Origin of the sequence: Salmonella sp. 741265073_HBA, from assembly GCF_046569105.1 — a bacterium.
Lineage (GTDB): Bacteria > Pseudomonadota > Gammaproteobacteria > Enterobacterales > Enterobacteriaceae > Salmonella > Salmonella enterica.
The window spans coordinates 345,409-460,751 of record NZ_JBKFRY010000002.1; the positions used below are offsets into that span (position 1 = coordinate 345,409).

General features: G+C 52.2%; 107 protein-coding genes, 5 tRNA genes and 1 pseudogene (1 of these 113 running past the window's edge). 44 read left to right on the plus strand and 69 right to left on the minus strand.

The genetic code is table 11. From position 1 onward, the window contains the following. Positions 1–111 precede the first annotated feature (111 nt). Positions 112–858 (minus strand): thiol:disulfide interchange protein DsbG, encoded by a 747-nt coding sequence (gene dsbG / locus ACLD3P_RS04190; RefSeq protein WP_079944458.1) that lies wholly within the window; start codon positions 856–858, stop codon positions 112–114. Between the two features lie 440 nt (positions 859–1,298). Between dsbG and ahpC the strand changes: the two genes are divergently transcribed. The 6 genes from ahpC (at position 1,299) to ACLD3P_RS04220 (ending at position 8,155) form a co-directional block, all read left to right on the plus strand. Then, the gene (ahpC, locus tag ACLD3P_RS04195) at positions 1,299–1,862 is read left to right on the plus strand and encodes an alkyl hydroperoxide reductase subunit C (protein ID WP_000052802.1); all 564 of its coding nucleotides are present in this window, start codon (positions 1,299–1,301) and stop codon (positions 1,860–1,862) included. A gap of 241 nt (positions 1,863–2,103) precedes the next feature. Next, on the plus strand, positions 2,104–3,669 hold the full coding sequence (gene ahpF / locus ACLD3P_RS04200) for an alkyl hydroperoxide reductase subunit F (protein ID WP_411006688.1): 1,566 nt from the start codon (positions 2,104–2,106) through the stop codon (positions 3,667–3,669). A gap of 332 nt (positions 3,670–4,001) precedes the next feature. Continuing rightward, the gene (locus ACLD3P_RS04205) at positions 4,002–4,562 is read left to right on the plus strand and encodes a molecular chaperone (RefSeq protein WP_000377444.1); all 561 of its coding nucleotides are present in this window, start codon (positions 4,002–4,004) and stop codon (positions 4,560–4,562) included. Beyond that, entirely contained in the window at positions 4,555–6,834 is a 2,280-nt protein-coding gene (locus tag ACLD3P_RS04210; protein WP_000064319.1) for a molybdopterin-dependent oxidoreductase, read from the plus strand. Before ACLD3P_RS04205 ends, ACLD3P_RS04210 begins: the two co-directional genes overlap by 8 nt. Next, positions 6,831–7,388, plus strand: a complete 558-nt coding sequence (locus ACLD3P_RS04215; RefSeq protein ID WP_411006338.1) for a 4Fe-4S dicluster domain-containing protein — start codon at positions 6,831–6,833, stop codon at positions 7,386–7,388. The genes ACLD3P_RS04210 and ACLD3P_RS04215 overlap by 4 nt, the downstream gene beginning before the upstream one ends. Next, positions 7,388–8,155, plus strand: coding sequence for a dimethyl sulfoxide reductase anchor subunit family protein (locus tag ACLD3P_RS04220; protein ID WP_115286209.1), 768 nt, complete (start codon positions 7,388–7,390; stop codon positions 8,153–8,155). Before ACLD3P_RS04215 ends, ACLD3P_RS04220 begins: the two co-directional genes overlap by 1 nt. A 67-nt stretch (positions 8,156–8,222) precedes the next feature. Here ACLD3P_RS04220 and uspG read toward each other — a convergent pair whose 3' ends face one another. Then, complete coding sequence (uspG, locus tag ACLD3P_RS04225) at positions 8,223–8,651, minus strand: universal stress protein UspG (RefSeq protein WP_080227526.1); 429 nt, start codon at positions 8,649–8,651, stop codon at positions 8,223–8,225. A gap of 221 nt (positions 8,652–8,872) precedes the next feature. On the opposite strand from uspG, the gene ACLD3P_RS04230 reads away from it, so the two are divergent. Continuing rightward, complete coding sequence (locus tag ACLD3P_RS04230) at positions 8,873–10,111, plus strand: zinc-dependent alcohol dehydrogenase (RefSeq protein WP_000646118.1); 1,239 nt, start codon at positions 8,873–8,875, stop codon at positions 10,109–10,111. Between the two features lie 82 nt (positions 10,112–10,193). On the opposite strand, the gene rnk is transcribed toward ACLD3P_RS04230, so the two are convergent. From rnk to citC, 9 genes are all read right to left on the minus strand, one after another. Further along, positions 10,194–10,604: a nucleoside diphosphate kinase regulator gene (gene rnk, locus ACLD3P_RS04235; RefSeq protein ID WP_000089749.1), complete on the minus strand. Its 411-nt coding sequence runs from the start codon at positions 10,602–10,604 to the stop codon at positions 10,194–10,196. A 234-nt stretch (positions 10,605–10,838) separates the two neighbouring features. After that, positions 10,839–11,645, minus strand: coding sequence for a ribonuclease I (gene rna, locus ACLD3P_RS04240; RefSeq protein ID WP_001529051.1), 807 nt, complete (start codon positions 11,643–11,645; stop codon positions 10,839–10,841). A 109-nt stretch (positions 11,646–11,754) separates the two neighbouring features. Next, the gene (citT, locus tag ACLD3P_RS04245; RefSeq protein ID WP_000059039.1) at positions 11,755–13,218 is read right to left on the minus strand and encodes a citrate/succinate antiporter CitT; all 1,464 of its coding nucleotides are present in this window, start codon (positions 13,216–13,218) and stop codon (positions 11,755–11,757) included. 37 nt (positions 13,219–13,255) lie between these two features. Beyond that, complete coding sequence (gene citG, locus ACLD3P_RS04250; RefSeq protein ID WP_000982653.1) at positions 13,256–14,152, minus strand: triphosphoribosyl-dephospho-CoA synthase CitG; 897 nt, start codon at positions 14,150–14,152, stop codon at positions 13,256–13,258. Further along, positions 14,124–14,675, minus strand: a complete 552-nt coding sequence (gene citX / locus ACLD3P_RS04255) for a citrate lyase holo-[acyl-carrier protein] synthase (RefSeq protein WP_001236063.1) — start codon at positions 14,673–14,675, stop codon at positions 14,124–14,126. Before citX ends, citG begins: the two co-directional genes overlap by 29 nt. A 3-nt stretch (positions 14,676–14,678) precedes the next feature. Further along, positions 14,679–16,208, minus strand: a complete 1,530-nt coding sequence (citF, locus tag ACLD3P_RS04260; protein ID WP_000192323.1) for a citrate lyase subunit alpha — start codon at positions 16,206–16,208, stop codon at positions 14,679–14,681. A 9-nt stretch (positions 16,209–16,217) separates the two neighbouring features. Further along, a complete protein-coding gene (gene citE, locus ACLD3P_RS04265; RefSeq protein WP_000622342.1) occupies positions 16,218–17,126 on the minus strand; it encodes a citrate (pro-3S)-lyase subunit beta in 909 nt (302 codons plus the stop codon). Next, positions 17,123–17,419 carry a citrate lyase acyl carrier protein gene (gene citD, locus ACLD3P_RS04270; protein WP_000700685.1) on the minus strand — a complete coding sequence of 99 codons (297 nt, stop codon included), beginning with the start codon at positions 17,417–17,419 and terminating at the stop codon, positions 17,123–17,125. Before citD ends, citE begins: the two co-directional genes overlap by 4 nt. Then, complete coding sequence (citC, locus tag ACLD3P_RS04275) at positions 17,416–18,492, minus strand: [citrate (pro-3S)-lyase] ligase (protein WP_115286207.1); 1,077 nt, start codon at positions 18,490–18,492, stop codon at positions 17,416–17,418. The genes citD and citC overlap by 4 nt, the downstream gene beginning before the upstream one ends. Before the next feature lie 385 nt (positions 18,493–18,877). Here citC and dpiB point away from each other — a divergent pair, with 385 nt between their 5' ends. Both dpiB and dpiA read left to right on the plus strand, forming a co-directional pair. Further along, positions 18,878–20,539, plus strand: a complete 1,662-nt coding sequence (gene dpiB / locus ACLD3P_RS04280) for a sensor histidine kinase DpiB (protein WP_023224058.1) — start codon at positions 18,878–18,880, stop codon at positions 20,537–20,539. Beyond that, complete coding sequence (gene dpiA, locus ACLD3P_RS04285; RefSeq protein ID WP_000138778.1) at positions 20,508–21,188, plus strand: two-component response regulator DpiA; 681 nt, start codon at positions 20,508–20,510, stop codon at positions 21,186–21,188. The genes dpiB and dpiA overlap by 32 nt, the downstream gene beginning before the upstream one ends. A 53-nt stretch (positions 21,189–21,241) precedes the next feature. Here dpiA and dcuC read toward each other — a convergent pair whose 3' ends face one another. Continuing rightward, positions 21,242–22,627 carry an anaerobic C4-dicarboxylate transporter DcuC gene (gene dcuC, locus ACLD3P_RS04290; RefSeq protein ID WP_000958619.1) on the minus strand — a complete coding sequence of 462 codons (1,386 nt, stop codon included), beginning with the start codon at positions 22,625–22,627 and terminating at the stop codon, positions 21,242–21,244. A 376-nt stretch (positions 22,628–23,003) separates the two neighbouring features. Here dcuC and pagP point away from each other — a divergent pair, with 376 nt between their 5' ends. Both pagP and cspE read left to right on the plus strand, forming a co-directional pair. After that, positions 23,004–23,576, plus strand: coding sequence for a lipid IV(A) palmitoyltransferase PagP (gene pagP, locus ACLD3P_RS04295; protein ID WP_077912237.1), 573 nt, complete (start codon positions 23,004–23,006; stop codon positions 23,574–23,576). A 187-nt stretch (positions 23,577–23,763) separates the two neighbouring features. Next, positions 23,764–23,973: a transcription antiterminator/RNA stability regulator CspE gene (gene cspE, locus ACLD3P_RS04300; RefSeq protein WP_000034826.1), complete on the plus strand. Its 210-nt coding sequence runs from the start codon at positions 23,764–23,766 to the stop codon at positions 23,971–23,973. 59 nt (positions 23,974–24,032) lie between these two features. On the opposite strand, the gene crcB is transcribed toward cspE, so the two are convergent. Next, entirely contained in the window at positions 24,033–24,416 is a 384-nt protein-coding gene (gene crcB, locus ACLD3P_RS04305) for a fluoride efflux transporter CrcB (RefSeq protein ID WP_000939753.1), read from the minus strand. A 90-nt stretch (positions 24,417–24,506) separates the two neighbouring features. On the opposite strand from crcB, the gene ACLD3P_RS04310 reads away from it, so the two are divergent. Then, complete coding sequence (locus ACLD3P_RS04310; protein ID WP_000495789.1) at positions 24,507–25,295, plus strand: deaminated glutathione amidase; 789 nt, start codon at positions 24,507–24,509, stop codon at positions 25,293–25,295. Between the two features lie 128 nt (positions 25,296–25,423). Then, positions 25,424–25,627 carry a twin-arginine translocase subunit TatE gene (gene tatE / locus ACLD3P_RS04315; protein WP_000503938.1) on the plus strand — a complete coding sequence of 68 codons (204 nt, stop codon included), beginning with the start codon at positions 25,424–25,426 and terminating at the stop codon, positions 25,625–25,627. A gap of 85 nt (positions 25,628–25,712) precedes the next feature. On the opposite strand, the gene lipA is transcribed toward tatE, so the two are convergent. The 11 genes from lipA to ACLD3P_RS04370 form a co-directional block, all read right to left on the minus strand. After that, positions 25,713–26,678 (minus strand): lipoyl synthase, encoded by a 966-nt coding sequence (gene lipA, locus ACLD3P_RS04320; RefSeq protein ID WP_000042640.1) that lies wholly within the window; start codon positions 26,676–26,678, stop codon positions 25,713–25,715. 205 nt (positions 26,679–26,883) lie between these two features. Then, positions 26,884–27,837: a YbeF family transcriptional regulator gene (locus ACLD3P_RS04325; protein WP_001282816.1), complete on the minus strand. Its 954-nt coding sequence runs from the start codon at positions 27,835–27,837 to the stop codon at positions 26,884–26,886. A gap of 301 nt (positions 27,838–28,138) precedes the next feature. After that, complete coding sequence (lipB, locus tag ACLD3P_RS04330; protein ID WP_131046218.1) at positions 28,139–28,780, minus strand: lipoyl(octanoyl) transferase LipB; 642 nt, start codon at positions 28,778–28,780, stop codon at positions 28,139–28,141. A 99-nt stretch (positions 28,781–28,879) separates the two neighbouring features. Continuing rightward, positions 28,880–29,143: a DUF493 family protein YbeD gene (ybeD, locus tag ACLD3P_RS04335; RefSeq protein ID WP_000850547.1), complete on the minus strand. Its 264-nt coding sequence runs from the start codon at positions 29,141–29,143 to the stop codon at positions 28,880–28,882. Positions 29,144–29,251: 108 nt separating this feature from the next. Then, the gene (gene dacA / locus ACLD3P_RS04340; protein WP_000858711.1) at positions 29,252–30,463 is read right to left on the minus strand and encodes a D-alanyl-D-alanine carboxypeptidase DacA; all 1,212 of its coding nucleotides are present in this window, start codon (positions 30,461–30,463) and stop codon (positions 29,252–29,254) included. A gap of 139 nt (positions 30,464–30,602) precedes the next feature. Continuing rightward, positions 30,603–31,736: an endolytic peptidoglycan transglycosylase RlpA gene (gene rlpA, locus ACLD3P_RS04345; protein ID WP_001231297.1), complete on the minus strand. Its 1,134-nt coding sequence runs from the start codon at positions 31,734–31,736 to the stop codon at positions 30,603–30,605. 10 nt (positions 31,737–31,746) lie between these two features. After that, positions 31,747–32,859 carry a peptidoglycan glycosyltransferase MrdB gene (mrdB, locus tag ACLD3P_RS04350; RefSeq protein WP_000131713.1) on the minus strand — a complete coding sequence of 371 codons (1,113 nt, stop codon included), beginning with the start codon at positions 32,857–32,859 and terminating at the stop codon, positions 31,747–31,749. Positions 32,860–32,861: 2 nt separating this feature from the next. Then, the gene (gene mrdA / locus ACLD3P_RS04355; RefSeq protein WP_000828700.1) at positions 32,862–34,763 is read right to left on the minus strand and encodes a peptidoglycan DD-transpeptidase MrdA; all 1,902 of its coding nucleotides are present in this window, start codon (positions 34,761–34,763) and stop codon (positions 32,862–32,864) included. Between the two features lie 30 nt (positions 34,764–34,793). Continuing rightward, positions 34,794–35,261: a 23S rRNA (pseudouridine(1915)-N(3))-methyltransferase RlmH gene (rlmH, locus tag ACLD3P_RS04360; protein ID WP_000776107.1), complete on the minus strand. Its 468-nt coding sequence runs from the start codon at positions 35,259–35,261 to the stop codon at positions 34,794–34,796. 3 nt (positions 35,262–35,264) lie between these two features. Beyond that, positions 35,265–35,582: a ribosome silencing factor gene (rsfS, locus tag ACLD3P_RS04365; RefSeq protein ID WP_001161670.1), complete on the minus strand. Its 318-nt coding sequence runs from the start codon at positions 35,580–35,582 to the stop codon at positions 35,265–35,267. Positions 35,583–35,909: 327 nt separating this feature from the next. Further along, positions 35,910–36,518 carry an adenosylcobalamin/alpha-ribazole phosphatase gene (locus ACLD3P_RS04370; RefSeq protein ID WP_001241922.1) on the minus strand — a complete coding sequence of 203 codons (609 nt, stop codon included), beginning with the start codon at positions 36,516–36,518 and terminating at the stop codon, positions 35,910–35,912. 96 nt (positions 36,519–36,614) lie between these two features. Between ACLD3P_RS04370 and cobD the strand changes: the two genes are divergently transcribed. Beyond that, entirely contained in the window at positions 36,615–37,709 is a 1,095-nt protein-coding gene (gene cobD, locus ACLD3P_RS04375; RefSeq protein ID WP_411006339.1) for a threonine-phosphate decarboxylase, read from the plus strand. On the opposite strand, the gene nadD is transcribed toward cobD, so the two are convergent. From nadD to leuS, 4 genes are read right to left on the minus strand one after another with little or no spacing between them, the layout of a single operon-like run. Continuing rightward, positions 37,684–38,325 carry a nicotinate-nucleotide adenylyltransferase gene (nadD, locus tag ACLD3P_RS04380; protein ID WP_023972009.1) on the minus strand — a complete coding sequence of 214 codons (642 nt, stop codon included), beginning with the start codon at positions 38,323–38,325 and terminating at the stop codon, positions 37,684–37,686. The genes cobD and nadD overlap by 26 nt on opposite strands. Position 38,326: 1 nt before the next feature. Beyond that, entirely contained in the window at positions 38,327–39,358 is a 1,032-nt protein-coding gene (gene holA, locus ACLD3P_RS04385; RefSeq protein WP_000620491.1) for a DNA polymerase III subunit delta, read from the minus strand. Then, entirely contained in the window at positions 39,358–39,948 is a 591-nt protein-coding gene (lptE, locus tag ACLD3P_RS04390; RefSeq protein WP_001269950.1) for an LPS assembly lipoprotein LptE, read from the minus strand. Before lptE ends, holA begins: the two co-directional genes overlap by 1 nt. Before the next feature lie 14 nt (positions 39,949–39,962). Continuing rightward, the gene (leuS, locus tag ACLD3P_RS04395; protein ID WP_001157916.1) at positions 39,963–42,545 is read right to left on the minus strand and encodes a leucine--tRNA ligase; all 2,583 of its coding nucleotides are present in this window, start codon (positions 42,543–42,545) and stop codon (positions 39,963–39,965) included. Between the two features lie 236 nt (positions 42,546–42,781). Between leuS and ACLD3P_RS04400 the strand changes: the two genes are divergently transcribed. The 5 genes from ACLD3P_RS04400 to ACLD3P_RS04420 all read left to right on the plus strand — a co-directional run bounded on the left by ACLD3P_RS04400 (position 42,782) and on the right by ACLD3P_RS04420 (position 47,877). Then, on the plus strand, positions 42,782–43,123 hold the full coding sequence (locus ACLD3P_RS04400) for a UxaA family hydrolase (protein ID WP_001574029.1): 342 nt from the start codon (positions 42,782–42,784) through the stop codon (positions 43,121–43,123). 16 nt (positions 43,124–43,139) lie between these two features. Further along, the gene (locus tag ACLD3P_RS04405; RefSeq protein WP_115286814.1) at positions 43,140–44,312 is read left to right on the plus strand and encodes a UxaA family hydrolase; all 1,173 of its coding nucleotides are present in this window, start codon (positions 43,140–43,142) and stop codon (positions 44,310–44,312) included. A 49-nt stretch (positions 44,313–44,361) separates the two neighbouring features. Next, entirely contained in the window at positions 44,362–45,315 is a 954-nt protein-coding gene (locus ACLD3P_RS04410; protein WP_079841855.1) for a 2-keto-3-deoxygluconate permease, read from the plus strand. 67 nt (positions 45,316–45,382) lie between these two features. Continuing rightward, complete coding sequence (locus ACLD3P_RS04415; protein ID WP_316987597.1) at positions 45,383–47,311, plus strand: sigma-54 interaction domain-containing protein; 1,929 nt, start codon at positions 45,383–45,385, stop codon at positions 47,309–47,311. Between the two features lie 92 nt (positions 47,312–47,403). After that, entirely contained in the window at positions 47,404–47,877 is a 474-nt protein-coding gene (locus ACLD3P_RS04420) for a zinc ribbon-containing protein (protein ID WP_001044886.1), read from the plus strand. A gap of 85 nt (positions 47,878–47,962) precedes the next feature. Here the strand turns inward: ACLD3P_RS04420 and rihA are convergent, their stop codons facing one another. From rihA to miaB, 10 genes are all read right to left on the minus strand, one after another. After that, a complete protein-coding gene (gene rihA / locus ACLD3P_RS04425) occupies positions 47,963–48,898 on the minus strand; it encodes a pyrimidine-specific ribonucleoside hydrolase RihA (RefSeq protein WP_411006340.1) in 936 nt (311 codons plus the stop codon). Positions 48,899–49,014: 116 nt separating this feature from the next. Then, on the minus strand, positions 49,015–49,740 hold the full coding sequence (gene gltL / locus ACLD3P_RS04430; RefSeq protein ID WP_000631369.1) for a glutamate/aspartate ABC transporter ATP-binding protein GltL: 726 nt from the start codon (positions 49,738–49,740) through the stop codon (positions 49,015–49,017). After that, positions 49,740–50,414 carry a glutamate/aspartate ABC transporter permease GltK gene (gene gltK, locus ACLD3P_RS04435; protein WP_000272799.1) on the minus strand — a complete coding sequence of 225 codons (675 nt, stop codon included), beginning with the start codon at positions 50,412–50,414 and terminating at the stop codon, positions 49,740–49,742. The genes gltL and gltK overlap by 1 nt, the downstream gene beginning before the upstream one ends. Beyond that, on the minus strand, positions 50,414–51,154 hold the full coding sequence (gene gltJ, locus ACLD3P_RS04440) for a glutamate/aspartate ABC transporter permease GltJ (protein WP_000020930.1): 741 nt from the start codon (positions 51,152–51,154) through the stop codon (positions 50,414–50,416). Before gltJ ends, gltK begins: the two co-directional genes overlap by 1 nt. A 159-nt stretch (positions 51,155–51,313) precedes the next feature. Further along, the gene (locus ACLD3P_RS04445) at positions 51,314–52,222 is read right to left on the minus strand and encodes an amino acid ABC transporter substrate-binding protein (protein WP_001518176.1); all 909 of its coding nucleotides are present in this window, start codon (positions 52,220–52,222) and stop codon (positions 51,314–51,316) included. A 354-nt stretch (positions 52,223–52,576) separates the two neighbouring features. Further along, complete coding sequence (gene lnt, locus ACLD3P_RS04450; RefSeq protein ID WP_134945205.1) at positions 52,577–54,115, minus strand: apolipoprotein N-acyltransferase; 1,539 nt, start codon at positions 54,113–54,115, stop codon at positions 52,577–52,579. A 19-nt stretch (positions 54,116–54,134) separates the two neighbouring features. Then, entirely contained in the window at positions 54,135–55,013 is an 879-nt protein-coding gene (gene corC, locus ACLD3P_RS04455) for a CNNM family magnesium/cobalt transport protein CorC (RefSeq protein ID WP_001278612.1), read from the minus strand. A gap of 157 nt (positions 55,014–55,170) precedes the next feature. Beyond that, positions 55,171–55,644 carry an rRNA maturation RNase YbeY gene (ybeY, locus tag ACLD3P_RS04460; protein ID WP_000084477.1) on the minus strand — a complete coding sequence of 158 codons (474 nt, stop codon included), beginning with the start codon at positions 55,642–55,644 and terminating at the stop codon, positions 55,171–55,173. Then, a complete protein-coding gene (locus tag ACLD3P_RS04465) occupies positions 55,641–56,687 on the minus strand; it encodes a PhoH family protein (protein ID WP_001018045.1) in 1,047 nt (348 codons plus the stop codon). The genes ybeY and ACLD3P_RS04465 overlap by 4 nt, the downstream gene beginning before the upstream one ends. A gap of 204 nt (positions 56,688–56,891) precedes the next feature. Then, positions 56,892–58,316 (minus strand): tRNA (N6-isopentenyl adenosine(37)-C2)-methylthiotransferase MiaB, encoded by a 1,425-nt coding sequence (gene miaB / locus ACLD3P_RS04470; protein WP_080194411.1) that lies wholly within the window; start codon positions 58,314–58,316, stop codon positions 56,892–56,894. A 143-nt stretch (positions 58,317–58,459) separates the two neighbouring features. Here miaB and ubiF point away from each other — a divergent pair, with 143 nt between their 5' ends. Next, positions 58,460–59,635, plus strand: a complete 1,176-nt coding sequence (ubiF, locus tag ACLD3P_RS04475; protein ID WP_076935467.1) for a 3-demethoxyubiquinol 3-hydroxylase — start codon at positions 58,460–58,462, stop codon at positions 59,633–59,635. Between the two features lie 66 nt (positions 59,636–59,701). On the opposite strand, the gene ACLD3P_RS04480 is transcribed toward ubiF, so the two are convergent. The 11 genes from ACLD3P_RS04480 to nagB all read right to left on the minus strand — a co-directional run bounded on the left by ACLD3P_RS04480 (position 59,702) and on the right by nagB (position 67,107). Then, on the minus strand, positions 59,702–60,277 hold the full coding sequence (locus tag ACLD3P_RS04480) for a hypothetical protein (protein WP_017441670.1): 576 nt from the start codon (positions 60,275–60,277) through the stop codon (positions 59,702–59,704). Between the two features lie 135 nt (positions 60,278–60,412). After that, positions 60,413–60,487 (minus strand) — tRNA-Gln (locus ACLD3P_RS04485). Positions 60,488–60,533: 46 nt separating this feature from the next. Further along, positions 60,534–60,610: transfer RNA gene (locus ACLD3P_RS04490), tRNA-Met, on the minus strand. A gap of 15 nt (positions 60,611–60,625) precedes the next feature. Next, positions 60,626–60,700, minus strand: a tRNA-Gln gene (locus ACLD3P_RS04495). A gap of 23 nt (positions 60,701–60,723) precedes the next feature. Next, positions 60,724–60,808: transfer RNA gene (locus ACLD3P_RS04500), tRNA-Leu, on the minus strand. A gap of 8 nt (positions 60,809–60,816) precedes the next feature. After that, positions 60,817–60,893: transfer RNA gene (locus ACLD3P_RS04505), tRNA-Met, on the minus strand. Positions 60,894–61,114: 221 nt separating this feature from the next. Then, complete coding sequence (gene asnB, locus ACLD3P_RS04510; RefSeq protein WP_131046214.1) at positions 61,115–62,779, minus strand: asparagine synthase B; 1,665 nt, start codon at positions 62,777–62,779, stop codon at positions 61,115–61,117. Positions 62,780–63,068: 289 nt separating this feature from the next. Next, positions 63,069–63,821, minus strand: coding sequence for a ribonucleotide monophosphatase NagD (gene nagD, locus ACLD3P_RS04515; RefSeq protein ID WP_000153143.1), 753 nt, complete (start codon positions 63,819–63,821; stop codon positions 63,069–63,071). 46 nt (positions 63,822–63,867) lie between these two features. Continuing rightward, positions 63,868–65,088 carry a DNA-binding transcriptional regulator NagC gene (gene nagC, locus ACLD3P_RS04520; RefSeq protein ID WP_000187579.1) on the minus strand — a complete coding sequence of 407 codons (1,221 nt, stop codon included), beginning with the start codon at positions 65,086–65,088 and terminating at the stop codon, positions 63,868–63,870. Positions 65,089–65,092: 4 nt separating this feature from the next. After that, positions 65,093–66,247, minus strand: a complete 1,155-nt coding sequence (gene nagA, locus ACLD3P_RS04525) for an N-acetylglucosamine-6-phosphate deacetylase (RefSeq protein WP_000271186.1) — start codon at positions 66,245–66,247, stop codon at positions 65,093–65,095. Between the two features lie 59 nt (positions 66,248–66,306). After that, positions 66,307–67,107, minus strand: coding sequence for a glucosamine-6-phosphate deaminase (gene nagB / locus ACLD3P_RS04530; RefSeq protein ID WP_001237059.1), 801 nt, complete (start codon positions 67,105–67,107; stop codon positions 66,307–66,309). A gap of 326 nt (positions 67,108–67,433) precedes the next feature. Here nagB and nagE point away from each other — a divergent pair, with 326 nt between their 5' ends. From nagE to chiQ, 4 genes are all read left to right on the plus strand, one after another. Beyond that, positions 67,434–69,386 (plus strand): PTS N-acetyl glucosamine transporter subunit IIABC, encoded by a 1,953-nt coding sequence (gene nagE, locus ACLD3P_RS04535; RefSeq protein WP_001023069.1) that lies wholly within the window; start codon positions 67,434–67,436, stop codon positions 69,384–69,386. 210 nt (positions 69,387–69,596) lie between these two features. Next, positions 69,597–71,264: a glutamine--tRNA ligase gene (gene glnS / locus ACLD3P_RS04540; RefSeq protein ID WP_001287181.1), complete on the plus strand. Its 1,668-nt coding sequence runs from the start codon at positions 69,597–69,599 to the stop codon at positions 71,262–71,264. Between the two features lie 599 nt (positions 71,265–71,863). Next, positions 71,864–73,270, plus strand: coding sequence for a chitoporin ChiP (gene chiP, locus ACLD3P_RS04545; protein ID WP_001258803.1), 1,407 nt, complete (start codon positions 71,864–71,866; stop codon positions 73,268–73,270). A 49-nt stretch (positions 73,271–73,319) separates the two neighbouring features. Continuing rightward, positions 73,320–73,652 carry a ChiQ/YbfN family lipoprotein gene (gene chiQ, locus ACLD3P_RS04550; protein WP_000722260.1) on the plus strand — a complete coding sequence of 111 codons (333 nt, stop codon included), beginning with the start codon at positions 73,320–73,322 and terminating at the stop codon, positions 73,650–73,652. 48 nt (positions 73,653–73,700) lie between these two features. Here the strand turns inward: chiQ and tcuC are convergent, their stop codons facing one another. The 9 genes and pseudogenes from tcuC to ybfF form a co-directional block, all read right to left on the minus strand. After that, the gene (gene tcuC, locus ACLD3P_RS04555; protein ID WP_000057014.1) at positions 73,701–75,005 is read right to left on the minus strand and encodes a tricarballylate/proton symporter TcuC; all 1,305 of its coding nucleotides are present in this window, start codon (positions 75,003–75,005) and stop codon (positions 73,701–73,703) included. A gap of 50 nt (positions 75,006–75,055) precedes the next feature. Further along, entirely contained in the window at positions 75,056–76,195 is a 1,140-nt protein-coding gene (gene tcuB / locus ACLD3P_RS04560; protein WP_366544691.1) for a tricarballylate utilization protein TcuB, read from the minus strand. Continuing rightward, positions 76,182–77,585: an FAD-dependent tricarballylate dehydrogenase TcuA gene (tcuA, locus tag ACLD3P_RS04565; protein WP_000228705.1), complete on the minus strand. Its 1,404-nt coding sequence runs from the start codon at positions 77,583–77,585 to the stop codon at positions 76,182–76,184. Before tcuA ends, tcuB begins: the two co-directional genes overlap by 14 nt. Positions 77,586–77,682: 97 nt before the next feature. Then, entirely contained in the window at positions 77,683–78,609 is a 927-nt protein-coding gene (gene tcuR / locus ACLD3P_RS04570) for a tricarballylate utilization LysR family transcriptional regulator TcuR (RefSeq protein ID WP_000423371.1), read from the minus strand. Positions 78,610–78,723: 114 nt separating this feature from the next. Continuing rightward, positions 78,724–79,176 carry a ferric iron uptake transcriptional regulator gene (gene fur, locus ACLD3P_RS04575; protein WP_000131699.1) on the minus strand — a complete coding sequence of 151 codons (453 nt, stop codon included), beginning with the start codon at positions 79,174–79,176 and terminating at the stop codon, positions 78,724–78,726. Beyond that, positions 79,169–79,254: pseudogene (locus ACLD3P_RS04580) on the minus strand (ryhB-regulated fur leader peptide). The gene fur and the pseudogene ACLD3P_RS04580 overlap by 8 nt, the downstream one beginning before the upstream one ends. Positions 79,255–79,457: 203 nt before the next feature. Next, positions 79,458–79,988: a flavodoxin FldA gene (gene fldA / locus ACLD3P_RS04585; protein ID WP_001018621.1), complete on the minus strand. Its 531-nt coding sequence runs from the start codon at positions 79,986–79,988 to the stop codon at positions 79,458–79,460. Between the two features lie 150 nt (positions 79,989–80,138). Continuing rightward, entirely contained in the window at positions 80,139–80,432 is a 294-nt protein-coding gene (ybfE, locus tag ACLD3P_RS04590; RefSeq protein ID WP_001040939.1) for a LexA regulated protein, read from the minus strand. A 133-nt stretch (positions 80,433–80,565) separates the two neighbouring features. After that, complete coding sequence (ybfF, locus tag ACLD3P_RS04595) at positions 80,566–81,336, minus strand: esterase (protein ID WP_000773245.1); 771 nt, start codon at positions 81,334–81,336, stop codon at positions 80,566–80,568. A gap of 184 nt (positions 81,337–81,520) precedes the next feature. Between ybfF and seqA the strand changes: the two genes are divergently transcribed. After that, positions 81,521–82,063, plus strand: coding sequence for a replication initiation negative regulator SeqA (gene seqA / locus ACLD3P_RS04600; RefSeq protein ID WP_000848395.1), 543 nt, complete (start codon positions 81,521–81,523; stop codon positions 82,061–82,063). A 24-nt stretch (positions 82,064–82,087) separates the two neighbouring features. Beyond that, entirely contained in the window at positions 82,088–83,728 is a 1,641-nt protein-coding gene (gene pgm, locus ACLD3P_RS04605; RefSeq protein WP_000974385.1) for a phosphoglucomutase (alpha-D-glucose-1,6-bisphosphate-dependent), read from the plus strand. A 114-nt stretch (positions 83,729–83,842) separates the two neighbouring features. Here pgm and ACLD3P_RS04610 read toward each other — a convergent pair whose 3' ends face one another. From ACLD3P_RS04610 to kdpF, 10 genes are all read right to left on the minus strand, one after another. Then, on the minus strand, positions 83,843–84,328 hold the full coding sequence (locus ACLD3P_RS04610) for a pyridoxamine 5'-phosphate oxidase family protein (RefSeq protein WP_000070056.1): 486 nt from the start codon (positions 84,326–84,328) through the stop codon (positions 83,843–83,845). Between the two features lie 64 nt (positions 84,329–84,392). Continuing rightward, positions 84,393–85,712 carry a putrescine-ornithine antiporter gene (gene potE / locus ACLD3P_RS04615; RefSeq protein WP_000042658.1) on the minus strand — a complete coding sequence of 440 codons (1,320 nt, stop codon included), beginning with the start codon at positions 85,710–85,712 and terminating at the stop codon, positions 84,393–84,395. Then, complete coding sequence (gene speF / locus ACLD3P_RS04620) at positions 85,709–87,907, minus strand: ornithine decarboxylase SpeF (protein WP_001292402.1); 2,199 nt, start codon at positions 87,905–87,907, stop codon at positions 85,709–85,711. The genes potE and speF overlap by 4 nt, the downstream gene beginning before the upstream one ends. 380 nt (positions 87,908–88,287) lie before the next feature. Further along, positions 88,288–88,392 (minus strand): leader peptide SpeFL, encoded by a 105-nt coding sequence (speFL, locus tag ACLD3P_RS04625; RefSeq protein WP_015632840.1) that lies wholly within the window; start codon positions 88,390–88,392, stop codon positions 88,288–88,290. Positions 88,393–88,669: 277 nt separating this feature from the next. Beyond that, the gene (gene kdpE / locus ACLD3P_RS04630; protein ID WP_220569346.1) at positions 88,670–89,347 is read right to left on the minus strand and encodes a two-component system response regulator KdpE; all 678 of its coding nucleotides are present in this window, start codon (positions 89,345–89,347) and stop codon (positions 88,670–88,672) included. Next, a complete protein-coding gene (gene kdpD / locus ACLD3P_RS04635) occupies positions 89,344–92,028 on the minus strand; it encodes a two-component system sensor histidine kinase KdpD (protein ID WP_000997487.1) in 2,685 nt (894 codons plus the stop codon). The genes kdpE and kdpD overlap by 4 nt, the downstream gene beginning before the upstream one ends. Further along, positions 92,025–92,609, minus strand: coding sequence for a potassium-transporting ATPase subunit KdpC (kdpC, locus tag ACLD3P_RS04640; protein WP_000579804.1), 585 nt, complete (start codon positions 92,607–92,609; stop codon positions 92,025–92,027). The genes kdpD and kdpC overlap by 4 nt, the downstream gene beginning before the upstream one ends. An 8-nt stretch (positions 92,610–92,617) precedes the next feature. After that, entirely contained in the window at positions 92,618–94,666 is a 2,049-nt protein-coding gene (kdpB, locus tag ACLD3P_RS04645) for a potassium-transporting ATPase subunit KdpB (protein WP_411006374.1), read from the minus strand. A gap of 20 nt (positions 94,667–94,686) precedes the next feature. Continuing rightward, positions 94,687–96,366 (minus strand): potassium-transporting ATPase subunit KdpA, encoded by a 1,680-nt coding sequence (kdpA, locus tag ACLD3P_RS04650; protein ID WP_000730078.1) that lies wholly within the window; start codon positions 96,364–96,366, stop codon positions 94,687–94,689. Further along, positions 96,366–96,455: a K(+)-transporting ATPase subunit F gene (gene kdpF / locus ACLD3P_RS04655; RefSeq protein WP_001670793.1), complete on the minus strand. Its 90-nt coding sequence runs from the start codon at positions 96,453–96,455 to the stop codon at positions 96,366–96,368. The genes kdpA and kdpF overlap by 1 nt, the downstream gene beginning before the upstream one ends. A gap of 336 nt (positions 96,456–96,791) precedes the next feature. Between kdpF and ACLD3P_RS04660 the strand changes: the two genes are divergently transcribed. The 4 genes from ACLD3P_RS04660 (at position 96,792) to phrB (ending at position 101,529) form a co-directional block, all read left to right on the plus strand. Beyond that, positions 96,792–96,998 (plus strand): YbfA family protein, encoded by a 207-nt coding sequence (locus ACLD3P_RS04660; RefSeq protein WP_000401433.1) that lies wholly within the window; start codon positions 96,792–96,794, stop codon positions 96,996–96,998. Positions 96,999–97,339: 341 nt separating this feature from the next. After that, positions 97,340–99,334, plus strand: a complete 1,995-nt coding sequence (gene tssD / locus ACLD3P_RS04665; protein WP_131046209.1) for a type VI secretion system tube protein TssD — start codon at positions 97,340–97,342, stop codon at positions 99,332–99,334. Continuing rightward, complete coding sequence (locus ACLD3P_RS04670) at positions 99,331–99,993, plus strand: DUF2931 family protein (protein ID WP_131046208.1); 663 nt, start codon at positions 99,331–99,333, stop codon at positions 99,991–99,993. The genes tssD and ACLD3P_RS04670 overlap by 4 nt, the downstream gene beginning before the upstream one ends. A gap of 114 nt (positions 99,994–100,107) precedes the next feature. After that, on the plus strand, positions 100,108–101,529 hold the full coding sequence (gene phrB / locus ACLD3P_RS04675; protein WP_131046207.1) for a deoxyribodipyrimidine photo-lyase: 1,422 nt from the start codon (positions 100,108–100,110) through the stop codon (positions 101,527–101,529). 38 nt (positions 101,530–101,567) lie between these two features. Here the strand turns inward: phrB and ACLD3P_RS04680 are convergent, their stop codons facing one another. Continuing rightward, a complete protein-coding gene (locus ACLD3P_RS04680) occupies positions 101,568–103,049 on the minus strand; it encodes an MFS transporter (protein WP_001041123.1) in 1,482 nt (493 codons plus the stop codon). Positions 103,050–103,377: 328 nt separating this feature from the next. Here ACLD3P_RS04680 and ybgI point away from each other — a divergent pair, with 328 nt between their 5' ends. The 14 genes from ybgI to ACLD3P_RS04750 form a co-directional block, all read left to right on the plus strand. After that, positions 103,378–104,121: a radiation resistance protein YbgI gene (ybgI, locus tag ACLD3P_RS04685; RefSeq protein WP_000798844.1), complete on the plus strand. Its 744-nt coding sequence runs from the start codon at positions 103,378–103,380 to the stop codon at positions 104,119–104,121. Positions 104,122–104,136: 15 nt separating this feature from the next. After that, complete coding sequence (gene pxpB / locus ACLD3P_RS04690; protein ID WP_001188376.1) at positions 104,137–104,793, plus strand: 5-oxoprolinase subunit PxpB; 657 nt, start codon at positions 104,137–104,139, stop codon at positions 104,791–104,793. Continuing rightward, on the plus strand, positions 104,787–105,719 hold the full coding sequence (gene pxpC / locus ACLD3P_RS04695) for a 5-oxoprolinase subunit PxpC (RefSeq protein ID WP_115286197.1): 933 nt from the start codon (positions 104,787–104,789) through the stop codon (positions 105,717–105,719). Before pxpB ends, pxpC begins: the two co-directional genes overlap by 7 nt. Next, positions 105,709–106,443: a 5-oxoprolinase subunit PxpA gene (pxpA, locus tag ACLD3P_RS04700; protein WP_411006375.1), complete on the plus strand. Its 735-nt coding sequence runs from the start codon at positions 105,709–105,711 to the stop codon at positions 106,441–106,443. Before pxpC ends, pxpA begins: the two co-directional genes overlap by 11 nt. 323 nt (positions 106,444–106,766) lie before the next feature. After that, positions 106,767–106,898, plus strand: a complete 132-nt coding sequence (locus tag ACLD3P_RS04705) for a hypothetical protein (protein WP_078057602.1) — start codon at positions 106,767–106,769, stop codon at positions 106,896–106,898. Between the two features lie 59 nt (positions 106,899–106,957). Next, positions 106,958–107,524: a tyrosine-type DNA invertase gene (locus ACLD3P_RS04710; protein WP_000824704.1), complete on the plus strand. Its 567-nt coding sequence runs from the start codon at positions 106,958–106,960 to the stop codon at positions 107,522–107,524. A 459-nt stretch (positions 107,525–107,983) separates the two neighbouring features. After that, complete coding sequence (locus ACLD3P_RS04715) at positions 107,984–108,319, plus strand: hypothetical protein (RefSeq protein ID WP_131046206.1); 336 nt, start codon at positions 107,984–107,986, stop codon at positions 108,317–108,319. A gap of 1 nt (position 108,320) precedes the next feature. Then, entirely contained in the window at positions 108,321–109,061 is a 741-nt protein-coding gene (locus tag ACLD3P_RS04720) for a hypothetical protein (RefSeq protein WP_058215093.1), read from the plus strand. A 285-nt stretch (positions 109,062–109,346) separates the two neighbouring features. Further along, positions 109,347–110,498 carry a UDP-galactopyranose mutase gene (glf, locus tag ACLD3P_RS04725; RefSeq protein WP_001521816.1) on the plus strand — a complete coding sequence of 384 codons (1,152 nt, stop codon included), beginning with the start codon at positions 109,347–109,349 and terminating at the stop codon, positions 110,496–110,498. Continuing rightward, positions 110,495–111,391, plus strand: coding sequence for a glycosyltransferase (locus ACLD3P_RS04730; protein WP_172957603.1), 897 nt, complete (start codon positions 110,495–110,497; stop codon positions 111,389–111,391). Before glf ends, ACLD3P_RS04730 begins: the two co-directional genes overlap by 4 nt. 12 nt (positions 111,392–111,403) lie before the next feature. Next, on the plus strand, positions 111,404–112,537 hold the full coding sequence (locus ACLD3P_RS04735) for a glycosyltransferase family 4 protein (RefSeq protein ID WP_076726283.1): 1,134 nt from the start codon (positions 111,404–111,406) through the stop codon (positions 112,535–112,537). 127 nt (positions 112,538–112,664) lie between these two features. Beyond that, entirely contained in the window at positions 112,665–113,435 is a 771-nt protein-coding gene (locus ACLD3P_RS04740; protein ID WP_000998823.1) for an ABC transporter permease, read from the plus strand. A 3-nt stretch (positions 113,436–113,438) separates the two neighbouring features. Then, a complete protein-coding gene (locus tag ACLD3P_RS04745) occupies positions 113,439–114,149 on the plus strand; it encodes an ABC transporter ATP-binding protein (protein ID WP_000702849.1) in 711 nt (236 codons plus the stop codon). Between the two features lie 93 nt (positions 114,150–114,242). Further along, positions 114,243–115,343 carry the 5' portion of a glycosyltransferase gene (locus ACLD3P_RS04750; protein WP_131046204.1) on the plus strand. The gene runs 678 nt beyond the window's last position, so 1,101 of the gene's 1,779 nt are visible here — the first part of the coding sequence; it begins with the start codon at positions 114,243–114,245; the stop codon falls past the right edge of the window.

Sequence of the window (115,343 nt, forward strand, 5' to 3'; positions counted from 1 at the left end):
CCGGATGACATGCTGGTCTGGCGTCGCGTTAATGCCAGGAGGAGGTTGGCCCGACAAACACAGCGCTATCGGGCGTGGTACGGTTAAGCTCCTGCCTTGCTAATTTATGCGTTAAGGCTGCCCCATCATGGCGTCCAGTTGCGCTTTTTCCGGTAAACCCACAACCTGTTGCAACGTCTTATCTTTATTCATGTAATAAATTGCTGGCGTCGCGTTAGCACCAAGATCGTCCATTAACTGCTCATTCTGATTAATGACTTTCATCTGCGCCGGGGGGATGGACGCCGGAACCTCCAGCTTCATCTTTCCTGCGGAGGCTTCATAGTCATGCCAGGTTTTCGCCGGGTCTTTCGCGGCTAAAATCGCTGCGGCTGTGGCCGGGCTTTCCGGTTTAATCACCCCGACCAGTAACGTACGTAATTGTACCTTGCCGGATTCGACCCACGGGCGAGCTTGCTGCCAAAACTGCTTACAATAGGGGCAGAAAGGGTCGGCGAAGACATACAGCACCACCGGCGCGTCTTTTTTACCGTCGAGTATCCATGACGCCTTTTCCATTTTCTGCCACATTTCTCGTCCGGCCGGCGCATAGATCTCTTTTTCTATCAGGGCGTTGCTAAGATTTTCACCTTTTTCATTATACATATAGCCGGAGATGGCGTGTTTACCGTCCGGCGTCAGGTAAATCGTGACGCCCATATCCTGATACTTTCCGAGATAGCCCTTCATGCCCCCCGGCGCCTCGAAGGATTTCAGGATAGTTATACCCTGTTTTTCAATGGCTTTAACCGGCGCAGGCAGTTCTTCCGCGTGGGCGAGAATGGGCAGCATAGCAAGCAGCAATGTACGTTTAATCATATTTTTTCCTTTTAAGATCAAAGCGAAAAGAGTATTAATGATGATGCCTATCACAGACATAGGTAAGAGCTGGCGTGCCGGGATTGCCCTTTCTATGCTGGGGTGATGTAATCCTTTTCGCTGTTACAGCCTTTGTTAAGGTAATGTAGAGCGCAACACTTAGCCAGCATATACGCTACGGATTTCAAGTTGCAGACAATACGTCTGTAATTTGCAAGACGAGTCGTACTGGCTCTGAAGTTACCTGCGGGTAGTTCAGGTAATGGGGCCGCCTGTCAGGCGGCCTTTTTACTTTAGATGGCTGACAGGGCGCAGTGTTCACAATGTCGCCCGAATCGGGTTGTTAGTTAACGCTTATTGATTTGATAATGGAAACGCATTAGCCGAATCAGCAAAATTTCGTTAACTTACTCCTCAACGAAAACACGGAGGAAGTATAGATGTCCTTAATTAACACCAAAATCAAACCTTTCAAAAACCAGGCGTTCAAAAACGGTGAATTCATTGAAGTCACCGAGAAAGATACCGAAGGCCGTTGGAGCGTCTTCTTCTTCTACCCGGCCGATTTTACCTTTGTTTGCCCGACTGAACTGGGTGACGTTGCCGACCATTACGAAGAACTGCAGAAGCTGGGCGTAGACGTTTATTCCGTCTCAACCGATACTCACTTCACGCACAAAGCATGGCACAGCAGCTCTGAAACTATCGCAAAAATCAAATATGCGATGATCGGCGACCCGACTGGCGCCCTGACCCGTAACTTCGACAACATGCGTGAAGATGAAGGTCTGGCAGACCGTGCGACCTTTGTTGTTGACCCGCAGGGTATCATCCAGGCGATCGAAGTTACCGCTGAAGGTATCGGCCGTGACGCGTCTGACCTGCTGCGTAAAATTAAAGCAGCACAGTACGTTGCCGCTCACCCAGGCGAAGTATGCCCGGCAAAATGGAAAGAAGGTGAAGCGACTCTGGCTCCATCCTTAGACCTGGTCGGTAAAATCTAAATTTCCGTCGCCTTTCACGCCATAGCTGCGTTGGCGTCGCCTGCTCACCCCGGTCACTTACTTCAGTAAGCTCCCGGGGATTCTCAGGCTAGCCGTCTTACTCTGACGTGAAATACTTTGGAAATTGTTTCAGTCATGGGCGCACCCGCGCCCATTTCATTTCAGCACCATGACGCAAGTTGCATTAATGCAGTCCCGCGAAGTCGGCTTGCATGATGATGTTTTCAGAGAGGGAAGAAGAATGCTCGACACAAATATGAAAACCCAGCTCAGGGCTTACCTTGAGAAACTGACCAAACCTGTTGAGCTGATTGCCACGCTGGATGACAGCGCTAAATCGGCGGAAATCAAGGAACTGCTGGCTGAAATCGCCGAGCTGTCCGACAAAGTCACGTTTAAAGAAGACAATACTCTGCCGGTGCGCAAGCCGTCTTTCCTGATTACGAATCCAGGTTCTCAGCAAGGGCCGCGCTTTGCCGGTTCTCCGCTGGGCCACGAATTTACCTCGCTGGTTTTGGCGCTGCTGTGGACCGGCGGTCATCCGTCAAAAGAAGCGCAGTCGCTGCTGGAGCAGATTCACGATATTGACGGCGATTTTGAATTCGAAACTTATTATTCACTCTCCTGCCATAACTGCCCGGACGTAGTGCAGGCGCTGAACCTGATGGCGGTGCTGAACCCGCGTATTAAACATACGGCAATTGATGGCGGTACCTTCCAGAACGAAATCACCGAACGTAACGTGATGGGTGTTCCGGCGGTATTTGTTAACGGTAAAGAGTTCGGCCAGGGACGTATGACTCTGACCGAGATTGTCGCTAAAGTGGATACTGGCGCAGAAAAACGCGCGGCGGAAGCGCTGAACAAACGCGATGCGTATGACGTACTGATTGTCGGCTCCGGCCCGGCGGGCGCGGCGGCGGCGGTCTACTCGGCGCGCAAAGGCATCCGTACCGGTCTGATGGGCGAGTGCTTCGGCGGTCAGGTGCTGGATACCGTAGATATCGAAAACTATATCTCGGTGCCGAAAACCGAAGGCCAGAAACTGGCGGGCGCGCTGAAAGCGCATGTCAGCGATTACGACGTTGACGTTATCGACAGCCAGAGCGCAAGTAAACTGGTTCCGGCCGCAACAGAAGGCGGCTTGCATCAGATTGAAACGGCGTCCGGCGCAGTATTGAAAGCGCGCAGTATCATCATCGCCACCGGCGCGAAATGGCGCAATATGAATGTGCCGGGCGAGGATCAGTATCGCACCAAAGGCGTCACCTATTGTCCGCACTGCGACGGTCCATTATTTAAAGGGAAGCGTGTGGCGGTCATCGGCGGCGGCAACTCCGGCGTTGAAGCGGCTATCGATCTGGCAGGTATTGTAGAACACGTTACGTTGCTGGAGTTTGCGCCGGAGATGAAGGCGGATCAGGTGCTACAGGACAAAGTGCGTAGCCTGAAAAATGTCGATATCATTTTGAATGCGCAAACGACAGAAGTGAAGGGCGACGGTTCGAAAGTGGTGGGGCTGGAGTATCGTGACCGTGTCAGCGGCGATATTCATAGCGTCGCGTTGGCAGGCATTTTTGTGCAGATTGGTCTGTTGCCGAATACCCACTGGCTGGAAGGCGCGCTTGAGCGTAACCGCATGGGCGAGATCATTATTGACGCCAAATGTGAAACCAGCGTTAAGGGCGTCTTCGCCGCAGGCGATTGTACCACCGTTCCTTACAAACAGATTATCATCGCCACAGGCGAAGGGGCGAAAGCCTCGTTGAGCGCCTTTGATTATCTGATTCGCACCAAAATCGCATAAAAAGAAGTAAGCACACCTGCAAGGTCAGTTAACTGGCCATCGTAAATGGCCCGATAGTGTAAGCTATTCGGGCCTGCGGTGTTTATGCCTGGGGAACGCCGCCGGGTAAAACACGTTCTTCATTATCAATACTCTGAAACCGTCTGTTAATAACAGACGGTTTTTTATTTCAACGGTCTTCTGTTTTTAAACTTTGAAACAATAAAAAAGTCTTCTACGGATTTAACGGGAATTTTTCTGTTTTTTTATCAAAGAAAGATTAAGCGCTTCCGTTAACATGCCCATTCTTTTTTCTTGATTTATATTGCATTTGTATGTGAGGTTATTTATTCATGGATTCAATCTATGAATCACTGACGGAATTAGAAAAAACAGGGCTTACATTGCGTGATTTTTTTAATTCTCATGATAGTCGTTCACTGAAATCTGCCTACGTGAGATTAAATCCCACTGCTGCGGTAAACCTTACCGATCGGGCGTGGCTGGAGGCGGAGTATGACTTTAATGCGCTATTCGTCGGTCCTGGCAAGCTGCTGGCTGCGCCTTTCGCTTCAGTGTATCTGGAAGAGGATGCGCTGGTGATGGGAAAGGCGACGCTGGAGATACGGGAGTTTATGGCAGCGTTGGGATTATCGGTTAATCAGGAGAGCAATATTCCTGACGATCATATTTCCTGCGTGCTGGAATTGACCACGCTATTACTGGCTAATACCCGGCAAACGTCACAATACCGATCTACTCTCACTCAATATATCAATAACTATTTAACAAAGTGGGTGCCATTATATATCGAAAAAATAAAAACTCATGCACAAACGACCACGTTATATACGGTGGCGGACATCTTATTTTATTGGCTTGATGAATTAAAACGAGAGTATCAATATGAGTAATGAGACAGGACATCTGAACAGACGTTCTTTTTTAAAGGGGATAGTGGCACTGGGCGCCGTTGCGGCTTTACCCGGAGGATTACTGACCTCCCGATGCGCGCTTGCGCAGCCGCCTGTTCCCTTTAACCCTAAAACGTACAAAATTTATCGTAACGCGTGTCCGCGTAACTGCTATGACACCTGTAGCCTCAAGACGTGGGTAAAGGACGGGGTCATTACTTTCGTGGAAGGCGCGCCGGAATCAACATTTACTCACGGTACCCCTTGCGTCAAAGGGTTAAGCTATCCGCGCCGGGTTTATAGCCCCGATCGTATTAAATATCCCATGGCGCAGGATGTTCGCGGTAGCGGCAACTGGCGTCGCATCTCATGGGAAGAGGCGATGCAGCGCATTGCCGCCAAAATGCTGGAGATTAAGAAAAAAGACGGTTCTATGCTCGGTCTGGCGCTGACCAAATATTCCGGTAAGTTTGGCGTGCTGAACTATGCCGTTGAAGGGATGATGTCCTCGCTTGGCTACACCACCCGTTTTGCCGGTACGCCGTGCTGGCCTGCCGGCATCGACGCGCAAAACTACGACATGGGCGACATGTGGTGTAACGACCCGGAAGATATGGTGAAAGCGAAATACATCATTATCTGGGGCGCCAACCCGGCCTGGTGCTCAATGCACAGCATGAAGTACATCTATCAGGCGCGCGAGAAAGGGGCGAAGGTCGTGGTTATCGACCCGCTGCTGTCGCAGACTGCCGCCAAAGCCGATCTCTACCTGCGCGTGCGGCCTGGCTCAGACGGCGCGCTGGCGCTGGGGATGGCGCGTCATCTGGTGGATAAAGGCCTGGTGGATCAGGATTTTGTCAACAATGATGCTCACGGCTATCCGGAATTTGAAGCCTATCTGCGCAATAACGTCACCGTGGAATGGGCGGCAGAAATCTGCGGCCTGTCTGCGGATGTCATTCGCCAGCTGGCGGAAGAGTTTACGGCGGTTAAGCCGGCCACGGTCTGGATTGGTTACGGGATGCAGCGTCATGTCAACGGCGGCGCCAACGTTCGCGCTATCGATGCCTTTGTCGCTATGTCCGGCAACATCGGTGTCGAAGGCGGCGGCGCGCGTTATGGTCATCTGCATACCTGGGGCTTTAACTATAACGCCATGCTGCAGAAGCCGCCGGTGGGCGCTATTGGTATACCGGGAGCGGCGGGCACCACCAGTGAATTCGGGGCTGCCGCTGGCAGCGACGCCGTGCAGTACTCCGATCGCTCCCTGAATATTAACCAGACGGCGCAGGGGATTCTGGAGGCCAACGATCCGCCGGTTCGTATGCTGTGGGTCGCCTGTAAAAACCCGTTTGCCCAGGATTTCGATCGCAGCAAGATGAAAAAAGCGTTTGAAAAACTGGAAATGGTGGTCTGCGCCGATCAGTTCTTCAACGAAACGGTGCAACACGCTGATATCGTGCTGCCCGTTACCACCGCGTTTGAAGAGTGGAACGTGGATGCTTCTTACTGGCACTACTGGCTTTCCATTAATCAGCCGGCGATTAAGCCGATGTATGAAGCAAAATGCGACCTTGAAATCGCGACCATGCTGTCGCGCACCATTAATAAGATGGCGCCGGGTTCCTGTACCTTCCCGCAAGAGTTCGATCACAAGCGCTGGCTGGATCAGGAGTTCAACGACGGTATGGCGAAAATGTTCGGCATCTCTTCCTGGGACGATCTGCTGGACGGGCCGAAAAAAGCGATTCTGCCAAGTTCAGCCGCCTGGTACGATCGCAAGTTCAAAACGCCGTCAGGCAAGTATGAATTTAAATCTGAACTGGCGGAGAAAAACGGCCACACCGCGCTGCCGGAATACAAACCGGAAGCCGAGAGCAAACTGCCGTTCCATCTGTTTACGCCGCACGTGCAGTTTGGCCTGCACTCGCAGTTTATCAACCTGGACTGGATGCAGGTGTTCTACCCGGAACCGTTCGTTTATATCCATCCTTCTTCCGCACAGAAAAAAGGCATCAGCGAGAACGATCTGGTCAAAGTTTTCAATGGCACCGGTGAAGTTGAGCTGCGGGCAAAAGTCACCACCAACGTGCCGGAAGATTTTCTGGTGATGTATGAAGCGTGGTTCCCGAAACGGCAGTACAACGTGCAAAACGTCGTGGCCGATACGCCTGCTGATATGGGGCTGATGAAAACTGGCGCGCCGGGCGCCGCTATCCACAGTCAGTTTGCTGACGTTGTATTGATCGGTAAAGGGGAATCCGTAGCATGAGACGTGCGTTTTTAGTGAATAGCGATAAGTGCATCGGCTGCCGCGGCTGTGCTATGGCGTGTAAAAGCTTTAACCAACTGGAGCCGGATCGCTTCTGGCGCTACGTTTATCCGTTGGATAGAGACATCTATCCACATGAAGAGCGGGCGTTTTACTCGCTGGCCTGTAACCACTGCGAACACCCGGCCTGCGTCGCCGCCTGTCCGGTCGAAGCCTATACCAAACGTGAAGATGGCGTGGTGGTGCATAACCCTGAGCGCTGCATCGGCTGTAAAAACTGTATTCGTAACTGTCCTTATGGCGCGCCGCGTTTTAATGAAGAGACGCGTAAAGCGGAAAAATGCAGTATGTGCTACGAGCGTCTTGATATCGGTATGAATCCGGCGTGCGTAAACGCCTGTCCGGTGGGCGCCTTGTCGATTATCGATTTGGATGCCGATCCTGTGCCCGATAATGCGGTGCAGTATCCGCCAGGGTTCCCGCATATGCCACAGCTCAATCCAGGAACGCGCTTTATTCTGGCGCGCCAGCCTAAGCAGCCGGAGGACAAGTAATGGAAAAATATGAACTGCCGCTGGTGTTTTTTACGGTATTAAGCCAGATGTCTGTCGGGATGGCTTTGGTACTGACATGGCGTACGCTGCGTGGTGAAGTGGAAGGCCAGCGTTTCTATTGGTTGGTCACTGGGCTGGTGCTGGCACTGGCGTCTATTGCCGCGATTCTGCATCTGGCGCATCCCGATCGCGCTTATAATGCGCTGATTAACCTGCGACATGCCTGGTTAAGCCGGGAAATCCTTGGCGCCACGTTGTTTGGCGCAGCGGTCGGCGTAACGTTCCTGGCAAAGGGACATAAAGCGATGGCTCTTATCGCCTCCGTGTTCGGCGTGTTACTGGTGGCGGTGCAGGGGATGACCTACGCCGCGCCAGCGATGGTAGCTATCGCTAATGGGTTTACCATGCTGTTATTTTTTATTACGGTATGGGTCATGGGTTGCGCGGCGATTCCGCTGTTAAAACTCAGGCCTGCCGTTCCTGCGTTACGCCAGGGAATTGTGGTGTGTATCGCGGTACTTATCGCGGCGCCGCTGGTGTGGTTAAGCGGGGGAACGGTCATGCAGATGACGGCGCGTTCATGGCTGGCTTCCCCGTTTTATCTGGCAAGCCTGGTTTGCCTTGCGCTCGCTTTTGTCGCCAGCCGTCACGGTGATTCGCGCCCGAAACGCCTGTTCGTCTTGTTATTCGTTGGCGTATTTCTGAGTCGGCTGGTCTTTTTTGGCGACACGGTGAGTACTATTGTGAATATCGGGCATTTGTACTAACGATGATGCAGTAAAAAGCCCTGCCAGGCGCGACCTGGCAGGGCGTGTCAGTTTTTAGCCACCAGGGTTAACGCACAACCAATACCGGCAGCGTTGCATGGCGCACCACGCTTGAGGCGTTAGACCCCAACAGGTGTGTCGTGATGGACGGATTACGCGAACCGATTACCACGACATCCGCATTCAGTTCTTCACCCATCTCATTGACGACATCGCGCACGCTACCAAAGCGAACATGTGTTTTAATTCGTGAAGGATCGATACTGAAGTGTCCCACCATCGTTTGCAGACGCGTTTCCGCCTCATGCTGTAAATGTTCTTCAAAGCGACGCACGTCGGCGGCAAAGCGGTGCAGACTCATGCTCGCGGACCCAGGCAGTACATGCAACAGATGAATGACGCCATCCTGTTGCGCCAGAAACTCAGCGTGGCGAATAGCTTTATCGCTAAGTTCCATTTCAAAAACATCAACCGGCATAATGATTGTCTTATACATACCCGTTACTCCCTGTTAATCAATACTGAATTTATTCAAGCATATAATAATGTTTCTTTCTGCTATTTGTCTGGCAATTTTAAATATTGCGACAACCTGGCGCTAAAAAATCGTGTATTTTCCAGGAAAAATCCTAAAGCCGCCTGTTTTGCCGGCAGTCTCTCCGGGATAGCTACCCTTTTATAGTCGAACGCAACATTCACCGTTACCCCGGAGGCTGCATGAAAGCATTGACGTATCACGGTCCACATCACGTAAAGGTTGAAAACGTACCCGATCCCGGCATTGAGCAGCCTGACGATATCATTTTGCGTGTTACCGCCACCGCGATTTGCGGATCTGATTTGCATCTCTATCGCGGCAAGATCCCACAGGTAAAACATGGCGATATTTTCGGCCATGAGTTTATGGGCGAGGTGGTGGAAACCGGACATGATGTAAAGAATATTCGGAAAGGGGATCGGGTCGTTATCCCGTTTGTCATTGCCTGTGGTGACTGCTTTTTCTGTCGGCTACAGCAGTATTCAGCGTGTGAAAACACTAACGACGGACACGGCGCGGCGATGAATAAAAAACAGATCCCGCCACCGGCGGCGCTGTTTGGGTATAGCCATCTGTATGGCGGCGTTCCCGGCGGACAGGCCGAATATGTTCGCGTGCCAAAAGGTAATGTCGGTCCATTTAAGGTGCCGCCGCTGTTATCTGACGATAAGGCGCTGTTTCTTTCTGATATTTTGCCTACCGCCTGGCAGGCGGCAAAAAATGCCCAGATTCAGCAAGGTTCCAGCGTGGCGGTTTTTGGCGCAGGGCCGGTAGGATTACTGACTATCGCCTGTGCGCGACTGCTGGGCGCGGAGCAGATCTTCGTCGTTGATCACCACGCCTGGCGCCTGCGTTTCGCCGAAGAACGTTACGGCGCGATACCGATCAACTTCGATGATGAGAACGATCCGGCGGAAAAAATCATCGAGCAGACGGCAGGCCACCGCGGCGTGGACGCGGTAATTGATGCCGTAGGCTTTGAAGCGAAAGGCAGCATGACGGAGACGGTGCTGACGAACCTTAAACTGGAAGGCAGCAGCGGCAAAGCGCTGCGACAATGTATCGCGGCGGTCAGACGCGGCGGCGTGGTCAGCGTGCCCGGCGTGTATGCCGGTTTTATTCACGGCTTTTTATTCGGCGACGCCTTTGATAAGGGGCTAACTTTTAAAATGGGTCAAACCCATGTTCACGCGTGGCTGGGGGAATTATTACCGCTTATTGAAAAAGGGTTGCTGAAGCCGGAGGAGATTGTCACGCACTATATGCCGTTTGAAGAGGCGGCGCGCGGCTACGAAATTTTCGAAAAACGCGAAGAAGAGTGCCGGAAGGTTATCCTGGTGCCGGGAGCGACGTCGGCACAAGCGGCGCAGAAACAGGCGACGGGAGTAATCAACCCGATGCCAGGCGGCGTTGTCTGAAACAGGCAGCAATGAAAGGGCTAACGGAAAGAGGATGCGCAGGCATCCTCTGTGTAAACGCATTAACGCTTATGCAGATGGTTTAACGCAGGAAGTCGCCCGCGGCTTCAGGCTGATATTCGAGTTCCAGCACTTCGAGATGGGTGGAGGTGCCGCCCGGCAGTTCCCAGTGAATGGTGTCGCCGACGCGCAGTCCCAGCAACGCCGCTCCGACGGGCGCCATTACCGAAAGCTGGGTACTGCTGTCCGTCATATTGGCGGGGTACACCAGCGTCCGCACGCGTGTTTCACCATCGCTCAAATTGCGGAATTTAACGCGGCTGTTCATGGTGACGACATCGTTCGGCATCTCTTGTGGCGAACACATTTGCGCGCGATCCAGTTCGGCGTTGAGCGCGTCGGCAATCGGCAGATCCGCATACGCAGGCTGTTCCAGAAGACGATCAATACGTTCGGCGTCAAGGTCGTTAATGATAATAGTGGGTCTGGACATTTCTTACTCCATGTCATCGATACTGCGAGTAGTGCAGGTAAATGGTCCCAAAAGAAAACCCTCACCGTCTGGCGGCGAGGGTTTAACTCTCATGATGATACTGAGACTTCCCCCGTCTTTGAAGTGATTTAGTTCACATTCGGGTAAATCCTCAAACGTCATAGCCTTGAGTGAATTTTAGTCTACATTCGGGCGTGTTCTCAAATGTGGCTACGGTTTTAAACCTCTGCTTCGTCAATAACCGGCTTTATCGATAATAAACTGTTTCCCGCAGTTGCCGGGATGCGGCTGCGGCTGAAATGAGGCAGAGGAGAGCGGGGCGTTAATCATCGACGCCTTTAGTGAAAACTGAATCTCTGTTAAATAGGCGGGATTGCCATGGCAGTTTACTTTAACGGCTTTGACATTATCCTGGCCCCACATTTGTGCGACGACGCTATCAAACTCAGCGCGGCTAACGGTCTTGCCGTAATTATCCGCCAGAAACTGCCCCAGCGCGCTGTCTTTTATCGCCTTATCCAGCCGTATCATGGTGCCGAAATAGGCATTGGGATCAAACCCGAAACAGGCGCCATGTTTGGCATATTCGTAGCGCTCCAGACAGGAATTCCCCCCCGCGCCGGGCATCACTTCCTTAAGCGCTGCCGCGATGTCAGGCGAAAGTCCGGGGGCGGGGGCGGAGCATTTCCGGCTGGCCTTGACTTCAGGCAGATTCGGGATTGGCCGCGTCGCACAACCAAAGCGCTGCCAGCGTCTCTGGTCAACGCCGCGTGCGGCGATAGATTTGGGTAATCCAGGCCACAGGCCGTGGACGGTCAGAAAGTCTGCTTTGTTGGCTGGCTCTTTTTGCAGACGGCACTCATCGGGCTCCCGATGGCGGCGTTCATGCTGGCTTTGACAAAAACCGGTTTGCCAGGAAAGCGCCAGCACATAGTCAGTGAAATCACCGTACTGTTGCGCCTGAAGTTCGTCGGCGTTGGCGGCAAAAATCGGGGTTAAGAGGGCAGCCAGCAGCGGGCTGTAATGCCATATTGTGTTCATGGTGAATTCGATAATTTATACACATTATGAATGTTACCCATTTAATCATAAAAAATGCCGCTCAGGTGAACCTGAACGGCATCATTTTTAACCTACGTTGGCGTAATGTTTAATTCCACATTGCCAGAATCGGCCAGCCCACCAGCAACAGCATTGCGATATAGATAACGCCAAAGATTGCGCCAAGCCGCCAGTAGTCTTTGGATTTCACGTAACCGCAGCCGTAGATAATCACACCAGGGCCGGTGGCATACGGCGTCAGACAGCCCATGATACCGATAGACAGCACCAGCAGAATACAAAGTTGTTCCATCGGAACGCCCGGAATGCCTTTACCCACCGCCAGAATGACCGGCAGCATGGTCGCGGTGTGAGCGGAAAGGCTGGCGAACAGGTAGTGCGCGAAATAGAACACCAGTACCAGTACAATGACGGTTGCATCCGGCGAGAAACCTTCCAGATGCGTACTCATGGTATTGGCGAACCAGTCAATAAAGCCGGAGCGGGTTAAGCCATTGGCCATGACCACCAGCGTAGCGAGGTTCACCAGGGTGTTCCAGGCGCTGTTGTAGCGCGTAATGTCTTTCCACGGCACAACATGCAGCGCCAGCATCAGCGAGACGGCCAGCAGACCCACGGCAGTGGCGTTGATGATTTTTCCACCAAAAACCCACAATCCTAAGCTAAGCAGCACCAGGCCAATCAGCGTCCACTCTTTGCGGGACAGACGCCCCATGTTTTTTAACTCGCCGCCAGCCCAGGCCGCGACTTCTGCACTGTGGGTCACTTCAGGTTTATAAAGCACATAGGAGAGCCACGGCGCAACGATCAGTAAAATAATCCCTACCGGCAGAAAGCTGAGAAACCACTGCAGCCAGCTAATCTGGACGCCGGCGATCTTGCTGACGAACTCCAGACCTAACACGTTTGGCGCCGCGCCAGTGACAAACATCGAAGAGCTCAGGCTGGTACTGATCACCATCATCCACATCAAATAACCGCCGATGCGGCGTGCGGAAGGATCGTTTGGAAACGATTTAAACAGCGGCGGCAGGTTCTTGATGACCGGGAAGACAGTACCGCCGGTACGAGCCGTATTGGAGGGAGTAAACGGCGCCAGCAAAATATCGATAATGACAATCGCATAGCCGAGCGTCAGCGTGCGTTTACCCATGAATTTTACCAAAAACAGCGCAATGCGGCGCCCCAGTCCGGTCACTTCATAGCCCAGCGCGAAAATAAACGCGCCGAAAACCAGCCAGACCGTGGTGCTGGAGAAACCGGCAAGCCCCCATTTCAGTGCCTGTTTACTGGCGTTAAACGCCGGATCGGCCAGTTCCGAAGCGTCAAATAGCAGGTAATTGCTGCCGATAACGCAAATGGTTACGGCGATAAAACTGATCGCTGTCGCCGGGATCGGCTCCAGGATCATACCGACAATCATCGCGACAAAAACCGCAAAATAGTGCCAGGCCTGTGGCGGCATACCATCTGGAACAGGAATTAGCAACATGACGCCCATCACCACTAATGGGGCCAACAACTTCCATATATTATCTTTGGATAAAGACATAAATGACTCTCCGGAAAGGATATTTTCTATAATTGTGTTAATGATTAACTTGCGAAATTTGCGCTAAAAACCAGGTCACGATCAGCAGATCGGCGCTACCGCCTGGGCTGAGATTGCGTTCAATGCATTGCTGATCGAACCGGTGGAGATAAACGAGATCGTCAGGCGTCCGTATGCCGCCCTGCTGTAATAAGAACGCTGCCTGCTGCTGTAACCAGCGCAGACCGTCCGCCCCGCCGCGCGACGCGACGTTGGTATCGCCGTTAAGCGACATCAGCAGCAGTAAGGTATCAAGCAGCGCCAGTTCCGGATCGCGCCCCTGCGCCAGCAATGCGCGGTAGTGCGGCAACGCGTGGCGGATGACCAGCGGATAGCCCGCTTCCGCTTCACCGCGCGCGCCGGTTAATCCCAGTTGCTGATACAGCCGCTGACCTGCGGTAAGCTGTAGGTTGTTCTGGCGCAGTTCGCGCGTTGTCAGGCCGCGGCAAAAATCGGCGGCGGTAGCGCAGAGTGTTTCTGCGGCGATCGGCTGGCGTAGCTGATACAGGCGGCCAATGGCGGCGCACAGTAACCCCAGCGAGAAAATGCTGCCTTTATGGGTATTGACGCCCGCCGTTGCGCGAAACATCGCTGCTTCACAGGCCATCCCCAATGGACGCAGGCCCGCCAGAACCGACTCTGGCGGCAGGCGCGTGCAGCTGGCGCCATATTCCATAAAGCGCGGCAGCCAGTGTCGAATCGCCTCCGCGCTGCGGTGAAAATCCGCCAGCGCCATATCTTTGTGCGCGCCGCAGTTTAGTCGGTCTACCAGACCGGGTTTTGGCGATAAATTTACCTCGGTCAGCATGGCGCGCCAGGCCAAATCGGCCCAGGCGTCGTACAGCGACTGAGGCTGAATGGAGGCGTTAGTCGGGTTGGCGGGAATCGGCATCATGCAGCAGCGCCTCCATATGAATCAGTAAATCAGTCAGCGCGTGGGTTTTACCCCGCGCGCATTCAGCCGCGCTTTGCCCGCACAGCAGACAGCGGCGAGCGGGAAGCGCGAAATGGCGGCGGGAGAGTATTTCGCCTTCCGCCGTCAGGACATCGATATCCCACAGGCGCCCCAGTGGATAACGCTGTTCCAGCGCGATGGTCGCCTGTTTGAGCGCCTGAGCGGGCGCGTCAATCGCCAGCAGCCCTTCCGGCCCGCTGGCGGAAGCCAGTGCAGCCTGCTCCCGGATGGTCCAGCCATACTCTTCTGCCAGCGTGTGCAGGGCAGTCACGCCGTGATTAAAGATCCGGCGGGTTAACGCGCTGTCTTTTATCGGGCCTGGCGCCACCACGGTAAAGGAGACCAGCGGAGTGGCGTGGCGCGTTAGCCAGGCGCGCTGTCTTGCTTGTCTCTCATCCCGGCTGGCGAGCAGCTCAGGAATAGAAACGTCGTGACAGGTGGCGAGTTCAGGAAACAGGCGCATGGCTTATTCCTTCACCTGATGCACCACATCGATCACTGAACCGTCGCGATAACGCACGACAGCAATCACGCGGTCGGTGAATTCGATAGGGCGGGGCTGACCGGTAAGCAGTTGCGCGCGTTCGCGCAGCCACTCAATCGATACCACTTTCATTCCCGCTGCTTTCAGGCGTTCAGCCAGCTCCGGACGCGCCGGATTGACGGCGATACCGTGATCGGTGACCAGAATGTCAACGCTGGAGCCCGGTGTGACGCAGGTGGTGACGTTATCAACCAGCGTTGGGATGCGACCGCGCACCAGCGGCGCGACGATGATGGACAGCGCCGCCGCGACGGCGGTATCGCAGTGGCCGCCGGACGCGCCGCGTAGAACGCCGTCGGAGCCGGTCAGCACGTTAACATTGAAGTGGGTGTCTACTTCCAGCGCGCTCAGCACCACCACGTCCAGACGGTCGACGGAAGCGCCTTTAGAGCCCCAGTTGGCGTACTGGTTAGCGCTGATTTCGATATGGTTCGGGTTGCGGGCCAAAGATTGCGCAGCGTTACGATCGAAGCTCTGCACGTCAAGCAGTTTGCGGATTAAGCCCTTTTCATGCAGGTCGACCATGGTGGCGGTGATACCGCCCAGCGCGAAATTAGCCACAATGTTGCGGCTACGCATTTTGTCTTCCAGGAAGCGGGTGACCGCCAGCGATGCGCCGCCAGTGCCGGTTTGCAGGGAGAAACCTTCGTTGAAGTAGCCGGAGTGAGCAATGACTTCCGCCGCGCTGCGGGCGATCAGCAGTTCACGCGGATTAGTGGTCATGCGGGTCGCGCCAGCGCCGATTTTGTTTGCATCACCGACTTCTTCGATTTGCACGATCAGATCAACCTGATCCTGAGCGATGCTTGCTGGGTTATGCGGATACGGCAGCAGTTGCTCCGTCAGCATCACGACCTGCTTCGCGCTGTCGGCATCCACCATCGCGTAGCCCAGTGAACCGCAACAGGCTTTGCCGGTATAACCGTTAGCATTACCGAATTCATCGCAGGAGGGCACGCCAAGAAACGCAACATCAATATTGAGTTCGCCGCTTTGTACCAGATGCACACGACCGCCGTGGGAGTGAATCTGAACCGGCTCAGCCAGCAGGCCGCGAGAAATTTCTTCCGCCAGCGGGCCGCGCAGGCCTGACGTGTAGATGCGGCTGACCACCCCGTTACGAATGTGTTCAACCAGCGGCGCGTGGCAGTCGCTCAGCGAGCTGGAGGCCAGGGTCAGGTTTTTGAAGCCCATCTTCGCGATGGTTTCCATCACCAGGTTAATCGTCAGATCGCCGCCGCGAAACGCGTGGTGAAAAGAGAGTGTCATGCCGTCGCGTAAACCGGAACGGCGGATGGCCTCTTCCAGGCTGGCGCACAGTTTGTGGTCGCGCGGTTTTTGCGCTTGTAGATCCAATTTTGCCGCACTTTGGTAAGCGCTTAGTTCGCTTTCAGCGTGACGGCTCCAGGCTGCTACGCGATCCTGGCGTTGAGATTCATTTTTCTGCGTCATTTTTTTGCCTTATTCTTCGCGAATACCGGAAAGTTCTGCACGGGAGAGCACCAGACGGGCGCGTTCAATCACCGGGCTGTCGACCATCTTGCCGTTAAGGGAAACGACGCCGAGTCCTTCGCGGGCGGCGGCTTCTGCGGCTTCAACGACCAGACGCGCATGGGCGACCTCTTTACGCGTTGGCGCATAAAGGTTGTGCAGCAGTTCGATCTGGCGGGGGTTGATCAGGGACTTACCGTCAAAGCCCAACTGTTTAATGTGGGCGGCTTCTTGCAGGAAACCGGCTTCGTTGTTGGCGTCGGAATAGACGGTATCGAAGGCCTGAATGCCGGCGGAACGCGCAGCCTGCAAAATGGCGCAGCGGGCGAACAGCAGTTCGGTGCCTTCCGGAGAGCGTTCGGTGCGCAGGTTGCGAACATAGTCTTCCGCGCCCAGCGCAATCCCGATCAACCGTTCAGAGGCGTGGGCGATTTCTACCGCGCGGGTAATACCCAGCGGCGATTCCACGGCGGCTAACAGGCCGGTACTGCCCGGTTCGCGACCGCAGGCGTTTTCAATGCGCAGAATTTCGTTTTCGATATCAATGACGTCCTGCGCGGTGTCGGTTTTCGGTAAACGCACCACGTCCGCGCCGCCGCGCACGACCGCTTCCAGATCGTTGACGCCCCATTCGGAATCCAGCGCATTCACGCGGACGATGGTTTCGACGTCACGGTAAAGCGGGTGTTGCAGCGCGTGATATACCAGACGGCGCGCCGCGTCTTTTTCGCGTAATGCAACGGAGTCTTCCAGGTCGAACATCAGCGCGTCGGCCGGGTAGATAAACGAATTGCTCACCATCGCCGCGTTGGCGCCCGGTACGAATAACATACTGCGGCGGGTGCGGGTTTTACGTTGTTGCAGAGAGGCGGAAATCATTGGCGGTCCTCCCAGGGCAGAGCGGCAATACCGCTGGCGCGCGCCAGTAGCGTTTCCAGTCGGGCGCGCAAAATGCAGTCCAGAGCGCCTTTATCATCAACGTTCAGTTGTACGCCGCGCACGTCGTAGCGAGAAAGCACCTCCAGGATGGTGGCGCGAATGGCCTCGCCAAACTGTTTTTCAACGCTACTGCTGATTTGCAGGTCAATATCCTGCGTATCGAGCGGCGCAATGCGTATCATCACATCGCCGGACTCAAGCGTGCCTGCGACGGCTAGCTGGTTTATTTTCATTTTTCACCTGTTGCTAATACGGGGGACTTTTGACGGGCTGCCGCGCTGCCCGGATGGCGTTCGACCATGCCCTGCAAATAGCGCAGGGTGGCGTCGGGAACCAGCGGCGCGATAGCCGTGAGATCGTGTTTAACCAGCAGCTTGCGTACCCAGGAGGCGGATATCGGCGTCTCCTGGAAGCAAATCCGCTCTATTTCCACCAGCGTAATGGGTGGGGCGGGAAGCGTTGGCGTCTCCAGCCAGAAACGCATATCAAGGTTATACTGGGCGGTAACGGTACAAAATGGTTCCGTACCGACAAAGCGGTGTGTGATGCCAAGCGCGGGCGCCAGATACTGGCGGAAAATCTTCAGGTCGATTTCGGTATAACAGTGATTAATAACGCTCTGCTCTTTAATGAAATAGCAGGGGAACGTCGCCCGAGAAATAATGTATTCGGAGCCGCGGTGAACGGTTAAGCGCGGGATATCGGTGGTCCCTTTAAGAACCAGATCGAGTCGGTCTTCATAGGGAAAGCGTGACGTATCTTCTTTGACCAGGAACAGATGCAGCCAGTCGCACTGCGCAGCCGCCTGTTGGATCAGATAGCGATGGCCGTTCGTGAAAGGATTGGCGTTCATCACAATACAGCCAATTTTCTTTCCCTCGTGACGTAATGTCGCCAGCGATTCCGCATACCGTTTCAACCGGGTCGCGCTATTTTCCATTAAGACCATCACGCCGGGGACGCTGGCTATCGTCGAAAAGCTGCACTGTTTAAACAGCGCTTCGTATTCCGTTTTGGTATAAATAAAAAGATGGGTGCAGTGCCGTTCCCAGGCGAGATTAATCAATTCCGTCGCTAGCGTTAACGCTAAGCCTTCGCCGCGTACTGATTCGCTAATGGCCACGCATTTAATGATATTTCCAGCAATACCGCCGCAGGCAATAAGACGGTCATCACGGCTGACGGTAATAAACACCTCTACAGTGGTATCGACGCTTAAATCATTCTCTTTGAGAAAGTGAGCGATCTCCGCCATTTTTTTATTTTCAGAGCGTTTTACCCGAGTGAATACATTATTGCCAAACATAGTAAGAAATATCCTGGTGATATGCTTGTTGCCACTTTTCTGTATATGTTGCGCTGTGTTGCAACTTGATAACTTTTTCTTTTCAGTCAGAGTGGGAGTGTTTTTATGACGAGTTATTTATTTTTTCTCACTGACGTATACATCGTAAGGAGTATTTTGGTGGTAAATTTTGATTTATTTCACAAAGCGTTAGATGGTTTTTAAGTGTTTTATGGTTTTAAGTTTTTTAATTAATTTAATCGCCATTCCGGCGGTGGGTTTTAGTTGTTTAATTGATTTAATGTGGGGAATCTGTAACGATTGGTTTTTATAGGCTTCAAGATGCTCAAAACATTTTTATTACATTTGCGATAAATCTGCAGAGAAATACCCATAAGGAACCTTAATGTCCTATCAGAAAAATAAAAAGCTGTTTCCTTTTTTTCGGCAACTCGCGTTTCCGTTACGTATTTTTCTGCTCATTCTGGTGGTTTCTGTTTTCATCGTGGCAGCGTTAGCACAATATTTGTCTGCCAGTTTCGAAGATTATCTGGCGTCCCATGTTCGTGATATGGCGATGAATCAGGCAAAAATTATTGCTTCTAACGACAGCATTATCGCCGCCGTAAAAAACCGGGACTATAAACGCCTGGCGATAATTGCGAATAAACTGCAGCGCGGGACGGATTTTGACTATGTGGTGATAGGCGATCGCCACTCGATCCGGCTTTACCATCCGAATCCGGAAAAAATCGGCTATCCCATGCAGTTTACGAAACCCGGCGCGTTGGAAAGAGGAGAAAGTTATTTCATTACCGGTAAGGGCTCAATAGGGATGGCGATGCGCGCCAAAACGCCTATCTTTGACAACGAAGGCAACGTGATCGGCGTTGTTTCAATTGGCTATCTGGTCAGTAAAATCGACTCCTGGCGGCTGGACTTCTTATTACCGATGGCGGGGGTTTTTGTCCTGTTGCTGGTGGTATTAATGCTGCTTTCCTGGTTTTTCGCCGCGCATATCCGCCGACAAATGCTGGGCATGGAGCCGAAACAGATTGCGCGCGTGGTACGCCAGCAGGAGGCGTTGTTTAGCTCGGTTTATGAAGGGCTGATCGCCGTTGATCCGGAGGGACATATCACCGCGATTAATCGCAATGCGAGAAAAATGTTGGGGCTGCCGTCGCCGGGGCGTCAGTGGCTGGGCAAGCTGATAGCGGAAGTCGTCAATCCGGCAGACTTTTTTACCTGCCAGATCGCAGAAAGACGCCAGGACGTGATGGCCAACTTCAATGGCCTGAGCGTCATCGCCAATCGTGAAGCTATCCGTTCCGGCGAGGAGTTGCTGGGCGCTATTATTAGTTTTCGCAGCAAAGATGAAATCGCGACGTTGAACGCGCAGCTAACCCAGATTAAACAGTATGTTGAGAGCCTGCGCACGCTACGCCATGAGCACCTGAACTGGATGTCGACTCTGAACGGCCTGCTGCAAATGAAGGAGTATGATCGGGTCAGAGAGATGGTGCAGGGTGAGTCGCAGGCGCAGCAGCAACTTATTGATAGTTTACGCGGCGCCTTCGCCGATCGTCAGGTGGCCGGTTTGCTGTTTGGCAAAGTTCAGCGCGCGCGTGAACTGGGGCTCAAGATGGTGATTGTTCCCGGCAGCCAGCTACATCAACTGCCGGAGGGGCTGGATAGCACGGAGTTCGCCGCCATCGTCGGGAATCTGCTGGATAACGCGTTTGAAGCGAGTTTGCGTACACAGGAAGGCGACAATACCATCGAACTTTTCCTGAGCGACGAGGGCGACGAGGTGGTGATAGAGGTCGCCGACCAGGGCTGCGGCGTTCCTGAAGCGCTGCGGGAAAAAATTTTTGAGCAGGGCGTAAGTACCCGAACCGACGAACCCGGTGAGCATGGTATCGGGTTATATCTGATTGCAAGTTATGTGGGGCGCTGTGGCGGGGTCATTACGCTGGAAGACAATGATCCTTGTGGCACCTTATTTTCTTTATTCCTTCCGAAAGTGAAAAAAAACGATGACAGAACCATTAACCCTATTGATCGTTGAGGATGAAACGCTGCTGGCGGAGATGCACGCAGAATATATCCGCCATATTCCTGGCTTTAAGCAGATATGGCTGGCGGGCAATCTGGCGCAGGCGAGAATGATGATTGACCGGTTCAAACCTGGATTAATTCTGTTGGATAATTATCTGCCGGATGGGAAGGGGATTACGCTGCTGCATGAATTAATGCAGTCGCGCTATCCCGGCGGCGTCGTGTTTACGACCGCCGCCAGTGACATGGAGACGGTAGCGGAAGCGGTACGTAGCGGCGCGTTTGATTATCTGGTCAAACCTATTGCTTATGAACGTTTGGGACAGACGCTGACCCGCTATCAACAGCGCAGACGTATGCTGGCGAGCGCGGATAGCGCAAGCCAGAAGCAGATAGATGAAATGTTCAACGCCTATGCGCGCGGCGAACCGAAAGGGGATTTGCCGACCGGTATTGATGCCTTAACCCTTAATGCGGTGATGAAGCTGTTTGCCGATCCAACCGTACGCCACACGGCTGAAACGGTCGCGCAGGCCTTAACAATAAGCCGCACCACATCCCGACGCTACCTGGAATATTGCGCGAGTCAGCACCTGATTGTCGCAGAGATTATTCATGGCAAAGTGGGCAGGCCGCAGCGTATTTACCACGGCGGCTAAGCCTGGTTTAAGATGCCGGGGCGATGTTTTCCCTCGCCCCGGCTTACCGGCTATCAGCCGCCGGTAACGGCGGAAGAGGCGCCTGGCACCATAATTTCCGTGGCGATAATGACGATCAACAGACCGACGATGACCGGAACGGACGTGCGCTTCACCACTTCAAACGGTGATATTTTAGCCATCCCGGCGACAGCGACCACGACGCCGGAGACCGGCGAAATCGTGCGCCCCAGGTTTGAGGCTTGCAGCATTGGGATGGATAAATAGGCTGGGTTGATGCCGGAGGAGTGCGCCAGTTTAGGGATCATCTCAACAAAGGCGTAAAAAGGCGCATTGCCTGAACCGGTGGTCATCGCAGCCAGCATGGTTAAAATCACTAAGACCAGCATCAGAATAATGCTGGCGGAGCCAAAAGAAGTGGCAATCGAGATCAGGCTTTGGATAAAGCCAATGGTGCTCAGCCCCTGGGCGAAAACGCCCGCCGCGACCAGCAGCATCACGACGCCGGCAAACGCATCCGCCATGCCGCGATAAGCCACTTCCAGGCCGGAAAACACATTTTGCGTGTTGAAGCCGCGCACGAATTCCAGCACGGCGGCCAGCAGCATACAGATCACCAGGATGGTAATAATGTGCAACTGCGGCCCCCATTTACCGTCAAAAATCAGTACGCCGATAATGGGCGTGAACGGCAAAAGGGCATAAAACGCCGGGGCCGTGGTGGTAATCTCCGCCACGTCCAGCATCTCATGTGAAATGTTCTCTTTTTTATCCAGATAGCGTTGCCAGAAAAAGTGCGCAATCGCCATACCGATAATTGCGGCGATGGAAATCGGCAGCGTGGTTTTGAACGCGAAATCGATTAACGGCATCTCCGCCGCTTTTGCGGCTAAAACCACATCGCCAGATGTTGGCGAGAGGATGATGGCGGCCGGAGAGGCGCAAATAGCCGCCGCCGCGCCGCGGCTAATGCCGACGTTGACCATCACAGGGAAGAGAGTAGCCATGAGCAGTACGCCAAGCCCCGTCGCGGAAGAGACGGCCAGCGACATCAGGCAGGCGACAAAATAGGCGGCAATCATCAACAGGTAGGGCGAGTTTATATACTGTAAAGGTTTCGACGCCAGCTTCACGACCATATCATTCGCGCCGATATGCGTCATATAAGCGGCAAAGCCGCACAGCATCATGATCATCATGCCAAGATCGCCGCCGCGACTCATGAGCAAAATTTTGATGTATTCAACAATATCTGTTGCGGTATAGCCGGTACTGGTTTCGCTGGCAGGTAATACCTTATGCCCCATCAGTGCGCTGATAATAAGCAGAACCAGACCGCCGACAAATAAAACGCCAGTGGCGGAATATCCCTTAATGATGTAGCGCGCTACACCCACAATAACGACGACTCCGATAAGGAGCTCTATAACTGTTAGCATTGTTTCCCCTGTCTTATCGACACCCAGAGTAAAAATAAGAGCCACAAAAGTGGTATAAAAATGTACCGAATAAAGGATGGCGCCTTACTGATTAAAATCACGGCGCGGTTATTTTTTTATGTCATCACTAAAGATGAAATATGCTTATACGAATTTTCTGTAGCGCTATAAGTGTTAATTTATTGTTATTTTATTGTTTTGTTTGTTGTGCTTTGTTTTGTGTTTTTTGTGAAAACTTAGTAAGGAGCGCGCGACGGTTCTGAGTGTTAAATCAAACGCCGTTAACCCGATAATCTCTCAGGTTATTTTGCTCGCACTTTGTTAAGATTTTATTCAGGTTAATGTTGTTATTATCACGGTCGAATTTTTGAACGGTATGTATGTTGTGATGATCATCAGAAAGCATTTTTTTATTATCGCTCTCCTTGTTATGCCATGGTTGGCTATTCCTCCGGTCTCTGCTGCGGATAAAGGGTGGTTCAACACGTTTACCGATAACGTCGCAGAAACGTGGCGACAGCCTGAGCATTATGATTTGTATGTCCCCGCCATTACCTGGCATGCGCGCTTTGCCTACGATAAAGAGAAAACGGATCGCTATAACGAGCGGCCGTGGGGCGTTGGTTTTGGCCAGTCGCGCTGGGACGACAAAGGCAACTGGCATGGCCTCTATATGATGGCCTTTAAAGATTCATTTAACAAATGGGAACCCATAGGCGGTTATGGCTGGGAAAAAACCTGGCGACCGCTGGAAGACGATAATTTTCGTCTGGGACTGGGCTTTACCGCGGGCGTTACCGCGCGCGACAACTGGAATTATATTCCCATCCCTGTGCTGTTGCCTTTAGCGTCTATAGGCTATGGTCCCGCTACCTTTCAGATGACCTACATTCCGGGTTCGTATAACAACGGAAACGTCTATTTCGCCTGGATGCGTTTCCAGTTTTGACGGGGAAGGGCATGCTTCAGTTGTGAATAAAAAAGCCTTAAAAAACAATAAGTAGACAGGGTTAGCTAAAAATTAACGCGATATTTATCACTTTTTCGCAAAGTTCGACTGGACAAAATGCATCACAATTGTTGTACTGGTATCCGACACAGCATTTGTGTCTATTTTTCATGTAAAGGTAATTTTGATGTCTAAGATTAAAGGTAACGTTAAGTGGTTTAATGAATCCAAAGGATTCGGTTTCATTACTCCGGAAGATGGCAGCAAAGACGTGTTCGTACACTTCTCTGCAATCCAGACCAATGGTTTTAAAACTCTGGCTGAAGGTCAGCGCGTAGAGTTCGAAATCACTAACGGTGCCAAAGGCCCTTCCGCTGCAAACGTAACTGCTCTGTAAGCATACGTCCGACAGCAAGATTTCAAAACCCGCCCTTTCGGCGGGTTTTTTTTTTGCGCTTAACGCGCCGCTGCGGCGGAAAATAGCCAGAATGCCAGCGCTGTCATGGCAAACGAACCCAACAGGTTAATCAGCACATTCAGCAGCGCCCAGCCAAAGCGCCCCTCTTGCAGCAAGAATACCACTTCAGCAGAAAAAGTAGAAAAGGTCGTCAGGCCGCCGCAAAAGCCGGTCGTAATGAGCACTTTCCACATCGGATCGATATGTGTCATGCGGTTAAACCAGGCGAACCCCATGCCGATAATAAACGCGCCAAGCAAATTTGCTGTTAGCGTACCGATGGGAATCGCCTGATGAAGCGGATTAAAACGCATACTTAGCATCCACCGGGCTACGCTCCCCGTTCCACCGCCAATAAAAACTGCTAAAAGAAGCTGTAACACTGCCGAATCCTTTATTTAATTGCTATACAGGAGGAGTGTAACGCCGAACACGCATAATTGGCGAGTCCTGACAGAGGTGTGGGAGGGGATATGTTCGTTGCAGCCGGGCAGTTTGTGGTGAGTTCTGTATGGGAAAAGAATGCGCAAGTTTGCGTTTCGTTAATGGCTCAGGCGGCGGACCGCGGCGTATCGCTTCTGGTGCTGCCTGAGGGGATATTAGCGCGAGATGACATCGACCTTGACCTGCCGATTCGCGCCGCGCAGCCGCTGGATGGCGCGTTTATGACGCGGCTTCAGGAAGAAAGCGCTCATAATAATATGACGACGATATTCACTATCCTTGTCCCGTCAACGCCTGGACGGGCGGTTAATATGCTGGTGGCACTACGGGCAGGTCACATTGTCGCGCGTTACGCGAAGCTGCATCTCTATGATGCGTTTTCGATGCAAGAATCCCAAAGTATTGATGCCGGAACCGTTATCGCGCCTGTGCTGGACGTGGAGGGGGTTAAGGTGGGGCTTATGACCTGTTATGACCTGCGCTTTCCTGACATGGCGTTAGCGCTGGCTTTACAGGGGGCTGACGTATTGGCGCTGCCGACGGGCTGGGTTCGCGGCCCGTTGAAAGAGCAGCAGTGGTCGACGCTGCTGGCGGCGAGAGCGCTGGATACCACCTGCTATATGATTGCGGCCGGGGAGTGTGGTAATCGTAATATTGGTCAAAGTCGTATTATCGATCCGTTGGGGGTAACGATAGCCGCGGCAGCCGATCGTCCGGCGCTGATCGTCGCGGAAATATTCAGAGAACGAATAGACCAGGTGCGGGAGCAACTTCCTCTTTTGCAGCAACGACGATTTGCGCCACCGCAATTATTATGATGTTTTTTTACGCAAAGCTTGATTCACCTTGTTACAGATTGCTATTGTGTGCGCGCGTCGAAAGACCGTTAATATTCTCAGGTTAATCCGGCGCGTTACGCAGCCTGTTTTTAGTGAAGAAGGTATCTATGGGTGAGATTAGTATTACCAAACTGCTGGTGGTTGCCGCACTGGTTGTTCTGCTGTTTGGTACCAAGAAGTTACGTACGCTGGGCGGAGACCTGGGCACGGCGATTAAAGGATTCAAGAAAGCAATGAACGATGAAGACGCGGGCGTTAAGAAAGACGTCGACGGTAGCGTTCAGGCTGAAAAACTCTCGCACAAAGAGTAATAGCGCGATGCGCTTGCTCCGCAGAGTAAAAAAACCGGCAAGTTGCCGGTTTTTTTTGCCTGAAATGTAAGCGTCTATTACACGATCATTTCACTTCCATGCCTTTGGCCTGGAGATCAGCATGGTACGAAGAACGTACAAAGGGGCCACAGGCGGCATGGGTAAAGCCCATCGCCAGGGCTTCCGCTTTCATCTCGTCAAACTCTTCCGGGCTGACATAACGCTGTACCGGCAGGTGATGGCGGCTTGGCTGTAGATACTGACCAAGCGTCAGCATGGTGACGCCATGACGGCGTAAGTCGCGCATAACCTCAATGATTTCCGCATTGGTTTCGCCTAAGCCCACCATCAGACCCGATTTTGTCGGAATTTCCGGGTGCGCTTCTTTGAAGCGTTCCAGTAATTTCAGCGACCAGTTGTAATCGGCGCCCGGACGAACCTGGCGGTAAATACGCGGCACGTTTTCCAGGTTGTGGTTAAACACATCCGGCGGCGTCGCGTTAAGAATATCCAGCGCGCGATCCATACGTCCACGGAAGTCTGGCACCAGGGTTTCTATTTTTATCTCCGGGCTTTTGGCACGGATAGCGGTGATGCAGTCAGCAAAATGCTGGGCGCCGCCGTCACGCAGATCGTCACGGTCGACAGAGGTGATGACCACATAGCGTAGCGCCATGTCGGCGATCGTTTGCGCCAGTTTCTGCGGCTCTTCCGCATCCGGCGCAACGGGGCGGCCATGGGCGACATCACAGAACGGACAGCGGCGAGTGCAAATGGCGCCAAGGATCATAAACGTAGCGGTACCGTGGTTGAAACATTCAGCCAGGTTTGGGCAAGACGCTTCCTCGCAGACAGAATGCAGGCCATTTTTGCGCATTGCGGCTTTGATGCCCTGGATACGGGTAGAATCCGCCGGAAGTTTTATTTTCATCCATTCCGGTTTACGTAGTAGAGCGTCGCGCTCTGTGACCACATTTTTAACCGGGATAAGAGCCATCTTATCGGCATCGCGGTATTTTACACCGCGTTCCATCACAATGGGTTTACTCATAGCGTGCGTGTTCCAGTTGCGAATAACGAAGGAAAGCGTTTCAATTCAAGGGAAAGTTGTATTTATCAACTATTTTTGAATTTGTGACACGCAGTATATCATTGATAAGGGCCATAAAGCAGCCTGACAGCCCGGCAAAATGTAAAATAGTTGTTGTTTTGTGCTGTTTGCCCATATCTTCCGTGACCTGGATGCAACATTTTTGTCAGAACGCCTCACGAATGATATCAATGACGTTCTCCAGCACCGGATCGCGCAGACTCAGTTTATTGTAATGCAGCGAGAACTCGACCTGTTCACTATTCACCGGCGCGTAGGGAAGGCGTTCAAGCGGCCAGCAACGGCTAAATAAGTCGTAGAAGCGGGCGGGCATCAGTCCCAGCAGATCGCTGCTGGCGATCAGCGAGGCAATGGTAAAAATATTGTAGCTGCTAAAACTGATTTGCTGATCGGGAAATGTCTCCTGCAGTCGCTGGCGCAGTAGGGAAAGATGTTGTCCCTCCAGCATCAGAAAGGTGTGATCCGCGCTGTTCAGTCTCTCTTCAGTAATGGCGTTCGCCAGACATGGGTGATGCTGGCGGCAGACAATCTCAAGCGTATCGCTAAACAGGACGTGATGCTGGATGCTCCGGTTGTTATAGCTATGGGTATTGATAATGAGATCGGTCTGAAACTGACTAAGCTGGCTTTCGGCATCGTCTACCGGAATGTTGCGCAGCAAAAGCTGAGGATAACGCGGCCTGATGGCCTGGTAAATAATCGGCATCACTAGCGCGCCGACCGAAGGCGTCGTGCCAATTGTAATGGTACGCTGCTTATCGTAGCTGCCCGTAAGATCCAGGGCGCCAAGAATAGATTCCAGCCCCTGGCTGATGTATTCGTGCAGATGCGTAGCATACGTCGTGGGCGTTACGCCCTGGCCTTTGCGAATAAACAGCGGATCGGGAAATATAGTCCGTAATTTTTGAATGGACTGGCTGATGGCTGACGGCGTCAGGTTAAGAATTTTCGCTGCATTGACGATCCCTTTATGGACATATACGGCCTCGAAAATCGTCAACAGATTGAGGTCAATATTTCTCAGTGTTCTGAAAATTTGCGGTTTGTCTTGTAGATGTTGATCGGCCGGTTGTCTTTCTGCCTGATTATTATCACTCACGCTCTGGCTCCGAATTCATTCGTATTATGAATAATAGATGAAATAGTATATTTTGCATTTATGAGTTGGTTTTAAAATTACTCTTATGAATGTATTTTAAGTCATTTCAATAAGATAAGTAACAGCAAGGCCGGGATTTTGTTCACGGAAAATTCCTCATCATGAGGACTGAAGAGGCCATGCCGCCTGGCGGCTACAGCAGGGATATAACGAAAATATAGAAAGCGGGGGGAGAAGTAAAGCATTCAAATCATATATGATTAATGACCCATAAATTTCTTGGGCCATTATATTTTACGCATTAAGCAGCAATATATTCATACGATGGATTATTTAGCAGAGCTAAAATATTCGCCAGCAAGCGGGGCGCAATATTATCCGTGGTAGCGTCTTCTTTCCACTGTGTTATTTTGGCCATTTCCATGCCGGCATAACCACACGGGTTGATACGTAGGAAAGGAGAAAGATCCATGTTAACGTTTAGCGCTAAACCGTGGAATGAGCAGCCGCGACGGATACGTAAACCCAGCGAGCAGATTTTCTTTTCACCCACATAGACGCCCGGCGCATCGGCGCGCGGATGCGCCTCAATACCAATTTCAGCCAGCGTATTCACCACGGTCTGTTCAAGTAGGGTGACTAAATCACGCACGCCCAGTTTACGTCGTTTCAGGTTAAGTAAAACGTACATTACCTGTTGGCCCGGACCATGATAGGTCACCTGTCCTCCACGATCGCTCTGCACAACGGGAATATCGCCAGGCATCAATATATGTTCCGCTTTACCGGCCTGGCCCTGGGTAAACACCGGGTAATGCTCAACCAACCAGATTTCATCATGGCTGTTTTCATCGCGCATATCGGTAAAGTTATGCATGGCCTGAGAGATAGCTTTATAGGGCTGAAGGCCGAGCTGGCGGACAAGGATTTTATCCTGATACAAAACGGCATCTCCGTAGAGAATGAAAAAAGAGAGGAAAGTATATCACAGCGGGGGAGGCGGGGAGTTACCCGGATAAGACCGGGTAACCGTCTGGATGTATTACAATACCATTCGCACGATATCAATATTGCCCAGTTCTTCGTACAGCGTTTCAACCTGTTCAATATGGGTGGCATTAATGGTGATAGAGACCGAGTGGTAGTTGCCTTTGCTGCTCGGTTTTACCGTCGGAGAGTAATCACCAGGCGCATGGCGCTGTACCACTTCAACCACCTGATCAACCAGCTCAGGTAACGCCTGCCCCATTACTTTGTAAGTAAATGGCGTAGGGAATTCAAGCAGTTCGTTAAGTTTGGTTTTCATGTCAGCTCCGGCATTACGTAAAAAAAATAACAACTCCCGCCACAGGGCGGGAGTTTTACTGATGCATAGTATATGGGGACGAAAATCACACTTTCAAGCGTTCAATTTTTATCCAAACCAGTGATGGAACATTAATTTAATGTAATCAATGATTTTACCGAAGAAGTTCCCTTCCGGGATCTCTTGCAGTACGACCAGCGGACGCTGCTCGATGGTTTTACCGTCCAGCTGGAAGTTGATGGTGCCGACCACCTGGTTTTTCTGCAGCGGCGCGTGCAGTTCTGCGGTATTCAGTACATAGCTCGCTTTCAAATCTTTCATGCGACCACGAGGGATCGTCAGGTAAACGTCTTTATCGACGCCCAGCGAGGCGCGATCGGTATTACCAAACCAGGCGGGTTCAGAGGCGAACTCTTTACCAGCCTTCAGCGGATTAACGGTTTCAAAGAAACGGAAGCCCCACGTCAGCAGTTTTTTGCTTTCTGTTTCACGGCCTTTATAGGTCCGTCCGCCCATCACGGCGGAAATCAATCGCATCTGGCCTTCGGTTGCGGAAGCGACCAGATTATAGCCCGCTTTGCTGGTATGGCCGGTTTTGATGCCGTCCACATTCAGGCTGTTATCCCACAGCAGACCGTTACGGTTTAACTGGCGAATGCCGTTAAAGGTGAACTCTTTTTCTTTATAAACGGCATATTCGTTAGGCACATCGCGAATTAACGCCTGACCAATCAGCGCCATATCGCGAGCTGAACTGTATTGTCCGTCGGCGTCCAGGCCGTGTACGGTCTGGAAGTGGGTATTTTTCAGCCCCAACGCGTTCACATAGCTATTCATCAGCCCGACGAAAGCATCCTGGCTACCGGCGGCGAAATCAGCCATTGCCACACAGGCGTCATTGCCGGATTGCAGATTGATGCCGCGTATCAACTGAGAGACCGGTACCTGCATTCCCGGCTTGAGGAACATCAGCGAGGAGCCTTTAAATACCGGATTGCCGGTGGCCCAGGCGTCATTACCGACGGTAACCAGGTCGGTTTCTTTAAATTTACCCGCTTTCATTGCCTGTCCGATGACGTAACTGGTCATCATCTTCGTCAGACTCGCCGGGTCGCGACGTTCGTCGGCGTTTTGTTCCGCCAGAACTTTACCGGAGTTGTAGTCGATCAGGATGTAGGATTCCGCATCGATCTGCGGAACACCCGGGATCATAGTTTTGATATTCAGGTCATCGGCATGTGCGGTTGAGATAAACGCGGCACAAAGCGCCGTGGTGAGCGCCATGCGCTGCATAAAACGAGCGGAAAAAGTGGTCTTCATGGTCTGAACTACGACGTCCGTGATGAAATTAAAAAAAGAGCCCTACTATAGCAAAAGCATAACTGGCAGGCATCTGACTTTCCGCGTGACTTTGTTAATGTCATTTACAGAAATTGACAGTACAGATACCTGCGATCGGTTACTGCGCGCTGGCGATAAAGGACTGTAATTGTGCTTCTGTTTGCAAACGTTGCTGTAACGCGCTGGCTTCGGCTTTACTGGCAAAAGGCCCCAGTTGAATACGCCAGACCGCGCCGTTTTGTATTACGCGTCCTGGTACGCTGAACTGCTGGCTTAAACGCTGTTGGTATTGCTGCGCACGCGTTTGATCGCTGACGGCGCCGACCTGGACGACGAAACGGCCGCTCGCCGCGGCGACAGGCGCGCTCACCGGGGCAGATACCGGGGCCGTGGCGGCAGGCGCGCTCACCGGCGTCGCAGTCGCTGGAGCCGTCACCGGCGCGGAAACCGGCGCTGGCTGTGGCGCCGGCGTCGGTTCATTACCCTCCAGCACGCCAGGCGCCAGCGTGGTCGGCGCGCCGAGGAAGCCGCTGCTGCTCACCGGCGCACCGGTGGTATCGTCACTTTTCAACGTGGAATTACTGACCGGAAGAACGTCGCCTTGCGGTTGCGCAGGCGCTGAAGAGGCGCTTCCCATTCCGCCGCTTAAATCAGGGCGCGGGGGCAGAGCGTAGGTCTGTTTCGCCACCGTCGTACAGGCCATCCCCGGGCCGGAGAGCGAACCATCCGGCGCCACGATAATAGGGTCAATCCGTACTTTAGTATTATTCGAGGTATTCAGACGATCCGCCGCCGCGCGGGACAGGGAGATGACCCGATCGGTGCCATAGGGGCCGCGATCGTTAATACGCACGACGATCATGCGACCGTTGGCCAGGTTGGTGATTCGCGCATAGCTGGGGATAGGCAGTGTCGGATGGGCGGCGGTAAGCTGCATCGGATCGAACATCTCCCCGGAGGCGGTTAAATTACTGCCGGGTTCCGCATCATAAATAGCGGCCAGGCCAGCCTGGCTAAAGCGGGACGGGTCCTGAACGATTTTATAACTTTTACCGTCACGCTGATAATCCTGGTTTGCGGTCGGATTCAGAGGTTCATAACGCGGTTCCGCTCCGCTGATTTCCACAGTCGGACCATTACATACCGCAGGTTGCGGCGCGACGGTGGTTTGCTGCTGACCGCCGTCATTAGTACATGCCGCGAGTAGTACTATCCCTGCCGCGACGCAGATTACAGGCAACTGCTTACGCATTGCGCACCCCTTATACGCTTTTCGACAACATTTTTCTGTGGGTGTGGATCGACATCACAATCCCGAACCCGGCCATCAGCACAATCAGTGCGGAGCCCCCGTAGCTGACCAGGGGTAAAGGTACTCCAACCACAGGCAGAATACCGCTCACCATACCAATATTTACGAAGACATAAACGAATAATATTAACATTAATCCGCCAGCCATCACGCGACCAAATGTAGTTTGCGCTCTGGCGGCAATCCACAGACCGCGCATTATTAGCAAAATATAGAGCGCGAGCAGAATCAGGATGCCCACCAGACCGAGCTCTTCCGCCAGTACCGCGAAGATAAAGTCGGTATGGCGTTCGGGTAAAAACTCCAGCTGCGACTGGGTGCCGTGGAGCCAGCCTTTGCCGCGCAGGCCGCCTGAGCCAATGGCGATTTTAGACTGAATAATATGATAGCCCGCGCCCAGCGGATCGGTCTCCGGATCAAGGAGCATCATGACGCGCTGGCGTTGGTAATCGTGCATCAGGAAAAACCACAAAATAGGAATAAATGCAGCGATCAATACAATGGCGACCCCAATTAAGCGCCAGCTCAGACCAGACAAAAATAGGACAAAGAGACCGGAAAGGGCGACCAGAATAGACGTCCCCAGGTCCGGCTGGGCGGCAACCAGCAGGGTAGGCATAAAGATTAATACCAGGGCGATGGCGGTATTTTTCAGCGAGGGCGGACAGACGTCACGGTTAATAAAGCGGGCGACCATCAGCGGCACGGCGATTTTGGCTATTTCCGAAGGCTGAAAGCGAACGATTCCCAGATCGAGCCAGCGCTGCGCGCCTTTGGATATTGCGCCGAAGGCATCAACGGCGACCAGCAGAATGATACAAATGATATAGAGATAGGGCGCCCAGCCTTCATACACGCGCGGCGGGATCTGCGCCATCACCACCATAACCACCAGCCCCATCGCAATCTGACCGATTTTACGCTCCATCATGCCGATGTCCTGGCCGCTGGCGCTCCAGATGACCAATGCGCTGTAAACCAGTAACGCCAGCAGAATGAGTAGCATCGTGGGATCGATATGAATTTTATCCCAGAAGGTTTTTTTGTTCGGATTATCCGTCATGATTATTGGTCCTCCGCCGCTGCAACCACCGGGTTTTCCGCAGGCAAATGGGTGTTGTTGTCGCCCAGCATAATGTGATCAAGGATTTGGCGCATGATCGTGCCTACTGCCGGGCCTGCGCCGCCGTTTTCAAGGATGATCGCGACGGCGACCTGGGGATTGTTATACGGCGCAAAGGCGGTCATCAATTTATGGTCGCGCAGGCGCTCGGCGATTTTATGCGCATTGTACGTTTCGTTGGCCTTCAGGCCAAAGACCTGCGCGGTGCCCGACTTCGCCGCGATTTTATAGGGCGCGCTGGCAAAATATTTATGCGCCGTGCCGTTAGGGCGGTTGGCGACGCCATACATGCCATCTTTCGCAATTTCCCAGTAGCCGGAGTGAATATCGCCCACCGGCGGCTCATGCGGCTGTACCCACGGCACCTGTTTACCGTTTTCCGCGGTGCTCATTAACAGGTGCGGGACTTTAACTACACCGTCGTTAATAAGGATCATCAGCGCCTTACTCATCTGAATCGGCGTTGCCGTCCAGTAACCCTGGCCGATGCCCACCGGAATCGTATCGCCCTGATACCACGGTTTTTTAAAGCGTTTCTGTTTCCACTCGCGGGTCGGCATATTACCAGAGCGCTCTTCTGCGAGATCAATTCCCGTATAGTGACCATAGCCGAACTTACCCATCCATTCTGACAGGCGATCGATCCCCATGTCATAGGCCACCTGATAGAAGAAGGTATCTGCCGACTCTTCAAGGGATTTGGTGATATTCAGATGCCCGTGGCCCCATTTTTTCCAGTCGCGGTAGCGTTTCTCAGACCCCGGCAACTGCCACCAGCCAGGGTCGAAAAGACTGGTGTTACGGGTGATGACGCCAGCGCTTAACGCCGATACGGCGACGTAAGGCTTAACGGTAGAAGCGGGTGGGTAGACACCCTGAGTCGCGCGGTTCACTAATGGCGTGTTCGGGTCGTTAAGCAGCCCGGAGTAATCTTTGCTGGAGATGCCATCCACGAAAAGGTTAGGGTCGTAACTTGGCATGGAGACCAGCGATAGCACGCCGCCGGTACGCGGATCGGTGACAATCACCGCCGCGCGACTGCCTGCCAGCAGCGTTTCAATATACTGCTGGAGCTTGAGATCCAGCGTCAGGTAGATATCGTGTCCGGCCTGCGGCGGCACCTCTTTGAGCTGGCGAATGACGCGGCCGCGGTTGTTGACTTCAACCTCTTCATAACCGGTTTGCCCATGCAGAATATCTTCATAGTAGCGCTCAATGCCCAGCTTGCCGATGTCATGGGTGGCGGCGTAGTTTGCCAGTTTGTTTTCTCTGTCGAGACGCTCGACGTCTTTATCATTGATTTTCGATACGTAGCCGATAACGTGGGTCAGCGCCGATCCGTATGGATAATAGCGGCGTTTATAGCCTTTGACTTCGACGCCCGGAAAACGGTACTGGTTGACAGCAAAGCGCGCGACCTGAACTTCCGTCAGGTTTGTTTTCACCGGAATAGAAGTAAAGCGATGGGATCGGGCGCGCTCTTTTTTAAAGGCGGCGATATCGTCGTCGTTTAAATCGACCACACTGCGTAGCGCATCCAGCGTTTGCTGAACGTTATCCACCTTTTCCGGCATCATTTCAATCTGATAGATAGTGCGGTTCAGCGCAAGGGGAATGCCGTTGCGGTCGTAGATTATCCCGCGGCTTGGCGCAATTGGCACCAGCTTGATACGGTTTTCGTTCGAGCGGGTCTGGTAATCGGTAAAACGAAGGATTTGCAGATTATACAAATTGGCGATCAGTACGCCGGTCAGCAGCAAAATACCCAAAAAGGCGACCAGCGCCCGACGCACAAACAGTGCGGACTCAGCCGTATAGTCACGAAAAGAATTTTGTCGTTTCATCCGCTGCTTAATCTTCTCAAGACTTCACGATCACTCACGGTGATAAGGGTGGTTGGTTGTGATGCTCCACGCCCGGTACAAACTCTCCGCGACCAGAACCCGAACCAGCGGGTGAGGGAGCGTTAACGCCGAGAGCGACCAGCTCTGTTCCGCTGCCGCTTTGCAGGCGGGAGATAATCCTTCCGGGCCGCCAATCAGCAAACTGACGTCGCGCCCGTCCTGTTTCCAGCGCTCCAGCTCATTGGCTAACTGCGGCGTATCCCACGGCTTGCCTGGAATATCCAGGGTAACAATGCGATTCTTACCGGCGGCGGCCAGCATCTGCTCGCCCTCTTTGTCGAGAATGCGTTTGATATCCGCGTTCTTGCCGCGTTTGCCCGCAGGGATTTCGATCAGCTCAAAGGGCATATCTTTCGGAAAACGACGCAGATATTCCGTAAATCCCGTTTGAACCCAGTCGGGCATCTTCGTGCCGACAGCGACAAGTTGCAGCTTCACGCATTAACTCCAGAGTTTTTCCAGTTCATACAGGCGGCGACTTTCTTCCTGCATGACATGCACAATCACATCGCCCAGATCGACGACAATCCAGTCAGCCGCATTTTCGCCTTCGACGCCCAATGGCAGCATACCGGCCGCGCGCGACGACTGCACCACGTGGTCGGCAATAGACATAACGTGACGGCTGGAGGTGCCGGTACAAATAATCATACAGTCGGTGATACTGGATTTACCCTGAACATCTAAGGCGATGATGTCCTGACCTTTCAGGTCATCAATTTTGTCGATAACAAAATCCTGGAGTGCTTTACCCTGCAAGTTTTCCCCCTGGGTGAATAATTGCGTTATAACGATAGAAAAAGGCCAACAGGCTGGACCGGTAAGGCGTTGCGAGTTAACGCTAACCTTCCGGCGGGACGCCGTGTAGTATACCTGAATTAGCGGCGATACCGGGACTTATGTCGCCGGATCGGCGTTTAAAACCAGATTATCATCCCATCCCACGTCACAGAAAGCATCGCCATTTTTGTAAAACAATTTCTGCAAAGCTCTGCAAGGTGAAAAAAGCCTGGCTGCGGAGAATAACAGCCTGTCGGGGGCTGTCAATGGGCGAAACCGCTGCGGCGAGAAAAAACGGAAAATTCATCACTCAGGCCGCCAGACGGCACGACTATTTAATACTTTCAGGGTGGCGAACCCTTCGCATATGTCGATTGCGCTCCAGCATCCCTGTTCTACCCGGAAATGCCATAGCGAGGCTGCGGGCATTGCGAGCAGACGGGCAATCAACAGGCTGAGTACGCCCTGATGGCTGACGATCAGCAGGTTCTGGCAATCGCTGAACGCGTCGAGTCGCGAGATAAAGCGCTCTACGCGCCGGGTAAAAGCCTGAAAACCCTCGCCATTGGTCGGAACCGCATTCTGCCAGTCCGTACACCAGGCGGCATAGCTTTCGGCATCTTCATGGGTGAGGTCGCGGTGATGGCGCATTTCCCAGTCGCCGAAGTACATCTCATTAAGCTCAGGTAAGATGTGTTGCGGCACATCCCGGCCCTCCAGTACGAGCCGGGCGGTATGGCGCGCGCGCTCCAGCTCGCTGCATAACACCCGGTCAAATGGCGCGTGGCGCAATAAAGTATGTAGCGTTTTCGCCTGGCCAATCCCTTTTTCCGTTAACGGCGTGGGAGCATGTCCGCTATACAACCCGGCGACATTGGCCTCGGTTTCGCCATGACGCACCAGCCACAATCGCATGGTATTCCTCATGAGGTTAAATGCGCAAAACATGATAATGCCCCTGATTGCGCAACGTTTTTTTCACTAAAATAGCGTTTTTTGGCCGGAGGCATAATGGCGTTATTCAACAGCGCGCATGGCGGTAATATTCGGGAAGCCGCGACGGTGTTGGGCATCTCACCTGACCAGTTACTGGATTTTAGCGCAAACATTAATCCGCTGGGTATGCCTGTCAGCGTGAAACGCGCGCTTATCGACAAACTGGACTGCATTGAGCGCTACCCGGACGCCGATTATTTTCATTTGCACCAGGCGCTGGCGCGTCATCATCAGGTGCCGGCATCGTGGATACTGGCGGGAAATGGCGAGACGGAGTCAATCTTTACCGTGGCGAGCGGTCTTAAACCGCGTCGTGCAATGATTGTCACGCCAGGTTTCGCGGAGTATGGCCGGGCGCTGGCGCAAAGTGGCTGTGAAATTCGTCGCTGGTCTCTACGCGAAGCGGATGGCTGGCAGCTTACCGATGCCATTCTTGAGGCGTTGACGCCCGATCTGGACTGCCTGTTTCTGTGTACGCCCAATAATCCTACCGGCCTGCTGCCGGAGCGGCAGTTATTACAGGCCATTGCCGAACGCTGCAAATCGCTGAACATTAACCTGATCCTGGATGAAGCGTTTATCGATTTTATTCCGCATGAGACGGGCTTTATTCCTGCTCTTAAAGATAATCCGCATATCTGGGTGCTGCGTTCGCTGACCAAATTTTATGCCATTCCCGGCCTGCGGTTGGGATATCTCGTCAATAGCGATGACGCGGCGATGGCGCGGATGCGTCGCCAACAAATGCCGTGGTCGGTTAACGCGCTGGCGGCGCTTGCCGGTGAGGTAGCGTTACAGGATAGCGCCTGGCAACAGGCGACCTGGCATTGGTTACGGGAGGAGGGCGCCCGGTTTTATCAGGCGCTTTGTCAGCTCCCCCTGCTGACGGTTTATCCCGGGCGGGCAAACTATCTGTTGTTACGCTGTGAGCGAGAGGATATTGATCTGCAGCGACGGTTGCTGACGCAGCGGATTTTAATCCGTAGCTGCGCTAACTACCCGGGGCTGGACAGCCGCTATTATCGTGTGGCGATACGCAGCGCTGCGCAAAACGGGCGTCTGTTGTCGGCGCTGCGCAATGTGCTTACCGGTATAACCCCTGCTGATTGATGTAGTTCAGCACGTTTTCCGGCAACAGATCGTCGCAGGACTCGCCTTTTTCCAGACGTTCGCGGATGAGGGTTGCGGAGATATTAAGCCAGGGCGTTTCCGCCAGGTAAATTTTACCGGCTGGCAACTGGTGCAGATCGTCCGGCGTATGGGTCAGATGCTGTTCCAGCCACTGCTGGTGTTGCGCCTGCGTCATTTCAAGGGGATAGCCCGGACGACGACAAACGATCAGGTGAGTGTTATCGAGGATGGTGTCGTAATCATGCCAGGAGGGGAAGTTAAGCAGCGAATCCTGGCCGATAATAAACGCCAGCGGCGCTTCGGGGCCCTGTTCTTCGCGCCATGCTTTCAGCGTTTGCGCAGTGTAAGAGGGCGCGTTTCGCTGTAGCTCGCGTTCATCCAGCGTAAAAAGCGGCTTATCGGCGATAGCCAGCTCCAGCATATATTTACGCTGCGCGCTGGAGGCTTCCGGCTGGGGGCGATGCGGCGGCACATTGTTAGGCATAATAATCACCCGCGATAAGCCGATCAGATTCGCCAGCGTTTCAACAGGTTTAAGATGTCCATAATGCACCGGATCAAAGGTGCCGCCGAATAAAGCCTGTAACGATTTCATATCACCCATCAATAAATACGTCTGCCAGCGCCTTATGGCAGAGCAGGAGCGACAGCCCTTCAAGATCTGCCCATACTGACTGACCATAATCCTGTTTGAGCGTAATTTCTGTACGCGTCAGTAACTGCACGGCCTGGCGAAGCTGTGCAGGATGGAGACGCTGCAACGCGTCGCCGATCATGGGGCGACGGTTTTGCCAGACCCGGTGTTTATCAAACAGCGCGCGTAACGGCGTATGCGCGGACTGACGTTTGAGATTGACCAGTAGCAGCAGCTCTCGCTGGAGGGTCCGCAGCAGAATAACCGGTTCGCTGCCTTCAAGGCGTAGCTGTTGCAGGATATGCAGCGCGCGTTTGCTTTTCCCCATCAGTAACGCATCCACCCAGTGGAAAGGGGTAAAGTGGGCGGCGTCATTGACGGCCTGCTCCACGCGAGGAAGCGTTAACTTACCGTCAGGCCAGAGCAGCGACAGTCGTTCCAGCGCCTGTGCCAGCGCCAACAGATTGCCCTCATAGCAATAGCACAGCAGTTGGTTCGCGGCGTCATCCAGTTGCAAATTCTGTGCTTTCGCTCTGGCGGCCACCCAGCGGGGAAGCTGCGCCTGCTCCGGCGTCTGACAACTGACCTGAACGCTACGGTCTGCCAGTGCGGTATACCAGGCGGCGTTTTCCTGCGCTTTGGTGAGCTTGTTTCCGCGTACTATTAATAACAGGTCGTCATGCAGCAGCTCGCTCAGCGTGGCGAGTTGCTCATTCATTGCCGCGTTAGGCCCGTTTTCCGGCAGTTGCAGCACCAGCGTTTGACGGCTGGCGAACAGGCTCATCGCCTGGCAGAGTGAGAAAAGCGATCCCCAGTCTGTACTGGGATCGAGAGTAAAAGCGTGGTGCTCTTCGAAGCCTTGCGACGCAGCCGCCAGACGAATAGCGTCCTGACTTTCCTGCAGCAGCAGCGGATCGTTGCCCAATAATAAATATGCCGCACGCAGCCCTTCGTTGAGCTGCGCGCGGAGTTGTTCAGGATACAACCTGATCATTAGTTACTCAGCGTAGTGGAGACGCGTGCTGGCGTAGAGGCGGGCGCCGCCGTCTCATTGTCGGCGGTAGCCTCCTCTTTCGTCGCCTGAATATCCGCCGCGCGGACGCTGGTCAGCTTACGAATCAGCTGTTCAGCGGCTTTGTCGTACATCTCCTGAACGATCATGGCCTGCTCGTTATCCTTCGCCAACGCCATCTGCGGGTTATCGAAGAACGAACGGTACACTTTCGTGCTGATAGGATAGATGTCATGGCCCGGAATCAATACCGAGGCATTGACGGTCATCACCATCTGATATTCCGCCGTCTGGCCGTCCTGGAACACTGACGCCGTATCCTGCGAAATAGTCACCGTTCCAAGCCGCAGAGACGGAACGTCTTTGCGCGTTGTGTCTTTATCAAGCAGGTTTACGTTATTCAGCCGTAACTGATTACGTACCGCACGACTTAGCGGACCGTTCGGATCGCCGGAATCGAGGATCATCGTTTTCATTGAAGCCGGAACCTGCGTAGTGCTACGCAGATGCCAGCCGCATCCGGCGGTGACCAGCACCGCCAGAGATAACAACAGTGTTACCAGATATCGCACGCTTCCTCCCGCGCTTAGCCAACAACCAGATTGAGGAGTTTACCCGGAACGTAAATCACTTTACGCACGGTAACACCATCAAGATATTTTGCCACCAGATGTTCCTGGCCTGCACGTTCACGCACCTGTTCTTCGGTGGCATCCACCGCAACGGTGATCTTACCGCGAACTTTACCGTTAACCTGCACGACAACCAGCGTGGTGTTTTCCACCATTGCCTGCTCGTCGGCAACCGGCCACGGCGCGTTGTCGATATCGCCTTCGCCACCCAGTTCCTGCCACAAGGTAAAGCAGACGTGCGGGGTGAACGGGTTAAGCATACGCACGACGGCCTGCAGCGCTTCCTGAAGCAGTGCGCGGTCTTGTTCGCCTTCCTGCGGGGCTTTCGCCAGTTTGTTCATCAACTCCATGATCGCCGCAATGGCGGTGTTGAACGTCTGACGGCGGCCGATATCATCGGTCACTTTGGCAATGGTTTTATGCACATCGCGACGCAGCGCTTTTTGATCTTCGCTCAGCGCATCGACGTTCAGCGCCGCGACAGGACCTTTAGCGGTGTGTTCGTAAACCAGCTTCCAGACGCGTTTAATAAAGCGGTTTGCGCCTTCTACGCCGGACTCCTGCCATTCCAGAGTCATATCCGCCGGAGAAGCGAACATCATAAACAGGCGTACCGTGTCCGCGCCATAACGTTCAACCATTACCTGCGGGTCGATACCGTTATTTTTCGACTTGGACATTTTACTCATGCCAGTGTAGACCAGCTCATGACCCGCTGCGTCTTTTGCTTTGACGATGCGGCCTTTTTCATCGCGCTCGACGATAGCGTCAACTGGCGAAACCCAGTTACGTTCGCCGTTCTCGCCGACATAATAGAACGCATCCGCCAGCACCATGCCCTGACACAGCAACTGCTTAGCCGGCTCGTCAGAGGTGACCATGCCCGCATCGCGCATCAGCTTATGGAAGAAGCGGAAGTAGAGCAGGTGCATGATGGCATGTTCAATACCGCCGATGTAGATGTCGACTGGCAGCCAGTAGTTTGCCGCTTTCGAATCCAGCATTCCTTCCTGATACTGCGGGCAGGTGTAACGCGCGTAGTACCATGACGATTCCATAAAGGTGTCGAAGGTGTCGGTTTCACGCAGCGCCGGCATACCGTTAACGGTAGTTTTCGCCCACTCAGGATCGGCCTTGATCGGGCTGGTGATGCCGTCCATGACGACATCTTCCGGCAAAATAACCGGCAGTTGATCTTCCGGCGTCGGCAGCACGGTGCCATCTTCCAGGGTGACCATCGGGATCGGCGCGCCCCAGTAACGCTGACGGGAAACGCCCCAGTCACGCAGACGATAGTTCACTTTACGTTCGCCGACGCCTTTTTCCGCCAGTTTATCGGCAATGGCGTTAAACGCCGCTTCAAAGGCCAGACCGTCGAACTCGCCGGAGTTAAACAGCACGCCTTTTTCGGTCAGCGCCTGTTCGGAAAGATCCGGCTCGGAACCGTCGGCGGCCAGAATCACCGGCTTGATGGTCAAACCGTATTTGGAGGCAAATTCGTAGTCGCGCTGATCGTGACCCGGAACGGCCATCACCGCGCCAGTGCCGTACTCCATCAGGACAAAGTTTGCCGCCCAGACCGGGATCTCTTCGCCAGTTAACGGATGAATCGCTTTATAGCCGGTGTCGACGCCTTTTTTCTCCATGGTCGCCATTTCGGCTTCGGCCACTTTGGTGTTACGGCATTCGTCGATGAACGCCGCCAGCTCGGCGTTGTTCGCCGCCGCTTTTTGCGCCAGCGGATGACCGGCGGCCACCGCCAGGTAAGTGGCGCCCATAAAGGTATCCGGACGGGTGGTATAGACGGTCAGGGTGTTATCGTAACCCTTCACATCGAAGGTGATTTCCACGCCTTCAGAGCGGCCAATCCAGTTGCGTTGCATCGTTTTTACGGTATCAGGCCAGTGGTCCAGCTTATCCAGATCGCGCAACAGCTCGTCTGCGTAAGCGGTGATTTTGATAAACCACTGTGGGATCTCTTTACGCTCAACTTTGGTGTCGCAGCGCCAGCAGCAGCCGTCGATCACCTGTTCGTTGGCGAGAACGGTCTGATCGTTCGGGCACCAGTTAACGGCAGAAGTCTTCTTGTACACCAGGCCTTTTTTATACAGCTCGGTGAAGAACTTCTGTTCCCAACGGTAGTATTCCGGGGTGCAGGTCGCGATTTCACGGCTCCAGTCATAACCAAAACCCAGCGTTTTGAGCTGGTTTTTCATGTACGCGATGTTGTCGTACGTCCACGGCGCCGGCGCGGTGTTGTTCTTTACCGCCGCGCCTTCCGCCGGCAGGCCGAAGGCGTCCCAGCCGATTGGCTGCAGCACGTTTTTGCCCAGCATACGCTGGTAGCGGGCAACCACGTCGCCGATGGTGTAGTTACGTACGTGGCCCATGTGTAGTCGGCCAGAAGGATAGGGAAGCATCGACAGGCAGTAATACTTCTCTTTGCTCTCGTCTTCGGTCACTTCAAATGTGCGCTTCTCATCCCAGTGAAGCTGTACTTTGGATTCTATCTCTTCCGGGCGGTATTGCTCTTGCATGGCAGCCAGTAGTCCTGTTTTCGATACAGCTACAAATGTAGCTTTAGAGGTGGTGTTTAGATCCGCATAGCATAGCCCAAACACGCACGTCAAAACAGGGGGTAGAACATTTGTCGCGCCAGGCGTTCATGAGGAGGTGACGCAAAATGCGACACGACTGAGGCAAATTACCGCAGTTCCTGTCACCGCCAGATTGGCCCATAAAAATAAAGTCATATAAACCATGCAGTTAAAAAATGGCACGCCTTTTGATTAGGGAAGACAGGACTAAAGCAAAGGAGTTAATCGTGAAAAAAAATGCAGTGGTGATTCACCCTCAGGATTGCGTCGCGACGGCTATTACGGCGCTCAAGGCCGGCGAAACCGCCACAATGTTCATTGGCGAACGTGAGATAAGCGTTGTGTTACATCAGGATGTGCCATTTGGCCACAAATTCGCCATCTGCGATGTGCCTTTTCATGGCGAAGTTTATAAATATGGCGAATCCATTGGCCGCGCCACTCAGGAAATAAAAAGTGGCGACTATGTGCACGTCCACAATGTGGAAAGCGAACGCGGACGTGGTGACTGGAAATAATATAAAACAAGGGAAAATGATTATGAGCAATGAGACTTTTTTGGGTTTCCGCCGCCCTGACGGCCGTTTTGGCATCCGTAATTATGTACTGATTTTACCTACCAGCGTTTGTGCGAATAAAGTTGCCCAGGATATTGCCCGGCAGGTAAAAGGCGCGACATGGGTGAATAACGATTTTGGCTGCTGCCAGGTGGCAGGCGATGCGCGTCTGACGGAAAAGACATTGATTAATGTGGCGAATAATCCCAACGTCGGCGCTATTGTGGTTGTGGGCTTAGGCTGTGAAGGCGCGGAGCCGCTACGCATCGCAGAGGAGATTACCGCATTTGGCAAACCGACCTCCTGCATCACCATTCAGGAAGAGGGCGGCACGCTTAAATGTCAGGCCAGGGGGATTTCGCTGGCCCGCGACTATGCACAACAACTCTCCATGCAAAAACCGCAGCAAGCACCGGTTAGCGAGCTGCTGCTGGCGATGGAGTGCGGCGGGTCAGATACGACATCGGGGCTGGCGTCTAACCCTTCCTGCGGGGTCGCCTCGGATAAGCTGATACGCTGCGGTGGAAGCTCAATTCTTTCTGAAACGACGGAATTTATTGGCGCCGAGCATGTGATGGCGAAACGTGCGGTGACGCCGGAGGTTGGTCAACAGCTCATTGATTTAGTGGTCGGCTGCGAGGTGCGAGCAAAAGCGCTGGGCGAGGATATTCGCGGGGGACAGCCGACGCCGGGCAATATTAAAGGCGGGTTGACTACCATTGAAGAAAAATCGTTAGGCTGTATGCATAAAGCGGGTCATGCGCCACTACAGGGCGTACTGGAATATGCCGATAGTCCAACGCATCCGGGCCTGTGGATTATGGATACCCCGGGGCAGGATATTGAATCTATTTCCGGCATGGTGGCGGGTGGAGCGCAGATCGTTATTTTTACTACCGGTCGCGGAACGCCTGCCGGTAACCCAATAGCGCCGGTAATAAAAATTACGGGTAATAAAGCAACGTGGGAAATGATGCAGGACAATCTTGATATTGATGTGTCCGCCATTATGTCTGGCGAGGCTTCTATTACGCAAATGGGCGAGGAAATTTATCAGGAAATTTTACGCGTCGCGAATGGGAAAACGACTAAATCAGAAGATTTAGGTCATAACGAATTCTCTATTTATAAGATCGCGCCGACGTTCTGATACCAAATCGGGCAGCACAAGCTGTCCGGTTATCTCCTGGGAATAAGCTATGAAAATTAAAAAAACACTGGAACGTTTTCCTGGTGGTATGATGGTTGTACCGCTGATCATCGGCGCATTGTTTAAAACCTTTGCGCCGGAGGCGCTGGAAATAGGCGGTTTTGTCACCTCTATTTCGCATGGCGCAATGGCGATTTTAGGCATGTTTTTAGTCTGTATGGGCGCAGATATCCAGTTTAAAGCCGCGCCGAAAGCGTTGAAAAAAGGCGCTGCGATCACCTTTGCGAAATTTGCCAGCGGCGTGATTATTGGCATTCTGGTCGGGAAATTTTGCGGCCCGGATGGGTTATTAGGTCTGTCGGCTTTAGCGATTATTTCGGCGATGACCAACTCGAACAGTGGGTTATATGCCGCGTTGGTGGGGGAGTACGGCGATGAAACCGACGGCGGCGCGATTGCGGTAATATCGTTGAACGATGGTCCCTTTTTCACCATGCTGGCGTTAGGGTCGGCAGGCATGGTGTCGATACCCTTTATGAATCTGGTGGCGGTTATTATTCCCATTATCATTGGCATGATTTTGGGCAATCTGGATGAGGACATGCGCAAGTTTCTTAAACAGGGCAGCGTGGTAACGATTCCCTTTTTTGCCTTTGGGTTAGGATACGGTATTGATTTCGCAAGACTTATCACGGCAGGTTCTTCAGGCATTTTACTGGGACTCATGACGGTGGCGATTGGCGGATTTTTTAATATTTTCGCCGATCGTCTGACGGGAGGCAGCGGCGTGGCAGGTGCGGCGGTATCCACTACCTCTGGCAACGCCGTCGCGACGCCAGCGGCAATCGCGCTGCTCGATCCGCATTTTACCGACCTGGCGTCGACGGCGGCGGCGCAGGTGGCGGCCTCGACGATTATTACCGCTCTGTGCGCCCCCTTCCTGACCGTATGGATAAAAAAACGCTACGATCGTAAACTGAACCCAGCCGCCTCAGGCGGTTAGCGTTTCGGCGGAAAATAAATCACGACGGGCGGTCTCGCCCGTTCATAAACCAACAGGATGGTGAGTGATGAATAAGACGAAAGATATAGCCGCATCTCCTCTCTGTTTTGTCTCTCCTTACCCTCAACTGGCAAAGGCTGCCGAGGCGCTGGTCGCGCAGTTGGATTACGCCGTCACTATTCATCAAACGACGCTTAATCGTATCCTGGATGAGCTACCTTTATTAGAGTCCCGTGGGCACCAGGTACTGATTAGTCGTGGCGGCTGTGCGGAAATATTAAAAAAGCACAGTAAATTACCGGTAGTCGAAATTAAAATGTCCGGCTACGACATTCTTGATGCGCTTATCCCTTTTAAAGGACAAAAAGGCACTGTCGGTATTGTCGGCTTTTCCAGTGTGATCAAAGGATGCGCGCGCGTAGCGGAACAGTTAAATATTAACTATAAAATTTTTACCTTACAGGGAAATGATAAAGAAACGATTTCTTGCCTGAAGCAACAATTAGCGTCCACGCCATTAGATTGCATTGTTGGCGATACCGTTTGTCAGGATTATTTTTCACCGCTGGGCTCGCAATTCCGTTTGCTTGATTCCAGCCCCGCCTCAATAACCGAAGCTCTGGAAGAGGCCCGCTCATTATATCTGGCTTTTCGCAGCCAATTACTGGAGCGTCATCATCTGCAGCTGATTCTCGATCAGTTTGATAAAGCTGTTATCACGCTTGATGATACCGGCGCGTTACTGCATTACAATAAATATGCGAGCCAACTTTTTAAAGTTAACGCCTCCGGTGAAATTTATGACGCGTCTTTCCTGAAACAGGTATTGCACCAGGAACGGCATACATTACGTGAGGGAAAAACCGTCAGCGCGAAAGTCGTCGATACGCCGCAAGGCGCGATGGTGGTTAATCTGTATCCGGTATTTGCGGCCAGACAGTTAAGCCGGGTGGTGTTGACGATGCAAACCGTCTCCAGTTTACAGGGGGTGGAACATCATGTTCGCCGCCAGGAACTGTCTCGCCGCGGCTTGAGCGCCCGCTATCATTTCGACGATCTGCTTACCGAAAACCCGGAAATGCTGCGTCGTCTGGCGATCATTAAAAATTATGCCGGTACGGACGCGACTATCTTAATTAATGGCGAAAGCGGGACGGGAAAAGAGGTGCTGGCGCAAAGTATTCATAATGCCAGCCAACGCGTCAACGGCCCGTTCGTCGCCATTAACTGCGGCGCGATGGCCCCTCAGATTCTGGAGAGCGAACTCTTTGGCTATGTCGCCGGCGCATTTACCGGCGCGTCGCCGAAAGGCAAAATAGGCCTGTTTGAATTAGCGCACCACGGTACCATTTTTCTGGATGAGATTAGCGAACTGGATAAACCGCTACAGACGCGCTTATTACGGGTATTGCAGGAGCGGCAGATTATGCGGCTGGGCTCAGACCAGATGATACCTGTTGATATTCGTGTGATTGCGGCGACCAATCAGACGTTAACGAAGCTCATTGCGGACGGGACATTTCGCGAAGATCTTTATTATCGGCTTAACGTATTAAAAGTGACCACCATCCCGTTACGCAAACGTCCGGAGGATATCAAAGCCATCGGCCTGTCGCTGCTTACCAGTTTCAGCCAGCATTATAAACGCCCGGCACTAACGTTAACCCCGGCGCTGTGGCAAGAGCTTCAGCGCTTCGCCTGGCCCGGAAACGTCAGGCAGTTAAGCAATATTATCGAACGGCTGGTGCTCTCTATTGATCACTCCCCGGCAACGCTGGATGAGGGCCGCCTCTTGCTGGACGATCTGGAAGAGGGGAGCCGACGCGAGCCAAGTACCTGCCACGACTGCCAGATGCTGGCTGGCGATTATAAAACGATTCGCCTGCGTATTTTGAGAAAATTATTAGAGGCGGAAAGGGATAATAAATCGTTAGTGGCGAAACGGTTAAATGTCGATCGTACCTCGTTGACGCGCTGGATACGTGAGTCGGCCTGACAAGAATTTACAGACTCTGTGGGCAGCCTTGCAAAGCGTAACGCAAATAACGTCTATCATTATAGGCAGTTAACGATCCAAGAGGTGAAGTGATGAACAAGGTTGCTCAATATTACCGTGAACTGGTGGCCTCATTAAGCGAGCGTTTACGCAATGGCGAGCGCGACATTGATGCGCTGGTGGAGCAGGCGCGCCAGCGCGTGATGCAAACAGGGGAGTTAACGCGAACCGAGGTGGACGAACTGACGCGCGCTGTCAGACGCGATCTGGAAGAGTTCGCCATGAGCTACGAAGAGAGCCAGGAAGATAGCGTCTTCTTGCGGGTGATTAAAGAGAGTCTCTGGCAGGAACTGGCGGATATTACCGATAAAACCCAGCTGGAGTGGCGTGAAGTCTTCCAGGATTTGAATCACCACGGCGTGTATCACAGCGGCGAAGTGGTGGGATTGGGGAATCTGGTGTGCGAGAAGTGCCACTATCATCTGGCGGTTTACACGCCGGATGTGTTGCCGCGCTGCCCGAAATGCGGTCATGACCAGTTTCAGAGAAGACCGTTTGAGCCGTGAGTGGAAGAGCGCTGGTGCGTCTTATCCGGCCTACCAAAAATCGTTCACGTAGGCCGGATATGGCGAAGCTGCCATCCGGCAAATATTACGCGTAAAACTTCAGCCGTTCCGCCAGTAAATCGACAAATCCCTGGCGGTCTACATCGACCATCACCGTCGCATTCGGCTTATTCCCCGTCAGGAAATAATAATCCACCACCGTCATCCCCTGGGTGTATTTCCCCTGGGTTTCCACGCCAACCCAACGCTCAACGGTGGTGAAAATCTCGGGTTTCAGCAGCCAGGCGATGGTGCATGGGTCATGCAGCGGCGCGCCGACAAATCCCCATTTTTCGTCTTTGTGGTACTCCATAAAGAAGTCCAGCAGTTCGGCGACGATGGTGGAAATCGGGTTGCCAATGGCGCGAAAGCGTTCGATATCGGCAGCGTGAATCTGCGCCTTATGGGTAACGTCCAGCCCGGCCATCACCACCGGAATGCCTGACTGGAAGACAATTTCTGCCGCTTCCGGGTCGACGTAAATATTAAATTCCGCGGCGGGCGTCCAGTTACCCAGCGCCATCGCGCCGCCCATGATCACAATGCGGGCGATTTTCGTATGCAGTTCCGGATGGCTATTCAGCAGCAGCGCCACGTTGGTCTGTGGGCCAGTGGAGACGATGGTGACTGGCTGTGAGCTCTCGCGCAGTGTTTTTGCCATCAGCTCAACGGCAGTGCCGCTTTGCGGGGCGAATGACGGCTCGGGCAGCGCCGGGCCGTCGAGGCCGCTTTCGCCGTGAACGTTATCGGCGATAATCAATTCGCGCATGAGAGGTTTCACCGCGCCGCCCGCCACCGGAATATCCGGGCGTTTGAGCAGTGTCAGCATCCGCAGCACGTTGCGCAGGGTCTTCTCCGGCGTCTGGTTGCCGGCGGAAGAGGTGATCGCTTTCACTTCCAGTTCAGGGGAGGCGAGGGCGAGAACGAGGGCGATCGCGTCATCATGACCCGGATCGCAATCAATAATAATGGGCAGTGCCATTGTGGCTCCTTGTAAGCGGTACTTTGTGACAAGGTTAACGCCCGGCTGGATACGTTTCGAGAAGCGAAGCGGTAAAGCGTGAGATAGCGCGCACTCTGACGTGCGCGCCGGGAAGATTAGTGCAGGATTTTCGCAAGGAAGTCTTTTGCGCGATCGGAACTGGGGTTAGCGAAGAACTCCTCTTTTGGCGAATCTTCGACGATTTTACCTTCATCCATAAAGATCACCCGGTTAGCCACTTTACGGGCAAAGCCCATTTCGTGCGTCACCACCATCATGGTCATCCCTTCGTTCGCCAGTTCGACCATCACGTCCAGTACCTCGTTGATCATTTCCGGATCGAGCGCGGAAGTCGGTTCATCGAATAACATGGCAATGGGGTCCATACATAGCGCACGGGCGATGGCGACACGCTGCTGCTGACCGCCGGAGAGTTGCGCCGGGAACTTGTTGGCATGTGCAGACAGACCAACACGCTCCAGCAGCTTCAGGCCTTTATCGCGGGCGGCGGCTTTATCGCGTTTCAGCACTTTCACCTGCGCCAGCGTCAGGTTTTCGATGATCGACAGGTGGGGAAACAGCTCGAAGTGCTGGAATACCATGCCCACGCGGGAACGCAGTTTCGCCAGATCGGTTTTTTTGTCGTTCACAATAATGCCGTTAACGGTAATTTCGCCTTTTTGCACCGGTTCCAGACCGTTGACGGTCTTAATTAGCGTGGATTTACCGGAACCCGATGGCCCGCAGACTACCACCACCTCACCTTTTTTCACTTCTGTTGAACAATCGGTCAGCACCTGAAAGTGACCATACCATTTTGAAACATTTTTCAGGGTAATCATTAAACTGTCCTTTTCTTCAAATAGCTGACCAGCAACGACGCGCTCAGGCTGATAACAAAATAAACGGCGCCGGCGAACAGAATCATTTCGACCTGAGTACCGTCACGCTCGCCGATAGTCGACGCGGTGCGGAAGAAGTCCGCCAGGCTGAGTACATAAACTAAAGAGGTGTCCTGAAATAGCACGATGCCCTGTGTAAGCAACAGCGGCACCATCGCCCGAAACGCCTGCGGCAGAATAATGAGCTTCATCGACTGCCAGTGGGTCATCCCCAGTGCCAGCGCGGCGCTGGACTGCCCGCGGGAAATACTTTGAATACCGGCGCGAATAATCTCGGAATAGTAGGCCGCTTCAAACATGGAGAATGCCACCATCGCGGAGATCAGGCGGATATCGGTTTTCGGCGATAGTCCCAGCACGTTTTGCAGAAAGCCGGGGACAATCAGATAAAACCACAGCAAGACCATGACCAACGGGATGGAACGGAAAACGTTAACATACGCTTTAGCAAACCAGGCAATAGGGGCAAAGCTTGAGAGGCGCATGACGGCCAGAATGGTTCCCCAGACTATTCCCACGACAACGGCGGTGACGGTGATCTTCAGCGTGATGACCAACCCGGCCAGCAGGTAAGGCAGTGAGGGGATAATCGAACTCCAGTCAAATTCGTACATTATTTGCTCCCCACGTTGCCCGGCAGGCGGACTTTGCGTTCAACCAGGCTCATGACCAGCATGATAACGGCGTTAATCAGCACATAGGCCAGCGTAATGGCGGTGAAGGATTCCCAGGCGTGCGCCGAGTAATCCAGCAGTTTGCCTGCCTGCGCCGCCATATCCACCAGGCCGATGGTTGAGGCAATAGCCGAGTTTTTCACCAGGTTCATCATCTCTGACGTCATTGGCGGCACGATAACGCGATAGGCATTCGGTAGCAGGACATAGCGATAAGCCTGCGGCAGCGTTAGCCCCATCGCCAGCGCCGCGTTCTTCTGCCCGCGAGGCAGAGACTGAATCGCGGCGCGCACCTGTTCGCAAACGCGGGCGGCGGTAAACAGTCCCAGACAGATCATTGAGGAGAGGAAAAACTGAATATTGGGATCGAGTTCCGCCTTAAACCACATGCCAAGATCTTCCGGCAACAGTTCAGGCACCACCAGGTACCAGGTGAAGAATTGCACGATCAGCGGCACGTTACGGAACAGTTCTACGTACAACGTGCCCAGTCCGGAGAGGAAACGGTTGGGAACGGTACGTAAAATGCCGAAAATAGATCCTACCAGGAAAGCGATAATCCAGGCGGTAATCGAAAGGGCTACGGTGACCTGAAAACCACTCCATAGCCAGCCGAGATAGGTGGTATTGCCGAAGGGGGCTTCCTGTAAAAAAATACCCCAGTTCCAGTCTATTGACATACATCTACTCCGAAAAAAAAGGGTAGCAGCGCTACCCTCGAAGATTGTTGCCCGGCGATTTGCGGTTTCAGGCCCGAGGGGGAACGACCATCAGGCTTATAGTCTGTCCGTGCTGAGCGACAATCGAGAGGACAGGAGTCCCGTCCCATTTAGTTTTAGTTAGTTAAGCGCTTTATCATTCGGTGCTTTGAACAGGGCTTTCATCTCGTCAGACAACTCGAAATTCATGTTCAGGTTTTTCGGTGGGATCGGATTTTTAAACCACTTATCAAACCACTTTTCCGCTTCGCCGGAGGTTTGCGCCTGGGCGATGGTATCGTCCATCAGCTTTTTAAACTCAGGGTCGTTTTTACGCAGCATACAGCCGTAGGCTTCCTGGGACTGCGGTTTACCGACAATCTCCCAGTTATCCGGTTTCTTGGCTTTGGCGCGCTCACCGGCCAGCAGCGCGTCATCCATCATAAAAGCGACGGCGCGGCCGCTTTCCAGGGTGCGGAACGAGTCACCGTGGTCTTTCGCGCTAATAATACGCATCCCCATCTTTTGCTCTTCGTTAAGCTTATGCAGCAGAATTTCAGAGGTCGTCCCGGAGGTGACGACGACCGCTTTGCCTTTCAGATCCGGGAAATCTTTAATATCGCCGCCTTTTTTAGTCAGCAGTCGCGTCCCGACGACGAAAATCGTATCGGAGAAGGCGGCCTGTTTCTGGCGCTCAAGGTTGTTAGTCGTTGAACCACATTCAAAATCGAAGGTTCCGTTTTGCAACAGCGGAATACGGTTTTGCGAGGTGATCGGGATCAGCTTCACCTGCAGATCCGGCTTGTTAAGTTTCTTTTTTACCGCTTCCACAATGGCGTTGGAGTAGTCCTGGGAATAGCCGACCACTTTCTGCTGGTTGTCGTAATAAGAAAAGGGCACAGAAGATTCGCGATGCCCGACGACGATCACGCCATTTTTAGCGATCTTGTCCAGGGTGCTACCAGCGGCAGGCGCGCCATCTTCTGCGTGCGCAAGGCCCGCAGACAGTCCCATGACCAGCATTGCTGTGGTTAGCTTACGTAATTGCATATCCAACTCCTTTATCATCTGCGCCGTCGACGCATTGATAGCTATTGTGATGTTGTTATTGCCTGCAACTTGCGCGTGCAGTGTTATGTGTGTTTGTTAACATTTAGTGTGGCTTGTTGTAAATATTTTGCTGCGATATTGTTTATTTTTGCGAAGTGCGCCGCACCGTTGAGAGGCAAAAATCCTACATTGCACCGTTCAGGTGCTACCGATGATCGATTTTGGTGCGACCAGGTTGCACAAGCAGCCAGAACAGGTTTGCCATGTTTAACAAAGCAATAGACGTGCCAGAATGGGGGATAAAGGAGAATTTTCAGGCCGGATAAATGAAGCGCTATCCGGCCTGGGGAGAGATTATTTCCGTCGTTGTCGCAGACTCATCACTACTGCGCCAAAAGCAAACAGCGCGGTCAGTACCCATAGCGGCCAGTTGCCGGTACGGGCATAGGGAGTTAACCCCGTGGTTGGCGTAACGTGGGTGGTCAGTACCTGGCGTGTGAACTGCGGGATCATCGCCTGAACTTCGCCCTGCGGGCCAATCACCGCCGTAATACCGTTATTAGTACTGCGCAGTAACGGACGCGCCAGCTCCAGCGAACGCATCCGCGCCATCTGGAAATGTTGCCACGGGCCAATGGACTTACCAAACCAGGCGTCGTTAGAAATCGTCAGCAGATAGTCGGTGTCCGGGCGGAAGTTATCTCGCACCTGTTCGCCAAGAATAATTTCATAACATATTGCCGCCGTCAGCTTATAGTCGTGCGCATGTAACTGCGGCTGGATATAAGGGCCGCGGCTAAAGGAGGACATGGGCAGATCGAAGAACGGCGCCAGCGGACGCAGGATAGACTCCAGCGGAACGAACTCGCCAAAGGGTACAAGGTGATTTTTATTGTAGCGATTGGGCGAATCATAACTGTATGGATTATCTTTGCCCAACGTAATAATCGTATTGTAGGTGTCGTATCGATTCTGTTTATTGAGACGCGCATCGACAATACCGGTGATCAGCGTGCTATTTTTTTCGCGTAACATTTCGTCCAGCGAACGAAGGAAGGGCTGCTGATTGATTTCGAGATCCGGAATCGCCGACTCAGGCCAGATAATAATCTGTGATTTGCCTAACTCTGGGCGGGTTTCGTTGAGATAAATTTTTAGCGTATTCAGTAGCTGGTTTTCGTCCCACTTCAGCGACTGCGGAATATCGCCCTGCACCAGCGATACCTGGGTCGCTTTGGCCGGTTCCAGCGTAAACCACTGGATATAACGTAGCGGAAATGGCAAAGCAAACAGAATCACGGCGACAGCCAGCGGACGCCAGTTCCGCGTCGCCAGTGCCAGCGCTAACAGGCCGCTGACCATCATCAGCAGGAAGTTGATCGCTTCGACGCCCATTACCGGCGCCAGGCCTTTTAGCGGGCCGTCGACCTGACTATAGCCAAATTGCAGCCAGGGGAAGCCGGTCAGCACCCAGCCGCGTAAAAATTCGGTGATTTGCCATATTGCAGGCGCGGCGATAGCGACGCGCAGCCAGTTGGTTTTTGGCCACAGGCGCGACAAAATCCCGGCAAACAGTCCGGTATACAGCGAGAGATAAGCTGCAAGCAGCACCACCAGAAAAACGTTAACCGGGCCCGGCATGCCGCCAAACTGCGCGATACTGACATAAACCCAGTTAATCCCGCTACCGAAAAGTCCGAGTCCCCAGCAATAGCCGATGGCGGCAGACTGGAGCGGGCGGCGATTAAACGTTAAGGCCTGCAGCCCGATAAGCGACACTATCGCTGCGGGCCAGACGTCATACGGAGAGAAAGCCAGTGTTCCGCAGGCGCCGAATAATAACGCCAGCAGCAGGCGAATACGCTGGCGTTCAATTAACGAGGCAAATGCCATTTTTAGTCCACTATTGCTGTTATTCGTCCAGTTTTGGCTGGGGCGAGTCATCCGGGATCCTGACATGCACCTGAATAATACGACGACTATCGGCCATCGCCACTTTGAACTGGTAACCATCAATGTCGATGGTTTCGCCGCGGGCCGGTAAATGGCCGAACGCCTGCATCACCAGTCCGCCGATGGTATCGACTTCTTCATCGCTGAAGTGGGTGCCGAAAGCGTCATTGAAGTCTTCAATCGACGCCAGCGCGCGAATCGTCCAGGTATGGCGGCTAAGCTGACGGAAGTCGATATCGTCTTCTTCGTCATACTCATCTTCAATTTCACCGACAATCAGTTCGAGGATGTCTTCGATAGTCACAAGGCCGGAAACGCCGCCAAACTCATCGATAACGATGGCCATATGGTAGCGCTGGGAGCGGAACTCCTTGAGCATACGGTCAACCCGTTTGCTTTCCGGTACGACAACCGCGGGGCGTAACACTTTGTCCATGCTGAAGGCTTCGGCATCGCTGCGCATAAACGGCAGCAAATCTTTGGCCATCAGAATCCCTTCAATGTGATCTTTATCTTCGCTGATCACCGGAAAACGCGAGTGGGCGGACTCGATGATAACATCGAGACATTCGTCCAGCGTCTGGTTGCGTTTCAGGGTAATCATCTGGGAGCGCGGGATCATAATATCGCGAACGCGCTGGTCGGCGATGTCCATTACGCCTTCGAGCATATCGCGCGTATCTTCATCGATAAGCTCGTTCTGCCCGGAATCACGGATCAGCGCCAGCAACTCATCACGGTTTTTAGGTTCACCGTGGAAAAGCTGGCTGAGTAGCAGGGAAAAAAATCCCTTTTTACTGTTTACTGTGTCACTACTGTGTGAATTGTCGTCGCTCATGGCGTCGTATGGGTTCTCATGTTAGTTAATACAAAGCTCGTCATGCGTATACTCAGCTGTGACGGCATGTTTTGCCTGATGGCGCTACGCTTATCAGGCCTACAAAAGGCATGAATGTAGGCCGGATAAGGCGCAAGCGTCGCCATCCGGCAAGCTACTATTCTGCAATCTTCTCGGCAATGTACGGATCCTCATAGCCCATAGCAAGCATAATCTCCGTTTCGAGAGACTCCATCTCTTCCGCTTCGTCATCGTCGATATGATCGTAACCCAGCAAATGCAGGCTACCGTGCACGACCATGTGCGCCCAGTGCGCCTCCAGCGGCTTGCTCTGTTCCTGCGCTTCCTGCTCCACGACCTGACGGCAAATAATCAGATCGCCCAGTAGCGGCATTTCAATGCCGGGAGGCGCTTCAAACGGGAAGGAGAGAACATTAGTGGGTTTATCTTTCCCGCGGTACGTCAAATTAAGGTCGTGGCTTTCGGCCTCATCCACCAGACGGATTGTGACTTCCGCCTCTTCCTGAAACTGCGGAATAACGCCGTCCAGCCAGCGTTGAAACTGAGCTTCATCCGGCAGGCCCGCGTGGTTTTCACAGGCCAACTGTAAATCGAGGATCACCTGGCTCATTTCTGTTCCTGCTCCTGGGCTTCACGCTTACGCTCCGCCGCCAACGCCGCTTTGCGTTTTTGTTCGGCCTCTTCCCAGGCTTCATAGGCGTTAACAATGCGGGCAACGACCGGATGGCGCACCACGTCTTCGCTGTGGAAGAAGTTAAAGCTGATTTCATCGACTTCCGCCAGCACTTCAATAGCATGACGCAAGCCGGATTTGGTGTTGCGTGGCAGGTCAATCTGCGTCACGTCGCCGGTGATCACCGCTTTCGAGTTAAAGCCGATACGCGTCAGGAACATCTTCATCTGTTCGATAGTGGTGTTCTGGCTTTCATCCAGAATGATAAAGGCGTCGTTTAATGTGCGTCCGCGCATATAGGCCAGCGGCGCGACTTCAATCACATTGCGTTCAATCAGCTTCTCGACTTTTTCAAAGCCGAGCATTTCGAACAGCGCGTCATACAGCGGACGCAGGTACGGGTCCACTTTCTGACTTAAATCGCCTGGCAGAAAGCCGAGTTTTTCGCCCGCTTCCACCGCCGGACGGGTCAGTAGAATACGGCGAATCTCCTGGCGCTCCAGGGCGTCTACCGCAGCGGCGACCGCAAGATAAGTTTTACCGGTACCCGCTGGGCCGACGCCAAAGGTAATATCATGATCGAGAATATTGGCGATGTACTGCGCCTGGTTCGGGGTACGCGGTTTAATCACGCCGCGCTTGGTTTTGATATTAATCGCTTTGCCATAGTCAGGCACGCTTTCCGCGCTCTGTTCCAGCACCCGCGCTTCTTTGATCGCCAGATGAATTTGTTCCGGTTCGATATCCTGAGTCTGGCCGCGCATCGGTGCGGTATCGACATACAGACTTCGCAAAATATCTGTCGCCGCGGTCACGCAAATCGGACGACCGGTCAGTTTAAAGTGATTGTCACGGCGGTTGATTTCAATACCGAGACGACGTTCGAGCTGTTTAATATTGTCATCAAACGGCCCGCAAAGGCTCAACAGACGGGCGTTGTCTGCAGGCTCAAGGGTAATTTCGCGAGTGTCTATATTCAAACTGTTCCTCTTGTGTCTGTATCGCCGGACGCTGAACATTTACCGGCATCTAAGGAAATTATTCACGCCATAGGGAAAAGGCGCAAGCATTGCAATGAAGATGGGGATGAAGAGAGAAAATTGCAAGGCCCGTCGGGCGACAGGCCATGACCAGGAAGCCCGACAGGTGTAGCACCATCGGGCATTATTGCCTTTCCAGCAGGATTAAGGCTGGTAGAATCCTACGCCCAGCTCATTTTCTTTACGGGTACGGGCAATGACGGACTCCGGCGTTTCGGCGACGCGCAGCCCCATTTCATCTTCGGTACGCACCACTTTTCCGCGCAGGGAGTTCGGATAGACGTCAGTAATTTCCACATCGACAAACTTACCAATCATCTCCGGCGAGCCTTCAAAGTTCACCACCCGATTGTTTTCGGTACGGCCAGACAGTTCCATAATGTTTTTACGTGACGTGCCTTCCACCAGAATGCGCTGTGTCGTGCCGAGCATACGGCGGCTCCATGCCATCGCCTGCTGATTGATACGCTCTTGCAGAATATACAGACGCTGCTTTTTCTCTTCTTCCGGTACGTCATCAACCATATCGGCAGCCGGCGTTCCCGGACGCGCAGAGAAGATAAAGCTGTAGCTCATATCAAAGTTGACGTCAGCGATAAGCTTCATGGTTTTTTCGAAATCATCGGTAGTTTCGCCAGGGAAACCGACGATAAAGTCAGAGCTTATCTGAATGTCCGGCCGCGCCGCGCGCAGTTTACGGATGATTGCTTTATATTCCAGCGCAGTGTGGGTGCGCCCCATCAGATTCAACACGCGATCGGACCCGCTCTGTACCGGCAGATGCAGGAAACTGACCAGTTCCGGCGTATCGCGGTACACCTCGATAATATCGTCGGTGAACTCAATCGGATGGCTGGTGGTAAAGCGAATACGGTCAATGCCGTCGATGGCGGCAACCAGACGCAGCAGATCGGCAAAGGTGCCAGTGGTGCCGTCGTAGTTTTCTCCGCGCCAGGCGTTAACGTTCTGGCCCAGCAGGTTGACCTCACGCACGCCCTGCGCCGCTAGCTGGGCGATTTCGAACAGGATATCGTCTGAGGGACGGCTGACTTCTTCACCGCGGGTATACGGTACCACGCAGTAAGTACAATATTTATTGCAGCCTTCCATGATAGAAACGAAAGCGGTCGGGCCTTCTGCGCGCGGTTCCGGCAAACGGTCGAACTTCTCGATTTCCGGGAAGCTGATATCGACCACCGGGCTGCGGTCGCCACGCACGGAGTTAATCATCTCCGGCAGGCGGTGTAAGGTTTGCGGGCCAAAAATAATGTCGACGTAATGGGCGCGTTGACGAATGTGCTCGCCTTCCTGGGAAGCCACGCAGCCGCCGACGCCGATAATCAGATCGGGATTTTTCTCTTTTAACAGTCTCCAGCGACCTAATTGATGGAAGACTTTTTCCTGAGCCTTCTCGCGGATTGAGCAGGTATTCAACAGCAGCACATCCGCCTCTTCCGCCACGTCGGTCAGTTGATAGCCGTGGGTGGCGTCCAGCAGATCGGCCATCTTCGATGAATCGTACTCGTTCATCTGACAGCCCCAGGTTTTAATATGGAGTTTTTTAGTCATCGACTTGCTCTTGCGAAATAGTGGCTGAAAAGCAGGGCGCATAGTGTAATGCTTTGGCGCGGTTGTGACCAGTATGACTGACGTCAGCCCTAATGGGTAAAAAATCCTGTAAACTTGTCTAAAACGTAACAGGATGAATGACCATGACAAATCAACCAACGGAAATTGCCATTGTCGGCGGGGGAATGGTCGGCGGCGCGCTGGCGCTGGGTCTGGCGCAGCAAGGATTTACGGTGATGGTAATAGAACATGCCGCGCCTGCGCCGTTTGTGGCTGACAGCCAGCCTGACGTGCGGATTTCGGCCATTAGCGCGGCATCCGTGGCGCTGCTCAAGGGACTGGGCGTTTGGGAGGCGGTGCAGGGGATGCGTAGCCATCCTTATCGGCGACTGGAGACCTGGGAGTGGGAAAACGCCCATGTGGTGTTCGACGCCGCTGAACTCAAGCTGCCGCTGTTAGGCTATATGGTAGAGAACAACGTCCTGCAACAGGCGCTGTGGCAGGCGCTGGAAGCGCACCCCGGCGTGACGCTGCGCGTTCCGGCTTCACTGGCGGCATTGCACTGCCGCCGCGATGGTTATGCGCTGGAACTGGCCGACGGCGAATGGGTAACGCCGAAGTTAGTGATTGGCGCCGACGGCGCGAATTCGCAGGTTCGGCAAATGGCGGGAATTGGCATTCATGCCTGGCAATATGCACAGTCGTGTATGCTTATCACCGTCAAGTGTGAAAATGCGCCAGGCGACAGCACCTGGCAGCAGTTTACGCCAACGGGGCCGCGTGCCTTTTTGCCGCTGTTCGACGATTGGGCGTCGCTGGTGTGGTATGACGCTCCGGCGCGTATTCGCCAGCTACAGAGTTTATCGATGACGCAATTGCAGGTGGAAATTAACCAGCACTTTCCGGCGCGTCTGGGGGCGGTGATGCCTGTCGCGGCGGGCGCGTTTCCGCTAACCCGTCGTCACGCGTTGCAGTATGTACAACCGGGGCTGGCGCTGGTAGGCGACGCGGCGCATACCATTCATCCGCTGGCCGGGCAGGGCGTCAACCTGGGGTATCGGGATGTTGATGCGTTGATTGATGTGCTGGCGAGTGCCCGTAGCTATGGCGAGTCCTGGGCCAGCCATTCGGTGTTGAAACGCTATCAGACGCGGCGCATGGCAGATAATTTTATGATGCAAAGTGGAATGGATCTGTTTTATGCCGGGTTCAGCAATGAATTGCCGCCGCTGCGTATTTTACGCAATATGGGGTTGATGGCGGCGCAGCGCGCAGGCGTGCTAAAACGTCAGGCGCTGAAGTATGCGTTGGGGTTGTAACCCGCTGAATGCCTTACCCGGTTTGTAAAAACGCTCAATTGCAGGTCGGGTAAGCGTATTGACATCTTACTTTACTGCAAATAAAGCACATAAACCTAATCTCCCTTTAAAATCAATTTCATACCAAGGTGATGCCATTTCAATTATGCATACGTTGTATTGGCAACGTACTACTTTATGTAGCATCAGTAATGTGGAACTCATTGATTTTACAAGAATCGCCAGAGTGATTAATGCGGCGAGAATCCGATACCACGTCAGTGTTGCATGTTGGACATCAAACCACAGAATATAAAAAGTGATGATGTGAAGAATGACTTTGCTGGACAGGGCGCGAATATAGAATCCACGCAGCGCCGTTTTCGAGGAAAACGCGACATTAATCAGCGCGCTTTGTTTTTCTTGCACAGGGATCCCTGGCAGATACACTATCCATTCCGCACTATTCTGGCGTAGCATGACCGCCTTTTTCTGGTGCAGTATATGTAGCCTCATTGACACTGCCACGGGGTAAACCAGACCCAAAATAATCAACCAGGCGGCGCTGGCCGTGATATCAATGAAGGTGAAAGCGCAGAGCAAGACGACCATAAAAAATGTTAATGGCCGCAAGAAGAGATACCAACAAAACTGGTAATTCATTGTGAGGTTACCGAACGATCCCTGTAAGGCTTTAGCATAGCGTTTTACTGATAGCAGGGCATTGAGGGGGAAACCTCTTTCGGAATTGATAAACGCAGAAAAGCAAAAAGCTCGCCGAAGCGAGCTTTTTAAAGGTGGCTGGGGTACGAGGATTCGAACCTCGGAATGCCGGAATCAGAATCCGGTGCCTTACCGCTTGGCGATACCCCAACAAATTATTTTCGAACCGGTCGAATACCTCGACGCGTTCTGAATATGGTGGCTACGACGGGATTCGAACCTGTGACCCCATCATTATGAGTGATGTGCTCTAACCAACTGAGCTACGTAGCCAGATGATTTCTTCGATGGCTGGGGTACCTGGATTCGAACCAGGGAATGCCGGTATCAAAAACCGGTGCCTTACCGCTTGGCGATACCCCATCCGTACAACGCTTATCGGTGAATGGTGCGGGAGGCGAGACTTGAACTCGCACACCTTGCGGCGCCAGAACCTAAATCTGGTGCGTCTACCAATTTCGCCACTCCCGCAAAAAAGATGGTGGCTACGACGGGATTCGAACCTGTGACCCCATCATTATGAGTGATGTGCTCTAACCAACTGAGCTACGTAGCCATCTTTTTTCGCGTTACCTTATCGGCGTTGCGGGGCGCATTATGCGTATTGAGCCTTGAAGCGTCAACCTCTTTTTCATCGAAAAACGTCGGAAAGTGTCTGTTTGGTTAGGTTGCGAACAGCGTGGCGCAATATTCGGCAATTATTGGTTATTAATCGTTTTTCCGAAAGTGGTTTGCTATAAAAAAAGAGCCCCTAAGGGCTCTTTCGTCATCGTTAATTTACTGGTACGCCGACTGATGCACGCCGACCGCGCGGCCTGACGGGTCATCCATCGTTTTGAATGCTTCATCCCACTCAATGGCTTTGGCGGAAGAACAGGCGACGGACGGGCCGCCGGGTACGCATTCCGCCGCGCTTGGCACCGGGAACAGCTCTTCAAAAATTTCCCGGTACAAGTACGCCTCTTTAGACGACGGCGTGTTGTATGGAAAGCGGAAGCGGGCGGTTTCCAGTTGTTGATCGGAAATCTGTTTCGCCGCCACCTCTTTCAGTGTATCAATCCAGCTGTAGCCTACGCCGTCAGAGAACTGCTCTTTCTGACGCCACGCGACGCTTGCTGGCAGATAAGACTCGAAGCACTCGCGCAGCACGTGTTTTTCCATCTTGCCGTTACCGCACATTTTATCCTGTGGGTTGATACGCATCGCCACGTCGAGGAATTTTTTATCCAGGAACGGTACGCGCGCTTCCACGCCCCAGGCTGACATCGCTTTGTTGGCGCGGGCGCAGTCATACATATGCAGCGCCTGTAGCTTACGGACCGTCTCTTCATGTAACTCTTTGGCGTTCGGCGCTTTATGGAAGTACAGGTAGCCGCCAAACACCTCATCGGAACCTTCGCCGGAGAGCACCATTTTGATGCCCATCGCTTTGATCTTACGCGACATCAGATACATCGGCGTTGAGGCGCGGATAGTGGTCACGTCATAGGTTTCAATGTGATAGATAACATCACGAATGGCATCAAGGCCTTCCTGCACGGTGAAGTGAATTTCATGATGCACGGTGCCGAGGTGGTTAGCCACTTCCTGGGCCGCCTTCAGGTCAGGTGAACCTTGCAGACCGACCGCAAAAGAGTGCAACTGTGGCCACCAGGCTTCGGAGCGCTCCTGATCTTCGACGCGACGGGCGGCGAATTTTTTGGTGATAGCCGAGATAATCGACGAGTCCAGACCGCCGGAGAGCAGCACGCCGTAAGGGACGTCGGACATCAGGTGGCTTTTCACGGATTCTTCCAGCGCCTGGCGCAGCTCATTTTTGTCGGTGACGTTGTCTTTTACCGCATCGAACTCAAACCAGTCGCGCTGATAGTACTGACGAATTTCGCCGTCTTTGCTCCACAGGTAGCTGCCCGCCGGGAACTCTTTAATGGTGCGGCAGACCGGGGTCAGCGCTTTCATTTCTGACGCTACGTAGAAGTTGCCGAATTCGTCATAGCCCATGTAGAGTGGAATAATACCGATATGGTCACGACCAATCAGATAAGCGTCTTTTTCGCTGTCATACAGGGCGAAGGCGAACATCCCCTGTAAATCGTCAAGGAAATCCGGCCCTTTTTCCTGATATAGCGCGAGGATAACTTCGCAGTCGGAGCCTGTCTGGAACGCGTAACGATCGCCATACTCCGCGCGTAATGTCTGATGGTTATAAATTTCACCGTTCACCGCCAGCACGTGGGTTTTTCTGGCGTTATACAGGGGCTGGGCGCCGGCGTTAACATCAACAATCGACAAACGTTCATGTGCGAGAATCGCGTTATCGCAAGCGTAGATGCCGGACCAGTCCGGGCCGCGATGGCGCATCAGGCGTGACAGTTCAAGGGCTTTTTTACGCAGTTCCGCTGCATCTGTTTTGATATCGAATATGCCGAAAATAGAACACATAGCCTTCTCCGTTAATCTGTTGCGTCGTACTTTTTGTGTTTGCTTGACTAAAAAATGCCGCAAAGGCGTGGAAGGCGCAAGGGGATTACGGTCTGAAAAATGAAAAATGCAATCGTCATTGTTGATTAGTGAAAAATGATTACATATTGCGCGGATTTATTGATGGATCTTCAGTTTTATCGTGGATTAATTGAATTATGTTTTTCCTGATGGCGTTTCGCTTATCAGACCTACAATGTTGTTCGAACCGTAGGCCTGAAAGCGGCGCGTCATCGGGCAGGGGACAGGTTTAGATAACGTCGATCTCGGCGACGGAAGGGTAAATCCAGCTTGGGCGGAATGGCATACTGTCAATATCATTGATCGTTGATACGCCAGAAAGTACCAGAATGGTCTCCAGACCGGCCTGGAACCCCGCCAGAATGTCGGTGCGCAGGTTATCGCCGACAATAACGGTCTCTTCCGAGTGCGCCTGCATTTTGTTTAACGCCGCGCGGATGATCCACGGGCTGGGTTTGCCGACATAAAACGGCTTCCGGCCGGAGATTTTTTCAATGCCTGCGCACAGCGCGCCGCAGGCCGGGTAAAAACCGCGACCGTGAGTATCCGGGTTGGTGGCGATAAAGCGCGCGCCATTGGCGACGAAAAATGCCGCTTTATGCATCATGTCCCAGTTGTAGGAGCGGGTCTCTCCAACGATGACAAAATCAGGGTTCACATCGGTAATGGTAAAACCCGCTTTATAGAGCTCGTGAATAAGCGCGCCTTCGCCCACGACATACGCTTTCTTACCTTCCTGACGGCGCAGAAAATCGGCTGTCGCCATTGCTGAAGTATAAAACACGCTGTCCGGCACGTTAACGCCAGCGGTAGCAAAACGGTTCGCCAGATCCTGGCCGGTTTGCGACGGGTAATTGGTCAGCAGCACCAGCGGCAGACCTTTTTCCAGAATCCCCGTCAGAAATTCCGCCGCACCGGGTACGGCTACGTTGTCGTGCATCAGCACGCCGTCGATATCGCAGATTACATTCTTGATGGTCATGAACTACCCAGGGAATTTGTGAATAATCCGATACTATAAGAGCGCATCAACTTTCCAGCAAACGTTGCAGCAATGTTCCGTTGAGCATGGCGCGTTTAACTAAGGCAAAAGCGCCGATGGCAGAACGGTGATCCAGCGTGGAGCGTACCACCGGCAAATTTTTGCGAAATGCCTTTAACGCCTGCGTATTGATACAGCTTTCGATAGCGGGCAACAGGACTTTATCGGCTTCAATGATCTCGCCGGCAATGACGATTTTTTGCGGATTAAACAGGTTGATAGCAATGGCGATCGTTTTGCCCAAATGGCGACCAACATGCTCAATGACTTCCGAGGCCAGGCTGTCGCCCCGGTTTGCCGCCTTACAGATGGTTTTAATCGTGCAGTCGTCAAGCGGAACACGGCTTTGATACCCTTGTTTAAGTAAATTCAGCACCCGTTGTTCAATCGCCACATTGGCGGCAATGGTTTCCAGACAGCCGAAATTACCGCAGTGGCAGCGCTCGCCCAACGGCTCCACCTGAATATGCCCAATTTCGCCGACGTTGCCGTTACGGCCAATGAAGATGCGTCCGTTGGAGATAATCCCGGCGCCTGTACCACGATGAACGCGCACCAGAATCGAGTCCTCGCAATCCTGACTGGCGCCGAAGTAGTGTTCCGCCAGCGCCAGGCTACGGATATCGTGTCCCACGAAACAGGTAACGTGAAACCGTTTTTCCAGCGCTTCGACCAGTCCCCAGTTTTCAACCTGAATGTGCGGCATGTAACGAATCACGCCGCTTTCCGGATCGACAAGCCCTGGCAGGATCACCGAGATAGCGATCAATTCACGAATTTTACGCTGACAGCTATCAATAAAGACGGCGATGGTGTTGAGCAGCGCATGTTCCAGCGTCTCCTGGGTGCGCTCCGGTAGCGGATAATGCTCCTCAGCGACCACTTTACTGCTCAGATCGTAGAGCGTTAAAGTGGTGTCATGACGGCCCAGGCGAACGCCAATGGCATGGAAGTTACGGGTTTCCGTGACGATAGAGATAGCGCGGCGGCCTCCGGTAGAGGCCTGCTGATCGACTTCTTTGATCAGCCCGCGTTCAATGAGTTGACGCGTAATTTTCGTTACGCTGGCGGGAGCAAGCTGGCTTTGCTCGGCAATTTGTATGCGCGAGATAGGACCATGCTGGTCAATCAGGCGGTAAACGGCCGCGCTGTTAAGCTGTTTTACGAGATCAACGTTACCTATCTGAGCTTGTCCGCCTGGTGTCATATTCTCACTTACTCAAGTCAACGACCTCGTCACCATTAACGATGGTCTTGATAATTTTAAAATCGTGGGTGAACGCGGTCAGGTTGGCGACTTTACCCGGCGCAATGCTACCGAGATGCTTATCAACGCCGATAGCGCGAGCCGGATAGAGCGTTGCCATGCGCAGCACTTCATCCAGCGCGATGCCGCAATGCGCGACCAGGTTGCGTACGCCTTCAATCATGGTTAAGGACGAACCGCTCAACGTACCGTTTTCATCCACACACAGTCCATTGCGGTAGTATATTGTTTTACCTGCGAAAATGAACTGCTCAATATTGGCCCCCGCCGGTGCGGTGGCGTCTGTCACCAGACAAAGTTTGTCGCCTTTAAGGCGTTTGGCATTGCGAATGTTGGCGTAGTCGACATGCAGACCATCGGCGATAACGCCGCAATAAATATCCGCTTCGTCCAGAACAGCGCCAGCAAGGCCCGGCTCACGCCCTGTAATGTACGGCATCGCGTTAAACAGATGAGTCGCAAAGGTAATCCCGGCGCGGAAGCCCGCTTTTGCCTCTTTTAACGTCGCGTTGGAGTGGCCTGCGGAAACCACAATGCCCGCATTCGCCAGTTTAGCGATTACGTCGGCAGGCACCATTTCCGGCGCGAGTGTAACTTTGGTGATGACGTCGGCATTATCGCACAAGAAATCGACCAGCGCAGCGTCTGGTTTACGCACGAAATCAGGATTATGGGTGCCTTTTTTTACCAGATTAAGCCAGGGGCCTTCCAGGTGGAGACCCAGCGCCTGGTGCGGATGTTTTTCCAGGTATTCGCGCATGACGCGAATGCCCTGTTTCATCAATTCATCGCTGGTAGTGATAAGCGTTGGCAGAAAGTTAGTACAGCCCGATTTTTCATTGGCTTTCTGCATAATTTCCAGCGTTTCAACGCTGACGGCTTCTGCGGTATCGTTAAACTGCACGCCGCCGCAGCCGTTTAGCTGCACATCAATAAAACCGGGGGAGAGAATGGCCCCATTCAATGAGCGTTGTTCTATTCCCGGCGGCAGTTCGGCCATCGGACAAACGCGGTCAATCAGGCCATTAGCGACAACAAGCGCATGGTCATCAAGAATTTCGTGACCGGTAAAGATCCGGCCCTGGGTTAAAGCATACATTCTGACCCCCGATATCAAAAATTTACCGCCCCGCATTGACTGGCGGGGCGGAGACAACATTACAGACCTTTAATATTTTCTGCTTCTAATTCATTGAAATATTTCAATGTTTTAACTTTAAGTTCCATTGTGGACGGCTCATCGCATACCACAACCGCTTTCGGATGGAGCTGCAGGCAGCTAATAGTCCACATGTGGTTGACGTTGCCTTCAACCGCCGCCTGCAGCGCCTGGGCTTTCTGATGGCCCAGCACCAGAATCATCACTTCTTCCGCATCCAGCAGCGTGCCCACGCCTACCGTCAGCGCGTATTTCGGCACCTGGTTTACGTCGCCGTCAAAGAAGCGGGAGTTCGCTACGCGAGTATCATGGGTTAACGTTTTGATACGGGTACGGGAAGCCAGGGAAGACGCCGGTTCGTTAAAGGCGATGTGACCGTCGTTGCCGACGCCGCCCATAAACAGATGGATTTTACCGTAAGAACGAATTTTTTCTTCATATTGACGGCATTCTGCATCGATATCTGGTGCGTTACCGTTGAGAAGATTGATGTTTTCTGCTGGAATATCAACGTGATCGAAAAAGTTACGATGCATAAAGCTGTGGTAGCTTTCCGGGTGCTCTTTCGGCAGGCCAACATATTCGTCCATATTAAAGGTGACTACATGCTTAAAGCTGACCTCGCCCGCTTTGTGCATCTCAACCAGCGCTTTGTACGCCGTTAGCGGCGTGCCGCCGGTAGGCAGTCCAAGGACAAACGGACGATCGGCGGTCGGTTTGAACGCATTAATACGGTTAACGATATGGCGAGCGGCCCATTTGCCAACCTGTTCTGCGGTACTCAGGGGGATCAGTCTCATTCTTCACCTCAATAATCAATGTCAAAATTTGGCGGATCGTATTAAGCGTAACCTGGATATCCAGGGTTCGTGTTCAATCCGTCCTGATTTTTTGAATCATAAAATAAGTTTTCCGTGTTAGCCAGTGGATGGTGGGGGTAATTACGATATTTAGTGATTATAATCACAAAAAACACCCGTTTAATTTGCGAGGCGAATTAATTTTCCACACACTCTGCAGAAGATGATCTCACCGTTCGATTACAGAACATCACGTTTTTAACGTTTGCAGCACAATAAAAAACGGCTTCAAAGAAGCCATATCGGCGTCTCGTAGGGGGAATAAGATGAATATTTTAGGTTTTTTCCAGCGGCTGGGTAGGGCGTTGCAGCTCCCTATCGCCGTGTTGCCGGTGGCAGCGTTGTTGCTGCGATTCGGCCAACCAGATTTGCTGAATATGCCGTTTATCGCGCAAGCGGGCGGGTCTATTTTCGATAACCTGGCGCTGGTCTTCGCTATCGGCGTGGCATCCAGTTGGTCTAAAGATAGCGCGGGCGCGGCAGCGCTGGCGGGAGCCGTGGGTTACTTCGTCATGACCAAAGCGATGGTGACGATTAACCCGGAAATCAACATGGGCGTGCTGGCGGGGATTATTACCGGTCTGGTCGGCGGCGCGGTTTATAATCGCTGGTCTGGTATCAAACTGCCTGATTTTCTCAGTTTCTTCGGTGGAAAACGTTTTGTGCCGATCGCAACGGGCTTTTTCTGTCTGGTGCTGGCCGCTATTTTCGGTTACGTCTGGCCGCCGGTACAGCATGGCATCCATGCGGGCGGTGAATGGATCGTTTCCGCAGGCGCGCTGGGTTCCGGTATCTTTGGCTTCATCAACCGTCTGCTGATCCCAACCGGTCTGCATCAGGTACTGAACACCATCGCCTGGTTCCAGATTGGCGAATTCACCAATGCCGCAGGCACTGTATTCCACGGCGACATCAACCGCTTCTATGCTGGCGACGGCACGGCGGGGATGTTTATGTCCGGCTTCTTCCCGATCATGATGTTTGGTCTGCCGGGCGCCGCTCTGGCGATGTATTTCGCCGCGCCGAAAGAACGTCGTCCGATGGTGGGCGGTATGCTGCTGTCTGTCGCGATTACCGCGTTTCTGACCGGCGTAACCGAGCCGCTGGAATTCCTGTTTATGTTCCTGGCGCCGCTGCTGTACCTCCTGCACGCCATTTTGACCGGTATCAGCCTGTTCGTCGCGACGCTGCTGGGTATCCATGCAGGCTTCTCTTTCTCGGCAGGCGCGATCGACTATGTTCTGATGTATAACCTGCCAGCGGCCAGCAATAACGTCTGGATGTTGCTGGTGATGGGCGTTGTATTCTTTATCATCTACTTCCTGCTGTTCAGCGCGGTTATTCGTATGTTTAACCTGAAAACGCCGGGCCGCGAAGATAAAGTTGATGAGATGGTAACGGAAGAAGCCAACAGCAACACCGAAGAAGGGTTAACGCAACTGGCGACCAGCTATATTGCTGCGGTTGGCGGTACGGACAACCTGAAAGCGATCGATGCGTGTATTACCCGTCTGCGCCTGACCGTGAATGACTCTGCTCGTGTCAACGATGCGGCCTGCAAACGCCTCGGCGCTTCCGGCGTGGTGAAACTGAACAAACAGACCATTCAGGTTATTGTCGGCGCGAAAGCGGAATCGATTGGCGATGAAATGAAGAAAGTGGTGGCGCGGGGACCGGTCGCGGCAGCGTCTGCTGATGCGGCTCACGTTGCAACACCTGCTCCGGCGGCCAAACCCCAGGCGGTGCCGAATGCGGTGACTATCGCTGAACTGGTCTCTCCGATTACCGGTGAGGTAGTGGCGCTGGATCAGGTACCGGATGAAGCTTTCGCCAGCAAAGCGGTCGGCGACGGCGTAGCGGTGAAACCCACCGATAAAACCGTGGTTTCTCCGGCGGCGGGTACTATTGTGAAAATCTTCAACACTAACCACGCGTTCTGTCTGGAAACCGAAAAAGGCGCGGAGATCGTTGTCCATATGGGTATCGATACTGTCGCGCTGAACGGTCAGGGCTTCAAGCGTCTGGTAGAAGAGGGTGCGGAAGTCACGGCGGGTCAGCCGGTTCTGGAACTGGATCTGGACTTCCTGAATGCCAATGCGCGTTCCATGATAAGCCCGGTTGTTTGCAGCAACAGCGATGACTTCAGCGCTCTGGTCATCAAAGCGGATGGTCACGTGGTAGCGGGTCAAACGCCGCTGTACGAGATCAAGAGCAAATAATCGCTTCCTGGCCGGATAAGGCGTAAGACGTCATCCGGCGATATCACAGAAAACATAAGCGGCAGAGGGAAACCTTCGCCGCTTTTTTTTACCGCAATTAGCCCCAATATTTTCTGCAAAGCCACTTTTTAAGTAACTAAAGGTTGTCAGTCTGTCCGGCTTATAAGATCATATGCCGTTATACGTTGTTTACGCTTTGAGGAATCCACGATGAGTGAGGCTGAAGCCCGCCCGACTAACTTTATTCGTCAGATTATTGATGAAGATCTGGCGAGTGGTAAACATACCACTGTCCATACCCGTTTTCCGCCGGAGCCGAATGGCTATCTGCACATCGGCCACGCGAAATCTATCTGCCTCAACTTTGGCATCGCGCAAGATTATCAGGGCCAGTGCAACCTGCGTTTCGATGACACCAACCCGGTAAAAGAAGATATCGAGTACGTTGATTCGATCAAAAACGACGTCGAGTGGTTAGGCTTTCACTGGTCTGGCGATATTCGCTACTCCTCCGATTACTTTGACCAACTGCACGCCTATGCGGTCGAGCTGATCAATAAAGGCCTGGCCTACGTTGATGAGCTGACGCCGGAGCAGATCCGCGAATACCGCGGTACGCTGACCGCGCCGGGTAAAAACAGCCCGTTCCGCGATCGCAGCGTCGAAGAAAACCTCGCGCTATTTGAAAAAATGCGTACCGGCGGTTTTGAAGAGGGTAAAGCCTGTCTGCGCGCCAAAATCGACATGGCGTCGCCGTTTATCGTGATGCGCGATCCGGTGCTGTATCGCATTAAATTCGCCGAGCATCATCAGACCGGCAACAAGTGGTGCATCTACCCGATGTACGACTTTACTCACTGCATCAGCGATGCGCTGGAAGGTATTACTCATTCTCTGTGTACGCTGGAGTTCCAGGACAACCGTCGTCTGTACGACTGGGTACTGGACAACATCACCATTCCGGTTCACCCGCGCCAGTACGAATTCTCGCGGCTGAATCTGGAATATACCGTGATGTCCAAGCGTAAGCTGAACCTGCTGGTGACCGACAAACACGTTGAAGGCTGGGATGATCCGCGTATGCCGACTATTTCCGGTCTGCGCCGTCGCGGCTATACCGCGGCTTCTATTCGTGAGTTCTGCAAACGCATCGGCGTCACCAAGCAGGACAACACCATTGAGATGGCGTCGCTGGAATCCTGCATTCGCGAAGATCTGAACGAAAACGCGCCGCGCGCGATGGCGGTAATCGATCCGGTAAAACTGGTTATCGAAAACTATCCGCAGGGCGAGAGCGAAATGGTTACCATGCCTAACCATCCGAATAAACCGGAGATGGGCAGCCGTGAAGTGCCGTTTAGCGGTGAGATCTGGATCGATCGCGCGGATTTCCGCGAAGAAGCGAACAAGCAGTACAAGCGTCTGGTGATGGGCAAAGAAGTGCGTCTGCGTAATGCCTACGTCATTAAAGCGGAGCGCGTAGAGAAGGATGCCGAAGGGAATATCACCACCATCTTCTGTACCTATGATGCCGATACGCTGAGTAAAGATCCGGCTGACGGGCGTAAAGTGAAAGGCGTAATCCACTGGGTTAGCGCAGCACATGCGTTGCCGATTGAAATTCGTCTCTACGACCGTCTGTTTAGCGTGCCGAATCCAGGCGCCGCGGAGGACTTCCTGTCCGTTATCAACCCCGAATCATTAGTGATTAAGCAGGGGTATGGCGAGCCGTCGCTGAAAGCGGCGGTAGCAGGGAAAGCTTTCCAGTTTGAACGTGAAGGCTACTTCTGCCTCGACAGCCGCTATGCAACGGCCGATAAGCTGGTCTTTAACCGTACCGTGGGCCTGCGTGATACCTGGGCGAAAGCGGGCGAATAAGCACTGCGCCAACAGGCGAATGCTGTAAAAATACCTTGTCAACGCCGCGTTTTGCGGCGTTTTTTCTCTGCATTTCCAAGAGCCTATCCCATTAGGGCTATTTTACTTGCCATTTTGGACCTGGGCAGTGCTCAAAATCCTCACGTACTACGTGTACGCTCCGGTTTTTGCGCGCTGTCCGTGTCCAAACTGGCTGCGCCAATAACGCCTGGTGGGATAGGCTCTAAGTCGATTCTCTTTTTTGCGAGGCGAATTAATTATTCTCTGAAAATTATTGATCTGATAAATGATTATTAATCTAAATGTTATAAGCGTCAGGTCAACAGGAGACAATTATTTTCATGCCTATGGAAAACAAGTCAATTTTCTTTCTGGCGGTCTGCTTCCCTCACCAGCAGTTGAATGTAACAGAAAGCAATTAAATATGTGCGGTTGCTCATATTATTACATACTGGTTACAGAAAGAGATTGATAATTCGCATCGCGAAAAATAGTCTATTTAACGTAGTAAATGAGGTTTCTCAGCGCTACTTTTTATTTTTATTTTTTCGCTGTTCGCTTTTGTCGGCAGCAATTTATACGTCAAAGAGGATTAACTTATGCGTACGTTTAGTGGCAAACGTAGTACGCTGGCTCTGGCTATCGCCGGTATCACAGCAATGTCGGGGTGGATCGTTGTTCCGCAGGCGCAAGCCTCCGGCTTTTTCGACGACTCCACGTTAACGGGCGGCATCTATTATTGGCAGCGTGAACGCGATCGCAAAGATGTGACCGACGGCGACAAATATAAAACTAACCTTTCTCATGCGACCTGGAACGCTAACCTGGATTTTCAGTCTGGTTACGCCGCGGATATGTTCGGTCTGGATATCGCGGCGTTTACCGCGATTGAAATGGCAGAAAACGGCGACAGCGGTCATCCAAACGAAATTGCCTTCTCGAAAAAGAATAAAGGCTACGACGAAGACTATTCCGGCGATAAGAGCGGTATCAGTCTTTATAAAGCCGCAGCGAAATTTAAATATGGCCCGGTCTGGGCGCGCGCCGGTTATATTCAGCCTACCGGTCAGACGCTGTTAGCGCCGCACTGGAGTTTTATGCCGGGTACCTATCAGGGTGCGGAAGCCGGCGCCAGTTTTGACTATGGCGATGCGGGCGCGTTAAGTTTTTCCTACATGTGGACTAACGAATATAAAGCGCCGTGGCATACCGAAATGGATAAGTTTTATCAGGCGGATAAAAAAACCAATGTGGATTATCTCCACTCTATCGGCGCGAAGTACGACTTTAAAAATGATCTGGTGCTGGAAGCGGCGTTTGGTCAGTCCGAAGGCTATGTCGATCAATATTTCGCAAAGGCCAGCTATAAATTTGATTTAGGCGGCAATCCGTTCACCACCAGTTACCAGTTCTACGGCGCGCGCGACAAAGTAGACGATCGCAGCGTGAATGATATTTACGACGGTACGGCCTGGCTGCAGGCGTTGACCTTCGGCTACAAAGTCGCGGAAGTGGTTGACCTGCGTCTGGAAGGCACCTGGGTGAAAGCGGACGGTCAGCAGGGCTATTTTCTGCAACGTATGACGCCAACCTACGCCTCTTCAAACGGTCGTCTGGATATCTGGTGGGATAACCGCTCCGACTTTAACGCTAACGGTGAAAAGGCGGTTTTCTTCGGCGCGATGTATGACCTGAAAAACTGGAATCTGCCGGGCTGGGCTGTGGGTGCGTCTTACGTTTACGCCTGGGATGCTAAACCGGCAACCTGGCAAAGTAACCCGGATGCTTACTACGACAAAAACCGCACTATCGAAGAGTCCTCATACAGTCTGGATGCGGTCTATACCCTGCAGGAGGGGCGTGCCAAAGGCACCATGTTCAAACTGCACTTCACCGAATATGACAACCACTCCAATATTCCAAGCTGGGGCGGTGGTTACGGCAACATCTTCCAGGATGAACGTGACGTGAAATTTATCGTTATTGCGCCATTCACTATTTTCTGATGTCAGATGCGGCAGGCTGCCGGTCTGCCGCGCTGTTGAGGAACGACCTATGAAAAAAATTTTACTCATCGCCAGCATGACTGCCGGTTTGACGGCCTGCGCGTCATCACCCGCGCCGGAAGAAGATAGTCGGCTGAAAGAGGCGTACAGCGCCTGTATCAATACCGCACAGGGCTCGCCTGAGAAGATAGAGGCCTGCCAAAGCGTACTGAATGTCCTTAAAAAAGAGCGCAAACATCAGCAATTTGCTAACGAAGAAAGCGTGCGGGTACTGGACTATCAGCAGTGCATTCAGGCGACGCGCACGGGTAACGATCAGGCGGTCAAGGCTGACTGCGATAAGGTCTGGCAGGAAATTCGCAGTCATAATAACGTGCAATAAAACCCTGCCTTGCCACCCACGGGCGAATGTTTTCCGCCCGTGGTTTTTTCAGGCTTTATTTTCTGCCGCGATATAGCCGCGACTCAGACGTACAAACAGCATCGCCGTCGCGGCAAGTCCACATAACGCTGCGCACATCAGCCACCAGCCGGGCGAGCTTTTATCGCCGGTTAACTTTACCAGCGCGGTAGAGATGGCCGGCGTCAGGCCGCCAAAAATTGCCGTCGCCAGGCTAAAGGCCAGCGAGAAACCAACGGTACGCACATAGACTGGCATCACTTCGGTTAACGCCGCGACCATTGCGCCGTTATACATGCCAAAAAAGAAAGAGAACCACAGCAGTACCAGCGTCATGCGGGTAAAGTCGGGCGCGGCGGTCAGCCACTGCATGACGGGCCAGGTGGTGATCAGCGCCAGCAACGTAATGCCCATTAACACGGCGCGACGGCCAATCCGGTCGGAAATCGCGCCGCCAATGGGTAACCAGATAAAATTGGACACCCCCACTAACATGGTGACGATCAAACTGTCCCGCGCGCTGAGATTAAGCACGGTTCTGCCATAGGTCGGTGTATAAACGGTGATAAAATAAAACGTTGTGGTGGTCATCGCCACCAGCAGCGTTCCGGCCGTAATAATGCGCCAGTTTTTGGCGATAGTTGCAAAAATTTCCCTGGTGTCGGGGCGATGCTTGCGTTGTAAAAACGCTTCTGTTTCTTGTAATGAACGACGTAAAACAAAAATCAGCGGAATGATCATACAGCCGATAAAGAACGGAATTCGCCAGCCCCACTCCGATATCGCGTCGTGTCCCAGCGTGATATTCAGGCTATAACCAATCAACGCGGCGACAACGATCGCGACCTGCTGACTGGCGGATTGCCAGCTGGTATAAAACCCTTTATTGCCTGGCGTTGCGATTTCGGACAGATAGACTGAGACGCCGCCTAACTCAACGCCCGCAGAAAATCCTTGTAATAACCGGCCCAACAGCACCAGCGCAGGCGCTGCCAGGCCGATCGTTTGGTAGCCGGGGACGAGGGCGATGAGCAACGTACCGCAGCCCATAATCGCCAGCGTCACCATCAGCCCTTTACGACGTCCGATTCTGTCAATATAGGCGCCAAGCACAATCGCGCCGACGGGGCGCATTAAAAAACCGGAGCCAAAGACGGCAAAGGTCAACATTAATGAGGCAAATTCGCTTTCCGCCGGAAAAAACGTTCTGGCGATATAGGTGGCGTAAAATCCGAACAAGAAAAAATCAAACTGTTCAAGAAAATTGCCGCTTGTCACGCGCAGTATTGCGCCGAACGTGCCGGCGCGCGATGTTGCAGGTGTGTGTTGTGCCATAGGGTTTGCTCTCCACTGTCTTTATTGTTTTATGGGTAAGATGTTGCGGGTCAGTTGCCTGTATCCCCCGCATGTTTTCCGCGTCGCTTCTCAACTGCCCATTTGAGTAAGGCCGCGCAGCGGAAAAATCCGTGGGCGAATTTTCCGTAGGGAAGGGTGAGAAAGAGCGCCATCACCACGCCTAAATGGAGCGCCAGCAGTATGCCCATTCCGCTGGTGTCTCTGCCTGCCAGCAGCGCCAGCCCGGTAAGACTGGTTAAGAACAGCAGCAGAATAAAGCTGCGATCCATGGGTTTCTGGCGCGCATCGCCATGTAACGGCGACCGCCGCAGATTGAGCCACAGTAGCCCGGCCGGGCCGATAAGCAGACCGATACCGCCCAGCGTGCCGAGCATGACCGGCAGGCTAAAAAACGGGTAGGGCGCTTCCCAACCGGCGACATAGTGATAGCCCGTCGCCACGACCGTGGCGGCAAAACAGAGCATAAAACCGTAGAAGGTAAAGTGATGAAAGCGACGGCGCAGCAGCGTGAACGCATCGTCCGCTTCGTTACAGCCTTTGCCGTGACCGCCGTCGAGATATTTCAGCGTTAACGCATTGTGCGACGCTTCCGCAATCTCCGCCGAACGCGGTACCCCCGGCGAGATCTCACGCCAGAAGCGGATTACGCCCGCCATAAGCAAACCGATTGCCAACACAAAAACTGAGCCAAACATCCATGCCAGCAGGCTATGCGGAAAAATTTGATAGAAGTCACCGGCCAGCGGCGGATGAATCAGCGACCCTTTCAGCGCCATCGTCAGTAATAAAAAGAGCGTCAGACCGACTATCAGCGCCAGCGCGACGGTGATCCCCGCCCGACGGTATAACGCGCCAAAAGCGGCGGGCTGGGCATACTGTTGATACGTCTCCAGGCGGGCTTGCGCCATCGCTTTCGGCACGTTAATGGCAAATTCATGGGGTGGCGCGTACTGGCACGCGTGCAGGCAGGCACCGCAGTTATGACATAAATTTGCCAGATAATGAATATCGGCTTTACCGAATTCGAGCCGCTGGGTCATCGCCGGAAATACCGCGCAAAAACCTTCGCAGTAGCGACATGCGTTACACACTTGCATGACGCGTTCGACCTCGGCTTCCGGTTCGGTAAGCACGGTGGCCTCAATGATTAATTTTTCAAGCTGTTTCATGCTGCGCCTCCTTGTGCGCCGCGCGAGCGGCTTCTATTCCCGCAATGCGGCCAAAGGTTGTGCCGATAGACATGCCGACGCCTGCGGTATACCCCTTGCCCAGAACATTTCCTGCCATCATCTCGCCAGCAACAAATAGGTTGCGGCTTGGATGACCGGCAAAATGCACCGCGGCACGTTCGTTAACTTTCAGGCCCAGGTAGGTAAACGTGATGCCGGGTCGCAGCGCATAACCGTAGTAGGGCGGCGCATCAAGCGGGCGCGCCCAGTGGGTTTTCGCCGGCGTCAGGTTTTTGGTGGCGCAGTCATCAAGCAAGGTATGATCAAAATGACCGGGTTGGCAGGCCTGGTTATACTGCGTGACGGTATGGGTAAATTTTTCCGCGTCCAGCCCCAACTGGCAGGCCAGCTCAGCCAGCGTATTGGCCTGCGCGCCAGGAAAAACCGGCGGCATAAAGTGGCCGATGGCTTTGCTGTCGATAATCGAATAGCCAATTTGTCCTGGCTGTTGAGCCACCAGCCGCCCCCAAATGGCGTAACGCTTCGGCCAGAAATCTTCGCCTTCATCATAAAAACGTTCGGCGTCGCGATTCACGACAATACCCAGCGATACGCAATCCACGCGAGTACAAATACCGCCGTCGTACAGCGGCGCCCTGGCATCAATCGCTACGCAGTGCGACTGGGACGGATCGCCAATGATATCCGCGCCGGCATCCATCATAAATTTGAGTAATACGCCCTGGTTAAAACGCGTGCCGCGAATCAGGAAATTATCCGCGGGCCATTCGCCGCGGGCGTTTTCTCCCCAGGCCTCCCGCAGCCATTCACGGTTTGATTCGAAACCGCCAGCCGCTAATACGCAGGCTTTGGCGGTAATACGTTCGCTACCCGCCAGCGCTGCCACGAATTCGCCGTCATGAAGTTCAAGCGCGTGAACCGGCGTGTTATAGCGAATCTGTACGCCCAGCCGTTCGGCGCTACGGTAATAGGCATTGACGAGCGCTTTCCCTCCGCCCATAAAAAACGCATTGGTGCGCGCAACGTGGAGCGCCCCAGATAGCGGCGGTTGAAAGTTAACGCCATGTTTGCGCATCCAGTCGCGGCATTGCGAAGAGGTGCGAATGACCAGCCGCGCCAGCGCCTCGTTGGTGTTGCCGTCGGTGACTCGCCACAGATCCTGCCAGAATTCCTCTTCAGGATAGCTTTCTACCAGCACATCCTGCGGCGCATCATGCATACAGCGCAGGTTTCGTGTGTGCTGAGAATTTCCGCCGCGCCATTCTCGCGGGGCAGCCTCCAGCAGCAGAACCGATGCGCCCGCTTCCCGTGCGGTCAGGGCGGCGCATAATGCGGCATTGCCTCCGCCTATCACCAGTACATCAACCATCTTATACTCCCGTACCATTTAACTATTTGTTAAATTTGTAATTGAAATGTATACGGATAAATAAGCGGCGCGCTATCAGGTAGCGCTAAACAGGGGTTTAGTAAGCGTAAAGGGTTGCGCCTGGCCATTCACCAGCGTCGACTAACTGACGCATAACTTTGGTAAGGACTACTCTGGCGGCAAGGCCGGCGGGCGTCAGTTCATCATCCGACAGGCTGACTAAAAAATTGGGGCGGCTGAGTACCGGATTATGGACGCCGATCACGCGTAGCGCGTCGTTATCCAGATGAGAAATCGCCGCGCCGGGCTGCAACGTGGCGCCAAGACCGTCGCGCACGGCGCGCATCAACAACGCCAGGCCGTCAATTTCCGCGACGATTTCAACGTTAAGCGCATGTTCCTGGCAGACAGCGTCCAGCCTGCCGCGCAGCCCGTGTCCCTGGCTTGGCATAATGAGCGGAATGCCTGCCAGTTGTTCAGGTGTGATCGGGTTATCAGGAAGCGCCGCCAGCAGGGCATGGGAGCCAATCAGAAAAAGCTGTTCTTCAAGGATCGGTCTGGCGCTCCAGCGCAGGATTTTATCTTTTTGAAAGACAACGGCTAAATCAATCTGGCGGGTATTGATCATTCTTTCCAGATTACCGGACAAGCTTTCCACCACATGCAGTCGGACATCGGCATAGTTTTCCTGCATGGCATGGATAAACGGTATACCCAGTATGGAGGCGGTACTGGGGGCCATTCCTACGCTCACATGACCGGAAAGGCGCGCTTCTCTGGCGGCGAGAATCGCATCGTCGGCATGACGCAGGGCGAGTTGCGCCTGCGAATAAAAGGCCAGCCCGGCGTTGGTTGGCGTTACGCCGCGCGAGGTGCGCTGCAGCAGACGGATAGCAAGCTCGTTTTCCAGACGGGACATCTGTTGACTTAATGCTGAAACGCCAATATCAAGATCCTGCGCGGCGCTGCCCATACTGCCGGTTTCAATAATACGCACGAAATAGCGTAACTGGCGAAGCTCCATTCCTGCTCTCCTGAGATGCGATAGCGTTTTTTACATTAAATCAACATCAAGCGGCAGGAAAGAGGAGGATATAAAAAAGCCAACCGGGCGGTTGGCTCTTCGAAAGATTTACACTTATTTAGTCGCGTCATCGTGCGCGTGCTCGTCTTCGCGGCAGTCGCCTTCAGCGCAGTGGCCGTAAAGATAGAGGCTGTGATTAGTTAAACGAATACCGTGTTTCGCCGCAATTTCACGCTGGCGCGCTTCAATAGAGTCATCACTAAATTCAATCACTTTTCCGCAGTCAAGGCAGATAAGATGGTCGTGATGATGCTGTTGCGTCAGTTCAAAAACGGATTTACCGCCTTCAAAATTATGGCGGGTCACGATACCGGCATCGTCAAACTGGTTCAGCACACGGTATACGGTTGCCAGACCGATTTCTTCACCCATGTCGATCAGGCGTTTGTATAAATCTTCCGCACTGACGTGATGGTTATCTGGTTCCTGAAGAACTTCCAGAATTTTTAAACGAGGAAGCGTTACTTTCAGGCCAGCCTTCTTTAATGCGGTATTGTTGTCAGTCATGCGGAATCTGTCCTGTTGCTAAACGATTCACTTCATTAGAGAAGTGACAGAAATTGCACTCAAGATAATGCGTATCATTATAGGACTGCCATGCCGAAATGAAAACCGCAAGTCTCTCGCAGATGTTAATAAAACTGTGGTTTTGCCTGCAAATTCTGGCGCCACCTGATTACACCCGGACATTGTACAGGGATGGGTGCGAAAGTTACAAATTTGTAGCAATTATTTTGATTGGTCTTGTCTATTGATGCGGCGCAGATATAACGCTGCGCCGCATAAGATTAGGCGTTGAGGATGTCGTCGAGGTGCAATTCAGCTGAAACTTGCTTAACCCATTTTTCAACACGCTCGGCGGTCAGTTCAGGCTGACGGTCTTCGTCAATCGCCAGGCCGACAAAATGATCGTCGTCAGCCAGACCTTTAGAGGCTTCAAAATGATAGCCTGCGGTTGGCCAGTGACCCACAATCGTGGCGCCGCGCGGCTCAATAATGTCGCGAATCGTGCCCAGCGCATCACAGAAGTATTCCGCGTAGTCTTCCTGATCGCCACAGCCAAACAGCGCCACCAGCTTACCGTTAAAGTCAATCTCTTCGAGAGTCGGGAAGAAGTCATCCCAGTCACATTGCGCTTCGCCATAGTACCAGGTTGGGATGCCCAGCAGCAGAATGTCATACCCTTCCAGGTCTTCTTTACTGCTTTTTGCAATGTCATGCACATCGGCAACGTCTTTACCAAGCTGTTTTTGAATCATTTTTGCGATATTTTCGGTATTACCGGTGTCGCTGCCGAAAAAGATGCCAGTGATTGCCATGAGTAAAATAACCTCTTGAAACTTATTGAAATGGTGGTGGCGAATTGCCCACGGATAAGGGCAATCATAGCAGAACAGGCAGATATGCGGAAACAGCAATCACGCGGGACTGCACGCTCTGCTACACGAAATATGAAACAAAACTTATTTTCAGACTAAACCCTGGCCGCGCAGCGCCATAAGCTGCTTCATTAATATTTCTTCAATGAGCTCGCTGCGGCTAATGTTGCGCGCTTCGGCCAGCTCATTCAGCGCGTCAACCGCTTGTGCGTTGAGTTTTAATTCGACACGCTTGAGGCCACGAACTTTGTCGCGTTTTAACTGGTTGCGCTTGTTGATGCGTAACTGTTCATCGCGCGAAAGCGGATTCGTTTTAGGTCGTCCCGGGCGACGCTCGTGCGCGAACAGATCTAATGTCGTACGGTCCGTTTGTTCTTTGGCCATGATTTTGGTGACTTCGGGGGAAACAATCAGCCAGGCTTATGCCCGGATGGATAGCGCGCCATCATACATCAGCGAGGAAGCGACGCCAACGCCCGCGCGCGTAATCGCGCACGGGCGATGAGTTTTTAATCAGTTAGCGTTTATCGTGCAGATAACGGCGGATGGCGCGCAGAACCGCCTCTGGTTTTTCGGCATGTACCCAGTGGCCCGCGCCGGCGATCACATGCGCGCGCGCCAAAGGGAATTGCGCCAGCAGCGCGTCGCGGTACGCTTCGGTCACGTACGGCGAGTTACCGCCTGGAATAAACAGTGCCGGATGTTCCCAGGGCGGAATGGTTTCCCAGCCGACGATATGCGGATACTGCTCCCATAATACCGGAACATTAAAACGCCATTCGCCTTCAGCCCAGGATTTTAACAGAAACTGGATTACGCCTTCTTCGTTGAGGTGTTGGCGCATAATCCCTGCCGCCTGTTGGCGGGATGTCGCGTCGGATTCGCTGACGGCGTTAATGGCCGCGAAAATGCGATCGTGGCGGCGAACGTGATAATCCACGGGGGCGATATCAATCGCGACCAGACGATCGATGCGATCGGGCGCCAGCGCCGTCAGCGCCATTACCGCTTTTCCACCCATGGAATGACCAATAAACGTCGCTTTTTCAATCTGCTGCGCGTCAAGCGTATCCAGAAGATCCTGGGCCATTGCCGGATAATCCATGACCGGATCGCGCGGCGATAAACCATGATTGCGCATATCGACCTGAATAATGTCGTGATCGGTCACCAGATCGCGCGCCAGTACGCCGAGGTTGTCCAGGCTGCCAAACAGGCCATGAACGAGAACGATGGGGGAATTATTGTGCAGGTTTTGTGCAGATTGCGCTCGGATGTTTAATTTCATGGCAAAGTTCTTTTTTTCGCTCTGTCGGGTTAGGGTATTATGTTGACCATTCTGCCACTGGGCTGCAACCTCTAAGGTTTACTCCGAGTTTTTTTGTCAGCCGGGCTTAACGCTATCCGCTGTTGGGATTTGTTCCTATAATCCCAATGACTTGTATTCAGCAAAGACATCGCACTGGATTAAGATGAAAACGATTGAAGTTGATGATGAACTCTATAGCTATATTGCCAGCCACACCAAGCATATCGGCGAGAGCGCATCCGACATTTTACGGCGTATGTTGAAGTTTTCCGCCACGACACAGCCAACGGCTTCAGCGGTGAAGGGGACGCCTGCGGCGCAACCCGTTGCCGAAGCGAAACCGGTCAACCCGGTAAAAGACAAAGTTCGCGCGATGCGTGAGCTATTGTTGTCTGACGAATATGCCGAGCAGAAAAAAGCGGTCAACCGCTTTATGCTGATTCTGACTACACTCTATTCACTGGATCACCACGCGTTTGCGGAGGCGACGGAGTCGTTGCATGGCCGCACGCGCGTCTATTTTGCGGCGGATGAACAAACGCTGCTGAAAAATGGGAATCAAACTAAACCTAAGCACGTTCCCGGCACGCCGTACTGGGTGATCACCAACACCAACACCGGCCGTAAATGCAGCATGATCGAACACATCATGCAGTCAATGCAATTCCCGGCGGAATTGATTGAAAAGGTTTGCGGAACAATTTAATCCTTGCATTAGAAGGACCAGGCAATGGCAATCCACAACCGCGCAGGACAACCCGCGCAACAGAGTGATTTGATTAACGTCGCCCAACTGACGGCGCAGTATTATGTACTGAAACCGGAGGCAGGGAATGCAGAACATGCCGTGAAATTTGGCACTTCCGGCCATCGCGGCAGCGCAGGTCGTCACAGTTTCAACGAACCGCATATTCTGGCGATCGCCCAGGCGATTGCTGAAGAGCGGGCGAAAAATGGCATTACCGGCCCCTGCTATGTGGGGAAAGACACCCATGCGCTCTCGGAACCGGCCTTCATTTCCGTGCTGGAAGTGCTGGCGGCAAACGGCGTGGACGTTATCGTGCAGGAAAATAATGGCTTTACGCCAACGCCTGCCGTGTCAAATGCTATCCTGGTCCATAACAAAAAAGGCGGCCCGCTGGCTGATGGTATTGTCATTACGCCGTCGCACAATCCGCCGGAAGATGGCGGTATTAAATATAATCCGCCCAATGGCGGCCCGGCGGATACCAACGTCACTAAAGTGGTAGAAGATCGCGCCAATGCGCTGCTGGCGGGCGGCCTGCAAGGCGTTAAGCGCATCTCTCTGGATGCGGCAATGGCCTCGGGCCACGTTAAAGCGGTAGATCTGGTACAGCCGTTTGTCGAAGGGCTGGCGGATATCGTTGATATGGCGGCGATTCAGAAAGCCGGTCTGACGCTGGGTGTCGATCCGCTGGGCGGCTCCGGTATTGAATACTGGAAACGTATCGCTGAGCATTACAAACTTAACCTGACGTTAGTTAACGATCAGGTTGATCAAACCTTCCGCTTTATGCACCTTGATAAAGACGGCGCGATCCGCATGGATTGCTCCTCCGAATGTGCGATGGCGGGTTTGCTGGCGCTGCGTGACAAGTTTGACCTGGCCTTCGCCAACGACCCGGACTACGACCGTCATGGCATCGTGACGCCTGCAGGGCTGATGAACCCGAACCATTATCTGGCGGTCGCCATTAACTATCTGTTCCAGCATCGTCCGCTGTGGGGCAAAGACGTGGCTGTCGGTAAAACGCTGGTCTCTTCCGCGATGATTGACCGCGTGGTGAATGACTTGGGACGCAAGCTGGTAGAAGTACCGGTTGGCTTCAAATGGTTTGTTGACGGTTTGTTCGACGGCAGCTTTGGTTTCGGTGGAGAAGAGAGCGCGGGCGCTTCGTTCCTGCGTTTCGACGGTACGCCGTGGTCTACCGATAAAGACGGTATCATCATGTGCCTGCTGGCGGCGGAAATCACCGCCGTTACCGGGAAAAACCCGCAAGAGCATTACAATGAACTGGCAGCGCGTTTTGGCGCCCCGAGCTATAACCGTCTGCAGGCGGCAGCGACATCGGCCCAGAAAGCGGCATTGTCTAAACTGTCTCCGGAAATGGTCAGCGCCAGCACGCTGGCAGGCGACCCGATCACCGCGCGTCTTACCGCAGCGCCGGGTAATGGCGCATCGATTGGCGGCCTGAAGGTAATGACCGATAACGGCTGGTTCGCCGCGCGTCCATCCGGTACGGAAGACGCTTACAAGATCTATTGCGAAAGCTTCCTGGGGGAAGAACATCGCAAGCAGATTGAGAAAGAAGCCGTTGAAATCGTTAGCGAAGTATTGAAAAACGCCTGATGGGCGATATGGAAGAAAAAGGAGCCTTACGGCTCCTTTTTTGTATTAACGGCGCTGCGCTTATCAGGCCTGTAAATCGCCTCCAGGCCGGATAAGGCGCTTGTGATATCTGACTTATTCGCTCTGAGTCGCCAGATGTCGGCGGCAGGTGAGGGCGTCGCATTCAATACGCACCACGCAAACCGCTTTCATCATATCTTCCCGATAACTGAAGGTTTTTCCCGGATCGGTCTGACGCATAATGACGTCCAGGCCGTAGCGCATCTCCTCGCGTGTTTGCAATATCGATGCCAGCCCGGTGGCGAAAACGCTGGTGTAGGCGTAGCTATAATCACAGGGGTCATCGGCACGTAGTAATGCATGGTCGCCGTCCATTTCAATGCATACTGCCGGGTTCTTACGTAACAGACGCATCTTTTTCCCGGTGCGTGCGCCGTGAAAATAAAATATCCAGCGTCCATTCTGATACTCGTAGCCAAAATTTACGGGGACAACATACGGACAGAGATTGTCGTTAAACCCTATTCGACACACTTCGTGTTTACTGAGAATAGCCAGTATTTCTGCTATATCAGTGACTTCCCGTTCTGGATTACTCATTTCTATTATCTTATTCAAAGAGTGAAAATGCCCGGACTACCGTTACCGCAGCCCGGGCATGCCATCAGCCGTGTTTATTTTTCAATTCAAAACGCGGTGAGACCAGGCCATATAACGTCCAGCCGAGGAAGGTCACAATTGAGCCGTACAGCATGGCTTCTTCACCGGAGGAATATAGCGCGTAGAAGCTATACATGGCGCCAACGAAGGCCACGAAGTTAGCGACTTTCGCTTTTGATGACGGCACATTCGCCATTTTCTGAATGATAACCAGCGCGGCCATCGACAGAATATACGGAATAATGTTCGTCACCACCGCCAGGTTAACCAGGACGTTAAACTGACTATTCAGCGACGGGCTAATGGTCATCAGCGACAGGCCAGTCTGAATAATCACAATAATCAGCATCCCCTGTACCGGCGCGTCGACTTTCGTTACACGAGAGAAGACTTTCGGGAAATAGCCTTCGTCAGCGGAGGATTTAAAGACCTGGGCGATAGTGAACTGCCAGCCCAGCAGCGAGCCGCAGCAGGACATTACCATCAGCGCCATGATCACTTTACCTACCGCAGGCGTGAACATCTGGGCAAACGCCAGACCAAACGGCGCCGTGGAGTTCGCCAGATCCATGTTCGGCACAATCCCGGCAATCACGTTAGTCGAAACGATATAGATGACCGCCGCGCCCAGCGTACCGCCCAGTACCGCGATGGGGACGTTCTTTTCCGGATTCTCGACCACGTCTGCGTTGGCGCAGGCGGATTCCAGTCCAAGAAATGCCCACAACGTCATGGCGATGGAAGAACCGACCGCGCTAAAGAACGGAACATGGTGCGGGTTCCATGACGCTACGTACATGCTGGGGCTAAACCAGAACCAGCCAATGATGCACAGGCCGACAACCGGAATGATGACGCCCCAAACGGTAACGCTACTGATCTGTCCGGTAATACGCGCGCCGCCAAAGTTTGCGATAGTACAAACCCACAATACGGCGATAGTCGCCAGACCGATCTGGAGCGGCGTCAGCGCGGCGCCGAACAGCTCGGTGCCATAGCCGACAGCGGAGATGGCGATAGCCACGTTGGCGATCAGCAGCGAGACGCCGTAGGTATAGTTCGCCATAAAGTTGCCGGATTTACCGAAGGCATATTCGGCGTAACCGCCCATGCCGCCGGATTTACGGCTAAACATACCGCATTTCGCAAACGCCCAGGCCAGCGCCATCGAGCCGACGGCGGTGACCAGCCAGGAGATAATGGATATCGTGCCGACTTCAGACAGTTTGGTCGGTAGCATGATGATCCCGGAGCCCATCATGTTGACCATAGTCAGAATTGTGAGCTGCACGACACCCATTTTATTGGATTTAGGTTTACTCATAATTTTTCCTCCTTCAGCAGGGAGCGCTGCGCGTCACGAGGTTTAATGACGTAGCACCAGACCTGCTTACGGCCGTCGTGTTCTTCGATATAAACGCCCTGCAGTTCAGGCGCAAAGCCCGGCAGCAGGTTGATCCCTTCTTCCAGGGCGCTGAAGTAACGCAGGACAGAACCGCCCCAGATTTCACCCGGAACTACACACAGCACTCCCGGCGGGTAAGGCAGAGCGCCTTCAGCCGCGATACGACCTTCCGCTTCCGGCAGGCGAACCAGTTCGACCTCGCCGCGCAGATAGGCATAGTTGGCCTCTTGCGGATTCATACTGACTTTCGGGAAATGCGATTTACGGAACATCTCTTTTTGCAGCTGTTTCACGTTGTGCCGCGCATAGAGATCGTGCATCTCCTGGCAAAGCTGACGCAGGGTGTAGCCGGCATAACGCGCTTCATGCTGTTTGTAGATGGACGGTAATACTTCCGCTAACGGCGCATCAGCTTCCAGCAGTTTTTCGAAACGAGCCAGCAGGGCGACAAGCTGTTGTAACTTCGCCATGTCTTCTGCCGGCGTCAGCAGGAACAGAATGGAGTTGAGGTCGCATTTTTCCGGCACAACGCCGTTCTCGCGCAGGAAGTTGGCGAGGATCGTGGCAGGAACGCCAAAGTCTTCATATTCGCCGCTCGCTGCATTAATGCCCGGTGTGGTGAGCAGCAGTTTGCAAGGGTCGACAAAGTACTGATGTTCGGCATAGCCTTCAAACGCATGCCAGTGTTCTCCCGGAACGAAGTGGAAGAAGCGCAGATCGCTGGCGATCTCTGATGTCGGGTATGACTGCCACGGCTTACCATCAATCAGTTCCGGTACGAACGGACGGATGTGATGACAGTTTTCGAGGATCAATTTACGGGCATCGATGCCGTTAACCACGCAATCCATCCACATATTGCGACCGCTGACGCCTTCGTGCATTTTGGCGTTAACGTCCAGCGCGGCGAACAGCGGATAGAACGGGCTGGTGGAGGCGTGCATCATAAAGGCGTTGTTCATGCGCTTATGCGGAACGTAGCGCGATTGCCCTTTGATATGGCTATCTTTTTTATGGATCTGCGAGGTCTGGGAGAAACCGGCTTGTTGTTTGTGAACGGACTGCGTCACCAGAATACCCGGGTCGTTTTCGTTCAGTTCCAGCAGCAGCGGTGAACAATCGGCCATCATCGGAATAAATTGTTCATAGCCGACCCAGGCGGAGTCAAACAGGATGTAGTCGCACAGATGACCAATTTTATCGACGACCTGACGGGCGTTATAAATGGTACCGTCGTAGGTGCCTAACTGGATGACGGCCAGACGGAATGGACGTGCTTCGCGGGCACGCTGCGGCGCGACTTCGCTAATCAGCTCGCGCAGGTAATCTTCTTCGAAGCAGTGAGCGTCGATCCCGCCGATAAAACCATACGGGTTACGCGCGGTTTCCAGATAAACTGGCGTTGCGCCCGCCTGCAATAATGCGCCGTGGTGGTTAGATTTGTGGTTGTTACGGTCAAACAGTACCAGATCGCCCGGCGTTAACAGCGCGTTGAGTACGACTTTGTTAGAGGAGGAGGTCCCGTTCAGCACAAAGTAGGTCTTATCGGCGTTAAAGACTTTCGCCGCATGTTGCTGCGCAATGCAAGGTGCGCCTTCGTGAATCAGCAGATCGCCCATCGCCACGTCCGCGTTGCATAGGTCGGAGCGGAAGAGCGTTTCGCCAAAGTATTCCACGAACTGATTACCGGCAGGATGACGGCGGAAGAATTCGCCGCCCTGATGCCCCGGGCAGTCAAATGCGCTGTTGCCCTGGTTGACATAATCCACCAGCGCGCGGAAAAACGGCGGACGTAACTGCGTTTCGTAGTGGCTTGCTGCGGTTTCCAACTGGCGACCATAGAAGGCAGTACGGGATTCATTATATTCGAATACACCAGAGATACGCGGCAAATACTCAGGCGGTACGCGCCCTTCGTCATGAGTCGCGACAAACACGGGAATACCGTAACCCGTTGCGTCGATTTCATCGAGTTTTCCGTGTTCAATGTCGTCGATGGATAACACGATGGCAGCCACGTCGATGAAACGACTCTCATCAACATTTACAATATTACGGTGTGTAGAAAAACAATCCGGGCAATGACGGCTAACGGCAATTTTTAATTCTGACATTTTTTCATCTCTTTATTTCAGGTAATAGCAGGCCCTCAATTTCTCGCATGAGAAACTGATTCTTCCGGAAAAAATCAAAGCTATCCCGCTGATAAAAAAATCAGTAAATTAGCTTTATTTTAGATGTAATAAATCCCAACCCGTCCGGTTGCAGGAAATTCAGGATTTAAGGAGTTGAGTACTACGATATACAGGCAGAAACCGTGATAACTAAAATTGCGCTGAGTCGGAATTTCTTCTATCAAACCAGATGGTTAGCTGGCTGGACGTAAAGGAATTACCGTACTGTCGCTTTTAACAATTCGAGTTATTTAGGCAATAGACCTGAATGACATAAGGGTCGGAAAGACCTGTATGCTGAAGTACCCGTAGCAGAAAAACTACCGGGCATTAAAGAAATGAAAATCGAAACTATTACGGTGGGCAAACATCATAATATGCGTTGTCCGCCTTATATGGGGCATAAAACGATTATTATTTTCCATTTTGAGGTCCTTTCATTGATTTATTGAAAGCATGGATATTTTATCCAGGGAGCGCCAGCGATCTGTGAACCAGATCAACAAAAAACGATCATTTGAAAAATAATTAGTCGGCGATTATGCATATCGTGCTGTGAAATAACGGATTGTTTCTTAAATGTTAATTATATGTTTTTTATATCCTTCATAAAATATAATATCGCCGCGAAAATAATTATTCGCGACGCCGAAAATAAATGACATAAAAATTAGAAGTTATTTAAAAATAATGAATGGCTATTCACGGCATAAAGCGATAGCCAATTCCGGTTTCGGTAATAAAATGGCGTGGGCGGGTGGGATCTTGTTCCAGTTTCTGGCGTAAATGTCCCATATAGATGCGCAAATAGTGGCTATGCTCCACGGCGTTAGGGCCCCAGACCTGGTTTAATAACTGCCGTTGGGTTAATACCTTGCCGGCATTATTGAGTAATACCGCCAGCAGGCGGAACTCAATCGGCGTCAGATGGATTTCTTCGTCGCCACGGTGGATCAACCGTGCGGCGAGATTGACCGTCACGCCGGAAAAGCGGACGATCGGATCGGCGCAAGGGCTGGCGGCGTGCCGTCGCAGCGCGACGCGCAAACGCGCCTGCAGCTCGCCAATGCCGAATGGCTTGCTCAGGTAATCATCAGCTCCAGCGTCAAGCGCGGCAATCTTATCGCTTTCTTCGCTGCGGGCGGAAAGGACAATCACCGGTATTGCGCTCCACTGACGCAGGTCGCGAATAAAATCGATTCCGTCGCCGTCCGGCAGGCCGAGATCGAGAATAATCAGATCGGGCTTTCGCGTGGCGGCTTCCAGTAAACCACGTTGTAATGTTTCAGCTTCATACACGCGCAGACCGTCGCCTTCCAGCGCGGCGCGCAGAAAGCGGCGGATGGCCTGTTCATCTTCAACAATCAGAACGTTTGTCACATATCCTCATGAAAATCATCAAGTTCAGGTGGCTTTCCTTGCGGCAGCGTCACACGGAAACAGGCGCCGCCCTGCGGTCGATTATAGGCGGTAAGCGTGCCGCCGTGTACCTCTACGATAGCATGGCAAATCGCCAGCCCCAGCCCCACGCCGGGGACGGCGGACTCTTTGTTGCCGCGGGCGAACTTATCGAAAATCTTCTGTTCTTGCCCCGCAGGAATACCCGGCCCGTTATCCCAGACATCCAGTTGTAAACGATCGTCCTTAACCGCAGCATCAATGCCGATACTGGCCTGCGGCCCGGCGTACTTAACGGCGTTTTCCAGCAAGTTGATCAGGACACGCTCAAATAAGGGGCCATCGACATGGATAAGCGTTAACTGTTGCGGCAGCGACAATGTAATCGGATGCAATAAACCCGGCTCTAACATCTGTAACGCGCTACCGACGACCTCTTCCAGCGTCAGCCACTCTTTTTTAAGATTAAACCCGCCGGACTGAATACGCGCCATATCCAGCAAATTATTCACCAGCCGGGTGGTGTTGAGAATATGCTGGCGGATTTCACTGGCCTGACGCGCGTGGGGCGATCCTGCGCTGGCTAAATCCAGCGTCAAAATTTCCGCCTGGCCGAACAATACCGTCAGCGGCGTGCGTAAATCATGCGATAGCGCCGCCAGCAGAGCGTTGCGAATACTTTCGCGCTCGCTGGCGAGACGCGCCTGTTCTTCGCTGGCGGTTAGCGTCAGTCGTTCCAGCGCGTTGGCGACAAGCAGAGTAAATGTTTCCAGCAGGCGTTGCTGTTCCGGCACCATTAACTGACGCAAATTACCCGGTTCGACGATAGCCAGACCGTATGTTTTATCGGCGCTTTTCAGCGGCAGGATTTGATAAGGCACGCCAGGGAGGGTATCGGTGCCTGCGCCGGCAGGCTGGCCTTTATCAAAACTCCAGCGCGCAATTGCGTCGTCCCACGGCGTCATGCCTTGCTGGTGGGTGAGAGGCAGCAACTTACCGTTAGCATCAGGTAACAAAATTTGGCTGCGCGCCTGGAACGTCGAGGCGATAAACCGCTCGCTGGTCGCGGCGATATCATGTTCGCTACGCCCGACGGCCAGCGCTTTAGACATTTCATATAAATGGCGGGTACGCTGTTCCCGATAACGGGCGACGCGCGCCTGATAGCGCACCCCGGCAGTAAGATTGCCAATCACCAGACCAACCGTCAGCATCACGGCAAAGGTCAGCAAATATTGCACGTCCGAAACGGCGAGCGTACCGCGTGGCGCGATAAAAAAGAGATCGAAACTCGCCACGTTAATCACCGTCGCCACCACCGACGGCCAGCGTCCGTAAAGCAGCGCAATCACCACTACGCCCAGCAAATAGAGCATCACCAGATTGGCGGCGTCGAAGGTGACAAGCCACTGCATAGCGATAAGCGTGGTGATGGCGCAAAGCGCCACGGCGACCAGACAGCCCTGAATCTGCCCACGCCATTTCTCTTTAAAAGGTCGGTTATCAGGCGTTTGCGCCAACGCGCGGGCAGGCGGTTCTTCCAGCGCGACGATCACCTGATCGAGATCCGGCGCGCGCCTGGCAAGACGGTCGGCGAAAGCGTCACGTCGCCACCAGCGTCGCGACGCCGGGCGGCCCATGACGATTTTCCCCAGATTATGTTCGCGGGCATAGCGCACGACCGCTTTCTCTTCGGCGGGATCGGACAGGGTGGCGGTTTCCGCGCCAAGCTCCTGCGCCAGGCGCAGCGCGCTTAAAATGGCCCGCCGTTGTTTTTCCGGTAAGCGGTGTAACGTTGGCGTTTCGACATAGACGGCGTGCCAGACGCTGCCGAGCCGGGAGGCCAGACGCGCCGCGGTACGCACCAGTTTTTCGCTGCCGGTGTTATGCCCGATACACAGTAAAATCGCATCGCGGGTATGCCATACTTTTTCTTCGCCCGGATGCGCGCGCCAGGCGCGCATCTGATCGTCCACGCGATCGGCTGTCCGGCGTAGCGCCAGCTCGCGGAGGGCGATCAGATTGCCCTTGCGGAAAAAATGTTCAATAGCGCGTTCCGCCTGACCGGCGATATACACTTTACCTTCGTTGAGCCGTTGGCGCAGATCGTCGGGCGGCAGATCGACCAGTACGACTTCATCGGCGGCATCAAAAAAGGGATCGGGGACGGTTTCGCGCACCTGAATCCCCGTGACGCCGCTCACCACATCATTCAGACTTTCCAGATGTTGTACGTTCACGGTGGTGAAAACGTCGATTCCCGCTTCCAGCAGCTCTTCAATATCCTGCCAGCGCTTAGGATGGCGTGAGCCAGGCGCGTTACTGTGCGCCAGCTCATCCATTAAAATCAGCGCCGGACGCCGGGCGAGGGCGGCATCCAGGTCAAATTCGCGAATTTGCCGCCCCCGGTGCGAGTGACGTTTTGGCGGCAGAATGGTCAGTCCGTCAAGTAGCGCGGCGGTCTCTTTACGGCCATGCGTCTCTACCACGCCGATCACCACATCCAGCCCCTGCGCTCGCAGCCGCTGCGCTTGCGCCAGCATCGCCCAGGTTTTTCCGACGCCTGCGCAGGCGCCGAAGAAAATTTTCAACTTCCCCCGGTGGGGCGGGGGCGTTTGTTCCAACAAGCGATCCGGATCAGGACGCAAGGGTTCGTCGTTCATTTCGCTCTGTGTCCCTGTAGCGCATCCAGCGCCAGATTAAGCTCAACAATATTCACCACCGGTTGCCCAAGAAAGCGCGCCAGCGGCCTGTGCGTATATTCTGCAACCAGTTGCGCGACCTGTTCAACGGGAAGCTGGCGAGCCGCCGCCACGCGGGGGATTTGCCATGCCGCGGCGCCGGGCGTCAGATTATTATCCAGCCCGCTTGCCGAGGCCGTCGCCAGCTCAACCGGAACCGCGGAACTCGCCTGGGGGTTAGCGGCGCGTAGCGCGGCGACGCGGGCCTGTATTTGCGCATCCAGTTCGGGATTGCTGGCGGCCAGGTTGCTTCCGCCCGACGCCAGTGGATTATAAGGCGTATCGGCGGTGGCGGAGGGCCGGCCATGAAAATAACCCGCGGCGGTAAACGATTGTCCGATAAGCGCTGAGCCGCGTATCACATTGTCTTTATGAATCAGCGAGCCATTAGCCTGCCAGGGAAACCACCACTGCCCCAACGCCGTGGTCAGAAGCGGATACACTCCACCGGTCAATAACAGCAGAAATAACATTGTCGAAAAAGCAGGACGTAAACCGATCATCATACACCTCATGCCAGACCCAGCAGGGTCAGCAGCACATCAATCACTTTGATGCCAATAAACGGCACCACCAGACCACCCAGACCATAGATCCATAAATTACGGCGCAGCATGGCCGATGCGGAAAGCGGCTTATAACTCACGCCTTTTAATGCCAGCGGGATCAGAAAAATAATAATCAGGGCGTTAAAGATCACCGCGCTCAGAATGGCGGAGTTCGGCGAATGCAGCCCCATCACGTTGAGCGCGTTTAGCTGCGGATAGGTAGCGGCAAACGCGGCGGGAATAATGGCGAAATATTTCGCTACATCATTCGCGATACTGAAAGTGGTGAGCGAGCCGCGCGTCATCAGCATCTGCTTACCGATATGCACTACTTCAATCAACTTGGTCGGGTTAGAGTCCAGATCCACCATATTACCGGCTTCTTTTGCCGCCTGGGTGCCGGAGTTCATCGCTACCGCGACGTCAGCCTGCGCCAGCGCCGGGGCATCGTTAGTGCCGTCGCCGGTCATGGCGACCAGCCGTCCTTCCGCCTGATATTGACGGATCAGCGCCAGCTTGGCTTCCGGCGTGGCTTCGGCAAGAAAATCGTCCACACCGGCTTCGGCGGCAATCGCTGCCGCCGTCAGGCGGTTATCGCCAGTGATCATCACCGTTTTAATGCCCATCTTTCGTAGCTGGGCGAAACGTTCTTTAATGCCGCCTTTAACGATATCCTTGAGGGCGATAACACCCAGTACGCGCGCGCCTTCCACGACCACCAGCGGCGTCGCGCCCAGACGCGCCACGTTCTCGACGTTTTGCTCGACATCGGCGGGAAAATGGCCGCCATTGCTCTCGACATGACGCCGAATCGCGTCCACCGAGCCTTTACGGATCATCCGGTTATCGATATTAATCCCGCTCATGCGGCTTTGCGCGGTAAACGGAACAAAGGTGGCATGAAGCGACTGCACATCGCGTTCACGCAGGTTAAAGCGCTGTTTGGCGAGGATCACAATGCTGCGGCCTTCCGGCGTTTCGTCGGCCAGCGAAGCGAGCTGCGCGGCGTCAGCCAGCGTGCGTTCGTCCACCCCTCGGGCGGGTATAAAATCGGACGCCTGGCGGTTGCCGAGCGTGATAGTGCCGGTTTTATCCAGCAGTAACACGTCGACATCGCCCGCGGCTTCTACGGCGCGGCCGCTGGTGGCGATGACGTTCGCGCCCAACATTCGGCTCATTCCGGCTACGCCAATGGCGGAGAGTAGCCCGCCGATGGTAGTGGGGATCAGGCACACCAGCAACGCCACCAACACGGTGACGCTGACCGCGTTACCGCCCCAGGCGGAGAAGGGCCACAGAGTGGCGGTCGCCAGTAAAAAGACAATGGTCAGGGCAATGAGCAAAATCGTCAGGGCAATCTCGTTAGGCGTTTTCCGCCGCTGTGCGCCTTCCACCATCGCGATCATCCGGTCAAGAAAGGTTTCGCCAGGATTGACGCTACAGGCAATCACCAGCCAGTCGGAAAGAATTCGCGTGCCGCCGGTGACAGAGGCGAAATCGCCGCCGGACTCGCGGATCACGGGCGCGGATTCGCCGGTAATCGCACTTTCATCCACCGAGGCGCCGCCTTCGATGACCTCGCCGTCGCAGGGAATAATATCGCCCGCTTTGACCAGGACAATGTCGCCTTTCCGCAGTTCAGCGGCGAGCACGTTATCGGCCTGCGCATCATGGCGCGGGGCGCGCAGACGGCGAGCGAACGCGGTCTTTTTCACCCCTTTCAGACTGTTTGCCTGGGCTTTACTGCGGCCTTCCGCCAGCGCTTCGGCAAAATTGGCGAACAGTACGGTGAACCATAACCACAGACTGATCACCCCTGTAAACAAGGCGCTTCCCGTTATTTGTCCTGTTACCATAGCGAGCGTTAACAGAGTGGTTAGCACGCTGCCGGCCCAGACCACAAACATCACCGGGTTACGCCACTGGGCGCGTGGGCTTAATTTTTTTACGGCATCCGTTAGCGCCTGTACGAGTAAAACAGGTTCAAACAGCGCCAGTTGCTTGCGACTCATATCAATGTACTCCGCATCGCTCAAGGTAAAGAGAAATGTTCCGCTACCGGGCCAAGCGCCAGGGCAGGAATAAATGTCAGCGCGCCGACCAGCAGTACCGTGCCGATGAGCAGTCCAATAAATAGCGCGCCGTGGGTCGCCAGCGTTCCCTGACTGGCCGGCTGTACTTTTTTACTGACCAGCGATCCGGCGATGGCCATGACAGGAATAATCACGCCGAAACGTCCGACGAACATGCAGAACGCCAGCAAACAGTTCCAGAAAGGCGAGTTAGCGCTCAGACCCGCAAAGGCGCTACCGTTATTGTTGGCGGCAGAGGAGACGGCATATAGCACTTCGCTAAAACCGTGCGGGCCAGGGTTCAGCATTGCGCTGCGTCCGGCATCCGTCATCATCGCCAGCGCCGAACCCAACAAGACCAGCATCGGCGTGACCAGAATCGCCAGCGCGGTCATTTTCATTTCGCGCACGTCGATTTTTTTCCCCAGATATTCCGGCGTGCGACCGATCATCAGCCCCGCGATGAACACCGCCAGCAGGACAAACAGCAACATGCCGTACAGGCCTGAACCGACGCCGCCAAAGACCACTTCGCCAATTTGCATCAGCCACATCGGCACCATACCGCCCAGAGCGGTAAACGAGTCGTGCATGGCATTTACCGCCCCGCAGGACGCCGCGGTCGTGACGACGGCAAACAGGCTGCTGGCCAGCACGCCAAAGCGTGTTTCTTTACCTTCCATGTTGACGCTACTGTCCGCGCCTGCCGCCAACAGATGTGGATTTCCCTGAACTTCCGCCCACATCACTACCGCTACGCAGACCACAAAAATGAATGACATTGCCCACAGTAGCGCGCGTCCCTGACGGCGATCGCCCGCCGCTTCGCCAAAGGCGAAACAGAGCGCGGCTGGAATCAAAAATATCGCCAGCATCTGCGCCAGATTAGTGAGCGCGGTGGGGTTTTCGAACGGATGCGAAGAGTTGGCGTTAAAGAAACCGCCGCCGTTGGTGCCAAGCATTTTGATCGCCTCCTGCGAAGCAACCGGCCCCATCGGCAAGAGTTGTTTAGCGCCTTCAAGAGTGGTGATGGGCTGATAAGCCGACAGGTTTTGCGGTACGCCCTGTTGGATAAAAAACAGCGCGATAATTAACGCGACAGGAAATAATATCCATAGCGTAATGCGTACCAGATCTTGCCAGGCATTACCCAGCGTGTGCACATTCTGGCGCGTAAAGGCGCGGATAAGCGCAAAAACCACCGCAATCCCGGTCGCCGCCGACAGGAAATTTTGCACCGTCAGCCCGGCCATCTGGCTAAAGTAGCTCAGCGTGCTTTCGCCGCTGTAGGCTTGCCAGTTGGTATTGGTGACAAAGCTGACGGCGGTATTCAGCGCCAGATCCCAGGACAGACCCGGTAGCCGCTGCGGATTTAAGGGCAACCACTCCTGCCAGAATAGCAGGCAAAACAGGATGCCCAGTCCCAGCAGATTGAGCGTCAGTAGCGCCAGTAAATACTGACGCCAGTTCATTTCATGGTCGGTAATGCCAAGAGTCCGCCAGAGGATACGCTCAACGCCAGCCACGCCCGGCAACGGAACGGCGGCGATGAGCCTTGCCAGGCCCGAACCCAACGGTTTCGCCAGTACCAATAAAATCAGTAAAAAACTGGCGATCAGTAAAAATCCTTGCGCGGCCATCAGAACGCCTCCGCATTAATCAGGGCATAGACCAGATAACCTAAAAGTAAGAAAACCAGCACGATGCCGGTTATCACGCCTGCACTCACAGAGCACCTCCAGTGGCATTGTTTTACTCCTGAGAAAGGTAATTTTTTGGCTGCAAAGATTTCGCAAAAATTGGCGGGCGGAGTGTAAAAAAAGTATAAAAATGGCAAAGACCATTATTTAACTAATGATTAGTATTAATTTAACCTTTTTGTAACTAATTTACGCGTTGAATGTAAATCTGCTGGAAAAGCGTGAAAATAAGTGGTCGGATGAGTAGTAAAATTACACCGAAAGCGGTACTATTTTAATCAGGTAACGAGGTTCAATTTTTCGGTGCTATTCACCGATTCAATCTATACCGGGGCGGGTAGCCTCGGTATAAAGGGGGGAAACGTATGGAACACTATAAAGACTATCCGGCGCATGTCATTTTTGCCCGTCGTGCTTTCGCGGTGATCGCAGGCGTGCTGGCGCTGCCAGTGATGCTCTTCTGGAAAGACCGCGCGCGTTTTTATAGTTATCTGCACCGTGTCTGGTCGAAAACCAGTGATAAACCGGTATGGATGGCGCAGGCTGAAAAAGCCACCTGCGACTTTTATTAATCGCGACCAGCCTGAAAAACCGTCAGCCGCCACGCTGGCGGTTTTTTTGTCTGTGAGCAATCCGGCGATCTCAGGCTCAAATACCGCAGCAGAGATTTGATATGGTGGGAAAAGACAGCGTAAATTTCAGGACCAATGCTTTGCGTTGTTAAAGGTGTTGGCGCTTTATCCTGCAACTCAAAATATTTAAAGCACATATAAAGTTTGCCAGCATTATCATGCCGGGAAACTAATTCGACAATTCTTTGAAAAATACGCTTTTATTGCCAAATAAAATTTATCTGCGTTGTTTATATTCTTATTTGCAATATCTGCATGAAATATAGAAATGACAAATATATATGAGCGATATTATTTATTTAAAAATAGTCGGCGAACGTCAGGGGATGATATCCGAAGGCTGCGGCAGTGAACCCTCTGTCGGTAATCGTTACCAGACCGGACATGAAAATGAAATTTTTGTTTTTAGCCTGCAGGCGATGGTCAGCAGTACTGTGGACGGCGTCAACCATCATGGGATTCGCTTTTGTAAGCCGATTGATAAAAGCTCGCCGCTGTTTGCCCAGGCAATAAATAACAATGAGCGTTGCTCTCTGGATTTTAGCTTTTATCGTATTAACCGCTGGGGAAGGTGGGAGAAGTATTATCATATTGAGGTTCGTGGAGCGGGTATTACAACATACTTAATGCATTCCCAAACAGAGGGGATACCTGAAGAATTTATCACAATACATTATGATTATATCCGCTCAAAACATCTGATAGCCAATACGGAATACAGTGTCCTGTTAACGCCAGAAAACTACAATCGACTTTTTTCGGCAACCCTTCCCGTGGTTGAACCACCTGATATCCCTGCAAAAAAACGAGAAATTGTCTTAACCATTGGCGTCTTCTTTGACGGTACAGGAAATAATCTGCTCAATACGAACTTACGGATGCAGAAATGCAATCCAGAAAACTATGGCCTTGATGCGCGGACGTTAACGGAGTTTAACCAGCGTTGTATAAAGAAAACGGGCTTTGACGGAACGGAAGCAGGCAGTTATCTGAATTATTATACGAATATTTACTGGTTGAATGAGTTGTATCATAAAGAACCAGAGCTTAAAGATGGGGTAAAGAATATTCAACGCGATATCTATATCGAAGGTATTGGCACCGAGAATAACAAAGCCGATTCACTGTGGGGGATGGGCTTGGGGAATAACGATACCGGGGTTATTGCCAAAACCGATCGCGCGATGATCCAACTGCGCAGGATACTGACGGAAGTAACTGGCGCTCTTCAGGGCAAAGACATTACGATCGCGGGTTTGCAGTTTGATGTCTTTGGGTTCAGCCGCGGCGCCGCTGCCGCCCGCCACTTTACCAACCGCGTCTTTGAGCAAGATCCTGTGCTGGTCAGGACGATCGCGACCGCTTTTCAGCCCGTTGAATACCAGGGGAAACCGGCAGGTGAGGTGCAATTTTTGGGCCTTTTCGACACCGTCACCGCCGTGGGGGGAATGCTGGACGGTCTTGACCCCCATGACGGTAATAATCTGGCGGTTAAAATAGGTTTACCGCCGGGGGTGGCAAAACAGGTTTTTCATCTGACGGCGATGCACGAGTGCCGTTATAACTTTTGCCTCAATAGCATCAAAGCGCAATGGCCTGAATTAAGCTTGCCGGGGGCTCATGCCGATATTGGCGGGGGATATAACCCGCAGGAAGAGGAATATCTTTTTTTGAGTCGGCCCGCTGTTGAAACTGTATTAGCCGACGTGCCGACAGAGGCGACCCGCGTCTATCAAAAGGCGGTCCAGCAGGCAGACTCTTTGCCGTATTACTTTGCGCTGGCGCCCATATTGCCGTCAGGCGTTATGAAGGTCGAGACCAATACGGATGAAAAGGTATCGCCGGATCACCTTGGTAATGCGAAAAAGCGCGTAGCCGCTGCGGTCACCTTCCAGCGAATTGTCAGCAATGACTGGTCTAAAGTTGCTCTTCGGGTAATGTATGAGGTCGCCAAAGAGGCTGGCGTTGTGTTTGATGCTATGCAGGAGAATAATGATTATTCCTGGCCGACGGAACTGGATGCGATATGCCAGAAAGCCTTATCACAAGCAAAAAATGTCTTTAATGGGGCCAATTCGCTTCAGTTTTCTTCAGATGAGTTGAACACTATCGGCAAGTATATTCACTGTTCGGCCAACTGGAATGCCGTTGATTATCATCTGAAAAATAATATTTCCTCTGCGGTCTCGTCTTCTGAGACATTTAGTTTTGTTAACCGGCCGGATGAAAACTGGACCCGGACTGTTTATGACATGGCAGGGAATTCTCAAAAATGACGCGTAATTTCAGGTTGTTACTGCTGGGCGGTTTGCTGGGACTGTCGGTTACCGCAACCAGTAAAGAGTTAACTTCGCTACTTGCTCCCTATGATGAGTGGTATTTCAATTTTTTCTATCCAAATGCGTTGCCAGCGAAAGTAACCTATGTGGAATTGCTGGACACGGATGGAATACTGTATCGGTACAGGATGCTGGGAAGCACAAACGCCAGTTCAGCCAGTGTTGGAAAATGGAATGAAGAGGTGATGGGTATCCATTCAGATTTCAATAAGGCTAAAAATCCTCCCCAGGCTATGCATTTCTGTTGGGATTCGATAATCGATAAAAAAGTGTATGAGACGTGGATAACGTTTGGTTATCCGGTCTGGGAAATGATGCTGACCCCTTACCCGTCGCCATGGGATGCCAGCATACAGGAATACCACCGTTATCTGGTAATCGGTCTGGCGCCGGAAGGCAGGGTGCGAGTCTGGCTGGTAAATAATGGCAAGCCCAATACGCGATTAACGGAGGACAAAGATATCGTGGTTGAGACGGTATCCGGTGAAAAACTGGCGATGTGCAAGGGGGTAACCAGATTTAGCCGTGGATATAAATATATAAAAGAAACCGAAGATTTTATCAAAGATAAAAAATACCCTTACGGCAACTGGTAAGGGGAATGGGGCATCTGAAAAAACCGTCAGCCGCCACGCTGGCGGTTTTTTTATGCGCCAGGGTCTACACTGTTTAACGCTATTCGCCGTGACGTTTCATCTTTCAGGAGTTGTATGCCCACCCATTTAGTCTGGTTCAGGCGCGATCTGCGTTTACAGGATAACCTTGCGCTGGCCGCCGCCTGCCGCGATGAATCCGCGCGGGTGCTGGCGCTTTATATTTCCACCCCCGCGCAGTGGCAGGCCCATGATATGGCGCCGCGGCAGGCGGCATTCATCAGCGCGCAGCTCAATGCGCTACAGGCGGCCCTTGCAGAGAAAGGCATTCCGCTGCTGTTTCATGAAGTGGCGGATTTTAACGCCAGTATTGAAACGGTCAAAAACGTTTGCCGACAGCATGACGTCAGCCATCTGTTTTATAACTATCAGTATGAGTTTAACGAGCGTCAGCGTGATGCGGCGGTGGAAAAAACGCTGCCCTCTGTCATCTGCGAAGGCTTTGACGATAGCGTGATTCTGGCGCCCGGCGCGGTGATGACCGGCAATCATGAAATGTATAAAGTTTTTACGCCGTTTAAAAACGCCTGGTTGAAACGGCTAAAAGAGGATATCCCGCCGTGCGTTCCGGCCCCGAAGATCCGGGTGAGCGGCGCGCTTTCTACACCCTTAACGCCAGTCTCGCTTAACTACCCGCAACAGGCGTTTGACGCCGCGCTTTTCCCGGTGGAAGAAAACGCGGTTATCGCGCAGCTACGTCAGTTTTGCGCGCAGGGCGCAGACGAGTATGAGTCACAGCGGGATTTCCCTGCGGTCGACGGCACCAGTCGGCTTTCCGCCAGCCTGGCGACGGGCGGCCTGTCGCCGCGAAAGTGCCTGCACCGATTACTGGCGGAGCAGCCGCAGGCGCTGGACGGCGGACCGGGAAGCGTCTGGTTGAATGAACTCATCTGGCGGGAATTTTACCGTCATTTAATGACCTGGTATCCGGCATTATGCAAACACCAGCCGTTTATCCGCTGGACAAAACGCGTCGCGTGGCAGGAGAACCCGCACTATTTTCAGGCATGGCAGAAAGGCGAAACCGGTTATCCCATTGTCGATGCGGCGATGCGCCAGCTTAACGCGACGGGCTGGATGCATAACCGTTTACGCATGATTACCGCCAGCTTTCTGGTAAAAGATCTGTTGATTGACTGGCGGTTGGGGGAGCGCTATTTCATGTCGCAGCTTATTGACGGCGATCTTGCCGCCAATAATGGCGGCTGGCAGTGGGCCGCCTCAACCGGTACTGACGCCGCGCCTTATTTTCGTATTTTTAATCCCACGACTCAGGGAGAGAGGTTCGATCGCGACGGCGAATTTATCCGCCAGTGGCTACCGGCATTACGCGATATCCCTGGAAAAGCGATTCACGAGCCGTGGCGGTGGGCGGAAAAAGCGGGAGTCGTGCTTGATTATCCTCGGCCCATTGTTGAACACAAACAGGCGAGAATCGCGACGCTTTCCGCCTATGAGGCGGCGAGAAAAGGGGCGTGATACAGGCCCGGTAGCGCAAACTACCGGGCCTTCTGCTATCAGGATTCGACGGCCAGCGCGCGGCTTTTGAATTTGAAGGACTGATACAGCCAAATCAGCAGGACAACCCCTACGCAGGCTAGCGCGCCCCAGGTGATCTGTTCAAAAACATCCACATAGGCGTTGATGGCGTAATTAACCGCGCCGCTGGCGTCGAAGGCGCTTTGCGAGGTCTGGTCAGCGATGACGCCTGCCAGATAGTTAGCTATCGCGCCGGACAGCAGCATATAAATTCCGGTTAATACGCCGGTGACGCCGGGGATATCAATGCGCGTAATTTGCGACATGGCGACCGGGTCGATAAACAGCTCGGCAAAGCCCATCACCGCCAGTCCCAGCACCATTAGCGGCATTGAAGAGTGTCCGTAAGCGGCGGACCAGCGTGCGCTCAGGGTCAGAATACAGAATCCGGCGCTCATCAGACCAAGACCCAGCGCGAATTTGCCCCAGATACGCACGGTGCGATTACCGCTTACGCTCTCTTTAACCAGCCAGGCCAGGACGACCCCACACAGCATCACGGCAAAGGCGTTCACCGACTGGAACATGGCGGTAGGAACGGAATAGCCCAGAATATCGCGGTTCACAAAGCGGTCGATATACAGGCTGATAGAACTGCCGCCCTGCTGGGCAAACGCCCAGAACAGCATACTGAACAGGGTCAGGGTGACAATCAGCCCCAGTTCTTTGCGCTGTTTGGCCGTTTGCGCCTGACGATAAATTTTTGCCAGCACGACCAGGCCGATCGCGGTCGCCACGATTAAGGCATAGACAGACCATTCTTTCCAGAACAGAACGGTAATCAGCAACGGCGCCGCTACCAGCAGAATTAACAGCCAGCCCCAGTTCGGCAGCAGGTAGTTTCTGGCGCACAACACGGCTTTATTCACGCCGGTAGTGTGGGTGAAATGACGATTTCCACACAGGAAGATCACTAACCCTGCCAGCATACCAATGGCGGCGAGCGCAAAGCCCATCGCCCAACTGTACTCCTCTTGCACATAGCCGCAGGCGATAGGCGCCACGATCGAACCAATATTACCCGCTGCGTAAAGCAGCGAGAACCCGCCATCGCGGCGCGGATCTTCCGGCTGGTACAGTTCGCCCAGCAGGCAGCTAATATTCGATTTAAACAGGCCGTAGCCGCAGACAATGATCGCCAGCGACAGATAAAGGAATGTCGGCGCGATCTCACTGGCGCCCAGCACTAAATGACCTATAGCCATTAAAAATGCGCCCAGCATGACTGCCATTCGGTTGCCAAGCACCTTATCCGCCAGATAGCCGCCAAGAATCGGCGTTACGTAGACCAGCGAACAATAAGCGCTGAATAACTCATAGGCGTGGTTATCGTCGTATTTTAGCTGATTGGTGAGATAAAGAATCAGTAGGGCGCGCATACCATAAAAGCTGAAGTACTCCCAAATTTGCAGGGCGACAACGTAGTAAATAGCGCGGGGTTGAGATGCTTGTTTATTCATCGTATTTCCGGGATAGAGACGCTGCGGCAAGAACGCGGCATTCTCAGATAATGCCTTTCTTTGTGGGCTTATTAAGCCTGCCGTATCGCCGTGTTTCCTTAAAGTTACCAACATGATACAGAACTGATTTTTTCTGCAATATGCGTTCTGATTGCATAAATATACATGAAACCGATCGTGTTTTGCTAAGTAATTTGCGCCAAACCCGGGGGTGATTGTTTCTTGATGTGTCAAACAAATGTTTATCGACGAACGGCCAACGGGAGGCTATGTTAACGGAGACTGAACCCGTAACGGGAAAGTAGAACGTGGGTTAAAGGGAGCGATGATGAAAAACACCGAGCTGGAACAACTGATTAACGACAAGCTGAACAGTGCGGCAATAAGCGATTATGCGCCGAATGGTTTACAGGTCGAAGGAAAAGAGACGGTACAGAAAATCGTTACCGGCGTGACCGCAAGTCAGGCGCTGCTCGATGAGGCGGTGCGTTTGCAGGCCGATGCGGTCATTGTTCATCATGGTTACTTCTGGAAAGGCGAGTCTCCGGTTATTCGCGGGATGAAACGCCGTCGCTTAAAAACGTTACTGGCAAATGATATTAACCTTTACGGTTGGCATCTGCCGCTGGATGCGCATCCTGAGCTGGGCAACAATGCGCAGTTGGCGGCGCTATTGGGCATTACCGTGAAAGGAGAAATTGAGCCGCTGGTGCCGTGGGGAGAGCTCTCAATGCCGGTGCCGGGGCTGGAACTGGCCTCATGGATTGAAGCGCGTCTGGGGCGTAAACCGCTATGGTGCGGCGATACCGGGCCAGAGAATGTGCAGCGTGTCGCCTGGTGTACCGGCGGCGGGCAAAGTTTTATTGATAGCGCCGCCCGCTTCGGCGTGGATGCTTTTATTACCGGCGAGGTGTCTGAACAGACCATTCATTCCGCGCGCGAACAGGGGCTGCATTTTTATGCCGCCGGGCACCATGCCACTGAACGCGGCGGTATTCGCGCCCTGAGCGAATGGTTGAACGAAAACACGGCGTTGGATGTGACGTTTATTGATATCCCTAACCCGGCATAACTGAGAGGTAATAAAGTGCAGCGAGCGCGTTGTTATCTGTTAGGCGAAACGGCAGTCGTCCTGGAACTTGAACCGCCGATTACGCTGGCGAGCCAGAAACGCATCTGGCGTCTGACGCAGCGTCTGGTCGATATGCCGAACGTGGTGGAAGCCATTCCCGGGATGAACAATATCACCGTGATCTTGCGGGAACCGCAAACCCTGGCGCTGGATGCGATTGAGCGTCTGCAGCGCTGGTGGGAAGAGAGCGAGGCGCTGGAGCCGGACTCGCGTTCGGTTGAGATCCCGGTGATCTATGGCGGCGCAGGCGGGCCGGATCTGGCGGCGGTGGCACGGCACAGCGGTTTGAGTGAAAAGCAGGTCGTGGAGCTACATGCCTCCGTTGAGTATGTCGTCTGGTTTTTAGGCTTTCAGCCTGGCTTTCCCTATCTTGGGAATTTACCAGAATCGCTCCATATGCCCAGACGCGCGGAGCCGCGCCTGCAGGTTCCGGCCGGTTCTGTCGGCATCGGCGGCGCGCAGACGGGTATTTATCCATTATCCACGCCGGGCGGCTGGCAGCTGATCGGCCTCACGCCGTTGAAGTTATTCGATCCGATGCGGGAGCCTCCGGTTTTGCTACGCCCTGGCGATAGCGTACGCTTTGTGCCGCAAAAGGAGGGAATATGCTGAATATTATTCGCGCGGGGATTTATACCTCCGTGCAGGATAGCGGGCGTCACGGCTTTCGTCAGTCGGGGCTGAGTCACTGCGGTGCGCTGGATAAACCCGCCTTTCAGACCGCTAATCTCCTGGTCGGGAACGATGCGAATGCCCCGGCGCTGGAAATCACTCTCGGTCAACTGGTTGTCGAATTTGAAAATGAGACCTGGTTCGCTCTTACCGGCGCAGGCTGCGAGGCGCAGTTGGATGATCAACCGGTCTGGACAGGCTGGCGATTGCCGGTAAAAGCGGGTCAGCGCCTCACGTTGCATCGACCGCTTCACGGGATGCGTAGCTATCTGGCGGTGGCGGGCGGTATTGCTGTGCCGGAGGTGATGGGATCGTGTAGTACCGATCTGAAGTCCGGTATCGGTGGGCTGGAAGGACGGCTGCTAAAAGATGGCGATCGGCTGGCGACGGGTAAAGCATCGCGACAGTTTAGCGGGCCGCAGGGCGTGAAGCAGTTACTGTGGGGGAATCGCATCCGTGCGCTGCCGGGGCCGGAATACCGTGAATTCGATCGCGCCTCGCAAGAAGCGTTCTGGCGTTCGCCGTGGCAACTCAGTCCGCAAAGTAATCGCATGGGCTATCGGTTGCAGGGACAATCGTTAACGCGGACAACGGATCGCGAACTGTTGTCGCACGGTTTGCTGCCCGGTGTCGTACAGGTGCCTTACAACGGTCAACCTATTGTGCTAATGAATGATGCCCAGACAACTGGCGGCTATCCGCGCATTGCCTGCATCATCGAGGCAGATATGTACCATCTGGCGCAGATCCCGCTAGGGCAACCGATCCATTTTGTGCAATGTTCGCTGGAAGAGGCGCTCAACGCGCGCCGCGAGCGTCAGCGCTATCTGGAACAGCTTACCTGGCGACTTCAGCATGAACATTGATTTAAATGCGGATTTGGGCGAAGGTTGCGCCAGCGACAGCGAATTATTAACGCTGGTCTCCTCCGCCAATATCGCCTGTGGTTTTCACGCTGGTGATGCGCAAACCATGCTGACCTGCGTGCGCGAGGCGCTGAAAAACGGCGTGGCGATCGGCGCGCATCCCAGCTTTCCGGATCGGGATAATTTTGGGCGGACGGCGATGGCTTTGCCGCCGGAAACGGTATACGCCCAGACGCTGTACCAAATCGGCGCGCTGGGGGCGATTGTTCAGGCGCAAGGCGGCGTGATGCGCCATGTCAAACCGCACGGTATGCTCTATAACCAGGCGGCGAAAGATCCCCATCTGGCACAGGCGATTGCGAAAGCGGTACACGACTATGATCCGTCACTGATACTGGTTGGACTGGCGGGAAGTGAGCTGATCCGGGCCGGTGAACGCTATCGCCTGGTGACGCGGCAGGAGGTGTTTGCCGATCGCGGCTATCAGGCCGACGGTAGCCTGGTGCCGCGCACGCAACCTGGCGCGCTGATTCACGACGAAGAGCAGGCGCTGGCGCAAACGCTGGATATGGTGCAAGCCGGGAGAGTGAAAAGCGTTACTGGTGTGTGGACGACTGTCACGGCGCAAACGGTGTGCATTCATGGCGACGGCGAATATGCGCTTGCATTCGCACGCAGTCTACGCGCCGCGTTCAATGCGCGTAATATACACGTTATTGTCTGAGAGCCAGACGATTGAAGCTATTATATTACGGCTGCTAAAAATTATCGTGTTCTGTTCTCTTAATGTCAGGAAGAGGGATTTATTCAATACTATATAAATCCCCTTATAATATATTATTTTAAAAATAACCAAGTGATGCTGTAATAGCCAGTATGATGAGCTTATTGCTGTTAGCAGCAGAATTTTTGAAAATCACTATGATATTGTTAGCTATCGCCATCTAATCAAACCTCCGGGGCGGGTAAACTACCTGACTCTTTATTACCCCTTTCTGATTGATTTACCTCACGATAGCCTCATTTTTAGCATTTATATTCCTCGTCATGACGACTTATCAGGAGATTGAAGCCAGATTGATTCGCTGTTTCACTATCACGTCATGGATAGCGTGCCAGATTGTCAGCTATATGGATTTTAAGCTGTTTACGCATAGCAACTTTTTTAGCGAAAATTAAACTCATCTGATCAGTGATTTTTTAGTATATTACTCATTTTGTTATGATGGATTTGTTTTGTGAAAAGAAAATATCTTACGCAAGAAGAGATTGAAAAACTGCTGTCAGCGACCGACAGAATGCCCTTCCCGGAAAGAAACCGCTGCTTAATCCTGATGGCGTTTATTCACGGCTTCCGGGCCAGTGAGCTGCTGGGGCTGCGCTTGTCGGATATTGATCTTGCAGGAAGACAGCTTTATATCCGGCGCCTCAAAAATGGCTTTTCAACGTGTCACCCCCTCCTTCCCGATGAGTATAACGTACTGAAAAGCTGGCTCAGGGCCAGGAAGTATCTTGAGAAAGGGGCTGACGGAGACTGGCTGTTCCTGTCGCTGCGACGGCATCCGCTCAGCAGGCAACAATTTTTTTACATACTTCGTGAGGCAGGGCGGTTAGCCGAATTAACGATAGCGCCACATCCTCATATGCTGCGACATGCCTGCGGCTACGCCCTTGCTGATAAAGGGATTGATACACGGCTCATACAGGACTATCTGGGGCACAGGAATATCCAGCACACCGTAAGATACACCGCAAGTAACGCCGGGCGTTTTCATGGAATATGGCGAAAAAAACGTCGAGTATAACCGTACGTTCTGATTCAAAAAGTTAAGTCCGCTTCGCGCTTTCATCATCCTCTCAGATTTACCCCTTCCACACAAGAGTCATGCAATCGTAATCTCTTGCTTATTAAGAAGTTATCCATATAACAATAAAAAAACTAAGGGAAAATTTACCTGGTCCAACCAGCACTATGCTGTATCCATTTTTGTCCTGCCTGCACAAAATGTTAATTTTAAGTGTTAAAAAAACGTATTAAATAATATTTAGTGCTGATTAATTATCATATCAAAGAATTAAATGCTTTATTTTACTTTTTGAATCATATTGTTAAATCACAGAGAAGTCTGTTCAGGGAAAGCTGATTTACATAATCAACATATAAATCAATGGATTACTGTGTTTTTTATTTGTCATTTTGTACTCCGCACAGGGCAGAATTACCCTGCGGCAGGAGCATTTACTACCAGGGGGACTGACGGCCTGTGCAGCCGAAAAGCAGAACCGGACAGGGTGTCAGAGTGCTGTGTTTAGATAGGGCCAGACGTCATTTTTCATACAGACATAGAATGGCTCCCGGTCCACGAAAGGGTGCGGACATGTTGTTTCCACAACACGAAGCTGCCGTTGCTGGCGCAGTGCCGGGTCGGCAATGGCCAGAGGAGAACAATCTGATGACGCAAGAATATGCGGAAATGTCCACCGGAAGGGGGGGCACCAGTAGGTGTCGGTACAGTATGGGCGCGAAAATATTTTTGCTCCTGCTGTCGGTCTCCACCGTCGCAGCGTTGTTCAGCCTGTACCAGGTTCTGACGTACTGATATGCAGACGTTAACCAGAGTACTGCCGCCTCTCCGGCTGATTATGTTTTGTCAGTCAGGCGAAAATCCTGCGCAGTTTCCGGATACCGGTGGCCTTTGCGTGGAGGACTGCGTTCGTCTCAGGACACCAGAAGGGCTGCTGGATCGGTTGCGTCGGTGGCCCGGCGCGATGGTGATATCCGCCGGACGGCCATCAACCCAGCTTCTGCTGTGGCAACAGGTTTTTCAGCGTTATCCGCGGACAGTGGTTTTTTGTAGCAGTAACGCGTTTTTACCGGTTGACGTCAGCGTGGAAGGTTATTTCCGCCATCTGAGGTTGATTAAACGCGCCATGTCGGTAAGGGTTCTGGCCAGAATGGCTGAGCTTGCCATATGGTCATCACTACAGACATCGCCTTACGAGGAGGAGATGAAAAACGCGTTGAGCGTACCGGAGCTGGTGATGGAGATAAATAGCCGCACGCTGGTCAGGTTACTGTCAGAGCGTCTGCCAAAACAGGGACGGCGGGTGCTGGGATTACTATTGTCAGGCTGTAGCCCGGAAATGACGGCCCGTATGCTGGGAACCGGCGTGAGGCAGGTCTGGCTCGCGGAGCAGACGCTGAAACAACGCTGGGATATCCCGACAGGAGTACCGCTATCTGATGCGGTAAGAATAAGGATACCGGACGTCGGCCCGGACATCAGTCAACAGAGTGCGTTGGTAAAAACTGGGGCCGATAACGCACCGGATTTATGCTGACAGCATATTTACATCATGCCGCGCGGTATTCAGACCCATTATGTTGCGTTCTGAATGAGTTATCTTCGCAAAATAAATATGGCAATCATCGTTGTCCAGAAATACCGCATAACGTGTGACATTAATGAATCTGTAATCAGTGCGAGGGTTTACGCGCTGTGGCGGTAGCGTGGAATTATCTGAATGCGTTGAGTAAATTTCATTTTACCCTACTGATATAAATGACAATGATTCTGGATAAACTATCTAATATTATCTGTGTCTGCGAACAGAGTGACAAAAATAATGCAACGTAAAAAGATACTAATTGTAGGTGCGGGCCTTTCAGGCGCAGTAATAGCACGCCAGTTAGCCGAACAGGGACATGTAGTCAATATTATTGATCAACGTTCGCATATCGGTGGTAACGCTTATGATGCCCGAGATGAGCACACGGGTATTATGGTGCACGTTTATGGTCCTCATATTTTTCATACTGATAATGAAACTGTATGGAATTATGTAAATAAATACGCTGAGATGATGCCTTATATCAATAAGGTTAAGGCCACAGTAAATGGTCAGGTATTTTCTCTACCTATCAATCTTCATACCATCAATCAATTTTTTGGTGTCGCCTGCTCACCTGATGACGCCAGGAAATTACTGCTTCAAAAATGTGATAGCACCATTCTGGAACCACAAAATTTTGAGCAACAGGCCTTGCGTTTCATTGGTGAAGAGTTATATGAAGCCTTTTTTAAAGGTTATACCATTAAACAATGGGGGCTTCATCCTTCCGCATTACCCGCTTCTGTATTGAAACGTATCCCTGTTCGCTTTAATTATGATGATAACTATTTCAATCATAAGTTTCAGGGAATACCAAAATTTGGTTATACACAAATGGTCAAGTCCATTGTCGAACACGAAAATATCGCTGTTGAACTATGTCGCTCCTTCACTCAGGAAATGCGGACAGATTATGATCATGTTTTTTTCAGTGGCGCGCTGGATGCCTTTTACTCCTGTCAATATGGCCGACTGGAATATCGTACATTAGACTTTAAAAAAATAATTTGCCAGAGTGATTATCAAGGATGCGCAGTAATGAATTATTGTTCAATAGATACTCCTTATACTCGGATTACTGAGCACAAATATTTTTCTCCGTGGGAGAGACATGAAGCTTCAATATGTTATCAAGAATATAGTCGGGAATGTGAAGCTGGTGATATACCCTACTATCCTGTTCGCAGGGCAGATAAAATGGATTTACTGAATAAATATCTGTCGCGGGCTAAAAAAGAAAAAAATATTACTTTCATTGGTCGTCTTGGCACTTATCGTTATCTCGATATGGACATCACGATAGCTGAAGCATTACAGACGGCGGACGTATACTTAACGTCGCTATATGAACAAAAAGAAATGCCAGCTTTTACAGTTACCGTTTGATGAAGTGTACAGCGCTAATCGTAACTTTTAACCGTCTTGAAAAATTAAAAAAAAGTGTGCGAGAGACTGTTAAGGCGGGTTTTTCCTCTATTGTTATCGTTAATAATGGCTCAAGCGACGGTACAAGGGAATGGCTTTCTTCATTAAGTGAACCTGGCATCACGATACTTAATCTTAAAGATAATCTTGGTGGTGCTGGCGGATTTAAAGTAGGTAGTCAATATATATGCTCATATAGTAATGCCGATTGGGTATTTTTCTATGATGATGATGCTTACCCGGAAATTAATATTTTAAAACATTTCTCGTTATTAGATACCTCAAGATACCGTATATTTGCGTCGCGAGTTCAGGACACCTATGGACGGTCTTGTCGGATGAATTTGCCTTTCATCAGGGTTCCATCTACGGTGTTTGAGACTATTTATTATGTGATACGCCCAGAGAGGTTTTCTCCAGTAAGAACTCAGGTTACTGATGTTCAAACTGTGTCATTCGTTGGTATGATTATTGATCGAAAGGTATTGAATAACCATCTTAACGATATCCATGATGAACTTTTCCTTTATTATGATGATTTTTTCTTTGGTTATAAGCTAGTATTGTCCGGGCAGAAAATTCGTTACTCCTCAGAAATTAAATTTATTCATGATATCTCTATTCATGGAAGGCGTATCTGCCCCGAATGGAAAGTATATTATCTTTGTAGAAATTTGTTGCTGCTGAGAAAACTTTTACCCGTTCCCAGGATATTCAGTGTTCTTTCTATAGTATTACGCCTCTCTAAATATCTCGCCATTTTACCATGGCAGCGTAAGAAATTTCGTTATCTATATTTTATCTGGCAGGGAATACTTCATGGACTTAAAGGTATTAGTGGGAAATATCATTAGCAGGACGAAGAGATGAAAAGGTTATGTTATTTTGTAAATTCAGACTGGTACTTTGATTTACATTGGACAGAACGTGCGATAGCGGCAAGGGATGCGGGTTATGAAATTCATATCATAAGTCATTTTATTGGTGAAGAGATTATAAAAAAATTCAAAACGCTTGGTTTTATTTGTCACAATGTGTCTCTTGTTGCTCAGTCATTTAATATGTTTGTTTTTTTTAGAGCATTCCTTAACGCTCGGAAAATTATTAAGGAGATTAATCCTGACTTATTGCATTGTATTACGCTCAAACCTTGCCTGATTGGTGGAGTTAGCGCCAGAAGAAGTAATAGTCCAGTTGTTATCAGCTTTGTCGGACTTGGTCGAATCTTTTTATATAATACCGTGCCAATGAGAATATTACGTGCGTTAACCGTTTTGGTTTACAAATACATTGCCGGTAATAAGCGTGGCGTTTTTATTTTTGAACATGATAAAGATCGACGAAAAATATCGCGTTTAGTAGGTATTGATTATCATAAAACCATCGTTATCGAAGGTGCTGGAATTAACCCAGATATTTATAAATTCTCTATAGAGAAAAAACATGAGATACCGATAGTCCTTTTTGCAAGCCGAATGTTATGGAGTAAAGGTCTTGGCGATCTCATTGAAGCAAAAAAGATCCTCAGACAAAAAAATATTCATTTTGTTTTAAATGTTGCAGGTATATTGGCCGAGGACGATAAAGATGCTATCCCTTTGGAACTCATTCATCACTGGCATCATGAAGGGCTAATTAACTGGCTGGGACGCTCTTCGAATGTATATGAACTTATTCAGAAATCGAATATCGTTGCATTACCATCTGTTTATCCGGAAGGAGTACCACGGCTTTTATTAGAGGCATCATCTGTAGGACGCGCATGTATTGCTTATGATACCGGCGGATGTGATAGCTTAATTATTCATAACTATAATGGGTTGATCGTAAAAAGTAATTCAGCTCAGGAGTTAGCGGTAGAATTAGAGTATTTGTTAAAAAATCCACAGATTCGCTTAGAGATGGGGGCGAATGGAAGAAAACGTGTAAAGGAATTGTTTTCCAGCATATTAGTCATTAATAAGACATTGCAAATTTATAAAGACACTATTGGTTGCTAACACCATAAAGTGCTTATGAAGTAGGTCAGTGTTTAGATAAATAGTATGTAAATATATAGAAAATAAATAAGTTATATTTTCATATCGTTAAAGAATAAGTTCTTCAGGTAAAGGTGACACGGAAACAATGAATGATTTGAAAGAAGCTCTGGCCAGGCACCAACTTTGGATTTCGCTAGGTTGGAATGATGTCCTGGGGCGATACCGGCGTTCGGTGTTAGGGCCTTTTTGGATAACGATTTCGATGGGGGTCACCATATCAGCGATGGGACCTCTTTACGGTTCGCTGTTCAGTTCAGGTTCCGAAAATTTTATCATGCATCTTACTTTAGGTATGATCTTTTGGGCCTTTCTATCAGCAACTATTAATGAGTCATGCGGAATATTTAATGAGTCCGCATCAATTATTAAACAATCTGACCTTCCGCTATATTTATATATATTACGTGTTTTCTATCGGCAGTTTATGATTATGTTGCATAATTTTATCATTATACCTTTCGTGATTTTTTTTACCAATACATCGGTAAATCTTGATATTCTCCTTTTTATACCTGCAATTGTAATAACATCCATCTCATTAATTTCTACAGGTATGATTCTCGCCATTTTTTGCACAAGATATCGTGATATGGGACCGGTTGTTCAAAGTGTGGTAACGTTGTGTTTTTTTATAACTCCCATCATTTGGACATCGGAACAATTACCAAAGGGAAGAAAGGAATTTGTTGATTATAATATTTTTTATTACTTTATGGAGATGCTCAGGAAACCATTAATGGGAACTGTACCAGATGTAACTATATGGTTTTACACAATAATAACCTCTATTATTATGTTGATGGTCTCAACCTTAGTGTTGACTAAATATCGCTCAAGAATCGTATACTGGTTATAATTAATGAAAATCTCTTGCAAAAACGTTGGCGTAATACTCCCTATATTTAACTCCAGCCACCGTTCATTTAAAAAAACTTTTCTACAGGCTGCTTCAGGTGGACGAATTGGCTCATCGAATACCGGGATTATTGAAGTAGAGGCATTAAAAAAAATTGATTTTACGCTTACCGAAGGTAACCGTCTTGCACTTATTGGACACAATGGTTCGGGCAAAACCACTCTTCTGAGAGTACTTGCAGGGGCCTATAAACCAACTTCAGGGAAGTATGAATGTATCGGTCGAGTCACCAGCCTCATTGATCCCATGATGGGAATGGATGGTGAGCTTACAGGCCTGGAAAATATAAAACTGAGGGGACTATTTCTCGGTCTGTCAAAAAATGAAATAAAAAATATTACAGAAGATGTCATCGAGTTCAGCGAGTTAGGTGATTTTATTAAAATCCCCGTTAGAACGTATTCTAGTGGTATGGTTCTGAGGCTTGGTTTTTCTATTTCCACTGCAATCAATCCTGAAATTTTACTGATGGATGAATGGATGAGCGTGGGTGATAGTGATTTTAAAAGAAAAGCAGAGATGAGATTAAATAGCTTTATCTCTAAAGCGGGCATTATGGTAATGGCCACTCACGATGATGAACTGGCTAAATCTGTATGTAATAAGTTCATCAGGCTTGAGCACGGTGAGATAGTTAGCAAAGGCGGATTTTAATATTCTTATTGCAGTATTTATATCACTACGCGGTGAGTAATTTACTATTTTATAATAGCGTTACCCCAGATAATATAAATTTATAGGTTCGTTATGTATTTTTTACTTCAAAAAGTAATTTTACCAAACATTGATCTATGCACGGAAGAGCAGCTTTATTTCAGAACTCAGGGCGGGAAGTATAACTATACCTCACGTAACTTACTTGTTCCGCGTCATAAGGTTGCATATTTTGATACTTTTTTTAATGCATTCTCAATTAAGAAATGGAAAAAATATACAACCTTAACATCACTTTTTTTGCGGGTTAATATAATTGGTCGCGGAACTATAACTGTAAGGCATAAAGAGAATGGTGTCATTAGAGTATTAAAGCAAATTGATTTTAAATCGTCATGTAATATTAGTGATGAGATTGAAATTGATATATCAAAAATAAATTTTGGATATATCTATGTGGAGTGGCAATCAGACGAAGACTCTGTTTTAAATGGATTTGAATTTCTGACTAAAGATCATGTTAGTAAATCATCTATGGCTTTAGTTATAACAACTTATAATAGAAAAGAAGCTGTTACTAAAACAATCAATAGAATTAATAAAACACTCTTAACCCAGAGCGAATTTAAAGATCGTTTTAAATTGATTGTCGTTAATAATGGCGAGGCGATTAATCACCCGTCAGGAAACGGCATTATGGTTATCAATAATGAAAACCTCGGTGGGTCAGGCGGGTTTATGAGAGGTTTGATAGAGGCAGGGAAAATCAACGATGTCAAACATGTCATATTTATGGATGACGACGGCTCATGTGAAATTGAATCGATTTGTCGAACTCATGCTTTTTTACTGATGGCTAAAGACAAAAATACAGTTGTTACTGGCTGTATGCTTTTTGAGGATAACCCGGCAATCATACATGAATCTGGTGCCATATGGCATAGAGATTTTTTACATTACCCGGATAAACATTATCTGGATGCTCGGGAAATAGATTCTTTAGATAATTTTGATAATGAAAGAAAAATAGGCTACGGTGGATGGTGGTTTTTTGCCTTTAATATTAACGCTATTGAATATTACTCATTTCCTTTCTTTGTTCGTGGAGATGACCTGCTATTTGGATATATGCATAAAAAACATAATATTGTCACACTTAATGGTGTGGCTTCTTGGCAAATGGATTTTGAAAGA

What these genes read in the sequence shown, in the direction of transcription:
- dsbG (WP_079944458.1), bottom strand. Translation starts at nt 858, where the DNA reads ATGATTAAACGTACATTGCTGCTTGCTATGCTGCCCATTCTCGCCCAC.
- ahpC (WP_000052802.1), top strand. Translation starts at nt 1,299, where the DNA reads ATGTCCTTAATTAACACCAAAATCAAACCTTTCAAAAACCAGGCGTTC.
- ahpF (WP_411006688.1), top strand. Translation starts at nt 2,104, where the DNA reads ATGCTCGACACAAATATGAAAACCCAGCTCAGGGCTTACCTTGAGAAA.
- ACLD3P_RS04205 (WP_000377444.1), top strand. Translation starts at nt 4,002, where the DNA reads ATGGATTCAATCTATGAATCACTGACGGAATTAGAAAAAACAGGGCTT.
- ACLD3P_RS04210 (WP_000064319.1), top strand. Translation starts at nt 4,555, where the DNA reads ATGAGTAATGAGACAGGACATCTGAACAGACGTTCTTTTTTAAAGGGG.
- ACLD3P_RS04215 (WP_411006338.1), top strand. Translation starts at nt 6,831, where the DNA reads ATGAGACGTGCGTTTTTAGTGAATAGCGATAAGTGCATCGGCTGCCGC.
- ACLD3P_RS04220 (WP_115286209.1), top strand. Translation starts at nt 7,388, where the DNA reads ATGGAAAAATATGAACTGCCGCTGGTGTTTTTTACGGTATTAAGCCAG.
- uspG (WP_080227526.1), bottom strand. Translation starts at nt 8,651, where the DNA reads ATGTATAAGACAATCATTATGCCGGTTGATGTTTTTGAAATGGAACTT.
- ACLD3P_RS04230 (WP_000646118.1), top strand. Translation starts at nt 8,873, where the DNA reads ATGAAAGCATTGACGTATCACGGTCCACATCACGTAAAGGTTGAAAAC.
- rnk (WP_000089749.1), bottom strand. Translation starts at nt 10,604, where the DNA reads ATGTCCAGACCCACTATTATCATTAACGACCTTGACGCCGAACGTATT.
- rna (WP_001529051.1), bottom strand. Translation starts at nt 11,645, where the DNA reads ATGAACACAATATGGCATTACAGCCCGCTGCTGGCTGCCCTCTTAACC.
- citT (WP_000059039.1), bottom strand. Translation starts at nt 13,218, where the DNA reads ATGTCTTTATCCAAAGATAATATATGGAAGTTGTTGGCCCCATTAGTG.
- citG (WP_000982653.1), bottom strand. Translation starts at nt 14,152, where the DNA reads ATGATGCCGATTCCCGCCAACCCGACTAACGCCTCCATTCAGCCTCAG.
- citX (WP_001236063.1), bottom strand. Translation starts at nt 14,675, where the DNA reads ATGCGCCTGTTTCCTGAACTCGCCACCTGTCACGACGTTTCTATTCCT.
- citF (WP_000192323.1), bottom strand. Translation starts at nt 16,208, where the DNA reads ATGACGCAGAAAAATGAATCTCAACGCCAGGATCGCGTAGCAGCCTGG.
- citE (WP_000622342.1), bottom strand. Translation starts at nt 17,126, where the DNA reads ATGATTTCCGCCTCTCTGCAACAACGTAAAACCCGCACCCGCCGCAGT.
- citD (WP_000700685.1), bottom strand. Translation starts at nt 17,419, where the DNA reads ATGAAAATAAACCAGCTAGCCGTCGCAGGCACGCTTGAGTCCGGCGAT.
- citC (WP_115286207.1), bottom strand. Translation starts at nt 18,492, where the DNA reads ATGTTTGGCAATAATGTATTCACTCGGGTAAAACGCTCTGAAAATAAA.
- dpiB (WP_023224058.1), top strand. Translation starts at nt 18,878, where the DNA reads ATGTCCTATCAGAAAAATAAAAAGCTGTTTCCTTTTTTTCGGCAACTC.
- dpiA (WP_000138778.1), top strand. Translation starts at nt 20,508, where the DNA reads ATGACAGAACCATTAACCCTATTGATCGTTGAGGATGAAACGCTGCTG.
- dcuC (WP_000958619.1), bottom strand. Translation starts at nt 22,627, where the DNA reads ATGCTAACAGTTATAGAGCTCCTTATCGGAGTCGTCGTTATTGTGGGT.
- pagP (WP_077912237.1), top strand. Translation starts at nt 23,004, where the DNA reads ATGTATGTTGTGATGATCATCAGAAAGCATTTTTTTATTATCGCTCTC.
- cspE (WP_000034826.1), top strand. Translation starts at nt 23,764, where the DNA reads ATGTCTAAGATTAAAGGTAACGTTAAGTGGTTTAATGAATCCAAAGGA.
- ACLD3P_RS04310 (WP_000495789.1), top strand. Translation starts at nt 24,507, where the DNA reads ATGTTCGTTGCAGCCGGGCAGTTTGTGGTGAGTTCTGTATGGGAAAAG.
- tatE (WP_000503938.1), top strand. Translation starts at nt 25,424, where the DNA reads ATGGGTGAGATTAGTATTACCAAACTGCTGGTGGTTGCCGCACTGGTT.
- lipA (WP_000042640.1), bottom strand. Translation starts at nt 26,678, where the DNA reads ATGAGTAAACCCATTGTGATGGAACGCGGTGTAAAATACCGCGATGCC.
- ybeD (WP_000850547.1), bottom strand. Translation starts at nt 29,143, where the DNA reads ATGAAAACCAAACTTAACGAACTGCTTGAATTCCCTACGCCATTTACT.
- dacA (WP_000858711.1), bottom strand. Translation starts at nt 30,463, where the DNA reads ATGAAGACCACTTTTTCCGCTCGTTTTATGCAGCGCATGGCGCTCACC.
- rlpA (WP_001231297.1), bottom strand. Translation starts at nt 31,736, where the DNA reads ATGCGTAAGCAGTTGCCTGTAATCTGCGTCGCGGCAGGGATAGTACTA.
- mrdB (WP_000131713.1), bottom strand. Translation starts at nt 32,859, where the DNA reads ATGACGGATAATCCGAACAAAAAAACCTTCTGGGATAAAATTCATATC.
- mrdA (WP_000828700.1), bottom strand. Translation starts at nt 34,763, where the DNA reads ATGAAACGACAAAATTCTTTTCGTGACTATACGGCTGAGTCCGCACTG.
- ACLD3P_RS04370 (WP_001241922.1), bottom strand. Translation starts at nt 36,518, where the DNA reads ATGCGATTGTGGCTGGTGCGTCATGGCGAAACCGAGGCCAATGTCGCC.
- cobD (WP_411006339.1), top strand. Translation starts at nt 36,615, where the DNA reads ATGGCGTTATTCAACAGCGCGCATGGCGGTAATATTCGGGAAGCCGCG.
- nadD (WP_023972009.1), bottom strand. Translation starts at nt 38,325, where the DNA reads ATGAAATCGTTACAGGCTTTATTCGGCGGCACCTTTGATCCGGTGCAT.
- holA (WP_000620491.1), bottom strand. Translation starts at nt 39,358, where the DNA reads ATGATCAGGTTGTATCCTGAACAACTCCGCGCGCAGCTCAACGAAGGG.
- leuS (WP_001157916.1), bottom strand. Translation starts at nt 42,545, where the DNA reads ATGCAAGAGCAATACCGCCCGGAAGAGATAGAATCCAAAGTACAGCTT.
- ACLD3P_RS04400 (WP_001574029.1), top strand. Translation starts at nt 42,782, where the DNA reads ATGGCACGCCTTTTGATTAGGGAAGACAGGACTAAAGCAAAGGAGTTA.
- ACLD3P_RS04405 (WP_115286814.1), top strand. Translation starts at nt 43,140, where the DNA reads ATGATTATGAGCAATGAGACTTTTTTGGGTTTCCGCCGCCCTGACGGC.
- ACLD3P_RS04410 (WP_079841855.1), top strand. Translation starts at nt 44,362, where the DNA reads ATGAAAATTAAAAAAACACTGGAACGTTTTCCTGGTGGTATGATGGTT.
- ACLD3P_RS04415 (WP_316987597.1), top strand. Translation starts at nt 45,383, where the DNA reads ATGAATAAGACGAAAGATATAGCCGCATCTCCTCTCTGTTTTGTCTCT.
- ACLD3P_RS04420 (WP_001044886.1), top strand. Translation starts at nt 47,404, where the DNA reads ATGAACAAGGTTGCTCAATATTACCGTGAACTGGTGGCCTCATTAAGC.
- rihA (WP_411006340.1), bottom strand. Translation starts at nt 48,898, where the DNA reads ATGGCACTGCCCATTATTATTGATTGCGATCCGGGTCATGATGACGCG.
- gltL (WP_000631369.1), bottom strand. Translation starts at nt 49,740, where the DNA reads ATGATTACCCTGAAAAATGTTTCAAAATGGTATGGTCACTTTCAGGTG.
- gltK (WP_000272799.1), bottom strand. Translation starts at nt 50,414, where the DNA reads ATGTACGAATTTGACTGGAGTTCGATTATCCCCTCACTGCCTTACCTG.
- gltJ (WP_000020930.1), bottom strand. Translation starts at nt 51,154, where the DNA reads ATGTCAATAGACTGGAACTGGGGTATTTTTTTACAGGAAGCCCCCTTC.
- ACLD3P_RS04445 (WP_001518176.1), bottom strand. Translation starts at nt 52,222, where the DNA reads ATGCAATTACGTAAGCTAACCACAGCAATGCTGGTCATGGGACTGTCT.
- lnt (WP_134945205.1), bottom strand. Translation starts at nt 54,115, where the DNA reads ATGGCATTTGCCTCGTTAATTGAACGCCAGCGTATTCGCCTGCTGCTG.
- corC (WP_001278612.1), bottom strand. Translation starts at nt 55,013, where the DNA reads ATGAGCGACGACAATTCACACAGTAGTGACACAGTAAACAGTAAAAAG.
- ybeY (WP_000084477.1), bottom strand. Translation starts at nt 55,644, where the DNA reads ATGAGCCAGGTGATCCTCGATTTACAGTTGGCCTGTGAAAACCACGCG.
- miaB (WP_080194411.1), bottom strand. Translation starts at nt 58,316, where the DNA reads ATGACTAAAAAACTCCATATTAAAACCTGGGGCTGTCAGATGAACGAG.
- ubiF (WP_076935467.1), top strand. Translation starts at nt 58,460, where the DNA reads ATGACAAATCAACCAACGGAAATTGCCATTGTCGGCGGGGGAATGGTC.
- ACLD3P_RS04480 (WP_017441670.1), bottom strand. Translation starts at nt 60,277, where the DNA reads ATGAATTACCAGTTTTGTTGGTATCTCTTCTTGCGGCCATTAACATTT.
- asnB (WP_131046214.1), bottom strand. Translation starts at nt 62,779, where the DNA reads ATGTGTTCTATTTTCGGCATATTCGATATCAAAACAGATGCAGCGGAA.
- nagD (WP_000153143.1), bottom strand. Translation starts at nt 63,821, where the DNA reads ATGACCATCAAGAATGTAATCTGCGATATCGACGGCGTGCTGATGCAC.
- nagC (WP_000187579.1), bottom strand. Translation starts at nt 65,088, where the DNA reads ATGACACCAGGCGGACAAGCTCAGATAGGTAACGTTGATCTCGTAAAA.
- nagA (WP_000271186.1), bottom strand. Translation starts at nt 66,247, where the DNA reads ATGTATGCTTTAACCCAGGGCCGGATCTTTACCGGTCACGAAATTCTT.
- nagB (WP_001237059.1), bottom strand. Translation starts at nt 67,107, where the DNA reads ATGAGACTGATCCCCCTGAGTACCGCAGAACAGGTTGGCAAATGGGCC.
- nagE (WP_001023069.1), top strand. Translation starts at nt 67,434, where the DNA reads ATGAATATTTTAGGTTTTTTCCAGCGGCTGGGTAGGGCGTTGCAGCTC.
- glnS (WP_001287181.1), top strand. Translation starts at nt 69,597, where the DNA reads ATGAGTGAGGCTGAAGCCCGCCCGACTAACTTTATTCGTCAGATTATT.
- chiP (WP_001258803.1), top strand. Translation starts at nt 71,864, where the DNA reads ATGCGTACGTTTAGTGGCAAACGTAGTACGCTGGCTCTGGCTATCGCC.
- chiQ (WP_000722260.1), top strand. Translation starts at nt 73,320, where the DNA reads ATGAAAAAAATTTTACTCATCGCCAGCATGACTGCCGGTTTGACGGCC.
- tcuC (WP_000057014.1), bottom strand. Translation starts at nt 75,005, where the DNA reads ATGGCACAACACACACCTGCAACATCGCGCGCCGGCACGTTCGGCGCA.
- tcuB (WP_366544691.1), bottom strand. Translation starts at nt 76,195, where the DNA reads ATGAAACAGCTTGAAAAATTAATCATTGAGGCCACCGTGCTTACCGAA.
- tcuA (WP_000228705.1), bottom strand. Translation starts at nt 77,585, where the DNA reads ATGGTTGATGTACTGGTGATAGGCGGAGGCAATGCCGCATTATGCGCC.
- tcuR (WP_000423371.1), bottom strand. Translation starts at nt 78,609, where the DNA reads ATGGAGCTTCGCCAGTTACGCTATTTCGTGCGTATTATTGAAACCGGC.
- fur (WP_000131699.1), bottom strand. Translation starts at nt 79,176, where the DNA reads ATGACTGACAACAATACCGCATTAAAGAAGGCTGGCCTGAAAGTAACG.
- fldA (WP_001018621.1), bottom strand. Translation starts at nt 79,988, where the DNA reads ATGGCAATCACTGGCATCTTTTTCGGCAGCGACACCGGTAATACCGAA.
- ybfE (WP_001040939.1), bottom strand. Translation starts at nt 80,432, where the DNA reads ATGGCCAAAGAACAAACGGACCGTACGACATTAGATCTGTTCGCGCAC.
- ybfF (WP_000773245.1), bottom strand. Translation starts at nt 81,336, where the DNA reads ATGAAATTAAACATCCGAGCGCAATCTGCACAAAACCTGCACAATAAT.
- seqA (WP_000848395.1), top strand. Translation starts at nt 81,521, where the DNA reads ATGAAAACGATTGAAGTTGATGATGAACTCTATAGCTATATTGCCAGC.
- pgm (WP_000974385.1), top strand. Translation starts at nt 82,088, where the DNA reads ATGGCAATCCACAACCGCGCAGGACAACCCGCGCAACAGAGTGATTTG.
- ACLD3P_RS04610 (WP_000070056.1), bottom strand. Translation starts at nt 84,328, where the DNA reads ATGAGTAATCCAGAACGGGAAGTCACTGATATAGCAGAAATACTGGCT.
- potE (WP_000042658.1), bottom strand. Translation starts at nt 85,712, where the DNA reads ATGAGTAAACCTAAATCCAATAAAATGGGTGTCGTGCAGCTCACAATT.
- speF (WP_001292402.1), bottom strand. Translation starts at nt 87,907, where the DNA reads ATGTCAGAATTAAAAATTGCCGTTAGCCGTCATTGCCCGGATTGTTTT.
- speFL (WP_015632840.1), bottom strand. Translation starts at nt 88,392, where the DNA reads ATGGAAAATAATAATCGTTTTATGCCCCATATAAGGCGGACAACGCAT.
- kdpD (WP_000997487.1), bottom strand. Translation starts at nt 92,028, where the DNA reads ATGAACGACGAACCCTTGCGTCCTGATCCGGATCGCTTGTTGGAACAA.
- kdpC (WP_000579804.1), bottom strand. Translation starts at nt 92,609, where the DNA reads ATGATCGGTTTACGTCCTGCTTTTTCGACAATGTTATTTCTGCTGTTA.
- kdpB (WP_411006374.1), bottom strand. Translation starts at nt 94,666, where the DNA reads ATGAGTCGCAAGCAACTGGCGCTGTTTGAACCTGTTTTACTCGTACAG.
- kdpA (WP_000730078.1), bottom strand. Translation starts at nt 96,366, where the DNA reads ATGGCCGCGCAAGGATTTTTACTGATCGCCAGTTTTTTACTGATTTTA.
- ACLD3P_RS04660 (WP_000401433.1), top strand. Translation starts at nt 96,792, where the DNA reads ATGGAACACTATAAAGACTATCCGGCGCATGTCATTTTTGCCCGTCGT.
- tssD (WP_131046209.1), top strand. Translation starts at nt 97,340, where the DNA reads ATGAGCGATATTATTTATTTAAAAATAGTCGGCGAACGTCAGGGGATG.
- ACLD3P_RS04670 (WP_131046208.1), top strand. Translation starts at nt 99,331, where the DNA reads ATGACGCGTAATTTCAGGTTGTTACTGCTGGGCGGTTTGCTGGGACTG.
- phrB (WP_131046207.1), top strand. Translation starts at nt 100,108, where the DNA reads ATGCCCACCCATTTAGTCTGGTTCAGGCGCGATCTGCGTTTACAGGAT.
- ACLD3P_RS04680 (WP_001041123.1), bottom strand. Translation starts at nt 103,049, where the DNA reads ATGAATAAACAAGCATCTCAACCCCGCGCTATTTACTACGTTGTCGCC.
- ybgI (WP_000798844.1), top strand. Translation starts at nt 103,378, where the DNA reads ATGAAAAACACCGAGCTGGAACAACTGATTAACGACAAGCTGAACAGT.
- pxpC (WP_115286197.1), top strand. Translation starts at nt 104,787, where the DNA reads ATGCTGAATATTATTCGCGCGGGGATTTATACCTCCGTGCAGGATAGC.
- pxpA (WP_411006375.1), top strand. Translation starts at nt 105,709, where the DNA reads ATGAACATTGATTTAAATGCGGATTTGGGCGAAGGTTGCGCCAGCGAC.
- ACLD3P_RS04705 (WP_078057602.1), top strand. Translation starts at nt 106,767, where the DNA reads ATGACGACTTATCAGGAGATTGAAGCCAGATTGATTCGCTGTTTCACT.
- ACLD3P_RS04720 (WP_058215093.1), top strand. Translation starts at nt 108,321, where the DNA reads ATGCAGACGTTAACCAGAGTACTGCCGCCTCTCCGGCTGATTATGTTT.
- glf (WP_001521816.1), top strand. Translation starts at nt 109,347, where the DNA reads ATGCAACGTAAAAAGATACTAATTGTAGGTGCGGGCCTTTCAGGCGCA.
- ACLD3P_RS04735 (WP_076726283.1), top strand. Translation starts at nt 111,404, where the DNA reads ATGAAAAGGTTATGTTATTTTGTAAATTCAGACTGGTACTTTGATTTA.
- ACLD3P_RS04740 (WP_000998823.1), top strand. Translation starts at nt 112,665, where the DNA reads ATGAATGATTTGAAAGAAGCTCTGGCCAGGCACCAACTTTGGATTTCG.
- ACLD3P_RS04745 (WP_000702849.1), top strand. Translation starts at nt 113,439, where the DNA reads ATGAAAATCTCTTGCAAAAACGTTGGCGTAATACTCCCTATATTTAAC.